The sequence below is a fragment of the Pseudonocardia yuanmonensis genome (genome assembly GCF_039542425.1).
Taxonomy (GTDB): Bacteria; Actinomycetota; Actinomycetes; order Mycobacteriales; family Pseudonocardiaceae; genus Pseudonocardia; species Pseudonocardia yuanmonensis.
Window position 1 is genome coordinate 221,268 of sequence record NZ_BAABIC010000003.1, and the last position, 114,857, is coordinate 336,124.

103 protein-coding genes and 2 pseudogenes (2 of these 105 cut by a window edge) are annotated in these 114,857 nt (G+C 74.5%); 38 read left to right on the forward strand and 67 right to left on the reverse strand.

Annotated elements, in window-relative coordinates; all coding sequences use genetic code 11:
* The 3 genes in view from sufD to ABD990_RS05695 are tightly spaced (each overlapping or abutting the next) and all read right to left on the reverse strand, a layout consistent with a single transcriptional unit that may run on beyond the window.
* On the reverse strand, positions 1–984 hold the 5' portion of the coding sequence (gene sufD / locus ABD990_RS05685; RefSeq protein WP_345378816.1) for a Fe-S cluster assembly protein SufD. It extends 228 nt beyond the left edge of the window; only the first 984 of its 1,212 coding nucleotides appear in the window; its start codon is at positions 982–984; the stop codon falls past the left edge of the window.
* Complete coding sequence (gene sufB / locus ABD990_RS05690; protein WP_345378818.1) at positions 981–2,417, reverse strand: Fe-S cluster assembly protein SufB; 1,437 nt, start codon at positions 2,415–2,417, stop codon at positions 981–983. The genes sufD and sufB overlap by 4 nt, the downstream gene beginning before the upstream one ends.
* Positions 2,414–3,238 (reverse strand): helix-turn-helix transcriptional regulator, encoded by an 825-nt coding sequence (locus ABD990_RS05695; protein ID WP_425569455.1) that lies wholly within the window; start codon positions 3,236–3,238, stop codon positions 2,414–2,416. The genes sufB and ABD990_RS05695 overlap by 4 nt, the downstream gene beginning before the upstream one ends.
* 173 nt (positions 3,239–3,411) lie before the next feature.
* Here ABD990_RS05695 and mptB point away from each other — a divergent pair, with 173 nt between their 5' ends.
* The 4 genes from mptB (at position 3,412) to ABD990_RS05715 (ending at position 7,744) form a co-directional block, all read left to right on the forward strand.
* Positions 3,412–4,980, forward strand: a complete 1,569-nt coding sequence (gene mptB / locus ABD990_RS05700) for a polyprenol phosphomannose-dependent alpha 1,6 mannosyltransferase MptB (RefSeq protein ID WP_345378820.1) — start codon at positions 3,412–3,414, stop codon at positions 4,978–4,980.
* 98 nt (positions 4,981–5,078) lie between these two features.
* A complete protein-coding gene (locus tag ABD990_RS05705; RefSeq protein WP_345379048.1) occupies positions 5,079–5,987 on the forward strand; it encodes an ABC transporter ATP-binding protein in 909 nt (302 codons plus the stop codon).
* A complete protein-coding gene (locus ABD990_RS05710; protein ID WP_425569457.1) occupies positions 5,984–6,763 on the forward strand; it encodes an ABC transporter permease in 780 nt (259 codons plus the stop codon). The genes ABD990_RS05705 and ABD990_RS05710 overlap by 4 nt, the downstream gene beginning before the upstream one ends.
* 24 nt (positions 6,764–6,787) lie before the next feature.
* The gene (locus ABD990_RS05715) at positions 6,788–7,744 is read left to right on the forward strand and encodes a COX15/CtaA family protein (protein ID WP_345378821.1); all 957 of its coding nucleotides are present in this window, start codon (positions 6,788–6,790) and stop codon (positions 7,742–7,744) included.
* Positions 7,745–8,241: 497 nt separating this feature from the next.
* Here the strand turns inward: ABD990_RS05715 and ABD990_RS05720 are convergent, their stop codons facing one another.
* Complete coding sequence (locus tag ABD990_RS05720; RefSeq protein ID WP_345378823.1) at positions 8,242–9,450, reverse strand: MFS transporter; 1,209 nt, start codon at positions 9,448–9,450, stop codon at positions 8,242–8,244.
* A 101-nt stretch (positions 9,451–9,551) separates the two neighbouring features.
* Between ABD990_RS05720 and ABD990_RS05725 the strand changes: the two genes are divergently transcribed.
* Positions 9,552–11,597 (forward strand): S9 family peptidase, encoded by a 2,046-nt coding sequence (locus ABD990_RS05725; RefSeq protein WP_345378824.1) that lies wholly within the window; start codon positions 9,552–9,554, stop codon positions 11,595–11,597.
* A 63-nt stretch (positions 11,598–11,660) separates the two neighbouring features.
* On the opposite strand, the gene ABD990_RS05730 is transcribed toward ABD990_RS05725, so the two are convergent.
* Complete coding sequence (locus ABD990_RS05730) at positions 11,661–12,641, reverse strand: heme o synthase (protein ID WP_425569458.1); 981 nt, start codon at positions 12,639–12,641, stop codon at positions 11,661–11,663.
* A gap of 328 nt (positions 12,642–12,969) precedes the next feature.
* Here ABD990_RS05730 and tkt point away from each other — a divergent pair, with 328 nt between their 5' ends.
* The 7 genes from tkt (at position 12,970) to ABD990_RS05765 (ending at position 21,850) form a co-directional block, all read left to right on the forward strand.
* On the forward strand, positions 12,970–15,063 hold the full coding sequence (gene tkt, locus ABD990_RS05735; protein WP_345378826.1) for a transketolase: 2,094 nt from the start codon (positions 12,970–12,972) through the stop codon (positions 15,061–15,063).
* A gap of 29 nt (positions 15,064–15,092) precedes the next feature.
* Positions 15,093–16,205 (forward strand): transaldolase, encoded by a 1,113-nt coding sequence (tal, locus tag ABD990_RS05740; RefSeq protein WP_345378827.1) that lies wholly within the window; start codon positions 15,093–15,095, stop codon positions 16,203–16,205.
* A gap of 24 nt (positions 16,206–16,229) precedes the next feature.
* Positions 16,230–18,020 carry a hypothetical protein gene (locus ABD990_RS05745; protein WP_345378828.1) on the forward strand — a complete coding sequence of 597 codons (1,791 nt, stop codon included), beginning with the start codon at positions 16,230–16,232 and terminating at the stop codon, positions 18,018–18,020.
* An 87-nt stretch (positions 18,021–18,107) separates the two neighbouring features.
* Positions 18,108–19,670 carry a glucose-6-phosphate dehydrogenase gene (gene zwf / locus ABD990_RS05750; RefSeq protein WP_345378829.1) on the forward strand — a complete coding sequence of 521 codons (1,563 nt, stop codon included), beginning with the start codon at positions 18,108–18,110 and terminating at the stop codon, positions 19,668–19,670.
* A 23-nt stretch (positions 19,671–19,693) separates the two neighbouring features.
* On the forward strand, positions 19,694–20,638 hold the full coding sequence (opcA, locus tag ABD990_RS05755) for a glucose-6-phosphate dehydrogenase assembly protein OpcA (protein WP_345378830.1): 945 nt from the start codon (positions 19,694–19,696) through the stop codon (positions 20,636–20,638).
* Positions 20,635–21,414: a 6-phosphogluconolactonase gene (pgl, locus tag ABD990_RS05760; RefSeq protein ID WP_345378831.1), complete on the forward strand. Its 780-nt coding sequence runs from the start codon at positions 20,635–20,637 to the stop codon at positions 21,412–21,414. Before opcA ends, pgl begins: the two co-directional genes overlap by 4 nt.
* Positions 21,415–21,475: 61 nt before the next feature.
* Entirely contained in the window at positions 21,476–21,850 is a 375-nt protein-coding gene (locus ABD990_RS05765; RefSeq protein WP_345378832.1) for an NYN domain-containing protein, read from the forward strand.
* Between the two features lie 62 nt (positions 21,851–21,912).
* On the opposite strand, the gene ABD990_RS05770 is transcribed toward ABD990_RS05765, so the two are convergent.
* Positions 21,913–22,410, reverse strand: coding sequence for an Lrp/AsnC family transcriptional regulator (locus tag ABD990_RS05770; protein ID WP_345378833.1), 498 nt, complete (start codon positions 22,408–22,410; stop codon positions 21,913–21,915).
* Positions 22,411–22,523: 113 nt separating this feature from the next.
* Here ABD990_RS05770 and ABD990_RS05775 point away from each other — a divergent pair, with 113 nt between their 5' ends.
* The 3 genes from ABD990_RS05775 (at position 22,524) to ABD990_RS05785 (ending at position 24,785) form a co-directional block, all read left to right on the forward strand.
* Positions 22,524–23,012: a VOC family protein gene (locus ABD990_RS05775; protein ID WP_345378834.1), complete on the forward strand. Its 489-nt coding sequence runs from the start codon at positions 22,524–22,526 to the stop codon at positions 23,010–23,012.
* Between the two features lie 30 nt (positions 23,013–23,042).
* The gene (gene purT, locus ABD990_RS05780) at positions 23,043–24,254 is read left to right on the forward strand and encodes a formate-dependent phosphoribosylglycinamide formyltransferase (protein ID WP_345378836.1); all 1,212 of its coding nucleotides are present in this window, start codon (positions 23,043–23,045) and stop codon (positions 24,252–24,254) included.
* Between the two features lie 81 nt (positions 24,255–24,335).
* Positions 24,336–24,785, forward strand: a complete 450-nt coding sequence (locus ABD990_RS05785) for a rhodanese-like domain-containing protein (RefSeq protein WP_345378838.1) — start codon at positions 24,336–24,338, stop codon at positions 24,783–24,785.
* Between the two features lie 10 nt (positions 24,786–24,795).
* Here ABD990_RS05785 and ABD990_RS05790 read toward each other — a convergent pair whose 3' ends face one another.
* Positions 24,796–25,914, reverse strand: a complete 1,119-nt coding sequence (locus ABD990_RS05790) for a lysylphosphatidylglycerol synthase transmembrane domain-containing protein (RefSeq protein WP_345378839.1) — start codon at positions 25,912–25,914, stop codon at positions 24,796–24,798.
* Positions 25,915–26,019: 105 nt separating this feature from the next.
* Positions 26,020–27,288, reverse strand: a complete 1,269-nt coding sequence (locus ABD990_RS05795) for a TrpB-like pyridoxal phosphate-dependent enzyme (RefSeq protein WP_425569488.1) — start codon at positions 27,286–27,288, stop codon at positions 26,020–26,022.
* A gap of 237 nt (positions 27,289–27,525) precedes the next feature.
* On the opposite strand from ABD990_RS05795, the gene ABD990_RS05800 reads away from it, so the two are divergent.
* Positions 27,526–28,287 carry a hypothetical protein gene (locus ABD990_RS05800; protein WP_345378842.1) on the forward strand — a complete coding sequence of 254 codons (762 nt, stop codon included), beginning with the start codon at positions 27,526–27,528 and terminating at the stop codon, positions 28,285–28,287.
* Complete coding sequence (locus tag ABD990_RS05805; RefSeq protein ID WP_345378843.1) at positions 28,253–31,507, forward strand: bifunctional cytochrome P450/NADPH--P450 reductase; 3,255 nt, start codon at positions 28,253–28,255, stop codon at positions 31,505–31,507. The genes ABD990_RS05800 and ABD990_RS05805 overlap by 35 nt, the downstream gene beginning before the upstream one ends.
* Positions 31,508–31,603: 96 nt before the next feature.
* Here ABD990_RS05805 and ABD990_RS05810 read toward each other — a convergent pair whose 3' ends face one another.
* The 9 genes from ABD990_RS05810 to uvrC form a co-directional block, all read right to left on the reverse strand.
* The gene (locus ABD990_RS05810) at positions 31,604–31,945 is read right to left on the reverse strand and encodes an RNA polymerase-binding protein RbpA (RefSeq protein ID WP_233302257.1); all 342 of its coding nucleotides are present in this window, start codon (positions 31,943–31,945) and stop codon (positions 31,604–31,606) included.
* A 63-nt stretch (positions 31,946–32,008) separates the two neighbouring features.
* Positions 32,009–32,245 carry a preprotein translocase subunit SecG gene (gene secG / locus ABD990_RS05815; protein ID WP_037038713.1) on the reverse strand — a complete coding sequence of 79 codons (237 nt, stop codon included), beginning with the start codon at positions 32,243–32,245 and terminating at the stop codon, positions 32,009–32,011.
* A 286-nt stretch (positions 32,246–32,531) separates the two neighbouring features.
* The gene (gene tpiA, locus ABD990_RS05820) at positions 32,532–33,317 is read right to left on the reverse strand and encodes a triose-phosphate isomerase (RefSeq protein ID WP_345378844.1); all 786 of its coding nucleotides are present in this window, start codon (positions 33,315–33,317) and stop codon (positions 32,532–32,534) included.
* A complete protein-coding gene (locus tag ABD990_RS05825; RefSeq protein WP_345378845.1) occupies positions 33,318–34,499 on the reverse strand; it encodes a phosphoglycerate kinase in 1,182 nt (393 codons plus the stop codon). It lies immediately after the preceding gene.
* 8 nt (positions 34,500–34,507) lie between these two features.
* On the reverse strand, positions 34,508–35,521 hold the full coding sequence (gene gap / locus ABD990_RS05830; RefSeq protein ID WP_345378847.1) for a type I glyceraldehyde-3-phosphate dehydrogenase: 1,014 nt from the start codon (positions 35,519–35,521) through the stop codon (positions 34,508–34,510).
* Between the two features lie 107 nt (positions 35,522–35,628).
* Positions 35,629–36,612 (reverse strand): DNA-binding protein WhiA, encoded by a 984-nt coding sequence (gene whiA, locus ABD990_RS05835; protein WP_345378848.1) that lies wholly within the window; start codon positions 36,610–36,612, stop codon positions 35,629–35,631.
* Between the two features lie 55 nt (positions 36,613–36,667).
* A complete protein-coding gene (locus ABD990_RS05840; RefSeq protein ID WP_345379054.1) occupies positions 36,668–37,651 on the reverse strand; it encodes a gluconeogenesis factor YvcK family protein in 984 nt (327 codons plus the stop codon).
* 65 nt (positions 37,652–37,716) lie between these two features.
* Complete coding sequence (rapZ, locus tag ABD990_RS05845) at positions 37,717–38,574, reverse strand: RNase adapter RapZ (protein ID WP_345379055.1); 858 nt, start codon at positions 38,572–38,574, stop codon at positions 37,717–37,719.
* Between the two features lie 269 nt (positions 38,575–38,843).
* Positions 38,844–41,018, reverse strand: a complete 2,175-nt coding sequence (uvrC, locus tag ABD990_RS05850) for an excinuclease ABC subunit UvrC (protein ID WP_345378851.1) — start codon at positions 41,016–41,018, stop codon at positions 38,844–38,846.
* 161 nt (positions 41,019–41,179) lie between these two features.
* Between uvrC and ABD990_RS05855 the strand changes: the two genes are divergently transcribed.
* Positions 41,180–41,968 (forward strand): DUF2786 domain-containing protein, encoded by a 789-nt coding sequence (locus ABD990_RS05855; RefSeq protein WP_345378853.1) that lies wholly within the window; start codon positions 41,180–41,182, stop codon positions 41,966–41,968.
* Between the two features lie 34 nt (positions 41,969–42,002).
* Here ABD990_RS05855 and ABD990_RS05860 read toward each other — a convergent pair whose 3' ends face one another.
* The 13 genes and pseudogenes from ABD990_RS05860 to metK form a co-directional block, all read right to left on the reverse strand.
* The gene (locus ABD990_RS05860) at positions 42,003–42,737 is read right to left on the reverse strand and encodes an HAD family hydrolase (protein WP_345378854.1); all 735 of its coding nucleotides are present in this window, start codon (positions 42,735–42,737) and stop codon (positions 42,003–42,005) included.
* Positions 42,738–42,953: 216 nt separating this feature from the next.
* Positions 42,954–43,610, reverse strand: a complete 657-nt coding sequence (locus ABD990_RS05865) for a pyridoxamine 5'-phosphate oxidase family protein (protein WP_345378856.1) — start codon at positions 43,608–43,610, stop codon at positions 42,954–42,956.
* Between the two features lie 78 nt (positions 43,611–43,688).
* Positions 43,689–44,177, reverse strand: coding sequence for a PH domain-containing protein (locus ABD990_RS05870; protein ID WP_345379057.1), 489 nt, complete (start codon positions 44,175–44,177; stop codon positions 43,689–43,691).
* 5 nt (positions 44,178–44,182) lie between these two features.
* Positions 44,183–44,665, reverse strand: a complete 483-nt coding sequence (gene ribH, locus ABD990_RS05875; protein ID WP_345378857.1) for a 6,7-dimethyl-8-ribityllumazine synthase — start codon at positions 44,663–44,665, stop codon at positions 44,183–44,185.
* Positions 44,666–44,756: 91 nt separating this feature from the next.
* A complete protein-coding gene (locus ABD990_RS05880; protein WP_345379058.1) occupies positions 44,757–46,076 on the reverse strand; it encodes a bifunctional 3,4-dihydroxy-2-butanone-4-phosphate synthase/GTP cyclohydrolase II in 1,320 nt (439 codons plus the stop codon).
* Between the two features lie 5 nt (positions 46,077–46,081).
* The gene (locus tag ABD990_RS05885; protein ID WP_345378858.1) at positions 46,082–46,753 is read right to left on the reverse strand and encodes a riboflavin synthase; all 672 of its coding nucleotides are present in this window, start codon (positions 46,751–46,753) and stop codon (positions 46,082–46,084) included.
* A 38-nt stretch (positions 46,754–46,791) separates the two neighbouring features.
* Positions 46,792–47,781, reverse strand: coding sequence for a bifunctional diaminohydroxyphosphoribosylaminopyrimidine deaminase/5-amino-6-(5-phosphoribosylamino)uracil reductase RibD (ribD, locus tag ABD990_RS05890; protein WP_345379059.1), 990 nt, complete (start codon positions 47,779–47,781; stop codon positions 46,792–46,794).
* A 38-nt stretch (positions 47,782–47,819) separates the two neighbouring features.
* Positions 47,820–48,509, reverse strand: coding sequence for a ribulose-phosphate 3-epimerase (gene rpe, locus ABD990_RS05895; protein WP_345379061.1), 690 nt, complete (start codon positions 48,507–48,509; stop codon positions 47,820–47,822).
* A 503-nt stretch (positions 48,510–49,012) separates the two neighbouring features.
* Positions 49,013–50,455, reverse strand: a pseudogene (locus ABD990_RS05900) (RsmB/NOP family class I SAM-dependent RNA methyltransferase); the annotation flags it as partial.
* 695 nt (positions 50,456–51,150) lie between these two features.
* Complete coding sequence (gene fmt / locus ABD990_RS05905) at positions 51,151–52,083, reverse strand: methionyl-tRNA formyltransferase (RefSeq protein WP_345378860.1); 933 nt, start codon at positions 52,081–52,083, stop codon at positions 51,151–51,153.
* Positions 52,080–52,628: a peptide deformylase gene (gene def / locus ABD990_RS05910; RefSeq protein WP_345378862.1), complete on the reverse strand. Its 549-nt coding sequence runs from the start codon at positions 52,626–52,628 to the stop codon at positions 52,080–52,082. The genes fmt and def overlap by 4 nt, the downstream gene beginning before the upstream one ends.
* A gap of 70 nt (positions 52,629–52,698) precedes the next feature.
* Positions 52,699–54,771: a primosomal protein N' gene (locus ABD990_RS05915; protein ID WP_345378863.1), complete on the reverse strand. Its 2,073-nt coding sequence runs from the start codon at positions 54,769–54,771 to the stop codon at positions 52,699–52,701.
* A 94-nt stretch (positions 54,772–54,865) separates the two neighbouring features.
* Complete coding sequence (metK, locus tag ABD990_RS05920) at positions 54,866–56,068, reverse strand: methionine adenosyltransferase (RefSeq protein ID WP_345378864.1); 1,203 nt, start codon at positions 56,066–56,068, stop codon at positions 54,866–54,868.
* Positions 56,069–56,481: 413 nt separating this feature from the next.
* Here metK and ABD990_RS05925 point away from each other — a divergent pair, with 413 nt between their 5' ends.
* Positions 56,482–56,895 (forward strand): SH3 domain-containing protein, encoded by a 414-nt coding sequence (locus ABD990_RS05925; protein WP_425569489.1) that lies wholly within the window; start codon positions 56,482–56,484, stop codon positions 56,893–56,895.
* A 226-nt stretch (positions 56,896–57,121) separates the two neighbouring features.
* Here ABD990_RS05925 and coaBC read toward each other — a convergent pair whose 3' ends face one another.
* The 11 genes and pseudogenes from coaBC to pyrR all read right to left on the reverse strand — a co-directional run.
* Positions 57,122–58,336 (reverse strand): bifunctional phosphopantothenoylcysteine decarboxylase/phosphopantothenate--cysteine ligase CoaBC, encoded by a 1,215-nt coding sequence (gene coaBC, locus ABD990_RS05930; protein WP_345378867.1) that lies wholly within the window; start codon positions 58,334–58,336, stop codon positions 57,122–57,124.
* 47 nt (positions 58,337–58,383) lie between these two features.
* Positions 58,384–58,656 (reverse strand): DNA-directed RNA polymerase subunit omega, encoded by a 273-nt coding sequence (gene rpoZ, locus ABD990_RS05935; RefSeq protein WP_051736485.1) that lies wholly within the window; start codon positions 58,654–58,656, stop codon positions 58,384–58,386.
* A gap of 2 nt (positions 58,657–58,658) precedes the next feature.
* Positions 58,659–59,240, reverse strand: coding sequence for a guanylate kinase (gene gmk, locus ABD990_RS05940; protein WP_345379063.1), 582 nt, complete (start codon positions 59,238–59,240; stop codon positions 58,659–58,661).
* A 47-nt stretch (positions 59,241–59,287) separates the two neighbouring features.
* Entirely contained in the window at positions 59,288–59,602 is a 315-nt protein-coding gene (gene mihF / locus ABD990_RS05945) for an integration host factor, actinobacterial type (RefSeq protein ID WP_345378868.1), read from the reverse strand.
* A 289-nt stretch (positions 59,603–59,891) separates the two neighbouring features.
* Positions 59,892–60,281 carry a response regulator transcription factor gene (locus ABD990_RS05950; protein ID WP_345378870.1) on the reverse strand — a complete coding sequence of 130 codons (390 nt, stop codon included), beginning with the start codon at positions 60,279–60,281 and terminating at the stop codon, positions 59,892–59,894.
* Between the two features lie 190 nt (positions 60,282–60,471).
* Positions 60,472–61,317 carry an orotidine-5'-phosphate decarboxylase gene (gene pyrF, locus ABD990_RS05955; protein ID WP_345378872.1) on the reverse strand — a complete coding sequence of 282 codons (846 nt, stop codon included), beginning with the start codon at positions 61,315–61,317 and terminating at the stop codon, positions 60,472–60,474.
* A complete protein-coding gene (gene carB, locus ABD990_RS05960) occupies positions 61,314–64,616 on the reverse strand; it encodes a carbamoyl-phosphate synthase large subunit (protein ID WP_345378873.1) in 3,303 nt (1,100 codons plus the stop codon). Before carB ends, pyrF begins: the two co-directional genes overlap by 4 nt.
* Positions 64,616–65,809, reverse strand: a complete 1,194-nt coding sequence (gene carA, locus ABD990_RS05965) for a glutamine-hydrolyzing carbamoyl-phosphate synthase small subunit (protein ID WP_345378874.1) — start codon at positions 65,807–65,809, stop codon at positions 64,616–64,618. Before carA ends, carB begins: the two co-directional genes overlap by 1 nt.
* On the reverse strand, positions 65,806–67,098 hold the full coding sequence (locus ABD990_RS05970) for a dihydroorotase (protein WP_345378875.1): 1,293 nt from the start codon (positions 67,096–67,098) through the stop codon (positions 65,806–65,808). Before ABD990_RS05970 ends, carA begins: the two co-directional genes overlap by 4 nt.
* Positions 67,095–68,039, reverse strand: coding sequence for an aspartate carbamoyltransferase catalytic subunit (locus tag ABD990_RS05975; RefSeq protein ID WP_345378876.1), 945 nt, complete (start codon positions 68,037–68,039; stop codon positions 67,095–67,097). Before ABD990_RS05975 ends, ABD990_RS05970 begins: the two co-directional genes overlap by 4 nt.
* Positions 68,040–68,209: 170 nt before the next feature.
* Positions 68,210–68,797: pseudogene (gene pyrR, locus ABD990_RS05980) on the reverse strand (bifunctional pyr operon transcriptional regulator/uracil phosphoribosyltransferase PyrR); the annotation flags it as partial.
* A gap of 636 nt (positions 68,798–69,433) precedes the next feature.
* On the opposite strand from pyrR, the gene bldD reads away from it, so the two are divergent.
* A complete protein-coding gene (gene bldD, locus ABD990_RS05985) occupies positions 69,434–69,925 on the forward strand; it encodes a transcriptional regulator BldD (protein ID WP_037038677.1) in 492 nt (163 codons plus the stop codon).
* A 315-nt stretch (positions 69,926–70,240) separates the two neighbouring features.
* Here bldD and ABD990_RS05990 read toward each other — a convergent pair whose 3' ends face one another.
* The 10 genes from ABD990_RS05990 to ABD990_RS06035 form a co-directional block, all read right to left on the reverse strand.
* Positions 70,241–71,026 carry an acyl-CoA thioesterase gene (locus tag ABD990_RS05990; RefSeq protein ID WP_345378877.1) on the reverse strand — a complete coding sequence of 262 codons (786 nt, stop codon included), beginning with the start codon at positions 71,024–71,026 and terminating at the stop codon, positions 70,241–70,243.
* Positions 71,023–71,949: an alpha/beta fold hydrolase gene (locus tag ABD990_RS05995; RefSeq protein ID WP_345378879.1), complete on the reverse strand. Its 927-nt coding sequence runs from the start codon at positions 71,947–71,949 to the stop codon at positions 71,023–71,025. Before ABD990_RS05995 ends, ABD990_RS05990 begins: the two co-directional genes overlap by 4 nt.
* Before the next feature lie 51 nt (positions 71,950–72,000).
* On the reverse strand, positions 72,001–72,681 hold the full coding sequence (locus ABD990_RS06000) for a CbiQ family ECF transporter T component (RefSeq protein WP_345378880.1): 681 nt from the start codon (positions 72,679–72,681) through the stop codon (positions 72,001–72,003).
* Positions 72,678–73,355, reverse strand: coding sequence for an energy-coupling factor ABC transporter ATP-binding protein (locus ABD990_RS06005; protein ID WP_345378882.1), 678 nt, complete (start codon positions 73,353–73,355; stop codon positions 72,678–72,680). The genes ABD990_RS06000 and ABD990_RS06005 overlap by 4 nt, the downstream gene beginning before the upstream one ends.
* Complete coding sequence (locus tag ABD990_RS06010; RefSeq protein ID WP_345378883.1) at positions 73,352–74,524, reverse strand: thiolase family protein; 1,173 nt, start codon at positions 74,522–74,524, stop codon at positions 73,352–73,354. Before ABD990_RS06010 ends, ABD990_RS06005 begins: the two co-directional genes overlap by 4 nt.
* The gene (locus tag ABD990_RS06015) at positions 74,521–75,975 is read right to left on the reverse strand and encodes an AMP-binding protein (RefSeq protein WP_345378884.1); all 1,455 of its coding nucleotides are present in this window, start codon (positions 75,973–75,975) and stop codon (positions 74,521–74,523) included. Before ABD990_RS06015 ends, ABD990_RS06010 begins: the two co-directional genes overlap by 4 nt.
* Entirely contained in the window at positions 75,972–76,547 is a 576-nt protein-coding gene (locus tag ABD990_RS06020; protein WP_345378885.1) for a biotin transporter BioY, read from the reverse strand. Before ABD990_RS06020 ends, ABD990_RS06015 begins: the two co-directional genes overlap by 4 nt.
* A 566-nt stretch (positions 76,548–77,113) precedes the next feature.
* Positions 77,114–77,599 carry an SRPBCC family protein gene (locus tag ABD990_RS06025; RefSeq protein ID WP_345378886.1) on the reverse strand — a complete coding sequence of 162 codons (486 nt, stop codon included), beginning with the start codon at positions 77,597–77,599 and terminating at the stop codon, positions 77,114–77,116.
* Positions 77,596–77,973, reverse strand: a complete 378-nt coding sequence (locus tag ABD990_RS06030; protein ID WP_345378887.1) for an ArsR/SmtB family transcription factor — start codon at positions 77,971–77,973, stop codon at positions 77,596–77,598. Before ABD990_RS06030 ends, ABD990_RS06025 begins: the two co-directional genes overlap by 4 nt.
* 43 nt (positions 77,974–78,016) lie before the next feature.
* Positions 78,017–79,228 (reverse strand): PucR family transcriptional regulator, encoded by a 1,212-nt coding sequence (locus ABD990_RS06035; RefSeq protein ID WP_345378889.1) that lies wholly within the window; start codon positions 79,226–79,228, stop codon positions 78,017–78,019.
* Positions 79,229–79,302: 74 nt separating this feature from the next.
* Here ABD990_RS06035 and ABD990_RS06040 point away from each other — a divergent pair, with 74 nt between their 5' ends.
* Genes ABD990_RS06040 through ABD990_RS06060 form a run of 5 tightly spaced genes read left to right on the forward strand, consistent with a single transcriptional unit; the run spans position 79,303 to position 86,137 of the window.
* The gene (locus ABD990_RS06040) at positions 79,303–79,884 is read left to right on the forward strand and encodes an urease subunit gamma (RefSeq protein WP_345378891.1); all 582 of its coding nucleotides are present in this window, start codon (positions 79,303–79,305) and stop codon (positions 79,882–79,884) included.
* On the forward strand, positions 79,881–81,554 hold the full coding sequence (locus ABD990_RS06045; protein WP_345378892.1) for an urease subunit alpha: 1,674 nt from the start codon (positions 79,881–79,883) through the stop codon (positions 81,552–81,554). Before ABD990_RS06040 ends, ABD990_RS06045 begins: the two co-directional genes overlap by 4 nt.
* A 2-nt stretch (positions 81,555–81,556) precedes the next feature.
* Complete coding sequence (locus ABD990_RS06050) at positions 81,557–83,176, forward strand: amidohydrolase (protein WP_345378893.1); 1,620 nt, start codon at positions 81,557–81,559, stop codon at positions 83,174–83,176.
* Complete coding sequence (locus tag ABD990_RS06055) at positions 83,173–84,504, forward strand: MFS transporter (protein ID WP_345378894.1); 1,332 nt, start codon at positions 83,173–83,175, stop codon at positions 84,502–84,504. The genes ABD990_RS06050 and ABD990_RS06055 overlap by 4 nt, the downstream gene beginning before the upstream one ends.
* The gene (locus ABD990_RS06060; RefSeq protein WP_345378895.1) at positions 84,497–86,137 is read left to right on the forward strand and encodes a thiamine pyrophosphate-dependent enzyme; all 1,641 of its coding nucleotides are present in this window, start codon (positions 84,497–84,499) and stop codon (positions 86,135–86,137) included. The genes ABD990_RS06055 and ABD990_RS06060 overlap by 8 nt, the downstream gene beginning before the upstream one ends.
* 36 nt (positions 86,138–86,173) lie before the next feature.
* Here ABD990_RS06060 and ABD990_RS06065 read toward each other — a convergent pair whose 3' ends face one another.
* The 3 genes from ABD990_RS06065 to ABD990_RS06075 form a co-directional block, all read right to left on the reverse strand.
* Complete coding sequence (locus tag ABD990_RS06065; protein ID WP_345378897.1) at positions 86,174–86,944, reverse strand: DUF5995 family protein; 771 nt, start codon at positions 86,942–86,944, stop codon at positions 86,174–86,176.
* A gap of 177 nt (positions 86,945–87,121) precedes the next feature.
* Positions 87,122–87,379: a DUF6295 family protein gene (locus ABD990_RS06070; RefSeq protein WP_345378898.1), complete on the reverse strand. Its 258-nt coding sequence runs from the start codon at positions 87,377–87,379 to the stop codon at positions 87,122–87,124.
* 3 nt (positions 87,380–87,382) lie between these two features.
* Positions 87,383–88,129 (reverse strand): dienelactone hydrolase family protein, encoded by a 747-nt coding sequence (locus ABD990_RS06075; protein WP_345378900.1) that lies wholly within the window; start codon positions 88,127–88,129, stop codon positions 87,383–87,385.
* A gap of 110 nt (positions 88,130–88,239) precedes the next feature.
* Here ABD990_RS06075 and ABD990_RS06080 point away from each other — a divergent pair, with 110 nt between their 5' ends.
* The 3 genes from ABD990_RS06080 (at position 88,240) to ABD990_RS06090 (ending at position 92,065) form a co-directional block, all read left to right on the forward strand.
* The gene (locus tag ABD990_RS06080; RefSeq protein WP_425569468.1) at positions 88,240–89,490 is read left to right on the forward strand and encodes an aminotransferase family protein; all 1,251 of its coding nucleotides are present in this window, start codon (positions 88,240–88,242) and stop codon (positions 89,488–89,490) included.
* Positions 89,491–89,554: 64 nt separating this feature from the next.
* Positions 89,555–91,033 carry an aldehyde dehydrogenase gene (locus tag ABD990_RS06085; protein ID WP_345378901.1) on the forward strand — a complete coding sequence of 493 codons (1,479 nt, stop codon included), beginning with the start codon at positions 89,555–89,557 and terminating at the stop codon, positions 91,031–91,033.
* 9 nt (positions 91,034–91,042) lie between these two features.
* Entirely contained in the window at positions 91,043–92,065 is a 1,023-nt protein-coding gene (locus tag ABD990_RS06090) for an acetylxylan esterase (protein ID WP_345378902.1), read from the forward strand.
* Here the strand turns inward: ABD990_RS06090 and ABD990_RS06095 are convergent.
* Together ABD990_RS06095 and ABD990_RS06100 are read right to left on the reverse strand one after the other, a co-directional pair.
* Complete coding sequence (locus tag ABD990_RS06095) at positions 92,026–93,567, reverse strand: hypothetical protein (protein WP_345378903.1); 1,542 nt, start codon at positions 93,565–93,567, stop codon at positions 92,026–92,028. The genes ABD990_RS06090 and ABD990_RS06095 overlap by 40 nt on opposite strands.
* Positions 93,560–94,132 carry a cyclic nucleotide-binding domain-containing protein gene (locus tag ABD990_RS06100; RefSeq protein ID WP_345378904.1) on the reverse strand — a complete coding sequence of 191 codons (573 nt, stop codon included), beginning with the start codon at positions 94,130–94,132 and terminating at the stop codon, positions 93,560–93,562. The genes ABD990_RS06095 and ABD990_RS06100 overlap by 8 nt, the downstream gene beginning before the upstream one ends.
* Positions 94,133–94,283: 151 nt before the next feature.
* Here ABD990_RS06100 and ABD990_RS06105 point away from each other — a divergent pair, with 151 nt between their 5' ends.
* Both ABD990_RS06105 and dinB read left to right on the forward strand, forming a co-directional pair.
* Positions 94,284–94,700, forward strand: coding sequence for a pyridoxamine 5'-phosphate oxidase family protein (locus ABD990_RS06105; RefSeq protein WP_345378905.1), 417 nt, complete (start codon positions 94,284–94,286; stop codon positions 94,698–94,700).
* Positions 94,701–94,773: 73 nt separating this feature from the next.
* A complete protein-coding gene (gene dinB / locus ABD990_RS06110) occupies positions 94,774–95,988 on the forward strand; it encodes a DNA polymerase IV (protein ID WP_345379066.1) in 1,215 nt (404 codons plus the stop codon).
* A 144-nt stretch (positions 95,989–96,132) separates the two neighbouring features.
* Here the strand turns inward: dinB and ABD990_RS06115 are convergent, their stop codons facing one another.
* Together ABD990_RS06115 and ABD990_RS06120 are read right to left on the reverse strand one after the other, a co-directional pair.
* Positions 96,133–96,705 carry an Rv1733c family protein gene (locus ABD990_RS06115; protein ID WP_345378907.1) on the reverse strand — a complete coding sequence of 191 codons (573 nt, stop codon included), beginning with the start codon at positions 96,703–96,705 and terminating at the stop codon, positions 96,133–96,135.
* 55 nt (positions 96,706–96,760) lie between these two features.
* Positions 96,761–97,573, reverse strand: a complete 813-nt coding sequence (locus ABD990_RS06120; protein WP_345378909.1) for a siderophore-interacting protein — start codon at positions 97,571–97,573, stop codon at positions 96,761–96,763.
* 194 nt (positions 97,574–97,767) lie between these two features.
* Between ABD990_RS06120 and ABD990_RS06125 the strand changes: the two genes are divergently transcribed.
* On the forward strand, positions 97,768–99,054 hold the full coding sequence (locus ABD990_RS06125) for an acyl-CoA dehydrogenase family protein (RefSeq protein ID WP_345378911.1): 1,287 nt from the start codon (positions 97,768–97,770) through the stop codon (positions 99,052–99,054).
* A gap of 341 nt (positions 99,055–99,395) precedes the next feature.
* On the opposite strand, the gene ABD990_RS06130 is transcribed toward ABD990_RS06125, so the two are convergent.
* From ABD990_RS06130 to ABD990_RS06140, 3 genes are read right to left on the reverse strand one after another with little or no spacing between them, the layout of a single operon-like run.
* On the reverse strand, positions 99,396–100,238 hold the full coding sequence (locus ABD990_RS06130) for an MBL fold metallo-hydrolase (RefSeq protein WP_345378913.1): 843 nt from the start codon (positions 100,236–100,238) through the stop codon (positions 99,396–99,398).
* Positions 100,239–100,278: 40 nt separating this feature from the next.
* Positions 100,279–101,067, reverse strand: a complete 789-nt coding sequence (locus ABD990_RS06135; RefSeq protein WP_345378914.1) for a carbon-nitrogen hydrolase family protein — start codon at positions 101,065–101,067, stop codon at positions 100,279–100,281.
* 4 nt (positions 101,068–101,071) lie between these two features.
* The gene (locus ABD990_RS06140) at positions 101,072–101,719 is read right to left on the reverse strand and encodes a TetR/AcrR family transcriptional regulator (protein WP_345378916.1); all 648 of its coding nucleotides are present in this window, start codon (positions 101,717–101,719) and stop codon (positions 101,072–101,074) included.
* A gap of 76 nt (positions 101,720–101,795) precedes the next feature.
* On the opposite strand from ABD990_RS06140, the gene ABD990_RS06145 reads away from it, so the two are divergent.
* A complete protein-coding gene (locus ABD990_RS06145; RefSeq protein ID WP_345378918.1) occupies positions 101,796–103,601 on the forward strand; it encodes an acyl-CoA dehydrogenase in 1,806 nt (601 codons plus the stop codon).
* On the opposite strand, the gene gabP is transcribed toward ABD990_RS06145, so the two are convergent.
* The gene (gabP, locus tag ABD990_RS06150) at positions 103,538–104,965 is read right to left on the reverse strand and encodes a GABA permease (protein ID WP_345378919.1); all 1,428 of its coding nucleotides are present in this window, start codon (positions 104,963–104,965) and stop codon (positions 103,538–103,540) included. The two genes, ABD990_RS06145 and gabP, sit on opposite strands and share 64 nt — an antisense overlap.
* A 101-nt stretch (positions 104,966–105,066) precedes the next feature.
* Between gabP and ABD990_RS06155 the strand changes: the two genes are divergently transcribed.
* Positions 105,067–105,609, forward strand: a complete 543-nt coding sequence (locus ABD990_RS06155) for a dihydrofolate reductase family protein (protein ID WP_345378921.1) — start codon at positions 105,067–105,069, stop codon at positions 105,607–105,609.
* A 100-nt stretch (positions 105,610–105,709) separates the two neighbouring features.
* Positions 105,710–105,895 carry a hypothetical protein gene (locus ABD990_RS06160; protein WP_345378923.1) on the forward strand — a complete coding sequence of 62 codons (186 nt, stop codon included), beginning with the start codon at positions 105,710–105,712 and terminating at the stop codon, positions 105,893–105,895.
* Between the two features lie 4 nt (positions 105,896–105,899).
* Here the strand turns inward: ABD990_RS06160 and ABD990_RS06165 are convergent, their stop codons facing one another.
* Together ABD990_RS06165 and ABD990_RS06170 are read right to left on the reverse strand one after the other, a co-directional pair.
* Positions 105,900–106,664, reverse strand: a complete 765-nt coding sequence (locus ABD990_RS06165; RefSeq protein WP_345378924.1) for an acetoin reductase — start codon at positions 106,662–106,664, stop codon at positions 105,900–105,902.
* The gene (locus ABD990_RS06170; protein WP_345378925.1) at positions 106,661–107,728 is read right to left on the reverse strand and encodes a 2,3-butanediol dehydrogenase; all 1,068 of its coding nucleotides are present in this window, start codon (positions 107,726–107,728) and stop codon (positions 106,661–106,663) included. The genes ABD990_RS06165 and ABD990_RS06170 overlap by 4 nt, the downstream gene beginning before the upstream one ends.
* A 65-nt stretch (positions 107,729–107,793) precedes the next feature.
* On the opposite strand from ABD990_RS06170, the gene ABD990_RS06175 reads away from it, so the two are divergent.
* Positions 107,794–108,873: a class I SAM-dependent methyltransferase gene (locus ABD990_RS06175; RefSeq protein ID WP_345378927.1), complete on the forward strand. Its 1,080-nt coding sequence runs from the start codon at positions 107,794–107,796 to the stop codon at positions 108,871–108,873.
* A gap of 72 nt (positions 108,874–108,945) precedes the next feature.
* Here the strand turns inward: ABD990_RS06175 and ABD990_RS06180 are convergent, their stop codons facing one another.
* Positions 108,946–110,469: a catalase gene (locus tag ABD990_RS06180; protein WP_345378928.1), complete on the reverse strand. Its 1,524-nt coding sequence runs from the start codon at positions 110,467–110,469 to the stop codon at positions 108,946–108,948.
* Positions 110,470–110,715: 246 nt separating this feature from the next.
* Between ABD990_RS06180 and ABD990_RS06185 the strand changes: the two genes are divergently transcribed.
* Entirely contained in the window at positions 110,716–110,865 is a 150-nt protein-coding gene (locus ABD990_RS06185) for a hypothetical protein (protein WP_345378929.1), read from the forward strand.
* Positions 110,866–110,998: 133 nt separating this feature from the next.
* On the forward strand, positions 110,999–112,672 hold the full coding sequence (locus ABD990_RS06190) for a sigma-54-dependent Fis family transcriptional regulator (RefSeq protein WP_345378931.1): 1,674 nt from the start codon (positions 110,999–111,001) through the stop codon (positions 112,670–112,672).
* Here ABD990_RS06190 and ABD990_RS06195 read toward each other — a convergent pair.
* Both ABD990_RS06195 and ABD990_RS06200 read right to left on the reverse strand, forming a co-directional pair.
* The gene (locus tag ABD990_RS06195) at positions 112,669–113,709 is read right to left on the reverse strand and encodes an LLM class flavin-dependent oxidoreductase (RefSeq protein ID WP_345379067.1); all 1,041 of its coding nucleotides are present in this window, start codon (positions 113,707–113,709) and stop codon (positions 112,669–112,671) included. The two genes, ABD990_RS06190 and ABD990_RS06195, sit on opposite strands and share 4 nt — an antisense overlap.
* Positions 113,709–114,215, reverse strand: a complete 507-nt coding sequence (locus ABD990_RS06200) for an SRPBCC family protein (protein WP_345378932.1) — start codon at positions 114,213–114,215, stop codon at positions 113,709–113,711. The genes ABD990_RS06195 and ABD990_RS06200 overlap by 1 nt, the downstream gene beginning before the upstream one ends.
* Before the next feature lie 263 nt (positions 114,216–114,478).
* On the opposite strand from ABD990_RS06200, the gene ABD990_RS06205 reads away from it, so the two are divergent.
* Positions 114,479–114,857: the 5' end (the start) of a beta-ketoacyl-ACP synthase III gene (locus ABD990_RS06205; protein ID WP_345378933.1), read on the forward strand. The gene runs 602 nt beyond the window's last position; the window shows 379 of its 981 coding nt (coding positions 1–379); its start codon is at positions 114,479–114,481; its stop codon lies beyond the right edge, outside the window.

The window sequence follows — 114,857 nt, forward strand, 5'->3', positions numbered from 1 at the left end:
CTCGATCTCGAGGTTCGGCACCGAGTCCGCGCGGGCGTGCTCGGTGAGCACCAGGTTGCGGTTGAACTCGAAGGTCTCGGTGTTCTCGGCGGCCGCCTGGATCAGCACGTCGCCGATCCACACGGTGTGCGCGTCGGTGGTGCCGGCGCGGCCCTGCAGGGCGTTCTTGTAGAGCACGTTCGACTTGCAGTGCGGCACCGCGTGGTCGACCAGCAGGCGCTGCTCGAGGTGCTGCCCGGCGTCGGCGTAGCCCAGCCCGACCAGGTCGACGTCGCCGCCCGGGGCGCGGTAGGTCACCGTGGGGCTGACGCGGACGAGGTCCCCGCCGAGCGAGACCGAGACGACCTTGAGGGTCGCGTCCCGGCCGATCGACAGGTGCTGCGCCGACACGTGCACCGCGTCGTCCGCCCACTCGTCGGTGACCACCAGGGTCAGCCGCGAGGAGTCGGCGAGCACGACCTCCAGGTTGTCCGCCAGCACGCCGGACCCGCGGTGCTCGAGCACCACGGTGGCCTCGGCGAACGGGGTGGTGCGCAGCTGCAGGTGTCCCGCGGCCGTCGACCCGGCGCCGGGGCCGTCGACGGTGATCGTGAGGGGCTCGGGGGTGCCGTCGAACGTGACGACGGTGGCCTCGGCGAAGGCCGACCAGGCCTGCGCGGCGACGCGGTCGGCGGGGACGCCGCCCTCGCCGATCCGCGCGTCGTCCCGCCCGACGGTCTCCACGGTCACGCCCTCGGCGGTGGGCACCGTGACCGGGGCCCGGCCGTCGAGCGGCGCGCTGCCGTCGTGCAGGCCCTTGAGCCGCTTGAGCGGGGTGAACCGCCAGTTCTCCTCCCGGCCGCCGGGGACCTCGAAGGCCTCGACGTCGTAGGAGGTGAAGCGCTCTCCGGCGGACAGGACGGGCTTCTCGCCCTGTCCCTCCTTCGCGCCGGCCAGCTCGGGGGCGAGCCCCGCGACCTCCGGGGCGTTGCTCGGAACCGTCATCCGACGGAACCCTCCATCTGCAGCTCGATCAGGCGGTTCAGCTCGAGGGCGTACTCCATGGGGAGCTCGCGCGCGATGGGCTCGACGAACCCGCGCACGACCATCGCCATGGCCTCGTCCTCGGTGAGACCGCGGCTCATCAGGTAGAAGAGCTGGTCGTCCGACACCTTCGAGACGGTGGCCTCGTGGCCCATCTGCACGTCGTCCGTGCGGATGTCGACGTACGGGTAGGTGTCGCTGCGGCTGATCGTGTCGACCAGCAGCGCGTCGCACTTGACCGTGCTCTTCGAGTTCTTGGCCCGCGGGTTGACCCGGATCAGGCCGCGGTACGACGTCCGGCCGCCGCCGCGCGCCACCGACTTCGAGATGATCGTCGACGACGTGTTCGGCGCGAGGTGCGTCATCTTCGCGCCCGCGTCCTGGTGCTGGCCCTCGCCGGCGAACGCGATGGACAGGACCTCGCCCTTGGCGTACTCGCCCATCAGCATCACGGCCGGGTACTTCATGGTCACCTTGGAGCCGAGGTTGCCGTCGACCCACTCCATGGTGGCGCCCTCTTCGGCCTTGGCCCGCTTGGTGACCAGGTTGTACACGTTGTTCGACCAGTTCTGGATGGTCGTGTACCGGACCCGGGCGTTCTTCTTGACGACGATCTCGACGACCGCGGAGTGCAGCGAGTCCGACTTGTAGATCGGCGCGGTGCAGCCCTCGACGTAGTGCACGTACGAGCCCTCGTCCGCGATGATCAGCGTCCGCTCGAACTGGCCCATGTTCTCGGTGTTGATCCGGAAGTAGGCCTGCAGCGGGATCTCGACGTGCACGCCCGGCGGCACGTAGATGAACGAGCCGCCCGACCACACGGCGGAGTTCAGCGCCGAGAACTTGTTGTCGCCGCTCGGGATCACCGAGCCGAAGTACTCCTTGAACAGCTCCGGGTGCTCACGCAGGCCGGTGTCGGTGTCCAGGAAGATGACGCCCTGCTCCTCCAGGTCCTCGCGGATCTGGTGGTAGACGACCTCGGACTCGTACTGCGCGGCGACACCGGCGACCAGGCGGGCCTTCTCGGCCTCCGGGATGCCCAGCTTGTCGTAGGTGTTCTTGATGTCCGGGGGCAGGTCCTCCCACGAGGTGGCCTGCTTCTCCGTGGACCGCACGAAGTACTTGATGTTGTCGAAGTCGATGCCCGACAGGTCCGAGCCCCAGCGCGGCATCGGCTTGCGCTCGAACAGGTCCAGCGCCTTGAGCCGGAAGTCGAGCATCCACTGCGGCTCGTTCTTCAGGCGGGAGATGTCGGCCACCACGTCGGCGGACAAACCGCGACGGGCGGACGCGCCGGCGACGTCCGGGTCGGACCAGCCGAAGTCGTACCGGCCGAGCGTCGCGAGCGTCTCCTCCTGCGTGAGCCCTGGCTTCACCTCAGGAGTGGTCGTCATGAAGACTGCCTCCCTCTCGGGGACGTGGTGGTCGCTTCCTGCCCCGCCGGTCCCGGGCGCTGCCCGATCCGGAGGCGTTCGGGAGCCTCCGGGAACACGGTGGGGACGTGGGTGGTGCACGCGGAGTCGCCGCGCGCGATGGTGGCCAAGCGTTGCACGTGCGTGCCCAGGACCTCCGCGAAGGCCGCGGTCTCGGCCTCGCAGAGCTCCGGGAACTCGGCCGCGACGTGGGCCACCGGGCAGTGGTGCTGGCACAGCTGCACGCCGTGCCCCGCCTCGCGGGCCGCCGCGGCGTACCCCCGGGACGTGAGCACCCTCGCGAGTGCCTCGGCCCGCTCCTCGGGCGTGCCGGCCGAGTGGATCTCGTCCTCGGTGCCGCCGAGGAGCTCGTGCACCCGGGACCGGGCGAACTCGCCGACGGCCTGCTCCCCCGCGTGCGCCGCGAGGAACCGCAGGGCCGAGGTGGCCAGGTCGTCGTAGCCGTGCCCGAAGCGGACCCGGCCCGCGTCGGTGAGCAGGAACTGCTTGGCCGGGCGGCCCCGCGAGCGCCGGGTGCGCCGCGGCGCCTCCCGGGTCTCCGCCTCGCCGTCGGCGATCAGGGCGTCCAGGTGCCGGCGCACTGCGGCGGCCGAGAGCTCCAGGTCGGACGCGACCTCCGCGGCCGTGATCGGCCCCTGCTCCAGCAGGAGCCGGGCGACGGCGAGCCGTGTCCGGCCCTCGGCGTGGGCGGGGACGTGCGCGGGGTGCCCGGCCGGTGCGGGCACGGCGACGGCGGACGCCTGCGGCGCCCGGGTCTCGGTGCTCGGTCCGGCTGTTTTCACAACACCAGTGTTGCGTATATGCCCGGGCGCGGCAAAGGCGGCCCCCCGCGCGGGTGAGCGGACTCACCACGCTCACCGGTCGGCGGCCGCTCGTCGGCCCGTGCCGGGCCGCCCGCAGTGCCGGCCCTCGGCTCCGGGCGGGGGTCGCGGCGCCGGTCGTTAGGCTCCCCGGCATGGCCGCCCCCGCCCTGGACCCCACCGGGTCGCCGCCGGCGGACCGGCCCGTCGCGGCCGATCCGGCCGGACCGGCGCGCCGGCTCGGGCTCACGGGAGCGCTGCTCATGGCCGTCGGCGCCCTGGGTGCCGGGGCCCTGCCCGTCCCCAACCCGCTCAACGGCCTGCGGCTGATCGGCCTTCCCTCCCGCAACGCGACCCTCGCCCTCGCCCTGACCTACGCGGGCATGGGCATGCTGGTGCTCGCCTGGCTGTGGATCGGGCGGATGCTCTCCGCGCGCGGCGCGGTGCCGCCCGCGCCGGACCGGCGCTCGATCGGCCGCGCCGGGATTCTCTGGGCGCTGCCGCTGGCGCTCGCGCCCCCGCTGTTCTCCAAGGACGTCTACAGCTACCTCGCGCAGTCGGCGATCGTGGCCCGCGGGCTCGACCCGTACGTCCTCGGGCCCGCGCAGGCCCTCGGCGTCGACGACCCCCTGACCCGCACGATCCCCACGATCTGGCGGGAGACGCCGGCGCCCTACGGGCCGCTGTTCCTCGTCGTCGGGCGGGGGATCACCGCGCTGACCGGCAACGACGTCGTGTTCGGCGTGCTGGCGCACCGCGCGCTCGCGCTGGGCGGCGTGGCCCTGATCCTCTGGGCGCTGCCCAAGCTGGCCCGCCGGTGCGGGATCGAGCCGGGCCTGGCGCTGTGGCTCGGCGCGGCCAATCCCCTGGTGCTGTTCCACCTGGTCAGCGGCATCCACAACGAGGCGCTCATGCTCGGGCTGCTGCTCGCCGGGCTGCACCTGGCGCTCGGTGATCCCGACGAGCCGGTCCCCTGGCCCCGCTGGGTCGCCGGCGCGGCACTCATCACGCTCGGCGCGTCGGTGAAGCTGCCCGCGCTGCTCGCGCTCGGCTTCCTCGGGATGGACCTGGCCAGGAGGTGGGGCGGGCGGATCCGGGACGTCGCGGCGGCGGCCGCGGCGCTCGCCGGGGTGGCCGTCGCGGTGTACGCCGTCATCGGCGTCGGCACCGGGCTGGGCTTCGGCTGGATCGCCACCCAGGGCACCGCCAACACCATCCGCAGCTGGATGTCGCTGTCCACCGACCTCGGCCAGCTCTCCGGCCAGATCGGCATCCTCGCCGGGCTCGGCGACCACACCGACACCACGCTCACCCTCACCCGCGGGCTCGGCGGCCTCGCCGCCGCAGTGGCCTGCGGCTGGCTGCTGTGGGTGTGCCTGAAGGGTCTGATCGACCCCGTGACGGGCGTGGGCGTCGGGCTGGGTGCCGTGGTGCTGCTGGGGCCGGTGGTGCACCCGTGGTACCTGCTGTGGGCGGCGATCCCGCTCGCCGCCACCCGCGGGATGCCGCGCTACCGGCGGTTCGCGCTGGCCGCGTCGGCGATCATCGCGCTGATGGTCCCGCCCACCGGCGCGGACTTCAACTTCCGCGCCTACCAGCTGCCCTTCGGGATCGTGGCCGGCGCCGTGATCCTGCTCGTCGGACTGCTCCTCGTCCGGTACACGTCGCGCCCCGACGCGGTGCGCGATCCGGGTGCCGCGCCCGCCGCGCGGACCCCTGCCTAGACTCGTCCGTTGTGCAGATCCCCCCGTCGGCCCGGTCGGGCGAGGCCGTCCCGGGCGCCGCGGCGCCCGCCGCGGAGACCGCTGCGGAGGACACGGCCGTGTCCGTCCGCGGCCTGGTCAAGCGGTTCGGCGCGACCACGGCCGTCGCGGGGCTGGACCTGACCCTGGGCCGCGGGACGGTCCTGGCGCTGCTCGGGCCCAACGGCGCGGGGAAGACCACCACGATCGAGGTCTGCACGGGCTTCCAGCGCGCCGACGAGGGCGAGGTCCGCGTGCTCGGGTTGGACCCGGCCGGCGCGCCCGACGCGCTGCGGGCGCGCATCGGGATCATGCCGCAGGGCGGCGGCGCGTACCCGGCCGTGAAGGCCGGCGAGATGCTGCGGCTCGTCGCCGCGTGCTCGGCCCACCCCCTCGACCCCGCGTGGCTGATCGAGGTGCTCGGGCTGTCCGGCGCCGCGCGGACCCCGTACAAACGGCTCTCCGGCGGGCAGCAGCAGCGGCTCGCGCTGGCGTGCGCCGTCGTCGGGCGGCCGGAGCTGGTGTTCCTCGACGAGCCGACGGCCGGGATGGACCCGCAGGCCCGCCGGGTGGTGTGGGACCTCGTCTCCGCGCTGCGCCGGGACGGGGTCGCGGTCCTGCTGACCACGCACCTCATGGAGGAGGCCGAGGCGCTGGCGGACGAGGTCGTGATCGTCGACCACGGCCGCGTCGTGGCCGCCGGCAGCCCGGCCGAGCTCACCGCGGGCGGGGACGAGCAGGAGCTGCGCTTCCGTGCCCGCACCGGGATGGACGTCGAGGCGCTCACCGCCGCGCTGCCCGCGGGCTACCGCGCGGCCGAGACGGTGGCCGGCCGCTACGTCGTCCGCGGGCGCATCGACCCGCACGTCCTGTCCGCGATCACCGGCTGGTGCGCGGGCCAGGGCGCCCTCGCCGACGACGTCCAGGTGGCCCGGCGCAGCCTCGAGGACGTCTTCCTGGACCTGACCGGACGGGAGCTGCGGTCGTGAGGGAGCTGTTCGCACCCGGGACCTTCACCCCGGCGCCCGGACGGGGCCGGCTGGGCCGGATGCTGCTGACCCAGGCGGGCACCGAGACCCGCCTGGCGCTGCGCAACGGCGAGCAGGTGCTGCTCACCCTGCTGATTCCCGTCGTGCTGCTCGTCGGGCTGTCCGTGCTGCGGGTCGTGCCGCTGCCGGAGCCGCGGGTGGCCTCGGTGGTGCCGGCCGTGCTGGCGCTGGCGGTGATGTCGACGGCGTTCACCAGCCAGGCCATCGCGCTGGGCTTCGACCGCCGGTACGGGGTGATCCGGCGGCTCGCCGCCACCGCGCTGCCCCGCTGGCTGCTGGTGGCCGGCCGGCTCGCGGCCGTCCTCGCCGTCGTCGTGGTGCAGCTGGTGATCCTCGGGGTGGTCGCGGCGCTGCTCGGCTGGCGGCCCCACGTCGCCGGCCTGGGCTGGGCGCTGCTCATGGTGCTGCTCGGCTGTGCCGCCTTCGGTGCGCTGGGGATCCTGCTCGGCGGGACGCTGCGCGCCGAGATCGTGCTGGCGGTGGCCAACCTCGTGTGGTTCGTGCTGCTGCTCGGCGGCGGCATCGTGATCCCGCTGGACCAGCTGCCCGGGGGGATCGCCGCGGTGGCCGCCGCGCTGCCGTCCGGGGCGCTGGCCGAGGGCCTGCGCGCGCCGCTCGTGGACGGCACCGCCCCCGGGATCGGCGCGGTCCTGGTGCTGCTCGCGTGGGCCGCCGTGGCCGGCGGGGTGGCGGTGAAGGCCGTCCGCCTGCGCTGAGCCGCATCTTCTACCATCCGTAGTGTGAACTTGCTGCGGCGCGTGCCGGCGACGTCCCCGCTGTGGATGCGGCGGCTGGCGATCCTGTCGCTCATCGGGCAGGCGGGGATCATGGTCACGGGCGCGGTGGTGCGGGTGACCGGCTCCGGCCTGGGCTGCCCCACGTGGCCGAACTGCTTCCCCGGCTCGCTCGTGCCCGAGCCGCACCCCGAGATCGCGCCGCTGACCCAGTGGGTCGAGTTCGGCAACCGGCTGCTGTCGGTGTTCCTCGTGATCGTGGCCGGGCTGACCTTCCTCGCGGCGCTCACCGTCCGGCCGCGCCGCCGCCGGCTCACCTGGCTGGCGCTCGCGATGCCGCTCGGCGTCGTGGCGCAGGCCGTGATCGGCGGGTTCACCGTGCTCGCGGGCCTGGCGTGGTGGAGCGTGATGCCGCACTTCCTCGCCTCGACGATCCTGGTCTGGCTCGCGGTCGAACTCGTCGACGAGGCAACCGCCGGCGGGCCCGTCACCCGGACCGTGCCGCGCCCGGTGCGGATGCTCACCGTGGTGAGCAGCGTGGTGCTGGGGGCGCTGCTGGTCGCCGGCACGCTGGTCACCGCCGCCGGCCCGCACGCGGGCGACGCGGCCACCCCGCGCCTCGGGATCGGCGTGCCCGCGCTGGCGCAGCTGCACGCGGACCTGCTGTTCGCCTACCTCGGCCTGCTCGTCGGCCTCGGCTTTGCGCTCTGGACGGCCGGTGCCCCCGCCCGGCTGAAGCGCCGCTACGGCGTCCTCGTGGCCGTCGTACTGGCTCAGGGCGCGCTGGGCGGGATCCAGTACGCCCTCGGCGTGCCCGAGGTCCTCGTCGCCCTGCACGTGCTCGGCGCGGCGCTCACCACCGCCGCCGCTGCGGGGGTCTGGGCGGCCACCAGCCACCGCGCCCCCGCACCCCCGGCCGTCGAGTCCCCGGCCTCCGAGCCCACCCTCGCCGCCAGCCGCTGAGCGCCGATCGCCTCCCGCCGGGTGGGGGGTCCGCGGTCGCCAGGAGCGCTGAGTGGGTGTGCGCCGCGCACACCCGCCGGTTCCCGGCACAACCGCTCGGACCCGGTCGCACACCGGCGACGTCCGCCGCACACCCGGCCGATGGCCTGTACGGCGTCCGAACGGGTGTGGGAGCTGCGTGAAGAACGACAGCAGTGGACGGAAGCCGCGCGCCCGCGGGCCCGCCGCTGGCCGGCCCACTGTCCCCGTACCGCACGGCAGGACCCGGCGCGCCGCTGTCGCGTCGCTGGCGCGGGGTCCGATCGCTCGTCACCGGCGCCCTGGCCGTCGAGGTCCGCGGGCCTGCGGCTGGCGGATCCGCCCGGCCCGCACATCCCGAGAGGCCCCGCACACCCGGTCGACGGCGTGTGCCACTGACCGATCCGGTGTGCGGCGCCGCCGGAGCGGGTGTGCCGCATCACCGGCGGGTGTGCCGTGACCACCGCGGGCCGGGACGCTCAGGCCGCGCGCCTGCTCGCCCGCAGCGTCAGCACCACCGCGATGAGCGCCAGGAGCGCCACGAGCCCCGAGAACACCACGCCCGCCGGCACCAGGCCGAAGGCCTGCGCGGCCGCGCCCACGCCGATCACCGGCAGCGAGATGGCGACGTAGAGGACCAGGAAGAAGGTCGCGACCACGGCCCCGCGGACCTCCTGCGGCGCGCGCGAGCCGACCGCGCCCAGCCCTGCCCGGAAGCTCATGCCCTGGCCGAGCCCGGCGATCGCGGCGCCGATGCAGAACAGGGCGAGCGAGGCCGTCGCGATGCCCGTGCCGATCAGCGCGGCACCGACGGCCAGCCCGCCGCAGCCGCCCGGGAGCGCCAGCCGCTCGGGCACGGAGGCCGACAGCACCTGGCCGAGCGCCGATGCCCCGAGCATCAGGAACACCACGAGCCCCACGACCACGTGGCTGGTCCGGCCCAGCACCTGGACCAGCACGGACGGCGACACGGCCGTGAACAGACCGAGCACGGCGAAGCCCGCGAACCCGCCGATCGCGGCGCGCACGAACACCCCGCGCACCTCCTCCGGCACCCCGCCGACCCGCAGCGGCTCGATCCGGAAGGGCCCCCGCCGTTCCACCGGTTCGGGCACGAACCACAGGGCGACCGTCGCGGCGACCACGAGCGCCGCGTGCACGAGGTAGGACAGGTCCAGCGGCAGCGGCGCGTACTGCGCGAGGACCCCGGCCAGCACCGGCCCGAGGCCCAGCCCCAGCATGTTGACCGCGGCGGCGACCAGCCCGGCCCGGGCCTTCCGGTCCTCGCCGGCCAGGTCGATGATCGTCGCAGTGGCGGTGCCCGTGAAGATGCCCGCCGAGACGCCGGACAGGAACCGCCCCACGAACAGCGCGGGCTCCGCGGGGATCACGAACACCAGCGAGCTGACCAGCGCGAACGCCAGGCCGGCCAGCAGCACCGGGCGTCGCCCGATGCGGTCGGAGAGGTTCCCGAGGACCACGAGGGCGGCGCCGACGCCCACGGCGTAGGTCGCGAAGATCACGGTCACCATCAGGCCGCCGAACCCGTACCGCTGCTCGTACAGCGGGTAGAGCGGCGTCGGGAGCGTGGTCCCGATCATCGTGACGACGAACGTCACGGCGACCACCGCCGTGCCGACGGCCCGGCTCATCACCGTCCGACCGGCCGTCGCCTGCGCTGACGTCACTCCACAGCCCCTTTCGTCGTGCCCCGGCCATTGTCCGCCGCACCCCGCGCACCGCCGCAGCCCGTCCCCTCCGGACGGGCGGGACGGTGTAGGCATGGGACGTGTCCGAGCCTGTTTCCCCCGCCGAGCCCGCCACCCCGCCGGGCACCCCGTTCGCCGACCTGCAGTCCTTCGTCGCGCTCCCCCGCCTCGCCGGCCTCGCGCTCTCCCCCGACGGGTCGCGGCTGGTCACCACGGTCGCGCACCTGGACCGCGACCGGACGGCGTGGCGGCCCGCCCTATGGGAGGTCGACCCCGCGGGCGAGGCCCCGGCGCACCGGCTGACCCGCAGCGGGAAGGGCGAGTCCGCGCCCGCCTTCACTCCGGAGGGTGACCTCCTCTTCGTCTCCGCCCGCCCCGATCCGGAGGCGGCGCCCGACGCGCCCGACGCCGCGGCGCTGTGGTCGCTGCCCGCGGGCGGCGGCGAGGCGCACGTCGTGCGGACCCGACCGGGTGGGATCGCAAGCCCGCTCGTCGCCCGGGAGGCGGGCACCCTGCTGGTCACCTCGGCCACCCTGCCGGGGGCCGTGAGCGGCGAGGACGACGCCGCCCGCCGCAAGGCGCGCAGCGAGAAGAAGATCTCGGCGATCCTGCACGACGGCTACCCGGTCCGGTTCTGGGACCACGACCTGGGCCCGGACGAGGCCCGGCTGCTGGCCGCCCGCCCCGGCGAGCCGTGGACGGACCTCACGCCCGCACCCGGCGGCGCGCTCGTCGACACCTCGGCCGACATCGCCCCGGACGGCCGCACGGCCGTGACCGGGTGGAACGTGTCCGACGGCCACGGCGCCTCCCGCGCCACCGTGGTCGCGTTCGACACCACCACCGGGGAGCGGCGCACCCTGCTGGACGACCCCGGCCACGACTTCGGCACCCCGCGCGTCAGCCCCGACGGGCGGACCGTCGCCGCGATCCGCACCCGCCGCTCCACCCCCGAACGGGCCCCACGGCAGACGCTCGTGCTCGTGCCGCTCGCCGGCGACGGGACCGACGGAGGAGCCCGCGGGCCGGCCGACGACTGGGACCGGTGGCCGACCGCCCTCACCTGGACGCCGGACTCGTCCGCGCTGATCGTCACGGCCGACGAGCAGGGCTGCGGCCCGCTGTTCCGGGTCGAGGTGCAGACCGGTGCCGTCACCCGGCTGACCGGCGACCACGGCGCCTACACCGACCCCGTCGTCTCGCCCGACGGCGCGTACGTCTTCGCGCTGCGCTCCGCCGTCGACAGCCCGCCCGCCCCGGTCCGGCTCGACGCGCACACGGCCGACCAGCAGCCCACGCTCCTGCCCGGCCCCGCCGAACAGCCGGCCCTGCCGGGCACCCTCACCGAGGTCACGGCCACGGCGGAGGACGGCTCACCGCTGCGCGCCTGGCTGGTGCTGCCGGAGACGGACGACCCGGCGCCCCTGCTGCTCTGGGTGCACGGCGGCCCCCTGAACAGCTGGAACGCCTGGCAGTGGCGGTGGAACCCGTGGCTCATGGCCGCCCGCGGCTATGCCGTGCTGCTGCCGGACCCCGCGCTGTCCACCGGCTACGGCCAGGACTTCGTGCAGCGCGGCTGGGGTGCCTGGGGCGGCCCGCCCTACACGGACCTCATGGTCCTCACGAACGTCACGGAGACGCTCCCCGAGGTCGACGCCTCCCGTACCGCGGCGATGGGCGGCTCCTTCGGCGGCTACATGGCCAACTGGATCGCCGGGCACACCGACCGGTTCCGGGCGATCGTCACGCACGCCAGCCTGTGGGCCCTCGACCAGTTCGGCCCGACCACGGACTTCGCCGACTACTGGCTCATCGAGATGACGCCGGAGATGGCGGCGGAGAACAGCCCGCACCACCACGTCGACGCGATCACCACGCCGATGCTGGTGATCCACGGCGACAAGGACTACCGCGTCCCGATCGGCGAGGGCCTGCGGCTGTGGTGGGACCTGCAGTCCCGCGTGGCCGACCCCGGGAAGAACCCGCACCGGTTCCTGTACTTCCCGGACGAGAACCACTGGGTGCTCACGCCCCAGCACGCCGTGCTCTGGTACGAGACGGTCCACGCCTTCCTCGCCCACCACGTGCTCGGTGAGCCGTGGCGGACCCCCGAACTCCTGCGGTGAGGAGCGCGTGCGCGGTCGGTGGTGCCGGAGCACCACCGACCGCGCACGGGGCGGCGGAGCCGCTCAGAGGACGGTGGGCAGGCCGATCGCGGCGTCGACGGCGATCGTCAGGAAGAGGCCGCAGAGGTAGAGGTTGGAGAGGTGGAACAGCCGCATCGGCGCCACCTCCCGGCCCGCCTTCACGCCGGCGTGCAGCCGGTGCGCGGTGACCACGAAGTACACGCCGCCCAGCAGCGCGAACGCGACGTAGATCCACGAGGTGACCGGCAGGAGCAGGAAGGTCCAGAGCGCCATCACCCACGAGTAGGCGACGATCCGCACCGAGACCTGCCGCGGCGTGGCCACGACCGGGAGCATCGGCACCTCGGCGGCGGCGTAGTCGTCCTTGTACTTCATGGCCAGCGCCCAGAAGTGGGGCGGCGTCCAGAAGAAGATCACGCCGAACATCACCAGCGCGGGCCACCCGACCGTGCCGGTGACGGCCGACCAGCCGATGACCACCGGCATGCACCCGGCGGCGCCGCCCCACACGATGTTCTGCGAGGTCCGCCGCTTGAGCACCAGCGTGTAGACGAGCACGTAGAACGCGATCGCGGCCACCGAGAGCAGCGCGGAGAGCAGGTTCGTGGTGGCCCAGAGCCAGACCGCCGACAGCGCGCCCAGCACCAGGCCGAACACCAGCGCATTGCGCCGGGGCACCTCGCCGCGGGCGGTGGGCCGCCGCGCCGTGCGCTTCATCTTGGCGTCGATGTCGGCGTCGACCACGCAGTTCAGCGCGTGCGCGCTGGCCGCGGCCATCGCCCCGCCGACCAGCGTGGCCAGGATCAGCCACACGGACGGGATCGCGCGCTCGGCCAGGACCATCGCCGGGACCGTGACGACGAGCAACTGCTCGATGATGCGCGTCTTGGTGAGCCCGAGGTAGGCGCGCACCGTGTCCCGGAACCGCGCGAGCCGTCCGCCGACGGGTACCGGCACCGGCCCCGGGGGTCCCGTCCGGTCGGGCCTCTCGGCCGCTCCCCGGTGTGAGACGGGTGCGCTCACCAGTTGCTACCTCGCTCGCCGACGGACTGTGGTGGGTGCCGCGTCCACCGGCCCGTATCGAACGCACAGCCCACGGACCGACTTCTACAACGCGTCGATGCTAACCGGTGGAATGCGCGCCGGGGTCCCGGGGTAGTCCGGTCGGTGTCCGATCGACGCAGGATCGGGCGGCGTCCGTCGACCGGCCGCTAGAGTCCGGGGTCGAGCCGGACGCGCCGGCCGGTCCACGCCGTCGACGTCGTGGCGGACGCGGGGCAGGGACAGAAGACTGGACAACGCCCCCACGGGTAGGCCGGCGCCCCCACCCACGAGGACAGGAGCTTCAGGCGTGTCTGCAACGGAGTCCGAGATCGAGGCACTGACCACGGCGCACGTCCCGGACGACTGGTCCGACCTGGACAAGCGCGCCGTCGACACGATCCGCGTGCTGGCCGCCGACGCCGTGCAGAAGTGCGGCAGCGGCCACCCGGGTACGGCCATGAGCCTGGCCCCGCTCGCGTACGTCCTCTACCAGCGCGTCATGCGGCACGACCCCACCGACCCGGGCTGGGTCGGGCGTGACCGTTTCGTCCTCTCCGCGGGCCACTCCAGCCTGACCCTGTACATCCAGCTCTTCCTCGCCGGCTACGGCATGGAGATGGAGGACCTGGCGGCGCTGCGGACCTGGGGCTCCAAGACCCCGGGCCACCCGGAGCTGGAGGCCACCCCCAACGGCGTCGAGATGACGACGGGGCCGCTCGGCCAGGGCCTGTCCTCCGCGGTCGGCATGGCCATCGCCTCGCGCCGCGAGCGCGGTCTGTTCGACCCGGACGCCCCGGAGGGCTCCTCGCCGTTCGACCACTTCGTCTACGTCATCGCCTCGGACGGGGACATCGAGGAGGGCATCACCAGCGAGGCCTCCTCGATCGCGGGGCGCCAGGAGCTGGGCAACCTCATCGTCTTCTACGACGACAACAAGATCTCCATCGAGGACGACACCACCATCGCGCTGTCCGAGGACACCGCGAAGCGCTACGAGGCCTACGGCTGGCACGTCCAGGTCGTCGAGGGCGGCGAGAACGTCAGCGGGATCCTCGAGGCGATCGAGAACGCGAAGGCCGAGACCGGCCGCCCGTCGTTCATCCTGATCCGGACGGTCATCGGCTTCCCGGCGCCCACCAAGATGAACACCGGCAAGGCGCACGGCGCCGCGCTGGGCGCCGACGAGGTCGCCGAGGTCAAGCGGATCCTCGGCTTCGACCCGGAGAAGAGCTTCCAGATCGAGCCCGAGGTGCTCGAGCACACCCGCTCGGTCGGCGAGCGGCAGGGCGGCGCCATCGACCACTGGCGCAACGCGTTCGACGACTGGGCGATGCGCGAGCCCGAGCGCAAGCAGCTGTTCGACCGGTTGCTGGCCAACGCCCTGCCCGAGGGCTGGGCCGACGCGCTGCCCACTTGGGAGCCGGACCCCAAGGGCATCGCCACCCGCAAGGCGTCGGGTGAGGTGCTGAAGGCGCTGGCGCCGGTGCTGCCGGAGCTGTGGGGTGGCTCGGCGGACCTGGCCGAGAGCAACAACACCACGATGGAGGGCGCCGACTCGTTCGGCCCCAAGAGCGCCGCCACGAAGATGTGGAACGCGAACCCGTACGGCCGCACGCTGCACTTCGGCGTCCGCGAGCACGCGATGGGCGCGATCCTCAACGGCATCGCCCTGCACGGCCCCACCCGCCCCTACGGCGGCACGTTCCTGCAGTTCAGCGACTACATGCGCGGCGCGGTCCGGCTGGGTGCGCTGATGAAGAGCGCCGCGATCTTCGTGTGGACGCACGACTCGATCGGCCTGGGCGAGGACGGCCCCACGCACCAGCCGATCGAGCACCTCGCCGCGCTGCGCGCCATCCCGAACCTGTCGATGGTCCGCCCCGCCGACGCGAACGAGACCGCCGCCGCCTGGAAGGCCACGATGGAGTGGCAGGACGGGCCCGTCGGCCTGGCCCTGACCCGGCAGAACGTGCCGGTGCTGGAGGGCACCTCGGCCGAGGGCGTGGCGAAGGGCGGCTACGTGCTCGCCGACGCGTCCGACGGGGACCCGCAGGTGGTGATCATCGGCACGGGATCGGAGGTGCAGCTCGCGGTCGCCGCCCGGAAGACCCTGGAGGCCGAGGGCGTTCCCACCCGTGTGGTGTCCATGCCCTGCGTGGAGTGGTTCGACGCGCAGGACGCCGCGTACCGCGACTCCGTGCTGCCGCCGTCGGTGAAGGCGCGGGTCGCGGTCGAGGCCGGCATCGCGATGCCGTGGTACCGGTTCGTCGGCGACGCCGGGCGGATCGTGAGCATCGAGCACTTCGGGGCCAGCGCCGACGCGGCCACCCTGTTCGAGAAGTTCGGCTTCACGCCCGAGGCCGTCGTCGACGCGGCGCGGGCGAGCCTCGGCAAGTCCTGAACCCGCCACCTGAAGAAGGAGTACCGGCAATGAGCACCCACGAACGGCTCGCCGCGCTGTCCGAGGCGGGGGTCTCGATCTGGCTCGACGACCTGTCCCGGGAGCGGATCACCTCCGGCAACCTCGCCGAGCTGATCAGCGACTGGAACGTCGTCGGCGTCACCACCAACCCGACCATCTTCGCGGCCGCGCTCAAGGACGGCCCGTCCTACAACAGCCAGGTCAACGAGCTGGCGGGCCGCGGCGCGGACGTCGCCGCCGCGATCCGCGAGATCACCGTGGCGGACGTCCAGCAGGCCTGCGACGTCTTCAGCGGCACCTGGGAGGCCACGAACGGGATCGACGGGCGCGTGTCGCTCGAGGTCGACCCGACGCTGGCCCGCGACACCGAGGCCACCGTGGCCCAGGCGCTCGACCTGTGGAAGGCCGTCGACCGGCCGAACCTGCTGGTCAAGATCCCGGCCACCGAGCCCGGCCTGCCGGCGATCACCCGCGCGCTGTCCGAGGGCGTGAGCGTCAACGTCACGCTGATCTTCTCGGTAGAGCGGTACAAGGCCGTGATGGAGGCCTTCCTGTCCGGCCTGGAGCAGGCCGAGAAGAACGGCCAGGAGCTCTCCCGGATCGCGTCGGTCGCCTCGTTCTTCGTGTCCCGGGTGGACACCGAGATCGACAAGCGGCTGGACGACATCGGCACCGACGAGGCGAAGGCCCTCAAGGGCAAGGCGGGTGTCGCGAACTCGCGGCTGGCCTTCGCCGCCTACGAGGAGGTCTTCGGCTCCGACCGCTGGGCCGCGCTCGAGGCGAAGGGCGCCCGGCGGCAGCGTCCGCTGTGGGCCTCCACCGGCGTGAAGAACCCCGAGTACCCGGACACCCTGTACGTGACCGAGCTCGTGGTCCCGAACGTCGTCAACACCATGCCGGAGAAGACCCTGCAGGCCTTCGCCGACCACGGCGAGGTCGAGGGCGACAAGGTCTCCGGCACCGCCGCGGAGGCGCAGCAGGTGTTCGACGACCTCGAGCGGGTGGGTATCGACATCACGGACGTCTTCCTCACCCTGGAGAACGAGGGCGTCGACAAGTTCGAGAAGTCCTGGTCCGAGCTGCAGGAGTCGGTGCAGGAGCAGCTGGACGCCGCGAAGTAGTCCGATCCCAGGAGGCTCACCCCCGTGACCTCGCGACCCGCCGTCGGGCTCCCCGTCGTGGAGCTCGGCGGCGGTTCCCGTCCCGCCCCCGGTCCGCTGGCCCGCCAGGCCCGGCGGATCGCCGCCGAGCTGGCCACGGACGTCGTCGCGTCCCGGATCACCGACGCGGACCCGTCCGCGTGGGGTCCGGCCGCGGGCGACGGCCTCGGCTGGGCCGCGCTGCCCCGCACCTCCCGCCCGCTCGTCGGCCAGGTCGATGCGCTGCGGGAGACCTTCCGGGTCGAGGGCGCCGCCCGCGTGCTGCTCGTCGGCGACGCACGCTGGACCCTCGGCGCGCAGGTCCTCGCCGGTGAGTCCGGCCTGCTGCGGGTGCTGGACTCCCCCGATCCCGGGGCCGTCTCGCACGCGCTGGCCGGCGACCTGAGCGGCACGGTGCTGGTCGTCGCCGACCCCGCGGGGGACACCGCGTGGATCGCCGCGGTGCACGAGCTCCTCGCCGCGGCCGTCGCCGAGGAGGTCGGCCCGCGCCGCGCCGCCGAGCGCACGGTGGTGCTCACCGAGGCCGGCTCGCCGCTCGACGAGAGCGCCCGCGCCGCCGGCTCGGTGGTGATCACGACCGAGCGGGACGTCCCCGGCGCCTGGTCCGTCCTCGGGGCGCCCGGGCTGGTCCCCGCCGGGCTGGCCGGGGCGCCGGTCGCGGAGGTGCTCGACGACGCCCGGGCCGTGGCCGAGCTGCTCACCGCCGACGAGGCGCAGAACCCCGCGCTGGAGCTGGCCGGGGTGCTCGTCACCGTCGGCGCGGGGGCCGTGCTCCTCGACCCCGCCGCGGGGCCGCCGGCGCTCGCGGAGTGGGTGGCCGCGCTGCTCGCCGCCGCCGGGGGCACGCCCGTGCTCGTCGACGACACCGATCCCGACGGCCTGCCCACCGGCCCCGTGCTCGCGCCCGCGACCGCGCGCCACCCCGACGCCGCGCCGGACGACCTGTCCGAGCTCCTCGACGGCGGGCGGGACGTGGAGCCGACCGTCGACGCGCTGCTCGCCCGGGTCACCGGAGCCGGACCCGACGAGGGCCCGGACCAGGACACCGAGGAACCGGACGAGGGCGACGGGGCCGGGGACCTGGACGGCGAGGTGGTCCGCACCGGCGGGCCGCTGGGCGCCGAACTGCTGCTGTGGGAGTACGCGGCGGCCGCGGCCGCACGCCTGCTCGACGGCGAGGCGTTCGGCCCCGAGGCCCCCGCCACCGGTACGGCCGCTGCGAGCGGCTCGATCGGTTCGGGCACGACGGCCGGGCCGGAGCCGCTCCCGCTGCAGGGCTCGGACGGACTCGTCGACGTCCACACGACGGCGTCGCTCGCGCCGGCCGGGGACCCGGCGGCCGCGGTGCAGGCCGCGCTGCAGGCCCTGGTCGACGCCGTCCCGCCCGGCGGGCACCTGGCGGTGTCGGTGTGGCTCGATCCCGCCGACGACGCCTCCGTCGCCGTGCTGCGCGGCGAGCTGGCCCGCCGCGCGGGCGTGCCCGTGACCTTCGGGTGGGGCCCGCGGGACCGCGGGGTGCTGGCCCCGTTCCGCAGGGACGCCCCCCGACCGGGTGCCCTCTGCCTGGTCACGGGCGACCCGCCGGACGATCTCGTTCCCGATCCGGGGCCGGCCCTGACTAGTCTGGCGCTGACCGAGGCAGGCGGCGTCGCGGCCGACGTCGCGGCGCGGGGGGTCCCCGTGCTGCGGCTGCACCTCACGGACCGGGTGGCCGGGCTGGTCTCGCTCGCCCGCGCGGTCCAGGGGCTGGTCCGTCGCGGGACCCGGGCCGACTGAACCGGGGCGGCCGCACCGGGCCGACCGATCGAGCCGCACGACCGACCCGAGACCGAGCCGAGACCGAGCCGAGAGACGGAGCGTGTCATGACCAGCGGGACCAGAGGCATCCCGGCGAGCACCGCGCACTGGGTGAACCCGCTGCGGGACCCCCGCGACAAGCGGCTGCCGCGCATCGCGGGGCCCTGCGGCCTGGTGATCTTCGGGGTGACCGGCGACCTGTCGCGCAAGAAGCTCATGCCGGCGATCTACGATCTGGCGAACCGGGGGCTGCTGCCGCCGGGCTTCGCGCTCACGGGATTCGCCCGCCGGGACTGGGACGAGCAGGACTTCGGCCAGGTCGTCCACGAGGCCGTCAAGCAGCACGCCCGCACCCCGTTCCGGCAGGAGGTGTGGGACCGGCTCGCCGAGGGGTTCCGGTTCGTCCAGGGCTCCTTCGGCGACGACGACGCCTTCGATCGGCTCGAGCACACCGTCCGGGACCTGGACCGGGTCCGCGGCACCGGCGGCAACCACGCCTTCTACCTGTCGATCCCGCCGTCGGCCTTCCCCGTGGTGTGCAAGCAGCTCGCCCGCTCGGGGCTGTCCGCGCAGAACGACGACCAGTGGCGTCGCGTCGTCATCGAGAAGCCCTTCGGCCACGACCTCCAGTCGGCCAAGGAGCTCAACGCGATCGTCAACGACGTCTTCCCCGAGGACTCGGTCTTCCGGATCGACCACTACCTCGGCAAGGAGACGGTGCAGAACGTCCTGGCGCTGCGCTTCGCCAACCAGCTGTTCGAGCCGATCTGGAACAGCAACTACGTCGACCACGTGCAGATCACCATGGCCGAGGACATCGGCCTGGGCGGGCGCGCCGGCTACTACGACGGCATCGGCGCGGCCCGGGACGTCATCCAGAACCACCTGCTGCAGCTGCTGGCGTTCACCGCGATGGAGGAGCCGACCTCCTTCTCCTCCGACGAGCTGCGCGGCGAGAAGATCAAGGTGCTGCGGGCGACCAAGCTGGTGCAGCCGCTGTCGGAGACGACCGCCCGCGGCCAGTACACGGGCGGCTGGCAGGGCGGCGAGCTGGTCCGCGGGCTCAAGGAGGAGGAGGGCTACGACCCGAACTCCACCACCGAGACCTTCGCCGCGATCACCTGCGAGATCGAGACCCGCCGCTGGGCCGGCGTGCCGTTCTACCTGCGCACCGGCAAGCGCCTGGGCCGTCGGGTCACGGAGATCGCGGTGATCTTCAAGCGCGCGCCGCATCTGCCCTTCGACTCCACGATGACCGAGGAGCTGGGGCAGAACGCGCTGGTCATCCGGGTGCAGCCGGACGAGGGCGTCACCATGCGGTTCGGGTCGAAGGTGCCGGGCAGCCAGATGGAGGTCCGGGACGTCACCATGGACTTCGGCTACGGCACCGCGTTCACCGAGGCCTCCCCCGAGGCGTACGAGCGGCTGATCCTCGACGTGCTGCTCGGCGAGCCCTCGCTGTTCCCGGTCAACGAGGAGGTCGAGCGGTCCTGGGAGATCCTCGACCCGGTGATCGACTACTGGCACTCGCTGCCGGAGGGCCCGCCGCCGTACCACGCCGGCAGCTGGGGCCCCGAGCAGGCCAACGCGATGCTCGCCCGCACCGGCCGCAGCTGGCGCCGGCCCTGAGGACTCGGACGAGGAGCCCACACATGATCGTCGACCTCCCGTCGAGCACCACCTCGGCGGTGAACAAGAAGCTCGTCGAGCTGCGCGAGCGCGGCGGCGTGCTCGCCCTCGGCCGGGTGCTGACCCTCGTCGTCGTCACGGACGACGGCGCCGCGATCGAGAACGCCATCGAGGCCGCCAACACCGCCAGCCGCGAGCACCCCTGCCGGGTGATCGTGCTGGCCCGCGGCCAGCGCAGGGCCGCGGCCCGGCTGGACGCCCAGATCCGGGTCGGCGGCGACGCCGGCGCCAGCGAGGTCATCGTGCTGCGCGGCTACGGTGCGCTGGCCGGCGGCGAGGCGGGGGCCGGCATGGTCATGCCGCTGCTGCTGCCGGACGCCCCGGTCGTCGCCTGGTGGCCCGAGGAGGCGCCGACCGTGCCGGCCGAGGACCCGATCGGCCAGCTCGCCCAGCGCCGCATCACGGACGCGCTGTCGTCGAAGAACCCGGTGAAGGCGTTCGAGCAGCGCCGGGCGCACCACGTCGCCGGCGACACCGACCTCACCTGGACCCGGCTCACCCAGTGGCGCGCGCTGCTGGCCGCGGCGCTGGACTTCCCGCCGCACGACGAGGTCACCGGCGCGCTGGTCGCGGGCGAGCAGGTCTCGCCGTCGACCGACCTGCTCGCCGGCTGGCTGGTCACCCGGCTGGGGGTGAAGGTCAAACGCTCCCCCGCCTCGCGCGGCCAGGGTATGTCGCTGGTCCGGCTCACCCGGGCGTCCGGCCCGGTCGAGCTGGTCCGCCCGGACGGCAAGACGGCCACGCTGTCGCAGCCCGGTCAGCCGGACCGGATGATCGCGCTGGCCCGCCGCGGCGTGCCGGACTGCCTCGCCGAGGAGCTGCGCCGGCTCGACCCGGACGACACCTACGGCGAGGCCCTCGCCGGCGTGGACAACGTCTCCCGGGGCCGGACGGCGGTGAAGGTGTGAGCGGCGGCGCTCCCGAGATCGCGATCCACTCGGACGCGGACGTGCTGGCCGCGGCCACGGCCGCCCGGCTCGTCACCCGGCTCGTCGACCTGCAGGCCACGGGCGGTATCCCGCGCCTGGTGCTGACCGGCGGCGGGGTGGGCGTCAAACTGCTCGCGCACATCCGGGACTCGCCCGCGCGAGCCGCGGTGGACTGGTCCCGCGTGGAGTTCTACTGGGGCGACGAGCGGTTCCTGGCCGCCGGCGACCCCGAGCGCAACGAGACCCAGGCCCGCGAGGCCCTGCTCGACCACGTCGGCGTCGACCCGTCGCTCGTCTACCCGATGGGGGCGGACGTCGGCACCGGGCCGTCCGGCGCCGACGAGGCCGCCGCGGAGTACGCGGACCTGCTCGCGCGGAAGGCGCGGCCCGAGGATCACGGGGACGTGCCGGCGTTCGAGATCATGCTGCTCGGGATGGGCGGCGAGGGGCACACCGCGTCCGTCTTCCCGGAGTCGCCGGCGGTCTACGAGACCGAGCGCACCGTGGTGCCGGTCTACAACTGCCCGAAGCCCCCGCCGACCCGGGTCTCGCTCACCCTGCCGGCCATCCGTACCTCGCAGGAGGTCTGGATCGTGACGGCCGGGGAGGAGAAGGCCGCGGCGGTCAGCATGGCGCTCGGCGGGGCGGGCGAGGTCGCGATCCCGGTCGCCGGCGCCCGCGGCCGGATCCGCACCCGCTGGCTGGTCGACCGCGCGGCCGCGTCCAAGCTGCCCAAGGACCTCCGCAACCCGTGAGCGGCAACTGCCCCTGGAGGGGCAGTTCGCACTCACGACCCCGGTCGACCTGGGAGGACGCGTGCGGCACCTGATCGTCGACGGCGCCAACGTGGTCGGCTCCCGGCCGGACGGCTGGTGGCGGGACCGGGCGGGCGCGGCGGGCCGGCTCGCCGCGCAGCTCGCCGAGGCCCAGCGGGCCGGGTCGCTGGCCGCGCTCGGCGACCAGGTCCTGCTCGTGCTCGAGGGCGCGGCGAGGAGGGCGGAGGTTCCCGAGGACCTCGACGTGCTGCTCGCGCCCCGGGACGGCGACTCGGCGATGGTCGAGCTCGCCCACGACCTGGGCGCGCGGGACGAGGACGTCTGCGTGGTGACGGCGGACCGCGAGCTCACCCGGCTCCTTCACGCCGTCGGCGCGCACACCGTGAAACCCGGCGTCCTCCTCGCCCTGCTGTGAGCGAGCGGCAGACTCGCTCGGCCCTGGTGAGGAATGCTGTTCGTGCAGCAGCCGTGGATCGCTCAGCGACGGCGGGGTGAGCGGGCGGCCGCGGCGGCCCGGGCGTGCACCGCGCCTGCGACCACCGACCGGCGCGGCAGCGGGCTCGAGTAGACGACGCTGGTGGTCACCCCGCCGAGCCCGGCCACCCGCCCGGTGACCTCCTCCAGGTGCCGCATGGTCCGGGTGCGGACGGTGAGCACGAAGCAGTCCTCCCCCGTCACGTGGTGCGCCTCGATGATCTCCGGGGTGGTGGCGAGCAGGTCGCGGAAGGGCGTGTAGTTGCCGCTCGGGTAGCGCAGCCGCACCAGCGCCATGATCGGCAGCCCGAGCTTCTCGGGGTCGACCTCGCACCCGTAGCCGGTGATCACCCCGCTCTCCTCGAGCCGGCGGACCCGCTCGGTGACCGCGCTGGGCGAGAGCCCGACGAGCCGACCCAGATCGGCGTAGCTCGCCCGCCCGTCGCGCTGCAGGGCTTCCAGCAGGCGCCAGTCCGTATCGTCCAGGGAATCCGCGGTCATTCGGGCACTGTAGCCGTCGAATGCACAGGTCCCGACGCGGCACCGGTGAGTCCGTCCGGCTCCTGACGTCCCTCCTCGTACGAGAACGCCCGACCCGATCACGAGGAGCCCCGATGAAGCAGATCGCCACCTGCCTGTGGTTCGACGGCCAGGCGCAGCAGGCCGCCGAGTTCTACACCTCCGTGTTCCCGAACTCGGAGATCACCGAGATCCAGTACTACCCGGAGGGCGCGCCCGGCCCCGCCGGCGAGGTCATGATCGTGTACTTCACCCTCGACGGCCGCGACTTCGCCGGGCTCAACGGCGGCCCGCAGTTCCCGCACACCGAGGCGATCTCGTTCGTGGTGCCGTGCGAGAGCACCGAGGAGATCGACCGGTACTGGGATGCGCTGATCGACGGCGGTCAGCCCCAGCCGTGCGGGTGGCTGAAGGACAAGTTCGGCGTCTCGTGGCAGGTCGTGTCGCTCGAGGCCGAGGAGTGGATGAAGGACCCCGACACCGCGAAGGCCAACCGGACGATGCAGGCCATGCTCTCCCAGTTCGGCAAGCCGGACGTCGAGGCGATGCGCAAGGCCTACCTCGGCGAGACGGCGGACGCGTGACCGGCCGGGGTGCCGATCTACGCTGACCCCATGCGCAGCGCCACCCGGATCGGCACCCCGCTCGCCCCCTCCGCCACCCGCGTCATGCTGCTCGGCGCGGGCGAGCTCGGGAAGGAGGTCGTGATCGCCTTCCAGCGGCTCGGCGTCGAGGTCGTGGCCGTCGACCGCTACCCGGACGCGCCCGGCCACCAGGTCGCGCACCGCGCCCACGCCATCGACATGACCGACCCGGTCGCGCTCACGGCGCTGATCGAGCAGGAGCAGCCGCACTACGTCATCCCCGAGATCGAGGCGATCGCGACCACCGCCCTGCTGGCCGTCGAGGACGCCGGCACCGCCACGGTCGTCCCGACCGCCCGGGCCACCCGGCTGACCATGGACCGCGAGGGCATCCGCCGGCTCGCCGCCGAGGGACTCGGCCTGCCCACCTCGCCGTACGCCTTCGCCGACTCGCTCGACGAGGTCCGTGCCGCGATCGAGGGCGGGATCGGCTTCCCGTGCGTGCTCAAGCCGGTGATGTCGTCCTCGGGCAAGGGGCAGTCCCTGCTGCGCTCCGAGGCGGACCTCGAGCGGGCGTGGCACTACGCCATGGCCGGCGGCCGGGTCGCCGGCACCCGCGTGATCGTCGAGGGGTTCGTCGACTTCGACTACGAGATCACCCAGCTGACCGTGCGGGCGACCGGGCCCGACGGCACGATCGGCACCCACTTCTGCGCGCCCATCGGTCACGTCCAGCGCGAGGGCGACTACGTCGAGTCCTGGCAGCCGCAGGCCATGTCCGAGGCGGCACTGGCGGGCGCCCGCGAGGTCGCCGGCCGCATCACCGAGGCCCTCGGCGGACGCGGGATCTTCGGCGTCGAGCTGTTCGTGCGCGGCGACGAGGTGCTGTTCTCCGAGGTCTCGCCGCGCCCGCACGACACGGGCCTGGTCACGCTGGCGAGCCAGCGGCTCTCGGAGTTCGAACTGCACGCCCGCGCCGTGCTGGGCCTGCCGGTCGACGTCGCCCTGCGCTCGCCCGGCGCGTCCGCGGTGGTCTACGGCGGGGTCGACGCGAAGGCGGTCGCGTTCGAGGGGGTCGACGCCGCGCTGGCCGTCCCCGGGACGGATGTGCGGCTGTTCGGCAAGCCGGAGAGCTTCGTGAAGCGCCGGATGGGCGTGGTGGTCGCCGCGGCCGACGACGTCGAGACGGCCCGGTCGCGCGCGGCGGAGGCCGCCGGACTCATCCGAGTCGTCGCGGACTGACCGTGGATTCCACGGAAGCACAGCCGCTCTGGCGTGGATCCTGCCTTTCCCGGCGCCACGGCGAGGCCTAGCGTCCCGAGCATGACGACCATCCTTCCGCCCTCGCCCGTGCTCGCCGTCCCACCCGCCCCACCGGCCGAGGCGGCGGCCTTCTTCGCGGCGCGGTTGACCTTCTTCACCGACGTCGCCGACGTGCACGCCGCGCTCACCGCGTCGGAGCCCGGGTTCGTGCTCGTCGACACCCGCAGCCGCGCCGCCTGGGACCAGGGCCACGTGCCCGGCGCGGTGCACCGCCCGCACGTCGAGCTCCCGGGGGACCTGGACCCGGCCGTCCCCGTCGTCACCTACTGCTGGGGCCCCGGCTGCGACGCCGCCACGCGCGGCGCGCTCGCCCTGGCTCGCGCGGGGTTCCGGGTCAAGGAGATGCTCGGCGGGATCGAGTACTGGATCCGAGAGGGCTTCCCGGTGCAGACCGCCGCGGGGACCCGCCGCGCCGAGCCGGACCCGCTGACCGCGCCCTGCGGCTGCTGACCCGGGTCCCTCAGGTCCCGGGCACCGTGCTCGGCGGGAGCCCGGGCTCCCCGGCCGCACCGGTGCGGTGCCGGTGCCAGTGCGGCGGGGTGAGGTGGATCTGCGTGGCGTAGACGACCCACCCGACCACCGACAGCCCCAGCCAGGTGATCAGCCGGTAGACCAGCACGGTCGCGGCGGCGGGCGCGGCCGGGGCGCCCGAGGCGAGCAGCACACCCAGCAGCCCGGTCTCCGCCAGGCCGGCGCCGCCGGGCAGGACCTGCAGCGCGATGCTGAGCTGGACGACGAGGAAGCCGAGCGCGAGGGTCTCCCACCGGGCGTCGAGCCCCAGGGCGACGGAGCAGGCGTGCAGGGCCAGGAAGTCCGCGGCCCAGCTGGCGAGGGCGGTCCCGGCGAGCAGCAACCACTGCAGGGGCGTCGGGTGCAGGATGTCGATGCGCTCGGCCAACCGGTTCGCCGTGGCCTCCGGGTCCGACGCCCAGCCGCCGCGGCAGTCGTGGCACACGCCCGGCACCCGGCGCCACAGGTGCACGAGACCGAGCAGGAGCCGGTGCAGCACCGAGGCGTGCGTCAGCACCGACCAGAACCCCATCGTCCCGACCGTGATCGCCGCGCCGACCAGCACGGCCAGCCACATCGGCATCCAGCCGGCCCCCGCCACGACGAAGACCGCCCCGACCAGCAGGACGATCGTGGACAGCGCCCCCGGCAGGAACACCGACCACGAGGCCAGCGCCGCGTCGACCCCGCGGCTGCGCAGCCGCGCGATGGAGTACGCGAGCGCCCCCGCCCCGCCGACGACCGGCACGGTGTTGGCGATGGCGTTCTCGGCGAAGGTGATCGCCTGCACCGTGCGGCCGGCCACCGGGGTGCCGCCGATGACGAGCATGGATCGGTGCAGCTCGCCGTAGAGCACGAGCGCCGCGACCGCCAGCGCCACCGCGAGAGCCACCCAGCCCGGCCGCAGGTGGGACAGCGGTTCGTCCGCCTCGCGGACCGCGTGGACCATCTCCGGCAGCTGCCACGCGATGTAGCCCAGCGCGGCCGCGACGAGGATCCAGTGCAGGATCGACTTCAGGTGCCGCAGCGGCCAGGAGACGACGGCGCGCACGCGTACCGCTGCCGCCATCGCCCCTCCCGGTGTCCGCTCCCGCACCCAGGCTAGCCCCGGGCGGAACCGGCAACCGCGATCCCCGTCACCGGTCCGCGGGCCACGGGCGGCGCCGGCCCCCGGTCAGCCCTGCTCGTCCGGCAGCCGTCCGTGCAGGTAGTCGTCGTAGGCGGACAGGTCGAGGAAGCCGTGGCCGCAGTAGTTGAAGAGGATGACCTTCTCCTCGCCGGTCTCCTTCGCCGCCAGCGCCTCGTCGACCACCGCGCGGATCCCGTGCCCGGCCTCGGGCGCCGGGATCTTCCCCTCGGCCCTGGCGAACTGCACCGCGGCCTCGAAGACCTTGCCCTGCGGGTAGGCCACCGCCTCCATCCGCCCGGCCTTGACCAGCGCCGACACCAGCGGGGAGTCGCCGTGGTAGCGCAGCCCGCCGGCGTGGATCGCCGGCGGGACGAAGTCGTGCCCGAGCGTGTACATCGGCATGAGCGGGGTGAGCCCGGCGACGTCGCCGTAGTCGTACTCGAACGTGCCCTGGGTCAGGGTCGGGCAGGACAGGGGCTCGACCGCGACCAGCCGCACCCCGGCGTCCGGCACGAACGGGAAGGTGATCCCGCCGAGGTTGGAGCCGCCCCCGCACGGCGCGATGACGACGTCCGGCAGCCGCTCCCCCGCCAGCTCCAGCTGTTCCTTGGCCTCCAGCCCGATCACGGTCTGGTGCAGCAGCACGTGGTTGAGCACGGAGCCCAGCGCGTAGTGGGTGTCCTCGCGACCGATGCAGTCCCGGACGGCGTCGGAGATGGCGGCGCCGAGCGAGCCGGGGTGGCCCGGCTCGTCGACCGGCGACGGGACCACCGACCCGCCCCAGGTCTCCATGGCCACCCGCCGGTACGGCTTCTGCTCGAACGAGGCCCGCACCATGTAGACCTGCAGCTCCAGGTCGAACTGGGCGCAGGCGAAGGACAGCGCGGTGCCCCACTGCCCGGCCCCGGTCTCGGTGGTGAGCCGACGGATGCCCTCGCGGGCGTTGTAGAAGGCCTGCGGCACCGCGGTGTTCGGCTTGTGGCTGCCGGCCGGCGACACCGACTCGTCCTTGAAGTAGATCCGGGCCGGGGTGCCGAGCGCCTTCTCCAGCCGCTCCGCGCGCACGAGCGGGGTCGGCCGCCACAGCCGCAGGATGTCCAGGACCTCGCCCGGGACGTCGATCCACGGCGCCGTGGACACCTCCTGCCCGATCAGCTCCATCGGGAAGAGCGGCGCCAGGTCGTCCGGGCCGACGGGCTCGCGCGTGCCCGGGTGCAGCGGCGGGTCCACCGGCTCCGGCAGGTGCGGCGCCACGTTGAACCACGCGCTCGGGATGCGGTCGGGCGGCAGCGTCCAGCGACTCATGGCGCGCAGGCTAGCGATCACGGGACCGGCGAGGAAGGGCCCATCGGCCGCCCCGGGAGGCACCTGCGTACGCCCGTCCCGGCGGTCCCGATCGCCCGGGTTGCCCCGTCGGACTCGGGCCCAACGGTCCTTGCCACCGTGCACGGACGGGCCAAGCATCGCCCGTCAGCAGGGCCGCGCGGTCGCGACGGCCGGCCGGCGGCGTGCCGGACCGGGGTCTCGGCCGGCGCCGCCGCGGGAGATCCCATGCCTGCACCGGTCCGTCCGGAGCCGACCGTCGCTCCTGCCGTCCGTCCCGACCGCGCCGAGGTCGTCGCGCTCGCCCGCGCGGCCGGCGGATCGGGGGTGGTGTTCGCCGTGCTGTTCGTCGTCGCGCTGGTCCTGGTGTCGCAGGGTCCCGGCCTCGACGCCCCCGACGCGGCCTACACCGCCTTCTTCACCTCGGGCCGGGCCTCGCTGCTGGTCTCCGTCGGCCTGTACGTCGTGCCGTTCGCCGGGATCGCGTTCCTGTGGCACCTGGTCGCGACCCGCACGTACCTGCAGGTCATGACGCCGCGCTCGTGGGCCCGCATCCCGCACTGGCTGCACCTGGCGTCGGGCGTCGTGTTCGTCTGCCTGCTCTTCGCCGGCACCGCCACCGGGGGCGGCGCCGCGCTGCTCACCCGCTTCTCGTCCGCCGCGCCCCCGCCGCCGGACGTCGTCCGCACCCTGATGACGGTCGGCTTCACCATGGTCTTCGTCTACGGCGTCCGGGCCGCGGGCATGTTCATGATCACCACGACGACCGGGCTGGGTCGCGCGCTCCCCCGGCCGCTCGCCGTCGTCTCCTACCTGGCCGCAACGTTCCTGCTGGTCAGCACCACGTTCCATCCCTCGGTCCTGCTCGTGTTCCCCGGCTGGGTGCTCGTGCTGAGCGTCCTGTTGCTGGTGCGCCGACCCGGACGGGAGGACGGCCCCAACAAGGAGGACACGCATGACGAGCGCAGACACGAACGCGAGCCCGGGTGACGGCCGGATCATCGGGATCGACGACCTGCCGGGTCCGCACCCGCTGCCCCTGCTCGGCAATCTCCTCGACATCGACAGCGCCGCGCCCCTCGACGGCTTCTCACGGATGGCGACGGAGTACGGCCCGATCTACCGGGTCAGCCTGCCGATCGGGACGCGGCTGATCCTCTCGGGCGCCGAGCTCGCGCAGGAGGTGTTCGACGACGCCCGGTTCGACAAGGCGCTGGGCGGCGGCCTGGCCCAGCTCAGCGAGGGGGCGATCGGGAACGGGTTGTTCACCTCCGAGACCGACGACCCGCTCTGGCACCGGGCGCACGAGATCCTCATGGCGCCCTTCTCCATGCGCGCGATGCGCGACTACGTGCCGCGCATGGTGGACATCGCCGAGCAGCTCATGGAGAAGTGGGCCCGGCTCAACCCCGGCGAGGAGGTCGACGTCCCGGCGGACATGACCCGGCTGACGCTCGACACGATCGCGCTCTGCGGGTTCGGCTACCGGTTCAACTCCTTCTACCGCGACACCCCGCACCCCTTCGTCCAGGCCATGACCCGGGTGCTGACGGAGGCCCAGGGCCGACAACGCCAGCTGCCCATCCAGACCCGGCTGCGCGTCCGCGCGCAGCGGCAGCTCGAGGAGGACACGGCCTTCATGAGCGACCTGGTCGACGGGCTGGTGCGCGAGCGCCGGGCCCAGGGCGAGGCCGCCGACGACACGGACCTGCTCGGTCGCATGCTGGTCGGCCGCACCCGGGACGGCGAGTCGCTGCCCGACGAGAACATCCGGGCGCAGTGCATCACGTTCCTCATCGCCGGCCACGAGACCACCTCCGGCCTGCTCTCCTTCGCGATCTACGAGCTGCTGAAGAACCCCGAGGCGGCGCAGCGGGCCCGCGACGAGGCCGACGAGGTCCTCGGCGACGACGCCGCGCCGACCTTCGAGCAGATCGGCCGGCTCCGGTACGTCCGGCAGGTGCTCGACGAGACGCTGCGGCTGTGGCCGACCGCGCCCGGCTTCACCCGCCGGCCCCGCGAGGACACCGTGATCGGCGGCCGGTACGCGATCCCGGCCGGGACGCCGATCACCGTGCTGGCGGGGGCCCTGCACCGGGACACCTCGGTGTGGGACGACCCGGAGCGGTTCGACCCCGACCGGATGGCCGCGGAGAAGCTCGCCGCGCTGCCGCCACACGTCTACAAGCCCTTCGGCACCGGCCAGCGGGCCTGCATCGGGCGGCAGTTCGCGCTGCAGGAGGCCACGCTCGTGCTCGGCATGCTGCTGCAGCGCTTCGAGCTCGAGGACCACCTCGACTACCAGCTGCACACGAAGACCACGCTGACCGTGAAGCCGGAGGACTTCCACATCCGGGTGCGCCCGCGCCCCGGCCGCACCCTGCGGGCCGCCCCGGAGACTGACGGGGCGGGCACCACGGTGGCCCGCGAGGCCGTGCCCGCCGGCGCCCCGGAACCGCTGGTGACGCGGCACGGCACCCCCCTCGCGGTGCTGTTCGGCTCCAACCTCGGCACAGCGGAGGCGCTGGCCACCACGCTGGCCGGCGAGGGCACCGCACGCGGCTTCGACGTCACCCTCGCCCCGCTCGACGACGGGGTGGGCGCGCTGCCGGAGAAGGGCGCCGCGATCGTCGTCAGCTCGTCGTACAACGGCACCCCGCCGGACAACGCCGCGACCTTCTGCGCCTGGCTCGACGGACCCGAGGCGACGGTGCCGGGCACGGCGTTCGCGGTGTTCGGGTGCGGCGACAGCGAGTGGGCCGGGACCTACCAGGCGGTGCCGACCCGGCTGGACGAGGGGCTGGCCGCGGCGGGCGGGCGGCGCGTCCACCCGCGTGGCGGCGGCGACGCCAGCGGGGACTTCGACGCGGCCTACCGCGAGTGGCACGCGGGCCTCTGGCCGGACCTCGCCCGGTCCCTCGACCTGCCGGAGGAGGTGGGCGCCGAGCTGCGGCAGGGGCCGCGGCTGACGGTCACGCTCACGAACCGCCAGGCCACCAACCCCGTCGTGCTCTCGTACCACGCCCGCCCCGCCCGGATCACGGCCAACCGGGAGCTGATCCTCGGCGAGGACGGCAAGCCGCCGGAGCGGTCGACGCGGCACGTGGAGATCGCCCTGCCCGAGGGCGTCGGCTACGGCGCGGGCGACCACCTCGGCGTCCTGCCGCGGAACGGGATCGACCCGATCCGCCGGGTGATCACGCACTTCGGGCTCGACGGCGCGCAGTACGTCACGATCATCCCGACGGGCACGGCGCCGACCCACCTGCCGATCGACGAGCCCGCCCCGTTGCTGGGCGTGCTCGCGACCTGCGTGGAGCTGCAGGACGTGGCGACCCGCGGGGACGTCGAGACCCTCGCCCGCTACGCCACGGACCCGGCCGAGCGGGCCGACCTCGAGGAGCTCGCCGGCGACGGCTACCGGGCCGGCGTGGCCGAGCCGTACCTCTCGGCGCTCGACCTGCTCGAGGCGTTCCCCTCGTGCGCGCTGCCCTTCGCCGAGTTCCTCGAGCTGCTGCCGCCGCTGCGCCCGCGGTACTACTCGATCTCCTCGTCGCCGCGGGCGGGCGCCGGGGACTGCAGCATCACCGTCGGTGTCGTCCGCGGGCCCGCCCGCTCCGGCTCCGGTGTGTACCGCGGCACCTGCTCCGGGCACCTGTCCGAGCTGCCCGAGCAGGGCACGGCGTTCGTCTTCGTGCGCAAGCCGACGATCGCCTTCCGCCCGCCGGTCGACCCGACCACTCCGATGATCATGATCGGGGCCGGGACCGGGCTCGCGCCCTTCCGCGGGTTCCTCCAGGACCGCGCCGCCGACCAGGCAGAGGGCCGGACCGTGGGCCGGTCCCTGCTGTTCTTCGGCTGCCGCACCCCGCAGTCCGACGAGCTCTACGCCGAGGAGCTGCGCGGGCTCGAGGAACAGGGCCTCGTGCACGTCGTCCCCGCGTACTCACGGTGCCCCGGCGAGCCGCGGCGGTACGTGCAGGACGCGGTGCTCGAGCACGCCGACGAGGTGTGGGAGCTGCTCCAGCAGGGGGCCGCCGTGTTCGTCTGCGGCAACGCCTCGACCATCGCCCCCGGTGTTCGGGCGGCGCTGCGCGAGGTGTTCCGGGACCGGACGGGCGCCTCGGAGGCCGACGCCGACGCATGGCTCACCGGGCTGCGCGCCGCCGACCGGTTCCTCGAGGACATCTGGGGCAGCGGGACCGGCTGAGGCCGCTGCCACCCCGGCCGGGCGGTTCCGGGAACGCCGACGGCCCCGCGGGATCCGCGGGGCCGTCGGTGGGTGCACGTCTGGCGGCGGCGTCGGTCAGAGCTCGCGGGAGGCGCGCAGCCGCGCCAGGGCCTCCTCGAGGATGGCGGCGCCGTCCTCGTCCGAGCGGCGCTCCTTCACGTACGCGAGGTGCGTCTTGTACGGCTCGTTGCGCGGCGCGGCGGGCGGCGAGGCCTGCTCGCGACCGGCCGGGAGGCCGCAGCGCGGGCAGTCCCAGAACTCCGGGATCTCCGCCTCCGCCGCGAACGACGGCCGCGTCTCGTGGCCGTTGGCGCAGAAGTACGGGATCCGGGCGCGCGGCGCGGTCTCACCGCGCTCGGACTCCCCCATCGGGCCGGCCCCGACCCGGGTACCGCGGATCGCGTTGCCGCCGGACATCGCCATGGTGCTCTCCTCCGCTCGACGCCGCTGTGGTGCAGGCGTTGACTGCAGGGCGTTGGGTCAGGCCCCGACCTTGACCAGCAGGCCGGTCCCGATGATGGCGACCAGCCAGATCGCCGCGGTGAACAGCGTCAGCCGGTCCAGGTTCTTCTCGACGACGCTCGACCCCGAGAGGCTCGACTGGACGCCGCCGCCGAAGAGGCTCGACAGCCCGCCGCCGCGCCCGCGGTGCAGCAGGATCAGCAGCACCAGCACGACGCTGGACACGATCAGCACGATCTGGAGTGCCAGGATCATCCCGTTCTCATCCGCCCTCTCGAAGCCCGGCAGGGGTGTCCACTGTACCCAGCCCCGCCCGCCCGCTCGCCCCGGGCCGTGCTCCCTGGGTCGCGGAATCCGGGCGCACCGTTACCGGACCGTTCGGCGCACCCCGCCGCCCGTCCAACGGACGTCGCACAGCCGGGGTTCCCACGCCCGGACGACCCCACGCCGGAACACCCCGAGAACGGACGAACGAACGGACGAACGGCGCTCTCGCTCACCAGGTATGAGCGAGAGCGCCGTTCGGGTACGGACCGGGCGCCTAGGGCAGCGGGCCGCCCGCGGCGATCGCGCAGAGCTGGGCGAACTCGTCCGCGTCGAGCGAAGCCCCGCCGACGAGCGCTCCGTCGACGTCCGCCTCGGCCACGATCTCGCCGACGTTCTTCGCCTTGACCGAGCCGCCGTAGAGGATCCGCAGCGCGCCGGCGACCTGGTCGCCGTACTTCTCGCGGACCGCCTCGCGCAACGCGTGGCAGACCTCCTGCGCGTCCGCCGGGCTCGCCACCTTGCCGGTGCCGATCGCCCAGATCGGCTCGTAGGCCACGACGACCTGGCCGATCTGCTCGGGGGTGACCTTCTCCAGCGCGGCGACCAGCTGCGCGGTGGTGTGCGCGACCTGCGCGCCGGACTCGCGGACGTCGAGCCCCTCGCCGACACAGAGGATCGGCTGCAGGCCGTGCTTCAGCGCGGCGCGCACCTTGGCGTTGACGACACCGTCGTCCTCGCCGTGGATCTCGCGCCGCTCCGAGTGCCCGACGACGACGTAGGTGCAGCCGAGCTTGGCGAGCATCGGCCCGGACACGTCCCCGGTGTAGGCCCCGGAGTCGTGCGGCGAGAGGTCCTGCGCGCCGTGGACCAGCTTCAGCTTGTCCCCGTCGATCAGGGTCTGCACGCTGCGGATGTCCGTGAACGGCGGGAGCACCGCGACGTCGACGTGGTCGTAGTACTTCTCCGGCAGCGCGAAGGCGACCTTCTGCACCAGCCCGATGGCCTCGAGGTGGTTGAGGTTCATCTTCCAGTTGCCGGCGATCAACACCTTGCGTGCCATCTACCGCTCCAGGACCGCGACGCCGGGCAGGGACTTGCCCTCGAGGAACTCCAGGGACGCGCCGCCACCGGTGGAGATGTGCGAGAAGCCGTCCTCGGGCAGGCCGAGCGCGCGCACCGCGGCCGCGGAGTCCCCGCCGCCGACGACGCTGAAGGCGCCCGAGTCCGCGGTGGCGTCGACGATCGCCTGCGCCACCCCGCGGGTGCCCTCGGCGAACGGCGCCATCTCGAACACGCCCATCGGCCCGTTCCAGAACACCGTCTTCGCCCCGGTCAGCACGGACGCGAACTCCCGCACCGACTCCGGGCCGATGTCCAGGCCCATCCAGCCGTCCTCGATCGCGTCGATCGGGACGGTCTTGGTCGACGCGTCCGCGGCGAACCTGTCCGCGACCACGACGTCCGTCGGAAGGACGATCTTGCCGGACTCCAGCAGCTTCCGCGACGTGTCGATCTGGTCCTGCTCGAGCAGGGACGAGCCGACGCCGTACCCCTGTGCGGCGAGGAAGGTGAAGCACATCCCGCCGCCGACCAGCAGCGAGTCGACCTTCGGCAGCAGCGCCTCGATCACGGCGAGCTTGTCCGAGACCTTCGACCCGCCCAGCACGACCGCGTACGGCCGCTCGGGATCGCCGGTGAGCTTCTGCAGCACCTCGACCTCGGACAGGACCAGGCCGCCGGCGTAGGCCGGGAGGTCCTGCGCGACGTCGTACACCGAGGCCTGCTTGCGGTGCACCACGCCGAAGCCGTCCGACACGAACGCCGCGTCGGCCCCGACGAGGTCGACCAGCTCGCGGGCGAACTCCGCCCGCTGGTCGTCGTCCTTGCTGGTCTCGCGCGGGTCGAACCGGATGTTCTCCAGCAGCGCGACCTGCCCGTCGGCGAGCTCCGGGCGCCGGCCGTGCGGCACCAGCGGGACCTCCTTGCCGAGCAGCTCGCCGAGCCGCTTCGCCACCGGGGCCAGCGAGTACTTCGGGTCGGCCCCGCCCTTCGGCCGGCCGAGGTGCGCGGTGACGAGGACCCGGGCCCCGGCGTCGGCCAGGGTCGAGAGCGTCGGTACCGAGGCGCGGATGCGGCCGTCGTCGGTGATGGTCTCGCCGTCCAGCGGGACGTTCAGGTCCGAGCGCACCAGCACGGCACGCCCGCTCACGCCCTCGGCGACGAGGTCCTCGAGAGTCTTCACAGCCCGTCTCAGAGCTTCGATGCGACCAGGGCGGTGATGTCGGCCAGCCGGTTCGAGTAGCCCCACTCGTTGTCGTACCAGCCGACGACCTTGACCTGGTTGCCGATGACCTTGGTCAGGCCGGCGTCGAAGATCGTGGAGTGCGGGTCGGTCACGATGTCCGACGACACGATCGGGTCCTCGGTGTACTTGAGGATGCCCTCGAGCGGGCCCTCGGCGGCCGCCTTGAACGCCGCGTTGATCTCCTCGGCGGAGGCCTCCTTGCGGACCTCGACCGTGAGGTCGGTGGCCGACCCGGTGGGGATCGGCACCCGCAGCGCGTAGCCGTCGAGCTTGCCCTTGAGGTGCGGCAGGACCAGCGAGATCGCCTTCGCGGCGCCGGTCGAGGTCGGCACGATGTTCAGCGCGGCGGCCCGGGCGCGGCGCAGGTCCTTGTGCGGGCCGTCCTGCAGGTTCTGGTCCTGCGTGTACGCGTGGATCGTGGTCATCAGACCCTTCTCGATCCCCAGCAGGTCGTCGAGCACCTTCGCCAGCGGCGCCAGGCAGTTCGTGGTGCAGGACGCGTTGGAGACGATGTTCTGGCTGCCGTCGTACTGGTCGTCGTTGACGCCCTTGACGATCGTGATGTCCTCGCCGGTGGCCGGCGCGGAGATGACGACCTTCTTGGCGCCCGCGTCGAGGTGCTTGGACGCGGCCTCGCGCTTGGTGAAGAGGCCGGTCGACTCCACGACGACGTCGACGCCGAGGTCCTTCCACGGCAGCTCGGCGGGGTCGCGGACCGCGAGGCCCTTGAAGCCCTTGCCGTCGACGACGATCTCGTCGTCCGTCGAGGAGACCTCGTGCGGCAGCCTGCCGAGGATCGAGTCGTACTTCAGCAGGTGCGCGAGAGTCGCGTTGTCGGTGATGTCGTTGACCGCCACGATCTCGATGTCGCTCGTGCCGGCGGCGCGCTGGGCGTCCACCGCCCGCCAGAAGTTGCGGCCGATGCGGCCGAAGCCGTTCACGCCTACCCGGACCGTCACACGAACCTCCACTGGTGTCGTCTAGGGGATCGGGGCAACCCTAGCGGCATCCGCCGTCCTCCACAGGGCTGCGCCGGGCGTGACCTGCACGGCATTTCCGCAGGTGGTCACGCGTCTTCGAGCATCTCCGGGGTGACCGCCGACTCCGTGTCCGGGATCCCCAGGTCGGCGGCGCGCTTGTCGGCCATGTGCAGCAGCCTGCGGATCCGGCCCGCCACCGCGTCCTTCGTCATGGGCGGGTCGGCGAGCTGGCCGAGCTCCTCCAGCGACGCCTGGGTGTGCTCGGCGCGCAGCCGCCCGGCGGCCAGCAGGTGGTCGGGGACGTCGTCGCCGAGGATCTCCAGCGCGCGCCGCACCCGCGCGGCGGCGGCGACGGCGGCACGGGCCGAGCGGCGCAGGTTCGCGTCGTCGAAGTTGGCGAGCCGGTTGGCGGTGGCCCGGACCTCGCGGCGCATCCGCCGCTCCTCCCACGCCAGCACGCTCTCGTGGGCGCCCATCCGGGTCAGCAGGGCGCCGATGGCGTCCCCGTCCCGGACGACGACGCGGTCCGCCCCGCGCACCTCGCGCGCCTTCGCCGTGACCCCGAGCCGGCGCGCCGAGCCGACCAGCGCCAGCGCGGCCTCCGGGCCGGGGCAGGTCACCTCCAGCGCCGAGCTGCGGCCGGGCTCGGTCAACGAGCCGTGGGCGAGAAAGGCTCCGCGCCAGGCCGCCTCGGCGTCGTCCAGGTCGCCGGAGACGACGGCCGGCGGCAGCCCGCGCACCGGTCGGCCCCGCTGGTCGAGCAGCCCGGTCTGGCGGGCCAGGCCCTCCCCGTCCCGCACCACCCGGATCACGTACCTGTTCCCGCGGCGCAGCCCCCCGGCGGTGATGACGTGCGCCTCGCACTGGTGGCCGTAGAGGTCGTGGATCTCCTTGCGCAGCCGGCGCGCCACCGAGCCCGTGTCGACCTCGGCCTCGATCACCACGCGGCCGCCCACGATGTGCAGGCCGCCGGCGAACCGGAGCAGCGACGCGACCTCCGCACGCCGGCAGGACGGCTTCGTCACGGTGAGCCTGCTGAGCTCGTCCTTCACCGCCGCGGTCATCGCCATGCCGTGCGCCTCCCCCTCCGGTCCGTCCGCACACCCCACGCGTGCGCCTGCCCCCTCATGCCCGCCTCCCGGCGGGCATCGGTGCGGACGCCGCCAGGACCTCCCGCAGCGCCGCCGCCAACGCCGCCGGCTCGTGCCGCGGCACGAGCGGGTCCTCCGCCGCGACCGGTGCGAGATGCACCCGGCCGCCGGGTCCCATCATCGCCCGTGCCGCCCGGCGCAGCCGATGGGGTACCGCCACGGCCGCCGCGTCGGCCAGCACGGCGTCGACGCGCAGCTCCGGCGCGTGCGCCGCCAGCACCGCCAGGTGCTGCTCAGGGGAGAAGTCCGCGGTCTCCCCCGGCTCGGGCGCCAGGTTCAGCACCACCACCCGGCGGGCCGCGGTCTCGTGCAGGGCCTCGCGCAGGGCCGGGACCAGCAGGTGGGGCAGGACGCTGGTGAACCACGAGCCCGGCCCGAGCAGCACGAGATCGGCCGCGCGGACGGCGTCGACCGCCTGTTCGCAGGCCGGCGGCCGGTCCGGGTGCAGCCACACCCGCTCGACCCGCCCGGGCGTCGAGGCCACCGCGACCTGGCCCCGGATCCGGTGCGTGCGCCCCGGGTCCGTCTCGTCCAGCCCGCTGACCTCGGCCTCCATGTCCAGCGGCACCCGGCTCATCGGCAGCACCCGGCCGCGGACGCCGAGCAGCCGGCACACCTCGTCGAGCGCCTCGACGGGATCGCCGAGGGTCTCCATCAGCCCGGCGAGCAGCAGGTTCCCGACGGCGTGCCCGGCCAGCGCGCCGGTGCCGCCGAAGCGGTGCTGGACGAGCTCGGCCCAGCGCCGGCCGCCGTCGTCCTCCGCGGCGAGCGCGACGAGCGCCATCCGCAGGTCCCCCGGGGGCAGCAGGCCGCCCAGCTCGCGGCGGATCCGGCCGGACGAGCCGCCGTCGTCCGCCACGGTGACCACGGCGGTGACGTCGGTGACCTCCGGCATGCGGCGCAGCGCGGCCAGGGTGGCGGACAGCCCGTGGCCGCCGCCGAGCGCGACGGCGCGCAGCCCGGTCGCCGCCGCCGCGCCGTTCCCGCGGGGCCCCGGGACCCGTGCGGCCGTGCCGGGGCCGGTCACTCGCGGCCCAGGTCGCGGTGCGTCACGCTCACCGCGACCCCCTCCGCGCCGGCCAGCCGCCGGGCCAGCTCCTCGCTGATCGCCACGCTCCGGTGCTTGCCGCCGGTGCAGCCGACGGACACGGCGAGGTACCGCTTGCCCTCGCGCCGGTACCCGGCGCCCATCAGCTTCAGCAGCTCGACGTACCGGCCGAGGAAGTCCTCGGCGCCCTCCTGGGAGAGCACGTAGTCGCGCACATCCGCGTCCCGCCCGGTGTGCTCGCGCAGCTCCGGGATCCAGTGCGGGTTCGGCAGGAACCGCATGTCCACGACCAGGTCGGAGTCCATGGGCAGGCCGTACTTGTAGCCGAAGGACAGGAAGTTCACCCGTGTCGGCTCCGGGGCGCCGGTCTCGAAGCCCTGCTCGATCCGGGCGCGCAGCTGGTGCACCGACAGCGTGGACGTGTCGACGAGCAGGTCGGCGTTCTCCCGCAGCGGCCGCAGCAGCTCACGTTCGGCCGTGATGCCGTCGACCAGCCGGCCCGCGCCCTGCAGCGGGTGGCTGCGCCGGTTCTGCTCGAACCGGCGGACCAGCACCGCGTCGGCGGCCTCGAGGAACAGCAGCCGCGGCTTGTAGCCGCGGGCGTCGAGATCGCGGATCACCGCGCTGAGGTCGCGGGTGAAGGCCCGGCTGCGGACGTCCATGACCACCGCGATCCGGGTGACCTCCCCGCTCGACCGCGCGCCCAGGTCGACCATCGTCTCGATCAGCTCGGGCGGCAGGTTGTCCACCACGAACCAGCCGAGGTCCTCCAGCACCTTCGCCGCGGTGCTCCGGCCGGCCCCGGACAGGCCGCTGACCAGCGCGACCTCGATGCCGGACGAGGCGCTCGCCGGGGCGGCCCCCGTGCCGGCGGGATCGACCGCCGGGGCCGACGGGGCCCGCCGCGCGGCCGCGGCGGCCGGGGAGTCACCCCCGGGGTTCCGTGAGGTCGCCGTGCCGACCGCGGTCGCCCCGGTCGCCCGGTTCGTCGCCCCGGTCGCCCCGGTCATCGCCCCGGTCGCCCCGGTCGTCGTCCCGTTCGTGCCGGTCTTCGTCCCGGCCGTCCCGGTCGTCGTCCCGGTCGTGGTCTCGCCGTCCTCGTTCACCGGCCGGGCGCCCCCTCCGCGCTCGTTCCCGCTGCGTGCTGTGCGGGTGTGTGGTGTTCGGCTGTCAGCTGCTCGGCCGCCTCGTGCCCGGCGGTGTGCTGCTCGTCCTGCCGGCCCGCCGGGTTACCGCCGTCCGCGGGAGTCCCCGCGTCCGGGTGGAGGGCCGCCACCACGGCCTCCGCCGTGCGCCGGCCGAACCCCGGCAGCCCGGCGATCTCGTCGACCTCCGCGGCCCGGATCTTGCGCATCGAGCCGAAGTGCCGCAGCAGCGCCTGCCGCCGGGCCGGGCCGAGGCCCGGGATCCCGTCGAGCTCGGACGCCACCATGCTCTTGGAACGACGTTGGCGGTGGTAGGTGATGGCGAAGCGGTGCGCCTCGTCCCGCGCGCGCTGCAGCAGGTACAGCGCCTCGCTGGTCCGGGACAGGATCACCGGGTCCGGGTCGCCGGGGAGCCAGACCTCCTCCAGGCGCTTGGCCAGCCCGCACACCGCCACGTCGTGGATCCCCAGGTCGGCCAGCACGTCGGCCGCCGCCTCGACCTGCGGCTGCCCGCCGTCGACCACCAGCAGGTTCGGGGCGTAGGCGAACTTCTTCGGCCGCCCGGTCTCCGGGTCGATGCCGGTGCGGACCTTGGGCATGGAGTCGCCGTCGTCGGGTTCGGGCTCGCCGACCTCCGCACCGAGCACCAGATCGGTCCCGAGCGCCCCGTCCCCGTCCGCCGCGTCGTCGTCCGCCCCGTCGCGGTTCTCGGCGAGGTAGCGGCGGAACCGCCGCCGGACCACCTCGGCGATCGACGCGACGTCGCCGCCCTGGGCGCCGTCCCGCACCTCGAAGCGGCGGTAGTCGGACTTCTTCGCCAGCCCGTCCTCGAACACCACCAGCGAGGCCACGACGTTCGTGCCCTGCACGTGGCTGACGTCGATGCACTCGATGCGCAGCGGGGCCTGGTCCAGGCCCAGGGCCTCCTGCAGCTCCTGCAGGGCGGCCGACCGGGCCGTGAGGTCCCCGGCGCGGCGCAGCTTGTGCTGGGCCAGCGACTCCTTGGCGTTGCGCTCGACGGTCTCGGCCAGCGCGCGCTTGTCCCCGCGCTGCGGCACCCGCAGGCTCACCCGGGACCCCCGCAGCCCGGTGAGCCACTGCTGCAGGGTCCCCGCGTCCGCCGGCAGCTCGGGGACCAGGATCTCCTTCGGGACCGGCTGCGAGGCGTCGTCCGCCGCGTCCGCCAGCGCGGCCTGCTCGCCGTAGAACTGGGTGACGAACCGTTCGACCAGCGCCGCGGTGTCCGGCGTCTCGTCCGTCTTGTCGATCACCCAGCCGCGCTGGCCGCGGACCCGGCCGCCGCGGACGTGGAAGACCTGGACGGCGGCCTCCAGCTCGTCCTGCGCGAACGCGACGACGTCCGCGTCCGTGCCGTCGCCGAGCACCACGGCCTGGCGCTCCATGGCCCGCTTGAGGGCGCCGACGTCGTCCCGCAGGCGGGCGGCCCGCTCGAACTCGAGGTCCTCCGACGCCTGCTGCATCCGCCGCTCGAGCTCGCGGATCATGCGGTCGGTGCGCCCGGAGAGGAACTCGGCGAACTCCTCGACGATCTCGCGGTGCTCCTCGGCGCTGACCCGGCCGACGCACGGGGCCGAGCACTTGTCGATGTAGCCGAGCAGGCAGGGCCGGCCGATCTGGCCGTGCCGGCGGAACACGCCCGCGCTGCAGGTCCGCGCCGGGAACACGCGCAGCAGCAGGTCGAGGGTCTCCCGGATCGCCCACGCGTGGGCGTACGGGCCGAAGTAGCGGACGCCCCGGCGCCGCGGGCCGCGGTAGACGTGCAGCCGCGGGTACTCCTCGTTCAGCGTGACCGCGAGGACCGGGTAGGTCTTGTCGTCCCGGTAGCGGACGTTGAACCGCGGGTCGAACTCCTTGATCCAGTTGTACTCGAGCTGGAGCGCCTCGACCTCGGTGCGGACCACCGTCCACTGCACGCGGCCGGCCGTGGTCACCATCTGGCGGGTGCGCGGGTGCAGGCCGGCGACGTCGGCGAAGTAGCTGTTCAACCGCTGGCGCAGGCTCTTCGCCTTGCCGACGTAGATCACCCGGCCCTGCGGGTCGGAGAAGCGGTACACGCCCGGGGCCTCGGGGATCGTCCCCGGGGCCGGGCGGTAGGTGGCGGGGTCCGGCATGGCCTCCCCAGGGTAGAGCCGCCCCCCGACACGCCGTGCCGCCCGGGCGGTGTCGGGGTCCGGGGCCCGGGGGTGTATCCCACCGGGACCGGCCGGAACTGTCGGTGCGGTCGGGTAGACCGTACCCCGAACCGAACGGCCGTTCGAAGGAAGGCTCCCCGATGACCACCGGCACCCCCCTCTCCCCCGACACCGCCGCCCGCGCCGACCGGCTCGACCGGGTGCGGAAGCTGCTGGCCAAGGCCGAGCGGGCGGGCACGCCCGAGGAGGCCGAGACCTACAACGCCAAGGCCGTCGAGCTGATGGCCCGGCACGGGATCGACGAGGCGCTCCTCGCGGCGGACGACCCGCGTCGGGACGAGATCGGCATGGTCCGGATCGGGATGGAGGACCCGTACTCGGCGGGCAAGGCGCGGCTGCTCGGCTGGACCGCGGCGGCGCTGCGCTGCCGGTGGGTGATGCACGGGGCGAGCGGGGGGAAGGTCGCCGCGGTGACGGTGTTCGGGTTCGCCTCGGACCGCGAGCGGGTGGAGCTGCTGTACACCTCGCTGCTGCTGCAGGCCACGGGCCGGCTGGTCCGGCTGAGACCTCCCTGGCCGGACGAGTCCGTCGCGGCGTACCGGCGGTCCTGGCTGCAGGGCTTCGCCGCCCAGGTCCACCAGCGGCTGCTCGAGGCCGAGGAGCGGGCCGCGGCCGAGGCGTGCGCGCAGGCCGGGGGCGACCGGGAGCGCGCGGTGGGCACGGCGCTCGTGCTGGTCGACCGCGGCGCGCAGGTCGACCGCGCCTACGCCGAGGCGTTCCCGCACCTGGGGCGGGCGCGGCGGCCGTCGCTCTCCGGTAGCGGGTTCGCCGAGGGCGCCGAGGCGGGCCGGCGGGCGGACCTGGGCGGGCGGCGCCTCCGCGACGGCCGGGGCGCGGCTCCCCGGCGGCTGGCGGCGGGACCGGGCTGACCGGACCGGCTGACTGGCGGGGCGCGGCGGATCCTCAGCTGGGCAGGTCGAGCAGCGCCTCGACCGTCGTGAGCAGGGTCGTGCCGGTGACGTGCGGCAGGTCGATCGAGGCGGGCACGCCGTCGCCGGCCCGCAGCACCAGCGCGCCGACCAGGCCGGCCCGCATCGCGCCGTGCACGAGGTACCCGTGCGCGGACACGAACGCGGTGGTCTCGGGGTCGATCCGGGCGGCGGCGCAGGCCAGCCGGTAGGCCTCGGGGTCGGGCGGCAGCACGCCCAGGTCGTCGCTGGCCACGGTGCCCCGCAGGTATGTCCGTAGGCCCGTGGCGTCGAGGGCACCCGAGGTGTGGTCGCCGCTGCCCTGCGCCACCGCCCAGGCGGGGATGCGGGAGCGGGCGAGCACGGTGAGGGCGGGCTCGGCGTCCGGGAAGGCGGGCAGCGTGGTGAAGCCCTCGGCGATGTGCGCGAGCGCGTCGTCCGGGAGCTTGTGCCCGGTCGCGGTGCGCAGCGCGTCGGTCAGCACCCGGGCGAAGGCGACCGGGGTGCCGGCCAGCGCGAAGCCCATCGCGTCCCGCAGCGCGTGCGCGAGGAACAGCTCGTACTCGTGCTCGGGCCGCCCCACGTCGACGAACCGGCGCCGGAGCCCGTCCGTCCGCAGGACGGTGTCGTACACGTCCACCAGCACGGCCCGTGGGCGCCGCGGCCGCCGCGGGCCGACCGCCCCGGTGCCTCGCGGTCCTGCGGGCCGCCCGTCGTGACCCGTCGTCATGCGTCCACCTCACCGTGCCGGGGCGTCGCGGCGGGGAGACCCGGCCGTCCGTACACGTTCGATCACGCTCCGCAACGCGGGGGTCATCCTCACCTGTACGCCAGTGTGCACGGCTCTCCGGCCCCGGGCCCGCGCCGAGCGGTCGCCGTCCCGCGACGAGCAGCGCCGGGCTCGCCCGCGGCCGGCGCCGGACCACCCGCTCCCGGCGCGGGTGGATCAGTACCGGTGGTGCTCGGCGTCGTGGGCGAGGGCGGCGTCGATCTCCTCGGCGGCCACGTCGAGGTTCTTCATCGCCTTCGCCATCTGGCCGACGCTCGGCACCGAGGCCGGGTCCGGCCAGGATCCCGGCTCCCACAGCCCCGCGCGCAGGAAGGCCTTCGCACAGTGCAGGAACAGCTCCTCCACCGTCACCACGACGGCCAGCACCGGGCGCACACCCTGCACGGTGAGCCGGTCGAAGAAGGGGGCGTCCCGCACCAGCCGGGCCGTGCCGTTCACGCGCAGGGTGTCCGACCGGCCCGGGATCACGAACAGCAGACCGACGTGGGGGTTGCCGAGGATGTTGCGGAAGGCGTCGAGCCGGCGGTTGCCGCGCCGGTCGGCGATCACCAGGGTGTGCTCGTCGAGTACCAGGACGCTCCCGGCCGGATCGCCCCGGGGCGTGACGTCGCAGGTGCCGTCGGGCCCCGAGGTCGAGAGGAGCAGGAAGGGCGAGGCCTCGATGAAGGTGCGGGCGGACTCGTCGATCCGCCCGATGTCCTTCTCCCAGAGCGAGGGGTGCGGGTCGGGGACCACCTCCCGCAGCTCGTCGAGGGTCGTGACGACCTGCAGGTCCGCGGCGGACGGCTCCGACGGGGCGGCGGCGATCTCCATGTCGGGTAAGGTAACCCTCACTTCCCGCGGAGCGGCAGCCCCGTCCCGCCCGGGAGCGGCCGGCCCCGCGTCGGGTGCTCAGTCCTGCGCGCCCCGGCGCGCCGCGGCGTGCAGGGCCCGGACCGTCCGGATGGCGTCGACAGCGTGCTGCCGGTCGACGGCCTGGATCGCCAGGACCGGCAGGTACTCGTAGTCCGGCAGGTCCAGCCGGGCCCAGGAGGCGCCGTCGGGGAAGGAGACCCGCTCCACCTCGGACCAGGGCAGATAGCGCGGCAGGGCGACGTTGCGGACCTCGATGCCGTGCTCGTCCGCCCGCACCCGCGGCCGGGCGAACAGCGCGAGGCCGGCGGCGATGAACAGCCCGAGCAGCACCATGGCCACCTGGTCGGCGAACCGGAAGAACACGCCCGTGGCCGTGTTCCGCAGGACGACCGCGATCACGACGAAGATCACCACGATCGCCGCCGCCGACACCCAGCCCAGCCAGAACGCGAGCCGGGGGCGGATGGTCACCGCGCCGGGCCCGCGGCCCGGGCGCGCCGGCCGCTCGCGCACGTCCGAGGACATCCCGCTCACGCCAGCTCCCGCAGCTCGGCGAGCACGACCGCGGTCCGCAGCGCCGCCACGGTGGCCTCGGCCCCCTTGTCCTCGCTGCTGCCGGGCCCGCCGCTGCGGTCCACCGCCTGCTCGACGGTGTTCGTGGTGAGTACGCCGTTGCCGACCGGGGTCGACTCGTCGAGCGAGACCCTTGTCAGGCCGGCCGTCACGGAGTCGCACACGTACTCGAAGTGCGGAGTACCGCCCCGCACCACCACGCCCAGCGCCACGACGGCGTCGTGCGTGCGGGCGAGCTCCTGCGCCACGACCGGCAGCTCGATCGTCCCGGGCACCCGGACCACCGTCGGCACCGCCCCGGCCTTCTCCGCCGTGGCCAGCGCCCGCTCGAGGAGCGAGTCGACGATCTCGGCATGCCAGGTGGCCGCCACGACACCGATCCGCAGCCCTGCCGCGCCCGTCAGGTCACCCGCGTCCGCGGGCCTGCCCTCACCGCTCATCGCCCGTCTCCGGCACCCTTGGTGTTCACGCCCCCAGTCTCCCAGGCCCGGCGGCGCGTCGGGGCCCGGGACCCGGGCGGATGCGCGGCGGTCAGCCGCCCAGGCCGTCCGTGAGGCCGTCGGACAGGTTGCCCGGTCCGTCCGATTCGCCCAGGTTCGGCAGGTCGTGGCCCATCCGGTCCCGCTTGGTGCGCAGGTAGCGCAGGTTCTCCGGGTTGGGCCGGATCGGCATCGCGATCCGCTCGGTGATCCGCAGGCCGTAGCCCTCGAGGCCGGCCCGCTTCTCCGGGTTGTTCGTGAGCAGCCGCATGGACTTCACGCCGAGGTCGGAGAGGATCTGCGCGCCGATCCCGTAGTCGCGGGCGTCGGCGGGCAGGCCCATCGCGAGGTTGGCGTCGACGGTGTCCGCCCCGGCCTCCTGCAGCTGGTAGGCCTGCAGCTTGTGCAGCAGGCCGATGCCCCGGCCCTCGTGCCCGCGCATGTAGAGCACGACCCCCCGGCCCTCCTGGGCCACGGCCTCGAGGGCGGCGTCGAGCTGGGGGCCGCAGTCGCAGCGCAGCGAGCCCATGACGTCCCCGGTCAGGCACTCGGAGTGCACCCGGACCAGCACGTCCTCGCCGTCGCCCTCCGGGGTGCCGACGTCGCCCTTGACCATGGCGATGTGCTCGATCCCGTCGAGCAGCGAGTCGTAGCCGAAGGCCACGAACTCGCCGTGCGCGGTCGGGATGCGGGCCTGGGCGACGCGCTGGATGTGCTTCTCGAAACGGCGCCGGTAGGCGATCAGGTCGGCGATGGTGACCAGGGTGAGCTCGTGGTCGGAGGCGAAGACCTGCAGCTCGTCGCCCCGGGCCATCTCGCCCTCGTCCTTCTGCGACACGATCTCGCAGAGCGCGCCGGCGGGCGAGAGCCCGGCCATACGGGTGAGGTCGACGGCCGCCTCGGTGTGCCCGGGCCGGCGCAGCACGCCGCCCTCGCGGGCGCGCAGCGGCAGCACGTGCCCGGGCCGGACCAGGTCGGTCGGCTGGGTCGTCGGATCGGCCAGCAGCCGGATCGTGTGCGCGCGGTCGGCCGCCGAGATGCCGGTGGTGACTCCCTCCTTGGCGTCGACGGTCACCGTGAAGGCCGTGCGGTAGGCGTCGGCGTTCGTGTGGTGCATCGGCGGGAGGTCGAGCCGGTCGCACTCGGTGTCGGTGAGCGCCACGCACACGTAGCCGGAGGTGTAGCGGACCACGAAGGAGACGAGCTCGGGCGTGGCCTTCTCCGCCGCGAAGATCAGGTCGCCCTCGTTCTCGCGGTCCTCGTCGTCGACCACGACGACGGGCTTGCCCTCGGCGAGGTCGCGCAGGGCACGCTCGATCCGCTCGAAGCCGCCCGCGAGGCCGGCTGCGGCGGCGGCCCCCTGGTGAGCGATCTCGGTCACTTGGCACCGTCCTGTCCGTGCTGGTCCTGGGGCTGCTCGGGCTCGCGCCCCGCGCCGGCCGGGCCGCCCACGTACCCGGCGGTGAGCCGCTCCACGTACTTGGCCACGACGTCGACCTCGAGGTTGACCGGGTCACCGGGGCCGCGCAGGCCGAGCGTGGTGTCGGCGAGCGTGGTGGGGATGAGCGCGACCGAGAAGGTGTCGCCGTCCGTGGCGGCCACCGTCAGGGACACGCCGTCGACCGTGATCGACCCCTTCTCGACCACGTACCGGGCCAGGTCCGGCGGGAGGCTGAACCGCACCTCGTCGCTGCGCTCGCCCGGGGTGCGCTCGAGCAGTGTGCCCACGCCGTCGACGTGGCCCTGCACGATGTGCCCGCCGAGCCGGGCGCCGGCCTGCAGCGCTCGCTCGAGGTTCACCTTCACGCCGGGGGCCGCCCCGCCGAGCGAGGTCCGCTTCAGCGTCTCGGGCACCAGCTCGAGGCGGAACTCGTCGCCCTGCGCCCCGCCGGGGTCGGCGACGGTGAGACAACAGCCGTTCACCGCGATCGAGTCGCCGTGCGCGGCGTCGTCGGACACGCGCGGTCCCCGCACGGTCAGCACGACCACCTCACCGGACTGCCGGACGTCGACGATCTCGCCGACCTCCTCCACGATCCCCGTGAACATGGGCTCCGCCCCTCCCGCCTTCCGCTCCACGCCGTGCGTCAGCCCGTGGCCGGCCGCGCGTCCACCAGCACGTCCCCGCCCACGGTGCGCACCCCGTCCACGTGCAACCGCCGGATCGCGGCGATCGTTCCCACACCCGCGTCGGCCAGCGCCGCCGGCCCCGCACCGAGCAGCGCGGGCGCCAGGTAGGCCAGCACCCGGTCCACCCGGTTGGCGGCGAGGAAGGCCCCCGCGAGCCGCGGGCCGCCCTCCAGCAGCACGTCGACGGCGCCACGGTCGGTGAGCGCCTTCAACACGTCGTCCGGCGAGTGTGTCCGCAGGTGTAGCACGTCCGGAGCGTCCAGCCGCGATCCCGGGCGAATGTCACTGTGGCCCACCACAACACGGAGGGGCTGGCGCTCCCGGTCCGTGCCGTCCGGGTATCGCGCCGTGAGGGCCGGGTCGTCCGCCCGCGCGGTCCCCGTGCCGACCACGACGGCGTCGACGTGGGACCGGAACTCGTGCACCTCCGCGCGCGCCTCGGGCCCCGTGATCCAGCGGCTGGTCCCGTCCGCGGCGGCACTGCGCCCGTCGAGCGTGGCGGCGAACTTCCAGGTGACGTGCGGGCGGCCGGCGCGGACGGCGTGCAGCCAGGCGCGCAGCGGCCCGCCCGCGACCTCGTCGGCGAGCGTGCCGACCGTCACCTCGACCCCGGCCCGGCGGAGGACCTCCGCGCCGCCCGCAGCCAGCGGGTTCGGGTCGGCCACGGCGATGTGCACGGCCGCGACCCCGGCCCCGAGCAGCGCCTCCGTGCAGGGCGGCGTGCGCCCGTGGTGCGCGCACGGTTCGAGGGTGACGACGGCGGTGCCGCCGCGGGCCCGCTCCCCCGCCTCCCGCAGCGCGACGACCTCGGCGTGCGGGCCGCCAGCCGGGGCGGTGGCGCCGACGCCCGCGACCTCACCGGCGGCGTCGAGCACCACCGCGCCGACGGGCGGGTTGGGGCTGGTCGCCCCGTGCACGGCCGTCGACGCCTCCAGGGCGCGCCGCATCGCCCGCTCGACCGGCGGGGCCGGGCGGGCCGGGACGGTCACCCCGACCACCGCGGGTGCGCGGACACCGCCTGCTCGCGCAGCGCGGCCACGGCCTTGCCGGGGTCGTCGGCGCCGTAGACGGCCGAGCCCGCGACGAAGCAGTCCACACCCGCCTCGGCCGCGGCCTCGATGGTGGAGGCGGAGATGCCGCCGTCGATCTCCACGAGGACGTTCAGGTGCCCGGTGTCGACGAGCCGGCGCGCCTCGCGCACCTTGTCCAGCACCTCGGGCATGAACGCCTGGCCGCCGAAGCCGGGCTCGACGCTCATCACCAGCAGCGTGTCGTAGTGCTTGAGGAGCTCGACGTACGGGTCGAGCGGGGTGCCCGGCTTGATCGACAGTCCGGCCTTGGCCCCGGCCGCGCGCAGGTCCTTGGCCAGCATCACCGGGTCGGCGGCGGCCTCGACGTGCACGGTGACGTTGTAGGCCCCGGCCTCGGCGTACCCCGGCGCCCAGCGGTCCGGGTCCTCGATCATGAGGTGACAGTCGAGCGGGATGTCGGTCGCCTGGAGCAGCGACTCGACGACCGGCAGGCCGAGCGTGAGGTTCGGGACGAAGTGCGCGTCCATCACGTCGACGTGCAGCCAGTCGGCACCGCGTCCCTCGCCGGCGGCCCGGTCGGAGACCGCCGCGGCCTCGTCGGCGAGGTGGGCGAAGTCGGCGGACAGGATGCTCGGGGCGATCAGGGGACGCACGACCGCAGGGTACTGCCCGGCCCCACCGAGGCAGCCCCCGCGCACCCTCCGGACTCCGTCGAGACGCAGCTCACAAGGCTCGTCGAGCGGGGCGGGCAGGAAGACACCCCGCTGTGCGCGCCACACCCGCTGGGGCGCCACCGCGCACCCGCACGCCGCTCCCACACCCCGTCGACGGCCTGTACGGCGCTTCGGCGGGTGTGCGAGCTCGGATCGGGAGCCTGGACTTCGATGCCGCTCGGACGCGCCGGAGCGGGCCACGGCGCGGGGTGCCGGTGGCACACCCGTTCCGGCGTTCCACACCTCGTCGACCGGGTGTGCGACCGACCCCGCGGGTGTGGGACACGGCGGCGGCGGGTGTGCGAGGACCGGCCGGATGTGCCGAGCGTCAGAGCTCGCGCGCGGGCCCGGCCCTGCACGGCCGAGCCGGGGGCCGTGCTGCGCGGGCGCGAGCCGGGCGCCGGGCCGGGGCTGTGCGGCGCGGACGTCGGCGCTCAGGCGGTTCGGCGGAGCAGGGTCAGGAACATGGCGTCCGTGCCGTGCCGGTGCGGCCAGAGCTGCACGTGCGGGCCCGGGCCGAGCTCCGGGACACCCGGGAGGTACTCCCGCGCGTCGAGCCGCTCGACGGTCACGCCGAGGTCCTTGCGGCGGACGATCCCGCCCACCACGCCGACCGTCTCGGACAGGTGCGGCGAGCACGTCACGTACCCCACGACACCGCCCACCCGGACGTGCCGCAGCGCGGCGAGGAGCAGCTCCCGCTGGAGCTTGGCCAGCCCGGAGACGTCCTCGGGCCGGCGCCGCCAGCGCGCCTCGGGGCGGCGGCGCAGTGCACCGAGCCCGGTGCAGGGCGCGTCGACGAGCACCCGGTCGAACACCCCGTCCGGCAGCGGAGCCTCCCGGCCGTCGGCGTGGTGGACCGTGACCGGCAGGCCCTCGGTCGACTTGCGCACCAGGTCGGCGCGATGGTCGGCCTGCTCGACGGCGTCGAGCGTGCCCCCGTCGAGCCCGACGAGCGCGCCGAGCAGCACCGCCTTGCCGCCCGGGCCGGCACACAGGTCCAGCCAGCGGCCGGTGTCCTCGCCCACGAGCTCCACCCGCGCGAGGGCCAGGGCGACGAGCTGGCTGCCCTCGTCCTGCACGGTCGCCACGCCCTCGCGGATCGCGTCGAGCTCGCCGACCTCGCCGCTGCCGGGCTCGAGGTGCACCCCGTACGGGGAGTACGGCGCCTCGGTCCCGCCGGTGACCAGCGCCAGCTCCTCGGCGGTGATCTCGCCCGGCTTCGCCAGGAGGTGGACGGCCGGGCGGGCGTCGTCCGCGGCGAGCGCCGCGGGCAGCTCCTCGTGGGAGCCGAGCGCGTCGGCGAACGCCTGGCCGATCCACTTCGGGTGGGCGTGCACGAAGGAGGCGTGCCCGACCGGGTCCTCCTTCTCGTCCGGCGCGAGCTCGGCGAGCCAGGCGTCGGCGCCCTTCGCCGCGGCGGTCTCGGCGACCTTGCGCAGGATCGCGTTCACGAAGCCGGACGACCGGGAGCCGGCCAGGCCGCGGACGATGTCGACCGAGGTCGCGACGGCCGCGTGCTCCGGCACGCGCATCCGCAGCAACTGGTAGGTACCGAGCCGCATGGCGTCGACCAGCGGGCCCTCGATGCGGTGCAGGGGCCGGTCGGCGCAGGCCTCGATCACCGCGTCGAGCTGGCCGGCGGCACGCAGGGTCCCGTAGCCGAGCTCGGTGGCCAGACCTGCGTCCCGGTCCTTCAGCCGGTACCGGCGCAGGATCGACGGCAGGACGAGGTTGGCGTACGCGTCGCGCTCGCGCACCGCGGTGAGCAGCTCGAACGCCGCCTGCCGGGCCGGGTCGCCGGCGGGCGGGCCCGGCGGGTTCGCCCGACGACGGGGCGGGCCGGAGTTCCGGGGCCCCGCGCCGCGGTCGCGCCGCGGGCCGCCCTGACGGCGGTCACCGCCGCGCTCACCCCGGCCGCCCCGATCACGGTCGCCCCACTGGCCCCGGTCGCGGTCGCCGCGGCCCCGGTCGCCCGGGCCGCGGTCACGATCGCCCCAGCTCCGGCCACGGTCGCCGCGTTCCCGTTCGCCCTGCCCGCGGTCGCGGTCGCTCGACCCGCGCTCACGATCGCCCCAGCTCCGGGCATGGTCCTCCCGGCCCCGGTCGCCCTGCCCGCGGTCACCGCTGCTCGGGCCACGCTCACGGTCGCCCCAGCTCCGGCCCCGGTCGTCCCGTCCCCGGTCGTCCCGCCGCCGATCGTCACGTCCCCGGTCGTCCCGAGCGCGGTCGTCGCGCTCGCGGTCCCACTCGCGCCGGCCACCGCCACGCTGATCGCCGCGCCACCCCCCGCCGCCCTGGTCACCGGACCGGCCACCGCCGCGCTCGGAACGCCGACCACCGTCGCCCCGGCCACCCCGCGGCCCGCCGTCACGCGGCCCGCCCCGGGATCCGCCCTGGGGCCCCCCGCGCGGTCCACCACCGGAGCCGCCCCGGTCGCCGGCTCGGTCGCCACCCCGGTCGTCACCGCGCCGGTCGAAACCCCGCCGGTCGAAACCCCGCCGGTCGCCGCGCTCGCCCCGCCCCTCGGGACCGGACCGGTCGCCGCGGCGGCGCTCGTCGTCCTGCTCGCTCACGACAACGACTCCCCCGCCTCGATCCGGACGCCGCGGGCCCAGTCCGCCGCCGGCATCGCCTTCTTCCCCACCGGGCGGACCTCGCCCAGCTGCACCGGCACGGTGGCCGTGCCCACCAGCACCCGCTTCTTCTCCGCCCGCAGCTCGCCGGGCTTGAGGTCGGTCTCGCCGGTGCGCACCGGGGTGACCGGCCCGAGGCCCAGGCGTTGACCGCGGAACTCCGTCCAGGCGCCGGGGTCCGGCGTGGTCGACCGGATGAGCCGGTCCAACGGGACGGCCGGCGCGGACCAGTCCACCCGGGCGTCCGCCACGGTGACCTTGGGCGCGTGCGACACGCCGTCCGCCGGCTGCGGCACCGCGCGCAGCGTGCCGTCCTCGATACCGTCCATGGTCGCGACGAGCAGGGCGGCGCCGGAGCGCGCGAGCCGGCCGAGCAGGTCGCCCGAGGTGTCCCGCTCGCCGACCGCCTCGGTGACCACGCCGTAGGTCGGGCCGGTGTCGAGCCCCTCCTCGAGCAGGAAGGTCGTGGCGCCGGTGATCTCGTCCCCGTGCCGGATCGCCGCCTGCACCGGCGCGGCGCCACGCCACGCCGGGAGCAGCGAGAAGTGCAGGTTGACCCAGCCGTGGGCCGGGACGTCGAGCGCCACCCGCGGCACCAGCGCCCCGTACGCGACGACGGGCGCGCAGTCCGGCGCCAACTCGCGCAGCGCGTCGAGGAACTCCGGGTCCTTGGGCCTGGCCGGGGTGAGCACGGGCAGGCCGGCCTCGTCGGCGAGCGCCCCGACGGGCGAGCGGACGAGCCGGCGGCCGCGCCCGGCCGGGGCGTCCGGCCGGGTCAGCACCCCGACGACCTCGTGCCGCGGCGACTCGAGCAGCGCCCGCAGCGCCGGCACGGCCGGCTCCGGGGTGCCCGCGAAGAGCAGCCTCAACGGGCTTTCCCGAACATCGGGTGCGGGCTGACCTTGACGACCGGCTCGGGCCGGCCGAACCAGTCCGCGGCGCGGATCTCGGCCATCGCCCGCTTGCGGGTCTCCGGGTCGAGCCGGTCGACGAACAGGACGCCGTCGAGGTGGTCGGTCTCGTGCTGGATGGCCCGCGCCAGCTTCGCGGTGCCCTCGACCGTGATCGGCTCGCCGTGCATGTTCCAACCGGTCGCGACCACGTTCAGCGCCCGGCGGCAGTCCCAGCCGAGCCCGGGGATGGACAGGCAGCCCTCCGGGCCGAACTGTTCCTCGCCGTCGACCGCGTTCCAGGTCGGGTTGACCATGTGCCCGGCCACGCCGTCGACCTCGAAGCTGAACACGCGCAGCCCGACGCCGATCTGGGGCGCGGCGAGGCCGGCGCCGCCCTCGTCGTGCATGGTGTCGGTGAGGTCGGCGACGAGCTTGCGCAGCTCCGCGTCGAAGGTGGTGACGGGCGCGGCGGGGGTGCGCAGCACCGGATCGCCGAACAGGCGGACGGGCTGAACGGACACGGAACTCCAAACGATCGGGATCTGCCCCGATTGTGCCACCCGGGCCGGGAGCGGCCGGTCGCCGGAGCGGTCAGCCGATCTCGGCCGGATCGAGCCGCACCCGGACGGCGTCGGGTGCCTTGCGCGTGCTGCGCGAGGCCTGCGCGGCGTGCAGGTGCCGGGCCAGCGCCCGCCCGTCCGTGCGCGGGACCCGCAGCAGCGCCCGCTCCCGCACCTCGCCCGCGCTCTCCCCGGGCTCGGGCGGCGTGTCGATCTCCACCGGCCCGAGCACCTCGACCTCCGGGCCCCCGTCCTGCGCCGCGGCGAGGACCGCGTCGACGACGTCGGCCACCGCGCCGGGCGTGCCCTCCACCGCCGCCATCCGCACGGCCGGCGGGAACCCGACCTCCGCCCGGGACGCGAGCTCCTCGGCCGCGAACCCGGCCGGGTCCCAGCGCACGAGCGCCTGCACGACCGGGATCGCCGACTCGGCGACGACGATCACGCGGCCGCCGTCGGCGTGCGGCCGGACCAGCGCCGCCGCGGCGAGCCAGCGGCGCAGCGCCTCCTCCGCGACCCGCAGGTCGGCGCGGGAGAGCATGGCCCAGCCGTCGAGCAGCAGCGCGGCCCCGTACCCGCCCGGCACGGTGGGCTCGGCCCCCGGTGTCGCGACGACGATCTCGGGCCTGGTGGGCACCGAGGCCAGGACGGGCGCGCCGCCGCCCGAGGTCTTCACGGGCACCCCCGGGAAGGCCCGGCCCAGCTCCTCCGCGGTTCGTCGCGACCCGACCACGCCGGCGCGCAGGCGGCGCGACCCGCAGCCGCCGCAGCGGAACGCGGGCTCGGCGCGCCCGCACCAGCGGCAGGTCGGCAGTCCCGGGTCGGCGTCCGTGCCGCCGCGCGGGAGGCCCAGCGGGCCGGCGCAGTGCCGGCAGCGCGCGGGCTCGCGGCAGTGCGCGCAGGACAACCACGGCAGGTACCCGGCGCGCGGGACCTGCACGAGCAGCGGACGGCCCGCGGCGAGGGCCTGCCGGGCCGCCTCGAACGCGACGGCCGGGACCCGGGCCGCGCGGGCGTCCGGGTCCCGGGCGAGCTGGGTGTCGGTCTCGCCGATCGCGGTGACCCGCGGGGCGGCGGCCCGCACGGTGGCCCGGTCGCCCACGATCGCCGACGCCCACCGGGACTCGACCAGCAGCTGCGCCTCCGCGGTGCGGGCGAACCCGCCGACCAGCAGCGCGGCGCCCGCGGCGTGCGCGCGGGCCACCAGCACGTCCCGGACCTGCGGATACGGGGCGCGCGGCTCGGCGTGGCTGTCGTCGCCGTCGTCCCACACGGCGAGCAGGCCCAGCTTCTCGACGGGCGCGAAGGCCGCCGACCGGGTCCCGACGACGGCGCGCACCGCCCCGCGGCGCACGGCCAGCCAGCGCCGGTACCGCTCGGCCGGCCCGAGCTCGGCGGTCAGCGCGACCACGGCGTCGGCGCCCAGCTGCTCGCCCAGCGCGGCGCAGGCGGCGTCGACGTCCCGCTGGTCGGGCACCACGAGCAGCGCCCCGCGCCCGGCGGCGAGCGTCGCCGCGGCCGCCTCGGCGAACCGCGCGGGCCACGACTCCCCCGGCAACGCCTGCCACACGGCGTGCGCGGCCCGCCCGCCCGCCAGCGCGTCGAGGTACGCCGCCCCGTGCTGGTAGCGCGCCCAGGCGGCGGGGTCGGGTGCCTCGACGGGCGGCAGCTCCCGCTCGCGCGGGGTCTCCGCCTCGATCCGGGCGTGCCGCGGCGGTACCGCCATGCGCACGACGTCGGCGAACACGCCCGCGTACCGGTCCGCGACCGCCCGGCAGAGCGTCGCGACCTCCGCGGTGAGTACGGGCTCGGGCGAGACGACCTTGTCGATCCACGCCAGCCGCCCGGTGTGCCCGGACTCCTCGACCCGCTCGAGCAGGTACCCGTCGACCAGCCGGCCCGCGAACCGGACCCGCACCCGCACGCCGGGGCGGGCCTGCTCGTCCAGGTGGGTGGGCACCCGGTAGTCGAACGGCCGGTCCAGGTGCGGCAGCGGGACGTCGACGGCCACCCGGGCGACCGGCTGCACCGGCGCCGCGGTCCACTCCCCGCGCGTCCGCGCCGCCGGCGCCCTCCGGACGGCCTTTCGCACGGGCCCGCTCACACTCACCCCTCACGCACTCCCGGAGCGCACGAACGGCACTCTCGCTCACCAGATGTGAGCGAACGCGCCGCTCGCCCGATCGAGCAGCCGGGTCTCAGGCCCCCGCGAGCGACTTCAGCGCCTCCGCGCGCGAGGTGTCCTCCCACGGCAGCGCGATGTCCCGGCGGCCGAAGTGGCCGTAGGCCGCGGTCGGCGCGTAGATCGGGCGCAGCAGGTCCAGGTCGCGCACGATCGCGGCGGGCCGCAGGTCGAACACCTCGGTGATCGCGCTCTCGATCTTCGCCGGGTCGACGCGGGCGGTGCCGAAGGTCTCCACGAACAGGCCGACCGGGGCCGCCTTGCCGATCGCGTAGGCGACCTGCACCTCGATCCGCTCGGCCAGCCCGGCCGCGACGACGTTCTTGGCCACCCAGCGCATCGCGTACGCCGCGGAGCGGTCCACCTTCGACGGGTCCTTGCCGGAGAAGGCGCCGCCGCCGTGCCGGGCGAACCCGCCGTAGGTGTCGACGATGATCTTGCGGCCGGTGAGCCCGGCGTCGCCCATCGGACCGCCGATCACGAACCGGCCGGTCGGGTTGACCAGCAGCCGGACGTTCGAGGTGTCCAGGCCGAGGTCCCCGATCTCCGGCTGGACGATCTTCTCCAGCACGTCCGGCGCGAGCATCCCGTCGAGGTCGACGTCCGCCGCGTGCTGCGTGGAGAGGACCACCGTGTCGACGCGGACGGGCTTGTCGCCGTCGTACTCGATGGTGACCTGGGTCTTGCCGTCCGGGCGCAGGTACGGCAGCACGCCGCTCTTGCGGACCTCGGTGAGCCGCCGGGAGAGCCGGTGCGCGAGCGCGATCGGCAGCGGCATCAGCTCGTCCGTGTCGGTGTTCGCGTAGCCGAACATGAGGCCCTGGTCGCCGGCGCCCTGGCGGGCGATCTCGTCGTCGATCGACTCGACCCGGCTCTCGTACGCGGTGTCGACGCCCTGGGCGATGTCCGGCGACTGCGCACCGATGGCCACGTTGACGCCGCAGGAGTTGCCGTCGAAGCCCTTCGACGACGAGTCGTAGCCGATCTCGAGGATCTTGTCCCGGACCAGGCCGGGGATGTCGGCGTAGGCGCTGGTGGTGACCTCGCCCGCCACGTGCACCTGACCGGTGGTCACGAGGGTCTCCACCGCGACCCTGCTCTTCGGGTCCTGGGCGAGGAGCGCGTCGAGGATCGTGTCGCTGATCGCGTCGCACATCTTGTCCGGGTGACCCTCGGTCACCGACTCGCTGGTGAAGAGCCGACGGCCCACGTTCGCCACGCGCCACTCCTGCCGAGGTCGTCGCTCCCCTGGCGGCGTTGCCGGCTCCGCCGCTGACGCGGGCGGGGCGGGGTGCTGATCGCTGGTTGCTGTCGACCGCAGGGTAGTCGACCGGGGCCCTCCGCAGGCGACCACGCTCGCGCCGTGACCGACCGTGACGGATCGTGTCGGCAGCGCACCTCCCGCCACCCCTTCGGGTGGACCCCGGCCGGGGTCCCGAATCGGTAACGGGCGGCGTCGTTGGGACCGGTGACACCGCAGCCGCACCCGGCCGACGCCCCCGCGTCGCCCGCTCCGGGTCGCGGTCGACCCACTCTCGGAGGTTCCTCCCCATGAAGGTGACTGCACTGCAGCGACCCGGCCGCGCCGCCGCGGCGGTCGGCGGCGTGCTCGCCGTCGGCGCTGCCGGGCTGATGGCCGTGCTCGCCGGCACCGCGTCCGCCGCGACCACCGGTACCTGCACCGACAACGTCAACGTCCGCGAGGAGCCGGCGGAGGACGCAGCCATCGTCGCCGTCTGCGACCGCGGCACCGAGGTCCAGGTCGGCGAGACCCGCAACGGGTTCGTCAAGCTGGAGAACCTCGACGGCTGGGCGGTCGAGGACTACGTGAAGACGGACGGCACCGCCGCCGACGCCGACACCCCGGAGGACGCCGGCCTCACGCGCGGCGAGGACGGCGGGAACGGCGCCCCGGAGACCACCGACGCCCCGTCGGCCTCGGGCACCGACTCGCCGGAGAACGCCCCGGCCGACGGCGAGGACGGCGGCGAGGAGGCCCCGGCGGAGCAGGCGCCCCGGGGCGTGGGCGGCCTGTTCGGCGGCTGATCCCGCCGCGCACGGACGAGGGGCGGTCCCGCGGGACCGCCCCTCGTGCGTTCTCGGGTCGTATCGGGCCGTGGCGACCGCTCGGTCGGGCCGCCGGTCCGACCAGCCCGCTCGGTCGGGCCGCCCGGTCGGATCGGCCCGTTCGGTCGGGCGCCGGTCGAATCAGGCCCCTCGGTCTGGCTCGGGCTGGCCCGCTCGGTCGGGCCGGCCGTCAGCGGGCCGCCCGTCAGGCCAGCCGTGCGGCGACCGCGTCCCACAGGCGCGAGGCCAGCAGCGCCTTGGAGCCGTTCGGGACCACCGTCTCGCCGCCGTCCGCGCCGAGCAGCCAGCCCTGGTTCTCGGTGTTCTCGAAGGCCCCGCCCTCGCCGACCCAGTTGACCAGCAGCAGGTCGCAGCCCTTCTTCGCGAGCTTGCGGCGGCCGTACTCCAGCACGTCCGCGGTGTCGTCCCCGGTCTCGGCGGCGAACCCGACCACCACCTGGCCCGGATCCCGGGCCGCGACCAGCTCGGCGAGGATGTCCGGGTTGAGCGCCAGGTGCAGCGCCTCGGGCTCCGACCCGTCCTTCTTGATCTTGTGCTCGGCGAGCGCGGCGGGCCGGAAGTCGGCGACCGCGGCGGCCATCACCACCGCGTCCGCGCCCTTGGCGGCCGCGTGCATCGCCTCGCGCATCTCCAGTGCGGACCCGACCTTCACGACCTCGACGGCCGCGGGGTCGGCCAGCTCGGCCGTGTGCCCGGCGACGAGCGTGACGTGCGCGCCGCGCTGGGCTGCGACCTTCGCCAGCGCGTACCCCTGCCGGCCGGACGACCGGTTGCCGAGGTAGCGGACGGGGTCGAGCGGCTCGCGGGTGCCCCCGGCGGAGACGACCACGCGCCGGCCCTCGAGGTCCCGGGGCAGCGCGTCCGCCCGCTCGAGCAGCAGCCGGGCGACCTCGGCGATCTCGGCGGGATCGGGCAGCCGGCCGGGACCGGTGTCCTTGCCGGTGAGCCGCCCGGACGCGGGCTCCATGACGATGGAGCCCCGCTCGCGCAGGGTCGCGACGTTGGCCCGGGTGGCCGGGTGCTCCCACATCTCGGTGTGCATCGCCGGGACGAAGAGGACCGGGCATCGGGCGACGAGCAGCGAGCCGGTGAGGAGGTCGTCCGCCCTGCCCTGCACCGCCCGGGCCAGCAGGTCCGCGGTGGCGGGGGCGACGACGACCAGATCGGCCTCCTGGCCCAGCCGCACGTGCTGGACCGACGGCACGTCCGAGAACACGCCGGTGTGCACCGGCTGCCCGGACAGCGCCTCGAAGGTGGCGGCGCCGACGAAGTGCAGTGCCGACCCCGTGGGCACCACGCGGACGGAGTGCCCGGTCTCGGTGAGCCGGCGGAGCACCTCGGCGCTCTTGTAGGCGGCGATGCCGCCCGCCACGCCGAGCAGGACCTTCGGTGTCGTCATGCCGTCGTCACGCCACGGTCAGGCCGTGCCCACGCAGCCGGCCGGGCTCACTCGCCCTCGGTGTGCTCGAGCAGGCCGCTCTGGATCTCGCGCATGGCGATCGACAGCGGCTTCTCGCGGGGGCCGGGCTCGACCAGCGGCCCGACGTACTCCAGCAGGCCCTCGCCGAGCTGGGAGTAGTAGTCGTTGATCTGCCGGGCGCGCTTGGCCGCGTAGATCACCAACGCGTACTTCGAGCTGACCTTGTCGAGCAGGTCGTCGATGGGAGGGTTGGTGATGCCCTCGGGGGTGGAACCGGCGACCGCGCCGGTCAGCGGCATGCTCACTCAGAAACTCCAGAGACGGACGAGTGCGGGACTTCCGCGGGTGCGACCAGCAACTCTACCAACCGGTCGACGACGGCCTGCACCTCGTCGTTGACCACGACGACGTCGAACTCGTCACGCGCCGCCATCTCCTCGATCGCGGTGCGCAGCCGGCGCTCCCGGACCTCCGGGGTCTCGGTGCCCCGGTCGGTGAGCCGCCGGGCCAGCTCCTCGAAGGAGGGCGGCTCGACGAACACCGTGACCGACTCCGGCATGACGCGCTTGACCGAGCGGGCGCCCTGCAGGTCGACCTCGACGAGCACCGGGTGCCCGGCGGCGAGCTCGCGCTCCACCGGCTCCCGGGGGGTCCCCGAGCGCTGCAGTCCGCCGTGCACCTCGGCCCACTCCAGCAGTTCGCCCGCGGCGATCAGCCGGTCGAACTCGGCCCGGTCGACGAAGTGGTAGTGGATCCCCTCGACCTCGCCCTCCCGCGGCGCCCGCGTGGTCGCGGAGACGCTGAAGTGGAGGTCGGGGAGCTCCGAGCGGAGCCGGTCGACGATGCTGCTCTTCCCGACCCCCGAGGGGCCCGCGAGCACCATCAGCCGGCCCCGGCGGGGCGGCGGTCCTGCCGGCACGCCGCCCCCGCTCAGGAAGGGAACTCGTTCAGCAGCGCCTTGCGCTGCCGCTCGCCCAGGCCGCGCAGGCGGCGGCTCGGGGCGATCTCGAGGCGCTCCATGATCTGCGCCGCGCGGACCTTGCCGACGCTGGGCAGGGCCTCGAGCAGGGCCGACACCTTCATCTTGCCGAGCACCTCGTCGGTGTCCGACTGCTTCAGCACCTCGGCGAGGGTGATCCCGCCGCGCTTGAGCCGGTCCTTCAGCTCTGCCCGGGCCCGGCGGGCGGCCGCGGCCTTCTCCAACGCGGCGGCACGCTGTTCCTCGGTCAGCTGGGGAAGGGCCACGGTCTCCTCCGTCTTTCGTCGTGCGCGATGGCGGTCGCCGGTGGGGGCGATCGCCGTCCCCGGTGGGTTGTGCCGGGGTCGGGAGCGAACGTACCCACGCACCCGTTCGGGATGCCAACGGGGGTGCCACCTGTGGGTTTGATGCCACAGGCCCGGTCGTCCACACCCGTCCGGGTGATACCACGAGCGGCCGCGCGGAGGCTACGCCGACGCGCCCGTTCACCGCTCGGGACCGGCGCGTCGCCGGTGGCGTCCGTCACGGACGGGCCGCCCGCGGGCGCTCCGGGGCTCAGCCCGCCTGCTCCACCGACCGCAGGGCGCGCAGCCGGGCCGGCGTGAGGTCCTCCTTGTTGATGTACGCCACGGCCCCGCACTGCGCGGCGTCGCCGGGCAGGTCGTCGAGGGCGTAGGTCGACAGGAGCACCACGACCGCGTCCGGATCGCTCGCGAGGATGCGCCGGGTGGCCTCGATCCCGCTGATCCCGGGCAGGTTGATGTCCATGAGGACGACCGCGGGATGCACCCGTTCGGCCTCGACGAGGGCCTGCTCGCCCGTCTCCGCCTCGGCCGCGACGCGCCAGCCGCCGACCATCCCGACGACGGTGCGCGCCACCGTCCGGAACGGGCGCTGGTCGTCCACGATCAGGACGTCCACCACCTCGTCCGACGAACCGGCCACTGTCGACACCTCCGCGTCCCCCGACACGCACGGCACCCGTCCCGACCGCGCGGTTCCGCCCAGCCTGCCGGGCCGCACCGACGGGCGCCATGGTGCCACCACCCCCTCCGAACGGGTGAATCCCGGGCCCGGAGGTATCAGACGCCCGCCGCAGGTGATCGGCGGCCGCCGGTGGCGGGGGACACCGCCCTCAGCGCAGGGCGGTGAGCGCGGCGGCCAGCTCGTCCCGCTGGGCCTCGGCGGCGGCCCGCAGCGCCGCCACGCCCGGCCCGGCCCTGAGGATCGAGCGCGAGGCGGCGGGCAGGACCAGCCCGGACAGGCCCGCGAAGCGCTCCGCGACGTCCCGCGGGGTCGCGCCCTGCGCCCCGAGCCCCGGGGCCAGCACGGCGCCGTTCAGCGCGCCGAGCTCGAGCCCGTGGTCGTGCGTGGCGCCCACGACCACCCCGACGTCGCCGAGCGGCGACGCCCCGGTGTTGCGCCCGGCCGCGCCGTCGACCATCGCCTGGGCGACGGTGCGCCCGTCCGCCGCGGCCGGCTCGCGGGCGAGCTGCACCGAGCCGCCCTCGGGGTTGGAGGTCCGGGCCAGCACGAACACCCCGCGCCCGGCCTCCTCGGCGGCGCGGAAGGCCGGCTCGAGGGAGCCGAACCCGAGATACGGCGAGACCGTGATCGCGTCCGCGGCGACGGCCGCGCCGACGCCGAGGTAGGCGTCGGCGTAGCCGTCCATGGTCGAGCCGATGTCGCCGCGCTTGACGTCGAGCAGCGACAGCGTCCCGCGGCCGGCGAGATCGGCGAGGGTGCGCTCCAGGACCGCGATCCCCCGCGAGCCGTGCCGCTCGAAGAACGCCGCCTGCGGCTTCACGACGGCGACGTGCCCGGCCAGGGCCTCGACCGCGGCGGCGCAGAACCGGGACAGCCCGTCCGCGTCGTCCGTGAGGCCCCACTCGGCGATCAGCCCGGGGTGCGGGTCGATGCCCGCGCAGAGCGGCCCGAAGCGGTCCACCGCCGCCGCGAGCCTCGCCCCGAACCCGGTCACGGGCGCGCCTTCTTCAGCGCGGCGTGCGCGTCCTGCAGCGACCGGACACCGATCGAGCCGCGCAGCTTCGCCTCGATGCCCTGCACCGCCGCCGAGGCGCCCTGCACCGTGGTGATGCACGGGACGCCGCGGGAGACCGCCGCCGCCCGGATCTCGTAGCCGTCGACGCGCGGCCCCGAGTTCCCGTACGGGGTGTTGACGATCAGCGCGACCTCGCCGGCCAGGATCTGGTCGACGATCGTCTCGCCCTCGTCCTTCTGCGAGTGCTTGCGCGCGACGGTCACCGAGATGCCGTGCCGGCGCAGCACCTCGGCGGTGCCCTCCGTGGCGAGCACCTCGAAGCCGAGGTCGGCGAGCCGGCGCACCGGGAAGACCATGGCGCGCTTGTCCCGGTCCGCCATCGACACGAAGACCTTGCCCGCCTCCGGCAGTGAGCCGTACGCGGCGGCCTGGGACTTGGCGAACGCGGGCCCGAAGGACGCGTCGATGCCCATGACCTCGCCGGTCGACTTCATCTCCGGGCCGAGCAGCGGGTCGACGCCCTGCCCGCTCGGGGTGCGGAAGCGGTTGAACGGCAGCACCGCCTCCTTGACCGCGACCGGCGCGTCCGCGGGCAGCTCGCCGCCGTCGCCCTGCTGCGGGAGCATCCCCTCCGCGCGCAGGTCGGCGATCGAGGCGCCCAGCATGATCCGCGCCGCGGCCTTGGCCAGCGACACCGCGGTCGCCTTGGACACGAACGGCACCGTGCGCGACGCCCGGGGGTTGGCCTCCAGCACGTAGAGCGTCTCGCCGTGCAGGGCGTACTGGACGTTGAGGAGGCCCTTCACCCCGACTCCGTGCGCGATGGCCTCGGTCGAGGTCCGCACCGCCTCGAGCACGCTGCGGCCGAGCGTGATCGGCGGAAGGGTGCAGGAGGAGTCGCCGGAGTGCACGCCGGCCTCCTCGATGTGCTCCATCACGCCGCCGATGAAGACCTCCTCGCCGTCGCACAGGGCGTCGACGTCGATCTCCACCGCGTCGTCGAGGAACCGGTCGACGAGCACGGGCCGGTCCGGCGAGATCGTCGTGGCGCGGGCGATGTAGCCGGCCAGCGAGGACTCGTCGTACACGATCTCCATGCCGCGACCGCCGAGCACGTACGACGGCCGCACGAGGACCGGGTAGCCGATCCGGTCCGCGATCTCGCGGGCCTGCTCGAAGCTCGTCGCGGTGCCGAACGCCGGAGCCGGCAGGCCCGCCTTGCGCAGCACCTCGCCGAACGCCCCGCGGTCCTCCGCCAGGTCGATGGCCGCCGCGCTGGTGCCCACCACGGGCACGCCGGCGGCGGTGAGCCGCTGGGCCAGGCCGAGCGGCGTCTGCCCGCCGAGCTGCACGATCACGCCCGCGACGTGCCCGGACTCCTGCTCGGCGTGCACCACCTCCAGGACGTCCTCGAAGGTGAGCGGCTCGAAGTACAGGCGGTCCGCGGTGTCGTAGTCCGTGGACACCGTCTCCGGGTTGCAGTTGACCATGACGGTCTCGAACCCGGCCTCGCGCAGCGCCTGCACCGCGTGCACGCACGAGTAGTCGAACTCGATGCCCTGGCCGATGCGGTTCGGGCCGGAGCCGAGGATGAGGACCTTCGGCTTCTCGGTCTGCGGCGTGATCTCCGACTCCGCCGCGGGGTCGGTCTCGTAGGCGCTGTAGTGGTACGGCGTCCGGGCCGCGAACTCCGCCGCACACGTGTCGACGGTCTTGTACACGGGCCGGATGCCGAGTCGGTGGCGCAGCGTCCGCACGCCGTCCTCGCCGGCGAACTCGGGGCGGATCGCCGCGAGCTGCCGGTCGGAGAGGCCGGCCCGCTTGGCCCGGCGCAGCAGCGTCCCGTCGAGCACGGGCGCGGCCTCGATCTCCGCGCGCAGCTCCACGAGCAGCTGGACCTGGTCCACGAACCACGGGTCGATGCCGGAGATCTCCGCGACCTCGTCGACCGTCCGGCCGGCCCGCTGCGCGCGCTCGACGGCGTAGATGCGCCCGTCGGTGGGGTTGCGGATCTCGTCGTCCGTCGGCGGGGAGGCCGGGTCCGGCGTGGTCCAGAAGCCGACCGCGGAGCGCTCCATGGAGCGCAGCGCCTTGCCGAACGCCTCCGGGAAGGAGCGGCCGAGCGCCATGGCCTCGCCGACGCTCTTCATCGTCGTGGTGAGCTCGGGGTCGGCGCCCGGGAACTTCTCGAACGCGAACCGCGGGATCTTGACGACGACGTAGTCCAGCGTCGGCTCGAACGCGGCCGGGGTCTCGCCGGTGATGTCGTTGCGGATCTCGTCGAGGGTGTAGCCCACGGCGAGCTTCGCGGCGATCTTCGCGATCGGGAAGCCGGTGGCCTTCGACGCCAGCGCCGAGGACCTGGAGACGCGCGGGTTCATCTCGATGACGACGAGCCGGCCCGTGTCCGGGTGGACCGCGAACTGGATGTTGCAGCCGCCGGTGTCGACGCCGACCTCGCGCAGCACGGCGATGCCCACGTCCCGCATGTGCTGGTACTCGCGGTCGGTGAGGGTCATGGCCGGCGCGATGGTGATCGAGTCGCCGGTGTGCACACCCATCGGGTCGAGGTTCTCGATCGAGCAGACGACGACCACGTTGTCGTGGTGGTCCCGCATGAGCTCGAGCTCGAACTCCTTCCAGCCGAGCACGGACTCCTCGATCAGCACCTCGGTGACCGGCGACGCGGCCAGCCCCGCGCCGGCGAGCCGCTCGAGCTCCTCGTCGGTGTGCGCCATGCCGGAGCCGAGCCCGCCCATGGTGAACGACGGCCGGATCACGACCGGGAGCCCGAGCTCGCCGACGGCTGCCCGGACCTCCTCCATCGAGTGGCAGACCGCCGAGCGCGGCACGTCGCCGCCGACGGCCTGCACGATCTCCTTGAACTTGAGCCGGTCCTCGCCGCGCTGGATCGCGTCGACGTCCGCGCCGATGAGCTCGACGCCGTAGCGCTCCAGCACCCCGTTCTCGTGCAGGGCGATCGCGGTGTTCAGCGCGGTCTGCCCGCCCAGGGTCGCCAGGAGGGCGTCCGGCCGCTCGGCGGCGATGACCTTCTCGACGAACTCCGGGGTGACCGGCTCGACGTAGGTGGCGTCGGCGAACTCCGGGTCCGTCATGATCGTCGCCGGGTTGGAGTTGACCAGCGAGACCCGCAGGCCCTCGGCGCGCAGCACGCGGCAGGCCTGGGTGCCCGAGTAGTCGAACTCGGCGGCCTGTCCGATCACGATCGGGCCGGAGCCGATCACCATCACGTGCCGGATGTCCTCGCGGCGCGGCATCAGACCGCTCCCCCGTTCTGGTCGAGCAGGCGGTGTCGGCCGCCGGTCTCCTCGGTGCCGGCCTCCCCGTGGGTGACGGGGTTGTCGGTCATGAGCTGGCAGAAGCGGTCGAACAGGTCCGCGGCGTCGTGCGGGCCCGCGGCCGCCTCCGGGTGGTACTGCACGCTGAAGGCCGGGAAGTCCAGGCCGGTGAGGCCCTCGACGCAGCCGTCGTTGGGGCAGGTGTGGCTGACGACGCCGGTGCCGAACGGGGTGTCGAAGCGCTCCCCCGCGCTGCCCTCGACCGCGAAGCCGTGGTTCTGCGAGGTGATCGCGACCCGTCCGGTCGCGTGCTCGACGACCGGGATGTTGATCCCGCGGTGGCCGTAGCGCAGCTTGTAGGTGCCGCGGCCGAGCGCTCGGCCCAGGATCTGGTTGCCGAAGCAGATCCCGAACAGCGGGATCCGCCGCTCCAGGACCTGCCGGGTGAGCTCGACCGGGACGTCCGCCGTGGCCGGGTCGCCCGGGCCGTTGGAGATGAACACCCCGTCCGGCCGGATCGCGAGCAGCTGCTCCAGCGAGGTGTCGGCGGGCAGCACGTGCACCTCGATGCCGCGCTGGGCCATCATCCGCGGGGTGTTGAACTTGATCCCCACGTCCAGCGCGGCGACGGTGAACTTCTTCTCGCCCACCGCCTCCCGCACGTACGGGCTCTTCGTGGTGACCGCGCCGTAGAGGTCCGCGCCCTCCATGCCCGGGCTCTGCCGCACGCGCTCGACGAGCATCTCGTCCGAGCCCAGGGAGGTGCCGGAGAAGACGCCGGCGCGCATGGCGCCGCGCTCGCGCAGGTGCCGCACCACGGCGCGGGTGTCGATGCCCGCGATGCCGACGATCCCCTGCCGGCGCAGCGCGTCGTCCAGCGAGCCGGCGGCCCGCCAGTTCGACGGCCGGCGGGCGGGGTCACGGACGGCGTACGCGGCGACCTGGATGCCGGTGGACTCGTCGTCCTCGTCGTTCCAGCCGGTGTTGCCGATCTGCGGCGCGGTCTGCACCACGATCTGCCGGTGGTAGGAGGGATCGGTGAGGGTCTCCTGGTAGCCGGTCATCCCGGTGGTGAACACGGCCTCGCCGAGGGCCTCCCCCACGGCGCCGAACTCCTCGCCGCGGAAGATCCGCCCGTCCTCGAGGACGAGCACCGCCTGCCCCGTCGTCATGCCATTACCTTCCCGTCGCGGGCCGTGACCCGGCCACGCAGAACCGTGGCGACCGCCGCTCCGGGCAGCCGCATTCCCTCGTACGGCGTGTTCGCCGCCTTGCTCGCCAGTGCCGCGCCCCGCACCGTCCACTGCGCGTCCGGGTCGACCAGCGCGAACGTCGCCGGTTCCCCGACGGCGATCGGCCGGCCCTGGTCCGCCAGGTTGCCGATCTCGGCGGGCCGTTCCGACATCACCCGCGCGACGCCGTGCCAGTCCAGCAGGCCCGGCTCGACCATGGTGTGGATCACCACCGACAGCGCCGTCTGCAGGCCCAGCATGCCCGGCTTCGCGGCCGCCCATTCCGTGTCCTTGTACTGGGACGCGTGCGGGGCGTGGTCGGTCGCGACGACGTCGATCACGCCCTCGGCCAGCGCCTCGCGCATCGCCTGGGTGTCCGCCCCGGTGCGCAGCGGCGGGTTGACCTTGTTGACAGGGTCGTAGCCGGTCAGCCGCCCGTCCGTGAGCAGCAGGTGGTGCGGGGTGACCTCGGCGCTCACCCGCACGCCCTGCGCCTTCGCCGCCCGCAGCACCGCGATCGAGTGCAGCGAGGAGACGTGGCAGACGTGCAGCGCGGCACCCGCCTCGCGGGCCAGCGCGCAGTCCCGCGCGACGATCGTCTCCTCGGCGGTGGCGGGCCAGCCGGCCAGGCCCAGCCGGGACGCGATCGGGCCCTCGTGCGCCTGGGCGCCGCCGGTCAGCCGGTGGTCCTCGGCGTGCTGGGCGATCACGACGTCCAGCGCGCTCGCGTACTCCAGCGCCCGGCGCATGATCAGCGGGTCGTGCACGCAGCGGCCGTCGTCGGAGAACATCCGCACCTGCGCCGCCGACGCCGCCATGGTCCCGAGCTCGGCGAGCTTCTCGCCCTTCAACCCGGTGGTCACGGCACCGACGGGGTGCACGTCGACGAGGCCGACCTCCTCGCCGCGGCGCCGCACGTGCTCCACGACGACGGCGGTGTCGGCCACCGGGTCCGTGTTCGGCATGGCGAAGACCGCGGTGAACCCGCCGAGCGCGGCGGCGTGCGAGCCCGTCTCGATCGTCTCGGACTCCTCGCCTCCCGGCTCGCGCAGGTGCACGTGCAGGTCGACCAGCCCGGGGAGCAGGACGTTCCCGCCGGCGTCGAGCACCTCGGTGCCCTCGGGTGCGCTGAGTCCGGTGCCGATCTCGGCGACGACGCCGTCGCGGACCAGCAGGTCCACGGCGTCCTCGCCGTAGGGCTTCGCGTCGGTGATGAGCAGGTCTGTCATTCGGGCGCTCCGGCCAGCAGGTGGTAGAGGACGGCCATCCGCACGTGCACGCCGTTGCGCACCTGGGCGAGGACCGCCGCGTTGGGGGCGTCGGCCACGGCGGGCGCGATCTCCATGCCGCGCACCATCGGGCCGGGGTGCAGCACGGGCGCGCCCTCCGGCAGCAGCCCGAGCCGGTTCTCGTTGAGCCCGTAGGCGATCGAGTACTCGCGGGCGGAGGGGAAGAAGCCGCCGTGCATGCGCTCGGCCTGCACGCGCAGCATCATCACCGCGTCGAGCGCGGGCAGCTCGGCGTCGAGGTGGTGGCTGACCCGGCACGGCCACTCGGCCACGCCCGTGGGCAGCAGCGTGGGCGGGGCGATCAGCACGACTTCCGCACCCAGCGTCGACAGCAGCAGCACGTTGGACCGGGCGACCCGGCTGTGCAGGACGTCCCCGACGATCCCGATCCGCCGCCCGGCGACCGAGCCGAGCCGCTCCCGCAGGGTGGCCGCGTCGAGCAGGGCCTGGGTGGGGTGCTCGTGGGTGCCGTCGCCGGCGTTGACGATCGAGGTGTGCGTGCCGGTGTTCGCGGCGTCCTTGTCGGCCCAGCCGGCGATGCGGTGCGCCGCGCCCGAGGCCGGGTGTCGCACGATCACGCAGTCCGCGCCCATCGCCGAGATGGTCAGCGAGGTGTCCCGCAGCGACTCGCCCTTCGACACCGACGAGCCCTTGGCGCTGACGTTGATCGTGTCGGCGCTCATCCACTTGCCGGCGATCTCGAAGGACACCCGGGTGCGGGTGGAGTCCTCGTAGAACAGGGTGACGACGGTGCGGCCGCGCAGCGTGGGCAGCTTGCGGACCTCGCGGCCCAGCAGCGTGTCCTTGAGCCTGCTCGCGGTGTCCAGCAGGCCGGTCGCGGTGGCCGCGTCCAGGTCCGCGATCGAGAGCAGGTGCCTCACGCGCCGCCCCCGTCGACGGTGGGCTCCCGGGGCTCCGCCTCCGCACCGATGGTCGGCTCCGCGGGCTTCGCCTCCGCACCGATGGTCGGCTCCGCGGGCTTCGCCTCCGCACCGATGGTCGGCTCCGCGGGCTTCGCCTCCGCACCGATGGTCGGCTCCGCGGGCTTCGCCTCCGCACCCCGCTCGATCAGCACGCCGTCCCGGTCGTCCGACTCGGTGAGCAGGACGAGGATCTTCTCCGCGCGCGAGGTCGGCACGTTCTTGCCGACGTAGTCCGCGCGGATCGGCAGCTCGCGGTGGCCGCGGTCGACCAGCACCGCCAGCTGCACGGCGCGCGGGCGGCCCTCGTCCCGCAGCGCGTCGAGCGCGGCGCGGGTGGTGCGGCCGGACATGAGGACGTCGTCGACGAGCACGACGAGCTTGCCGTCGATCCCGCCCTCCGGCATCGCGGTGTCGACGAGCGCGCGGGCGGGGCCGCGGCGCAGGTCGTCCCGGTACAGGGTGACGTCGAGCGAGCCGACGGCCGGGGCGGCGCCGGTGAACTCGGTGACGGCGGCGGCGAGGCGGCGGGCCAGCACGGTGCCGCGGGTGGGGATGCCCAGGAGGACGAGGTCGCCGGTGTTGCCGGGCCCGAACGCCGTCTTCTCGATGATCTGGTGCGCGATACGCGCGATGGTGCGGGTGACGTCGGCGCTGCTCAGCAGCTCACGGGCAGGACCCTGCCCCGGTCCGACGTCCCCGCGGCGATCGTTCGCCACGAGGCGCTCTCCTTTCCCGCCTCACGGGACGGGGTTAAAGGAACTGTCGGGGCCCGAGGTTAGCAAGCGGGCCGCGCGCGGGCCGCGCGGGCGCGGGCGCCGTTCGTCACGTTCCGGGCCGGTCGCGACCCGGTCGCGCGGCGGTCGCGGCGGGGTCCGCGCGAGGTCACGGCCGCATCACGATCGGGCAACGCGGCGGTCCGCCTCCGCCGGCGCCCTGACGCGTCCGGTGCCCGACGACGGTCACGGGGCGTACCGTCACGCAGGGCCACACCCACATGGACACCATGCGTACCAACGCTCGCGGGGTGTCGTGGCCGGGCGGGCGACCCGCCCGATTGATACCGCCGTCGGGGGACGAACCGTCCTTCGATCGGGTGGGAAAGCCTCACCTGGCACCCGTCCGGGGCCACCCGGCTTGACCTGCGACGCGACACGGGCGCATGATTACTCTGCGTATTGATCGACAGTGGCGAGGGTGGCCGCGGCAGCGGGGACACCGACCTCGTCCCACGACGAGACCAGCGAGCACCACCGGAGCGCACGGACGCTCAGCACCACCCGCTCACCACTCAGCGGTACGAGGTCCGCTTTCGGCCCACCGGCCGGGAAGACCAGGAATGAGGAGATCGCCACATGGGCGACTACGCCAAGGCGCTCGGGAGCAAGCTCCGGGCCATCCGGCAGCAACAGGGGCTGTCGCTGCACGGCGTCGAACAGAAGTCCGGGGGCCGCTGGAAGGCGGTCGTCGTCGGGTCGTACGAGCGCGGCGACCGCGCGGTGACCGTCCAGAAGCTCGCCGAGCTCGCCGACTTCTACGGCGTCCCGGTGGCCGAGCTGCTGCCCGAGGGGCGCGTGCCCTCCGGCTCGGAGCCGGCCACGAAGATCGTCATCAACCTCGAGCGGCTCCAGCAGCTGCCCGCGGACAAGGTGGGCCCGCTGGCCCGCTACGCCGCCGCGATCCAGTCCCAGCGCGGCGACTACAACGGCAAGGTCCTGTCCATCCGGGCCGAGGACCTGCGCTCGTTGGCGATCATCTACGACATGACCCCGGGCGAGCTGACCGACCAGCTCATCGACTGGGGCGTGCTGCCGCCGGAGGCACGGCCCTCGCACCGGGTCGAGTAGGAGCCGCACGGCGGGTGGGCATCCGCCCCGCACGGGACCGCGCACCGGGGAAGGGCGCGCGGCACCGGGACGACAGTCCGGCGGAGGCGGTGATCGACGGCGGCGGTCCCGGGTTCCCGGGCCGCCGCCGTCGTGCTCCTGCCTCCTGGGGGCATCTGGTGGATCATCCGCCGCGGTCTCGGCGCCCGGACGACCCCTGGCTGCGTTGTCGCCGGGCCCGAATACACCCGGTATGAGGACCCCGCTCCGCCTTGCCAGGAGCCGCCCGGATCACCGAGCCCATCGACGGTGATCCACCAGACGCCCCCTAGCGGCTCAGGGACGCGGCTCGCGGAACAGGCACTCCTGGGTGAGGCTCGCGACGTGCCTGCCCGTGCGGTCGTGCAGCGTGCCGGTGTACCAGTTGCGGCCGCCCGCAGCGCTGCGCGGCACCAGGTCGATCAGCATCCACTCGTCCGCCCGCACCGGGCGGTGGAACCAGAGCGCGTGGTCGAGGCTCGGGCCGGGCACCCCGCCCGCCACCGGCGGGAACGCGCCGAACATGTCCGAGATGTAGGTCAGCGCCGAGGCGTGCACGAGCGGCTCGTCGGCCAGCGGCTCGGTGCAGCGGGTCCAGTAGCGGACCGGGTAGCTGCGGGCGCCGGGGTGCGTGGTGACGGTGCGGCCCTCGAAGCCGAAGACCCGCGGCACCGGCGCGCCGGGCAGCGTGTCGGGATCGGGCGCCTCGGGCACCGGGTCGACGGAGATGTCCGGGCCGCCCTGGTCCACCGCGAACGAGGCCGCCATGTTGAAGATCACCTCGCCGTCCTGGATCGCGACGACCCGGCGGGCGGTGAAGGAGCGGCCGTCGCGGTCCCGGTGCACCTGGAAGACGGTGGGCCGGGAGGAGTGGCCGCCGCGCAGGTAGTAGCCGTGCAGGGAGTGCGGCGCGCGGTCCTCCGGCACGGTCCGCCCGGCCGCCAGCAGCGCCTGCGCGGCCACCTGCCCGCCGAACAGCGCGTGCTCCTCCTCGAACACCGTGCAGGCGCGGAACAGGTCACGGTCGATGCGCTCGAGGTCGAGCAGCTCCAGCAGCGTCGGCGCGGGCCCGACGGTCGTCATGCGAGAACCTCCCCGGGGGTCGCGGCACGGGAGTGCCGCCAGTCGGCCAGCAGCGTACGCAGCCCGGTGACCAGCGCGATCGGCGAGTCGATCATCACGTGGTGCGCGGCCGCGGGGATCTCGACGACGGGCACGCCGCGGCCCAGCCGGTCGCTCACCATCTCGCCCATGTCCTTCGGCATCAGCCCGTGCTCGGCACGGAACAGCGCGACGCGGCAGCCGGGGATGTCCAGGTCGTCCGGGGTCAGCGGGTCGCGGGCGAACACCCGCGGGTCGAACTTCCACGACCACCCGCCCTCGACCGCCCGCAGCGAGTGCTCGGCGATGTGCGCCAGCACGTACGGCTCGCCCTCCTGCGGCGGAACGGTGCGGAAGTGCCGGATCGCGCGCTCCCGCTCGGCGTAGACGCGCAGCGGGCCGAAGGCGCGCCGCTGCCGGGCGGCCCGGTCCTCCGGCGGCATCTCGCGCACCGGCGTGTCGATCGCGACGGCACCGCCGAGCCGGTCGCCGAACTCCTGCGCGGCGACCAGCGCGACCATGCCGCCCATGCTGTGCCCGAGGATCACCGGCAGCGGGGCGAGCCCCGCCGCCCCGGCGACCGTCAGGGCCTCCGTGGCCCACTGCCGGAGGGTGTAGCGCTCGCGCCGGCCGGAGTCGCCGTGCCCGGAGAGGTCCAGCGCGACCACCCGGCGGTCCTCGGGGCCGACGAGCAGCGGGCCGAGATGGTCCCACCACCGCGCGTGCGCCGCGCCGCCGTGGATCAGCAGCACGCCCTCGCCGGGCGGGCCCCACGCCCGGAAGGCGACGGCGGCGCCGTCGACCTCGACCGCACCCGTCTCGGGCTCCTCGGCGAGGGCGGCCCGGAACCAGGCCGGGTCGTCGCCCCGAAGGTCGTGGACGGGTGGCACGGGCGGCTCGGGCACGGGCGGCTCCTGCGGTGGTGGGCGGCGGGGGCGGTTCGGGTCTCCGGGACGTTACGGCACCCGGCGTCCGTTCCGGCCCCGTCCGCCGGTGGTGTCGGGGTGATCGGGACCGGTGGCCTCGTCGTCGGTCTCGTCGCCGATCCCGCGGGCCGCGAGGGCCTCCCCGAGCTCGTCGGCGTGCCGCAGCGTGCGGACGACGAAGGGCACGGCGAAGGCCGTCGGCGAGCGCTCCGCGCCGCGGGCCCGGGCGGCCTCGCGGACCGAGCCGGCGATCGCGGACAACGTCGTGACGGCCTGCACGGTCAGCCCGACGAGCAGGCCGAGGCGGTCCGCCCGCACGCCGATCCGGCGCAGCGGACCGAGCGCGCGCTCGACGGTCGCGACGACGCCGTCGATCCGGGTGGTGAGGGTGAACAGGCCCGCCGCGGCGAGGGAGGCGGCGAGGCGCAGCACGGTCACCAGGGCGGGCTGCCAACCCAGCAGCCAGACCTGCAGCGCCCCGACCAGCACGGCGAGCAGGAGCAGGGTGCGCAGCAGCGGCAGGACGCGGTGCACCGGGATGCGCGCGACCGCGTGACCGACGGCGAGGAGCACGCACGCCCCGCCCAGCCAGGCCGCGGACCCGACGAGCACCACCGCGGTGACCAGGACCAGCAGCGCGAGGAGCTTCGCCCCGGCCGGCGCGCGGTGCAGCACGCTGTCCCCGGGCGAGTACAGCCCGAGCGGGGTCACGTCTCGCACAGCTTCCGGTAGTACCGCAGCGCGGGCTCCGGCTCGTCGTCCGCCACGACCCGGCCCTCGTCGAGCACCACGACCCGGTCGAAGCCGGTCAGCAGGTCGAGGTCGTGGGTCACCAGCAGCACCTGCTGCCGCAGCCCCGCGAGGATCTCGGCGAAACGGCGGGTGTTGCGCAGGTCGAGCAGGGTCGTCGGCTCGTCGCACACCAGGACGTCCGGGTCCAGGGCCAGCATCCCGCACAGCGCGAGGAGCTGCTTCTGGCCGCCGGAGAGCTGGTGGGCGGGATGGTCGGCGTAGCCCTCCAGGCCGTGCGCGGCGAGCACCTCCGCGGCCCGGTGTGCCCGCTCGGAACGGGACGATCCGCTGCGCCGCAACGAGAACGCGACGTCCTCCCCCGCCGTCGGCATCACGATCTGGCTGTCCGGGTTGGTGAACACGAACCCGACCCGGCGGCGCACGGCGGAACCCTTCGCGACGGGGTCGAGGCCGTCGACCAGCACCCGGCCCTCGGTCGGGTGGACGAGGCCGTTGACCATGCGCGCCAGCGTGGACTTGCCCGAGCCGTTGGCCCCGACGAAACCGATCCGCCGCTCCGGGAGCGCGAGGTCGACCTCCTGCAGCACCACCCGCTCCTCGTAGCGGTGCCCGACGCCCTCGAAGACGATCACCGTGCTCCCCCCGGCGGTACCGGCTCCCCGTCCGGCCCGACGGCCTGCCAGAGTGCCGCGACGCCGAGGCCACCGCCCGCCGAGAGCGCCGTCAGCCCCAGCCCGCCGCGGCCCTGCCGCACGAGCTGCGCGAACAGCCGCACCACCAGCACCGCGCCCGACGCACCCCAGGGATGGCCGAGCGCGATCGCGCCGCCGTCCGGGTTGACCGCCCCCTCGTCGAGGCCCGCCGCGTCGAGGCAGGCCAACGCCTGCCCGGCGAACGCCTCGGTGAACTCGGTGACCTGCGGCGTCCCGTGCTTCAGCAGCTCGCGCAGCGCCGGCACGACGCCGAGCCCGAGCCGCCGCGGGTCGCAGCCGGAGGTCGCGCTCGCCACCAGCCGCAGCCCGGGCAGGCTCCACCCCCGCCGCACCCGCTCCGACACGATCAGCACCGCCGCCGCGCCGTCGCTCACACCGCAGGAGTTCGCCGCCGTCGCCGTGCCGTCCGGGGTGAACGCGGGCCGGAAGCGCGCCAGCCGGGCGGCGGTGAACCCGGCGCGGGGGCGCTGGTCGCGGCGGACCCCGGCCACCTCGACGAGCTCGTCGTCGAACCGGCCCGCGGCCTGGGCCGCCACCGCCCGCTCGTGGCTGCGCAGCGCGAACCGGTCCTGCCGTTCCCGGGAGATCCCGGCCTCCGCCGCGACCAGGTCCGCGGCCTCCCCCATCTCCGGGTCACCGAGCTCCGCGGGGGCGAACGGCGCCCGCGTGTAGGGCTGCGGCGGGTCGGTGCGCCACGAGCGGTGCGGTGCGGTCGAGGCGCTCTCGACGCCGCCGGCGAGGTAGGCCTCGCCCTCCCCCGCCCGGATCAGCGCGGCGGCCAGGGTGATCGCGGCGAGCCCGCTGGCGCACTGCCGGTCGACGGTCAGGCCGGGGACCTCCGCGCCGAGCCCGGCGCGCAGGGCGGCGACGCGGGCGGTGTTGCCGCCGGGGCCGAAGACGTTGCCGAGCAGGACGTCGTCGACACCCCTCTCGGCGCCGGTGGTCGGGCCCGCCTCGTCGAGCAGGGCCCGGAGCACGGGGGCGGCCAGCTCGTCGGCCGTGAGGTCGCGCAGCACACCACCCGCGGTGCCGATCGGGGTGCGGCGGGCGGCGACGATCACCGGGGCGGTCGTGTCCGGCGCGGTCACCGCAGGGACTCCGCGTCCAGGATGCCGGCGGCCAGCTCGTCGGCGATCACCGCCCGCGCGGGCTTGCCGGAGGCGGTGCGCGGCAGCGCCTTCGCCCGCAACCACACCCGCGGCCGCTTGCCGGGCTCGAGGGCCGCCCGGGCCGCCGCGCGCAGGTGGGCCAGTGCGGGCTCCCCCTCCACCACGGCGGTGACCAGCGCTCCGAGCCGGGCGTGCGGGGTCGCGGCGACCACGACGTCGTCGACGCCGGGGACCACGCGCAGTACGGACTCCACCTCCTCGGCCGCCACCAGCCGGCCCCCGCTGGAGACGACCGCGGAGCCGCGGCCGTGCACCGTGAGCACGCCGTCGCGGAGGTCGACCCGGTCCCCGACGGTGCTCCACTCCGCCGCGGGCTCGAGCCGGCCCGCGCGCAGGCGGCCGTCGGCGGCGAGGGGCGAGCGGACCCAGAGCATGCCGTCCCGGACCTCCAGGTCGACGCCCGGCACCGGCCGCAGCCCGCCGTCGCGCCGGATCGCGATCAGGGAGTGTTCGGCCGAGCCGTAGTACTCGACGAGCTCCGCGCCGGGGAAGGCGCGGGCGAACCGGGCCTGCAGGCCGTCGCCGAGGTGGGCGCCGCCGCAGACGACCGTCCGGAGCCTCGTCCCGGCGGGAGCCCGTTCCTGGGTGGCGACCAGGTCGGCGAGCATGGCGGGCACGACGTGGATCGTCGCGGCCTCGCGGGCGTCCGCCGCGCGCCCGAGCCGGAGCTCCGCCCCGCACCACAACGCGTGGAGGGCCCCGAAGAGGAAGAGCGACGAGCTGAGCGGGCCGGCGATCAGCACCGGGCCGGGCACGGGGCCGAGGGCGGCGAAGCTACGCAGCCACGAGTCGCGGGAGCGCTGCAGCACGGTCGGGCGGCCGCTGCTGCCGGAGGTGGTCGGGAGGTAGAAGGGGGTGCGGCCGTCGCCCGCGGGCGGGACGCGGTCCGCGACTCGCGGCTCGGTGGCGATGGTGCCGGTGCTGGTGGGGCCGGTGCCGGCGAAACCGGTGCCGGTGGGGTCGGGAAGGGTGACGACCAGGTCCGGGCGGGCGTCGTCGAGGACGGCGGCGCGTTCCCGGACGGTCCAGCGCGGTTCGACGACGAGGGCCGCGGCCCCGAGCAGGTCGGCGCCGAGGAACCAGGCCAGGACGTCGGGGCCCTGCGCAGCACCGTGAGCAGGGCCCTGTCCAGCAGCATGAGCAATGCCGTGAGCAGCACCGTGAGCAGGGCCGTGACCGGCAGCACGAGCAGCCCCGGGAGCGGTCCGAGGAGCACCGTCGGCGACCTCGAGCGCCACCCGGCTCCCTTCCCGCACGCCCCGCCGCGCGAGCTCCGCGGCGGCCCGATGGGCACGCCCGAGGAGCCCCGGCGGCAGCGCGGCCCCGCCGAGGACGGGCGGCGTGGCCGGCCGGTCGGCTGCCGCGGTCACCGCGTCCGCGTCCCCACCAGGCGTCCGGGCAGGGCGCGGTGCACCACCGACGCGATCAGCGCCGCGACCACGACCTTGGCGAGGTCCCCGGGCACGAAGACCAGCGAGCCGGTGAGGGCGGTGCTCCAGGAACCGGTGTACACGGCGAGCCAGGGCACGCCGATCAGGTAGTCCGCGACCAGCCCGGCGAGGGCGGCGACCAGCAGCAGCGGCAGCCCCGGTCGCCCGCGGCGCGCGCCGGCCTGCGCGATCAGGCCCGAGACCAGCGCCGAGAGGATCCAGCCGAGCAGGAACCCGCCGCTGGGGCCGACGAACGGCGCGAGCCCGCCACGGCCCCCGGACAGCAGCGGCAGCCCGATCGCCACCAGAGCCAGGAACAGCACGACCGCGAACACCGCACGCCGCGCCCCGACGAGCACACCGGCCAGGAACGGCCCCATGTTCTGCACGACGATCGGCACACCGGTGGCGCCGACGTACACCCCCGGGAAGAGGCCGAGCACCGCGATGAACGCGGCGAGGACCACGGTGGTGGCCAGATCGGTGGCGGGCGACGACGCTCGGGCGGGCACCCGACGAGGCTAGTCGAGCGTGCCGCCGTTTCCCGAGGTCCCGCCGCTGTCAGCCGCGCCACTCCCGGTCCGACGGCGCGCAACGACGGCACCTCGAGTCCCGCGGGCACCCCTCGCCCCCGCAGACCCACGGCGAACCGCCACACCGCCCGGCAACCGCGCCTGCCCCCGGCCGGTGATCGCCACCAGCGGTACCTGGCGGCCACCCCCGGCCGCGATGCACCGCGGACAGCGATGTCGGGCCGGCCAGCCCGGCTGCCGTGCAGCGCACCGACATGATCTGCAGCTGCGGTACGTGGCGGCCACCCACGGCCGGCAGGTACCGCGAAGAGCGATCATGGTCGGTGGCGCGGAACCCCCACCGCCCTCCGCCCGCTGATCACTGCGAGCGGTACAGGACGGCCACTCACGGCCGCCCTGCACCGCGGGCGACGATCATGGTCGCCGACGCCCCTCGGAGTTCGCGACCCCGCCCGACCCGGCCGGGCGACCCGGCTCGACCCGCGTCGCGCCGCCGGTCCGACCCGGCACCGCTGACCCGGCCCGGCGTCGTCGCCGGCGGACCGTCAGCCCGCCAGCACCGCGTCGATCTGGCCCATCGCGAGCCGCATGCCCTCCTCCATGCCCATCGCCGAGAGCTTCTCGAGGTCCTCGAGGGTGGCGAAGGTGCTGACGGTGGTCATGCGCGTGCCCGATCCCGTGGCCTCCAGCGTGACGACCCCGTGGGTGGTGGGCATGTCCGGGTTCGGCTCGCCGTCCTCGCCCGCGAAGCCGTCGTCGAACTCCAGCCGGTGCGGCTCCTCGATCGCGGTGATCCGCCACCACCCGCCGGCCTTCTCCCCCTCGGGGCCGGTCATGTAGTAGCGGGACCGGCCGCCGACCACGAACTGGTGCTCGACGAAGGTCGCCGGCCAGGTCGGCGGGCCCCACCAGCGCTCCAGCCGGCGCGGGTCCGCCCACACCTGCCACACCTGCTCGACGGGGGCGTCGAACTCGGCGACGAAGGTCAGGGTCAGGGTCTCCGGGTCCTTGCGGACGTCGATCACGGTCATGGTTCCGTCCTCTCCTCCGGGTTCTGCGGATCCCCGCCGGGGGCGTCCTCGGCGAGGATGTCCTCGATGACCCGCACGCGGTGCCGCCAGATCCGCTCGTAGTCCGCGAGCAGGCGGGCGGCGCGCTGCAGGGCCTCCGGGTTGCCGTGCACGAGCTGCTCCCGTCCACGTCGCTGCTTGGTGACGAGCGCGGCCCGCTCGAGCACCGCCACGTGCTTCTGCACCGCGGCGAAGCTCATGTCGTACCGGCGGGCCAACGTCGAGATGGACTGCGCCTCGCGCAGCACCTGCTCGACGATGTCGCGCCGGGTCGCATCGGCGAGGCCGCGGAAGATCCGGTCGACCTCGTCCGGGCTCAGCCCACGTACAACCACGTGGTTGTACGTTAGGGGACGAGCCCACCCGGGACAAGCCCTCTCAGCGCGCCGCCGCCAACGCGAGCAGGACCACGGCGGCGTCGGCGGGCCGGGTGAGGTCCCGCCCGGTCAGCACGGTGAACCGGCGCAACCGGTTCAGCACCGTGTTGCGGTGGCAGAAGGACCGCTCCGCGACCTCCTTCACCGACCCCGACCCCGCGAACGCCCGGACGGTCTCCAACAGCCGCTCCCGCTCCCCCGGCAGCGCCGCGGCCAGTCCGCTCAGCACCGAGTCGACGAGCTCGGCCGCGGTGTCCGCGAGCCGTCCCGCGGCGAGCGGCAGCCAGGCGTCGGCCGGCTCGACGGGCCCCGGCCCCGAGGTCACCGACGCGATCTCGGTCGCCAGCCGCGCGGACCGCGGAACGTTGGCCAGCCCGTGGGCGAGCGGCCCGACCCCGCACGGGACGCCGTCGAGCGCCGCCCGCACCGGCGCGCCCGTCGCGCCCTGCCAGGCCGCGATCAGGACGCTGTGCGCCCCGGTCGACTGCACGTGCACCACCCGGCCCCCGGCCGCCAGCGCCTCGGCCGCCCGCCGCAGGGCCGCACCGGACGCGGCGTGCGCGGCGGCGACCAGGAAGTCCCCGTCGACGTCGACGGCCAGCGCGAGCGCCACGCGTTCGACCTGGTCCGGATCGGGGTCCTCGCTGCCCAGCAGCTCGCCCACCAGCGCGGTCCGCTCGCCGTGCCGCTCGCGCGCCAGCAGGGCGGCCTCCTCCTGGTAACCGGACTGGATCTGCAGCGTGTAGTCCTCGACGACCGCCCACACCTGCTCGACCCGCGCGACCAGGACGTCCCGCTCCTCCGGTGTCGCGCGGTCGCGCAGCGCCGACCACAGCACGCGGAAGTCCAGCCGCACCGCCGACAGCAGCTCGTTGAGCGGGACGCCGCGGCGGGCGCGGTCGCGCCCGATCGTCTCGCCGACGTGCGCCAGCCGCTCCGGGACGTCCTGCCCCGCGATCCGGCGCAGCAGGTGGTCGAAGGTCAGGTCCGCGTCCGTGACCAGGCGGTCCGGGGGCACGAGCCCGCGCCCGTACGGGGCGATCCGGCGGACCCGCTCCACGAACTCGTCCACCAGCCCGCCGGAGTCGGCCCGCAGCCGGCCGACCAGGACGGCCCAGCGGGCGTCGTCGCTCGGGGACTGCGCGGGGCTCGCCGCCGAGCCTGCCGCCGGGTCCACCGCCGAGATCGACGCAGTGTCACGCGGGTTGTGCATGTGCACATCATCCCCGTCACATCGCGCTGCGCGAAGTGCTACCCATGCGGCCACGGAACGACCACGCTGTGCCCGTGCACCTGACCCCGCGAGAGACCGAGCGGCTGCTGCTGCACAGCGCGGCCTCGCTCGCGCGCCGCCGCCTGGAGCGCGGCGCCCGGCTCGGCGCGCCGGACGCGATCGCCCTGGTCTGCGACGAGATCTGCGAGATGGCCTGGGACGACCTGCCCTACGAGGAGGTCGTCGCGCGCGCCCGCACGGTCGTCGACCCGGCCCGGCTGGTCGACGGCGTCGCGGCGGCGGTGCCGTCCCTGCAGGTGGAGGCCCTGTTCCCGCACGGCACGGTCCTCGTGCACGTCGACCACCCCTTCGGCGCCCCGCCGACCGACGGGCCCGGGGCCGTCCGCGCCGAGGGCCCGCCGCGCGAGCTGGCGCCCGGTCGCGAGCGCGGCACCGCCCGCCTGCACAACCGCGGGCACCTGGCGATCTGGGTGTCCTCGCACGTCCAGCTCGACCGGCTCAACCCGGCGTTGCAGGTGGACCTGGCCGACGCGGGGAACTTCCGGCTGGATCTGCCGGCCGGGACGTCGCTGAAGGTGGAAGCGGGCGCAGAGCGGGAAGTCCCGGTGGTCCGGATGGGAAGGACGCAGGCATGACGACCGTCGAGCGCCGCGAGTACGCCCGCCTCTACGGACCGACGACCGGCGACCGCATCCGGCTCGCCGACACCGACCTCTGGATCGAGGTCGAGGCCGACGACACCGAGCCCGGCGAGGAGCTGCTGGGCGGCTGCGGCAAGACGGCCCGGCACGGTGCGCTGGTCAGCAGCTCGGCGGACCGGGCGAGCGCCCTGGACATGATCGTGCTCGGGGTGGTGCTGGTCGACCCGCTGCTGGGCGTGCGCAAGACCAACATCGGGATCAAGGACGGCCGGGTCGTCGGCGTCGGGCGCGCGGGGAACCCGCAGGTCCAGGCCGGGGTGGAGCTGGAGGTCGACGCCCACACCGCCATGATCACCGGTGAGGGCCTGATCGCGACCCCGGGCATCGTCGACTCGCACGTGCACCTGTCGAACGCCGATCTCGCCCCCGCCGCGCTGTCCGCCGGGGTGACGACGCTGGTCGGGATGGGGATGGGCGGCGTGTGGGACGTCGGCGCCAACCCGCGGCACAACCTGCACACCCTGATCGAGGGCTGGGCGGACGTGCCGATCAACGCCGCCTTCCTGGCTCGCGGCAGCTCCACCAGCGCCGCGCTGCTCGACGAGGCCGTGGCCTCGGGCGCCGGCGGGTTCAAGATCCACGAGGACTGGGGCGCCACTCCCCCGGTGATCGACACCTGCCTGGGCGTCGCCGAGGGCGCGGACCTGCCGGTCGCGCTGCACACCGACACCCTCAACGAGTCCGGCTACCTCGCCGACACCCTCGACGCCGTCGCCGGCCGCACCGTGCACGCCTACCACGTCGAGGGCGGCGGCGGACACCCCGACCTGCTGACGATCGTCTCGCAGGCCAACGTCCTGACCTCGTCGACGACGCCGACGCTGCCGCTCACGCCGTCGACCGTCGCCGAGCTGGGCCCGATGACCCTGACGGTGCACCGCGGGCACGCCGACGTTCCCAGCGACGCGAGCATCGCCGCCAGCCGCATCCGCGAGCACGCGATCTCCGCGGAGAACGCCCTGCACGACTCGGGCGCCATCGCGATCGTCAACTCCGACGCCCTCGGCATGGGCCGGATCGGGGAGACCGCGCGCCGCACCTGGCAGCTGGCCCACGTGCAGGCGACGCTGGCCGGCGAGACCGGCCCGGACGTCGTCAACAACGCCCGGGTCCTCCGCTACCTGGCCAAGCTCACGCACAACCCGGCGGTCGCGCACGGGCTGGCCGGGCACGTCGGCTCGGTGCGGCCGGGCCTGCTCGCCGATCTGGTGCTGTGGAACCCGGCGTGGTTCGGCGCGCAGCCCGACCTGGTGCTCAAGTCCGGGTTCGTCGCGTGGGGCGCGACGGGCTCGGGGTCCGGTTCGACCCGGCTCACCCAGCCGCGGCGCATGCGCCCCTTCTACGGCGGGCTCGGCACCGCACCCGCGCGCCTCGCGCACGTCTTCGTGTCCGAGCACGCCGACCGCGCGAGCCTGCCGGCCGGGCGGGTGTACTCGACCATCGCGGACAGCCGGGGCCTGACCTGCGGGGACATGCTCCACAACACGGCGACCCCGCGGGTCGAGGTCGAGCCCGAGCCGATCCCGGTCCGTGTCGACGGCCGCGAGGTGCCGCTGCACCGCTCGCCCACCCTGCCCCTGACCCGGCTCCACCACCTGGGATGAGCATGATCGACCTGCTTCTCACGAACGCCGTCGTCCACACCCTGGACGACGCCCACCCGCGCGCTCGGTCCGTCGCGATCCACCAGGGCCGGGTGTTCACCCTCGATCCCGAGGGCCTGCGGGCCCGCCGGGAGATCGACCTGCAGGGCGCCACCGTGGTGCCCGGCTTCGGCGACGCGCACAACCACATGGCGTGGTTCGGCCAGTCCCTGGTGGAGATCGCCCTGGCCGGCCTGCCCGACCTCGACGCGCTGTACGCGGCCGTCGCCGAGCGGGCGGCGACGCTCCCCGAGGACGCCTGGGTCGTCGGCTCCGGATACGACGACACCACCCTGGGCGGGCACCCCCACCGGCGTGCGCTCGACCGGGCCGCGGGAGGGCGCAAGGTCTGGCTCAAGCACCGCTCCGGGCACGTCTGCACGGTCAACTCGCCGGTGCTCGACCTGATCGGGGACCGTCCGGTGCCCGAGGGTGGTGTGGTCGTGACCGACGCGGACGGGCCGACCGGGACGCTGGAGGAGCAGGCCCAGAACCTGGTGGGCGAGCTCGTGGTGCCCCACCCGCTGGCCGACCTGTCGGCGGCGATCCGTCGGGCGGCCGCGGTCTACGCGTCCGAGGGCCTCACCCACGTCACCGAGTGCGGCGTGGGCGGCGGCTGGATCGGCCGGTCCGGGCTCGAGCTCGGCGCCTACCAGCAGGCCGGCCCACTGCCGGTCCGCGTGCAGGCCATGCCGGTCTCCGACGCCCTGCACCCGCTGCGCGGGCACGCGAGCGACCCGGACCGCTTCGGCCTCGACCTCGGCCTGCGCACCGGCTTCGGCGACGACATGCTGCGGCTCGGCCCGATGAAGATCTTCCTCGACGGCTCGCTCGTCGCCCGGACCGCGGCGATGCTGCACCCCTTCTGCGACCGGCACTCCCACGGTTACCTGCAGGACGACGCCGAGCAGCTGCGCCGGCGGGTCGTCGACGCGCACGTGTCCGGCTGGACGGTGGCCGCGCACGCCATCGGGGACCGGGCCGTCGACCTCGCCCTCGACACCTTCGCCGACGCGCAGAAGGAGCGCCCGCGCCCGGAGGTGCGGCACCGCATCGAGCACGCCGCCGTGACCACCGAGGCGCAGATCGCGCGGATGGCCGACCTCGGCGTCACACCCGTACCGCAGGCGCGGTTCCTGTACGAGATCGGCGACACGATGGCCGCGGCGGTCGGCCCCGAGCGGGCCGACGCGCTGTACCGGGTCGGCGGCTTCCACCGCGCCGGCCTGCGCGTCCCCGGCAGCTCGGACCGGCCGGTCGCGCTGGGGGCGCCGCTGCTCGGCATGCAGTCCATGGTCGAGCGGCACACCCGCGACGGGCTCGTGCTCGGCCCCGACGAGCGCGTCACGGCCGCCGCAGCGCTGCGGGCCTACACCCTCGACGCGGCGTGGATCGCCGGCGACGAGCGGGTCCGCGGCTCCCTCACCCCCGGCAAGCACGCCGACCTCGTCGTCCTCGGCGACGACGTGCTGTCCGTCCCCGCCGACCGGATCGGCGCGACCGAGGTGGTCGCGACGCTCCTCGGCGGTCGTCCCACGCACGGTTCCCCCACGCTCGGTCTCGACCCTGAGGAGATGTCATGAGCACACCGGCGCACACCGCGGTCGTCAGCGACCGGGAGGCGCGGAAGGTCGCCTTCGGCGCCTTCGTCGGCACCGCCCTCGAGTGGTACGACTTCTTCCTCTTCGGCACGGCGGCCTCACTGGTGTTCAACCGGCTGTTCTTCACCGGCTCGCCGGTGGCCGCCACCCTCGCCGCGTTCGCGACCTTCGCCGTCGGGTTCGCCGCGCGGCCGCTGGGCGCGATCCTCTTCGGTCACCTCGGCGACCGGATCGGGCGGCGGACCTGCCTGATCGTCACCGTCACGATGATCGGCATCGTCACCGGGCTGATCGGCGTGCTGCCGACCACCGTGTCGATCGGGGTCCTCGCGCCGATCGCGCTGACCGTGCTGCGCCTGCTGCAGGGCATCGCGGTCGGCGGCGAGTGGGGCGGCGCGGTCACCCTCGCCGTCGAGCACGCGCCCAAGGACAAGCGCGGCCGGTACGCGGCGATGCCGCAGATCGGCTCGCCCATCGGCACGCTGCTCTCCTCCGGCGCCTTCCTCGCCGTGTCGGCGCTGCCGCAGGAGAGCTTCGACTCCTGGGGCTGGCGGATCCCGTTCCTGGTCGCCTTCCCGCTGCTGGGCGTGGCGCTGTACCTGCGGCGCCGGGTCGAGGAGTCGCCGCTGTTCGAGCAGCTGCTGGCCGAGGACGAGCGGGCGAGCTCGCCGGTCAAGGACGTGCTGCTGCGCTCGTTCCCCCAGCTGATGGTGGGCGCCGGGTCCGCGTTCCTCGGTGTCGGCGGGTTCTACCTCGCCACCACGTTCGTGATCAGCTACGGCACCGCGACGTTGAAGCTGCCGCAGGCCCTGATGCTGGGCGCCACCCTCGTCGCGGCCGCCGTCGAGATCCTCGTGCTGATCACCGGCGGCCGGCTCGCGGAGCGCTACGGCGCCGCCCGAATCACCGTCGCAGGCGGCCTGATCTCCGCCGTCGCCGCGTTCCCGATGTTCTGGCTGATCGACACCAGGGGCACCGCGCTGGTGATCCTCGGCGTGACGCTCGGCGTCGCCTGCCTGTCGATCCCCTACGCCGTGTCCGGCGCCCTGCTCACCGAGCTCTTCCCGGCGCGGCTGCGGTACTCGGGCGTCGCCCTGTCCGCCAACGTCGCCGGGGTGGTCAGCGGGTTCGTGCCGCTGGTCGCGTCGGCCTTCCTCGCCGCGGCCGGCGGGGCCTCGTGGACCGCGGCGGTCCTGCTGATCGTGATCGCCCTGATCACGGCGGTGTCGGGCATGCTCGCCCCGAAGGTCGCGCTCGGGCGCGACGACGAGGTGCAGGAGGTCGGTGTCGATGGCCGGGTCCATGGCTGACGGTTCGGGAGGGACCGAGCGGACCGCGGGGGCGCTGCTCGTCGCGCAGCTGGAGGCGCTGGGGGTGCCCCGCGTGTACGGCGTGCCCGGCGAGAGCTACCTCGAGGTGCTCGACGCGCTGCACGACTCCCCGGTCGAGATGGTCGTGTGCCGGCAGGAGGGCGGGGCGGGGTTCATGGCGCTGGCCGAGGCCCGGCTCACGGGGCGGCCCGGGGTCGCCGCCGTGACCCGCGGCCCGGGCGCCGCCAACGCCGCCATCGCGGTGCACACGGCGTGGCAGGACGCGACACCGATGGTCCTGCTCGTCGGCCTGATCCCGGTCGCCGACCGGGACCGGGAGTCCTTCCAGGAGTTCTCGCTCGCAGGGTGGTTCGGCACCACGGCCAAGCGCGTGATCACGCTCGACCGCCCCGAACGCGCCGCCGAGCAGGTGGCCGAGGCCTTCGCGGTGGCGACGGCGGGGCGGCCGGGCCCGGTGGTGATCGGCCTGCCCGAGGACGTCCTGACGGCCAAGACCGCGGCACCCGTCGTCCCGGCGCGGGCGGTCTCCACGGGAGCGGTGTCCCCCGCCCAGGCCGGTGAGCTGGAGGTCCTGCTCGGGCGGGCCGAGCGGCCGCTCGTGATCGTGGGCGGGACCGGCTGGACGGCCGACTCGGCCGCCGCCGTGACCGCGTGGTGCGAGCGGCGGCGCTTCCCGGTCGTCGCGGACTGGCGCTGCCAGGACATGGTCGACCACGACAGCCCCGCGTACGCCGGCTGGTTCGGCTACGGCTCCGATCCCGGCCTGCTCGACGCCCTCGACCGCGCCGACCTGCTGCTCTTCCTCGGCGGGCAGTACGGCGACGTCCTGTCCGGCGGCTACACCCGCGGCAACCCCGACGCCCCGACCGTCGTCGTCTCCGCCGATCCCGACCTGCGGGCCCACCAGCGCCGCGTCGACCTGCACCTGCTCGCGACCCCGGACGCCTTCGCCATCGCACTCCCCGAGGGACCCGCGGCGGACCCGGCCTGGCGGGAGGGGCTGCGCGCGGCGCGCGAACGGTTCGCGACGCCCGGGGCCCCGGTGAGCAGCGGGTACGTCGACCTGGACCGGGCGACCGCGGCGCTGGCGGAGCGGATGACGCCGGACGCGATCGTCGCGCACGGCGCCGGGCAGCACGCGATCTGGGCGCAGCGTTTCCTCCCGCGGCACTCCTTCCCCTCCCTGCTCGCCCCGCGCAACGGGGCGATGGGCTACGGGCTGCCCGCCGCCGTCGCGGCCTCGCTCGTCCACCCCGGGCGGCAGGTCGTGTGCGTGGCCGGGGACGGCTGCTTCCTGATGAACGGCCAGGAGCTCGCCACCGCCGCGGCGTACGGTGCCACCCCGCTCGTGGTCATCGCCGACAACTCCGGCTACGGCACGATCCGCCAGCACCAGCAGCGCCACCACCCGGGCCGGCCGAGCGGCACCGCCCTGGTCAACCCGGACTTCGGCGCGCTGGCCCGCTCCTTCGGCCTGCACGGCGAGCGGCTCTCCCGCACGGACGACGTCCCGGCCGCGCTGGACCGCGCCCTCGCCGCCGTCGCGGGAGGCCGGGCCGCGGTGCTGCACCTCGACGTCGACCCGGAGATCCTCCAGCCGCGCGGGGTCTGAGCGGTGGCGGCGTGGAGGGTGGCGGCGTGCAGGGTGTCAGGGCAGGTCGGGCGCGGTCAGCACGCCCCAGCCCAGGATCCAGGCCGTGCGGTCCAGCCTGCGCTCCATCCGGTCGTAGGCCTTGCGGTACGCCGGGCCGCCGTCCTCGGCCTTCGGGTCGTGGTGCGCCCAGACCTCCTCGGCGGCCTCCCATGCGAGCGCGCGCGTGATCCGGACCAGGAGGTCCGAGGCGGCGTTCCCGAACCTGTCGACGGGGCTGCCGTCCGGCGCGACGTCGGCCAGGAAGGCGTCGAAGTCCTCCCGGAGCTGGTCCATCTCCTCGGCGAAGATCTCGTTGACCTGGTCGTAGTCCGAGCGCCGGTCGGCGTTCGGCGGGAAGGTCCGCCAGGTCTCGAGCAGCGCGAAGGCCAGGTCGTAGTTCACGTGGGCGTTCACGCCCGCGGCGGCGAAGTTGACGTGCCCGATGCCGGCCTTGCGCCGGCGCTCGAACAGCACGTCCCAGCTCTTCGGGGTGTCGCCACGGCCGCCCTCGTACGCCCTGATCGCGGCGATGTACCGCCTCGCGAACTCGAGGTCGAGCAGGGTCAGGAAATCCGGGTCCTTGAACTCCCGCTTCGGCTTGCGGCCCTCCACGGTGTCCAGCACGTTCTGCGTGATGATCGTGTAGAGCCGCGAGAAGCAGGAGATGCCGTCGACCTCCGGACGCATGATGTCCTCGGCCGACGCGTCGCGGACGGCGCTCAGCACCCTCACCACGTCCGCGATCGTCGTGACGTCGCTGCAGCAGTCCGCCAGGTTCCGTGTCACCGTCCGGGCTCCCCTCTGTGTCCGCCCCGACAGAGGAGAGCACGGACGGCGGTCCGGCGATACCGACCGACGGCCCGGGCCTTCGGCTCGATGCTGGGCGGCTCGATGCTGGGCGGCTCGGCGGTGGGCGGCTCCGTGGTGTGCGGCTCCGTGGTGTGCGGCTCAGTGGTCTGCGGCTCAGTGGTGTGCGGCGCGCTTCACGGTCGTCTGCAGCGCGGCCAGCAGCTCACGGGCGGTGTCGAGGCTGAGCTCCACCGCCACCCGCGCCCCCGGCCCCTGGTCCGGGTTGAGGAAGTCGATGTTGACCGTGTGCTCGTCCGGGGCGTGCACGGGGTGGTCGTAGTAGACGGTCGCGGTGCGCAGCGGGAACCAGCCCTCCGGCCCCTTCCCGCTGCTGCGGGCGACCTCGATCTTCTCCGTGGAGTAGGTGCACACGGCTCAGCCCGCCAGGTGGGTCGCGAAGAAGGCCTCGACGTGCCGCCAGCCGTCGGCCGCCGCCTCCGGCCGGTAGCTCGGCCGGTCGACGGAGAAGAAGGCGTGCCCGGCGCCGTCGTAGCGGTGGAACTCGTAGGTCTTGCCGTGCTCCTGCAGCAGCTTCTCCAGCTCGTCGACCTGCTCCGGTGTCGGGTAGGAGTCGTCGTTGCCGAACAGGCCCAGGATCGGCGCCTTCACCTCGCCGACGCGGTCGGTGAGCGGCTGCACCTGCAGCGGGAAGCCCTCCGGCGGGGTCCCGACGACGAACGCGCCGTAGCAGTCCACGGCCGCCTGGACGTCGACCTCGATGCTGCTCAGGAAGGCCTGCCGGCCGCCGGAGCAGTAGCCGATCACGCCGACCTTCCCGTTCGACGTCGGCAGGTCGCGCAGCCAGCGCGCCGCGGCTCTCGCGTCGCCGACGAACCGCTCGTCCGGCACGCCGCCCTGCGCGCGGGCCGTGGCGGCGGCGTCGTCCGGTGCCGCGCCGGGTGCCTCGCGGCTGTAGAGGTTGACGCAGATCGCGTCGTAGCCGAGCACCGCGAAGCGGCGCACGACCTCCTTCGACTCCCGGTCGTAGCCGGGCATGTGGTGGATGACGATGACCCCGCCGCGGGGTCCGGGGGCCATCGGCCGGGCCGTGTAGGCCTCGACCGGGTCGTCGCCGTGGCCGCGGATGCCCACGGTCTCGGCCAGCACGGCGTCGTACGCCACTTCGCGCCTCCTCGACGATCTCCTGTGTCCGCCCTGCTTACCCTCCCCGCGCGGGCCCCCGCGAGCCGGACCCGTGGACGAACCGCCCGAACCGATCAGAAGGAGACACCGTGACCGGCACCGAGACCCTCTGGCACCCGTTCGCCGCCATGCATGCGGTGCGGCGGTCGCAGGTGACGATCACCCGCGCCGAGGACGTCTGGTTGTGGGACACCGCCGGCACCCGGTACCTCGACGCCACCGCCAGCCTCTGGTACGCCAACGCCGGGCACGGCCGGCGGGAGATCGTCGACGCGGTGACCGAGCAGCTCGGGAAGCTCGACGCCTACCACCTGTTCACCGACTTCGCGAACGAGCCCGCCCTCGCCCTGGCCGACGCGCTCGCGGCCCGCGCGCCCGTCGAGGCCGGGAAGGTCTTCTTCACCAGCGGCGGCGGAGACTCGATCGACACCGCCGCCAAGATCGCCCGGGCGTACTTCGCGCTGACGGGGCAGCCGGAGCGCACGATCCTGCTGCACCGCGAGCACAGCTACCACGGCACCCACGGGCTGGGGACCGCGCTCGCCGGCATCCCGGGCAACCGGGTCGCGCCGCCCTTCGTGCCGGACGTCGTGCAGACCGCCTGGAACGACGCCGAGATGCTCGAGGAGACCATCCGCGAGCTGGGTGCCGAGCGGGTCGCCGCCTTCTTCTGCGAGCCCGTGATCGGCGCCGGCGGGGTCCTCCCGCCGCCGCCCGGCTACATCGAGGCCGCCGCCGAGGTGTGCGCCCGGCACGGCGTGCTCTTCGTCGCCGACGCCGTGATCTGCGGCTTCGGCCGGTTGGGGAACTGGTTCGGCATCGAGCGGTTCGGGGTGCGGCCGGATCTCGTCGTGTTCGCCAAGGGGGTGACGTCCGGGGTGCAGCCGCTGGGCGGCGTCGTCGCGTCCGGGCGGGTGGCGGCCCCGTTCTGGGACGAGCCGGGCCGGGTGTTCCGGCACGGCCAGACCTACTCCGGGCACCCCGCCGCCTGCGCCGCCGGGCTGGCCACGATCGGCGTCTACGAGCGCGACGGCCTGTTCGAGCGGGCCACCGCCCTGGAGGCCCCGCTGGCCGAGCGGCTCGCCGGACTGGCCGACCACCCGCTCGTCGACCACGCCCGCGGCGGTACCGGCTTCCTCGGCGCGCTCGAGCTCGAGCCCGGGCGGCTCGCGGCGACGCCCGGCCTGCCCGGCGCCGTGGCGAACGCGGTGCGCGAGCACGGCGTGCTGGTCCGCCCGATGATCTCCTCGCTCGGCTTCTCGCCGCCGCTCACCGCCACCGAGGAGCACCTGGACCTGCTGGCCGACGCCGTGCGGAAGGGACTCGATCAGGTCGCGTGACGCCCTGGAGTGTGGCATGCCACTCCCCTAGGGTCGGACCGGGAACGTCGAGGAGGGATGGCACATGAGCGCAGGGCTGGAACGGTTCCGCATGCTGATCGGCGGCAAGCCCGCCGACGCCGCGTCGGGGCGCACCTTCGAGTCGCAGAATCCCTACACGGGCGAGCCGTGGGCGGAGATCCCCGACGCCGGCACCGAGGACGTCGACGCCGCGGTCGCCGCGGCGCGCGCCGCGCTCGACGGCGAGTGGGGCCGAACCACCGGCTTCGCCCGGGCGGCGATGCTCCGCCGGCTCGGCGACCTCGTCGGGGAGAACGCGGAGCGGCTGGCCCGGCTCGAGGTCAACGACTCCGGCAAGCTCTACCGGGAGATGATCGGCCAGCTCAACGGGCTGGGGTCCTGGTACCACTACTACGCCGGGCTCGCCGACAAGATCGAGGGCCGGCAGATCCCCTCGCCCAACCCGAACTACCTGGTGTACACGCGGCGGGAACCGGTCGGGGTCGTCGCGGCGATCACGCCCTGGAACTCGCCGCTGCTGCTGATGACGTGGAAGCTCGCGCCCGCGCTCGCGGCGGGCTGCACCGTCGTCGTCAAGCCGTCCGAGCACGCGCCCGCCTCGACCCTCGGCTTCGCGGAGCTGATCGAGCAGGCCGGGTTCCCGCCGGGTGTGGTCAACGTGGTGACCGGGCTCAACCGGGAGGTCGGGGCGCACCTGGCCGGGCACCCGGGCGTCGACAAGGTGGCCTTCACCGGCTCGACGGCGACCGGGCGCGCCGTCGCGCACGCGGCGGCGGAGAACCTCAACAAGGTCACCCTCGAGCTGGGCGGCAAGTCGCCGCAGGTCGTGTTCCCCGACGCCGACCTGCAGGCGGCCGCGAACGGGCTGATCGCCGGGGTGTTCGCGGCGACGGGGCAGACCTGCATGGCCGGCTCGCGGCTGATCGTGCACGAGTCGGTGCACGACGAGCTGGTCCGGCTGGTGGCCGAGCGGGCGGCCACGATCAAGCTGGGCGACCCGAACGACCCGGAGACCGAGATGGGCCCGGTCGCCAACGCGCCGCAGTACGAGAAGGTGCTCGGCTACCTGCGGACGGCGCAGGAGGAGGGCGCGACGGTCGCCTACGGCGGGGCCGCCGAGGACGGGCTCGGCGGGTACTTCGTGAAGCCGACCGTGCTCACCGGCGTCGGCCCGGCGTCGACGGTGGTGCGCGAGGAGGTCTTCGGCCCGGTCCTGTCCGCCTACACCTTCACGGAGGAGGACGAGGCGGTGAAGCTGGCCAACGACACCCCCTACGGGCTGGCCGGCGCCGTCTGGACCAAGGACGTGCACCGGGCGCACCGGGTCGCCGCCGGGATCCGGGCGGGCTCGGTGTGGATCAACGCCTACCGCGTGGTGGCGCCCAGCGTGCCCTTCGGCGGGTTCGGCGCCTCCGGGCTGGGCCGGGAGAACGGCATCGCCGCGATCGACGAGTACCTGGAGAACAAGTCGGTCTGGGTGGAGCTCACCGGCGGCACCCGGGACCCCTTCACCCTCGGGTAGACGATCGGCGTGTGTCGCGCGGACGGCGGTGACGGGGGCGCACCCGCGCAGGCCGGGGCCCCGGGTCCCCCGGACCTCGACGCGTTCTGGGCCACGACGCTCGCGCAGCTGAGCCAGGTCCCCGTCGACCTCCGCCGGACCCCGCGCCACGCACCGAGCGCCCACACCGTCGCCCACGATCTGGAGTTCCGGTCCTGGGGCGGGCAGCCGATCCGCGGGTACGCGATCACCTGGGAGGATGCGGCGCCCCGGCCCCTGATCGTGCACGCCCACGGATACCGGTCGCAGGCCGTGCCCCGGCTCGGGTGGGTCCGGGCGGGCTGCCACGTCCTGGGCTTCGACGTGCGGGGATTCGGCCGCTCCCTCGCGGCGGTCCCGGCACCGGCACCGGCGGGTTGGCTCCTGACGGGCGCGCGCGGGCCCGAGACGTCCGTGCTGCGCGGCGCCGTGTGCGACTACGTACGGGCGACCGAGGTCGCCGCTGCCCTGAACGTCCCGACGCTGCGGGCGATCAGCCACGGCGTAAGCCTCGCGGGTGGGCTGGCGCTGATGGCCGAGGCGGTGGCGCCGCGCGCGGACCTGCTCGTACTGGGGGTGCCCACCTTCGGCTGGACGGAGGGCCGCCGCCTGCTCGTAGAGGCCGGGTCGGGGGCCGAGATCTCCTCGTTCCTCGACCAGCACCCGCAGTACCCCGAGGACGACCTGCAGGCGGTCCTGTCCTACTTCGACACCGCCCTGCTAGCGCCCCGTGTGCGGTGCCCGACCGTGATCGGCCTCGGCGTGGTCGACCGCGTGGTGCCGTGCGCCACCGTCATGGCGGTTGTCGAACCGATCCGGGCCCCGCGCGAGGTCATGACCTTCCCGGTGAGCCACGACGCCGGCCCCGCCATGCGCGCCTGGGACCGGTTCGACGAGCGCTGGCTCGGGCTGGCCGTCGGCGGGGTGCCGGACGGGTTCGGGCAGGACGGGTTCGGGCAGGACGGTTCCCCTGGTCAGCGCAGCGCCGCCGCCTCCCGCACCCAGGCCCGGTAGCGCGGGGTCAGGTCGTCGTCGACGAAGCGCGCGACCCGCTCAGGATCGGACGGGTCGGCGACGACGGCGGACATCCGGAACGGCTCGGCGACCACGGCGCCGAGCACCGCCCGGCTGAGCCGCTGGTCGAAGTTCGCGACCGCCACCGGGACGATCAGCGGTTCCGGGTCGAGCCGGGCGGCCAACCGGAACGCGCCGAGGCGCAGGCGGCCCGGCGACCCCGCGGTGGGACCCGGCCGGCCTTCGGGGCAGATGACCAGGTCGACACCGGCGCGCAGCGTCGCGGACGCCTCGGCCACGAAGCGCTCGTACCGCTCGGCCCGCTGCTGCGCGGTCGGCGGCCCCTCCTCCGAGGACGGGACCATGACATAGCCCAGGCGGGCGTAGTAGCGCGCGTGGCCCGCCTCGTGCCAGTGCGAGTCCCGCACCACGCGGACCGGCGCCCGCCCGTAGGTCCGGTAGAGGATCATCGACGAGACGAAGTGCGTGTCGAGGATCAGGCTGAACCCGTTCGGCAGCCGGTTGCCGGGGTGGCTGTCGAGGTGGTTGCACAGCACGACATTGCCCGGCGTCGGCGGCAGCCGGTCGAGGCCCGCGATGCGGTGGTCCGTGTGCGCGAACAGGTCGACGAGCGCCCGGCAGGACCGGGCCCGGACCTCCGCGGGCGGGAGGTCCGGCGGCGCCGAGGCGACCGCCTCGTACACCCGCTGCAGTCCCAGGTACACCCGCAGCTCCCGACGGACACCCGCGAGCACGTCGAGCGCCTCCCGCGCGATCTCGGCCTCGACCGCGTCGGGTCCGTCACGGATCACCTCCAGCGCCCGGAACGCGTCGGCCACGGTCGGGCGGGATCGAAGGTAGCCGGGGATGCGGTGGAGCGGCGAGGTCACCCGCAGCTCCTCGGCCCGCAGCGCCACGAGCGCGGCGACCGCGTCCGTCTCGTCGTCGTACCGCCCGGTGACGAGCCGGGTGTGCTGACGCCGCAGCTGCCCGCCCGCCAGCCACAGCAGCAGCTCGTGCAGGCGCGCCGCGAACGCCCCGTCGAGGCGGCAGGAGGCGTCGATCACCTCCCGGTCCACCCGCAGCAGCCGGGTGCGGGAGGTCGCGTGCGCGTCCCAGCGGTACCGGTCGGGCGGGACCAGGCCGTCCCAGCCCACGGGGTAGCCGGGCGTCGTGACCGCCCGCCGCACGATCCCGTCGACACCGACCTCGACGCCGCCTTCGAGCCCGCCGTCGACCCCGCCGTCCCTGGAGCCGTCGACCCGGCCGTCGGTGTCGGGTCCGGTGTCGGGTCCGGTGCCGGATGCCGGGCCGAGGACGATCTCGCCCTCGACGAGGAACCACAGCGCCGACCCGCGCTCGCCCTCGCCGTAGAGGCGCCCGCCGGCCGGCAGGGTCACCCATGTGGCGTGCTCGGCGAACAGGTGCCGGTCGCCGTCGTGCAGCTGGTCGAGCAGGGCGAGCCCGGCGAACCAGCGGCGCACGGCGACGACGTCACGCATCGCCGGAGACCTCGGACAGGGCGGACGGCCCGGACACCTCGGACGGCCGGGCCGCCCCGGACACTCCGGCCGGCTCGGCCGCCTCGGTCGGCGCGGACGCGGGGTGGGCCCACCGCGCCTGCAGATCCCGCGTGCGGTCCGCCAGCGCCCCCGCCACCAGCCCGCACACGGCCGCCGTCCAGCGCGGCGGTCCGTCGCGCACCACCGCGAGCGGCAGCATCACGATCCGCGAGTCCGCGTCGGCACGGATCGTGGCGGTCGCCCGTCTCGGCGCGACCAGGCCCGACCAGCCGAACACCCGCCCGGGCTCCTCGGTGGCCTCGACCACCAGGTCGCCCGTGCCCGCGAAGTCGATCAGGGTCGCGATCCGGCCCTGGACGAGCACGATCAGGCCGTCAACGACGGCCCGCTGCCGCAGCAGGACCGTGCCCTGTGCGACGTTGTGCACCGTGGACCGGCGGTCGAGCTCGCGGATCAGCGCGGCGGGCAGCGCGGACCCGCCCGGTAGCAGATCGCCGAGCGGCGGCGACGACGGTGGCGGCAGTGACGACGCCCCGGCACCCATGCCCCGATCATGGGGTCCACGGAGCGGGGCGGGGCAGGGACCTTCGACCCTGCGTGCGCCCCACGCCGGTCGGCAACACTTCCCACGGCGCGGCGGCGCGGCCCGCCCGGCGGTCTGCCGGCGCGGTGGACCACGAACCGTGGGGACGACGATGTCCGAGACCGAGATCGCGCTGGCGACGCTCAGCCCCGACGAGTGCCGGGCCCTGCTCGTCACCCATCGCCCGCGGCTGGGCCGGCTCGCCTTCGTCGCCGACGGCTGGCCGCTCGTGCTGCCGGTGAACTTCGCCGTCGACGGCGACGGCGTGTACGTCCGGTCCGCCGCGGGCAGCAAGGTCGCCGCCGCGGCCCGCTGCGAGCGGGTGACCTTCCAGATCGACCACGTCGACGAGGTGTGGGAGGAGGGGTGGAGCGTCCTGGCGTTCGGCCGGCTGCGCCTGGTCGAGGACCCGGTGGAGCTCGCCCGGGCCCGCCGGCTCCCGTTGCGGCCGTGGGCGAGCGGAGACAGGCCCTGGTTCCTGCGGCTGGAGGTCGAGTCGCTGTCGGGGAGGTGCATCGCCTACCCCTGACGGCCGCGAAGGACCGCCCCGGGAGCGGCACCGCCGCCTGCGGCGGGATCCTGTCGGTGCCCCATGCGAACATCTGTTCGTGTCCCGGATCCGGAGTCGTGCGGAGGCGAGCATCCTGCACGCCGACCTCGACTCCTTCTACGCGTCCGTCGAGCAGCGCGACGCGCCCCGGCTGCGGGGGCGCCCCGTGATCGTCGGCGGCGGGGTGGTGCTCGCCGCCAGCTACGAGGCGAAGGCGTTCGGGGTGCGCACCGCGATGGGCGGGCGGCAGGCGCGGGCCCTCTGCCCGCACGCGGTCGTGGTGCCGCCCCGGTTCTCGGCCTACTCCGAGGCCAGCAAGGCGGTCTTCGCGATCTTCCGGGACACCACGCCGGTGGTCGAGGGGCTGTCGATCGACGAGGCGTTCCTGGACGTCGGGGGCCTGTGGCGGATCGCGGGCGCGCCGGTGGCGATCGCGGAGCGACTGCGGGCCCGGGTGCTCGCGGAGGCCGGCCTGCCGATCACGGTCGGCGTGGCCTGCACGAAGTTCCTGGCCAAGGTCGCGAGCGGCGTCGCGAAGCCGGACGGGTTGCTGGAGGTCCCGCCCGGCGGTGAGCTGGACTTCCTGCACCCGCTGCCCGTCGAGCGGCTGTGGGGCGTCGGGAAGGTCACCGCGGCCAAGCTGCACGCGCTGGGGATCCGCACGGTCGGCGAGGTCGCGGCGCTGGGCGAGCCGGCCCTGGTGTCGCTACTCGGCCGGGCGTCGGGGCGGCACCTGCACGCGCTGGCCCACAACCACGACCCGCGCGTGGTCGAGACGGGCCGGCGCCGCCGCTCCATCGGGTCTCAGCGCGCGCTGGGCCGCCGGTACCGCTCCCCCGAGGAGATGGACGCGATCCTGGCCGGGATCGTCGACCGGCTCGGCAAGCGGCTGCGCGGCGCCGAACGCACCTGCCGCACGGTGGTGCTGCGGCTGCGGTTCGGCGACTACACCCGCGCCACCCGCTCGCACACCCTCGCCCGGGCCACGGACCACACGCCGACCCTGCTCGAGGCGGCGCGCCGGCTGCTGCGGGAATCGCTGAGCATGATCCTGGAGCGCGGGCTCACGCTGATCGGAATCTCGCTCACGAACCTCGACACGGACGACGCGATGCAGCTCGCCCTGCCGTTCGACCGCACGAGCGGGCCGGAGCTGGACCGCACACTGGACTCGCTGCGCACCCGGTTCGGCGCGGAGTCGGTCACGCGGGCGGCGCGGCTGGGCCGGGACCAGGGGCTGGAGGTGCCGATCCTGCCCGACGGATGAGAACGGCCCCGGGAAGGGATCTGCCGGTATCGGCGAGGGGGCTCCCCAGTCCCCGCCGATACCGGCACCCTGTCCAACGAGCGGGGGCGCCGGGAGTTGCCCGTCGGGTTCGTTGCGGGCGCGTGAACGGTGGTCGAACCGGGATCAGCCCGCGGGGGCGCGGCCGGACCACTCCGGCTCGACCTCGGCCCAGCGGCGGGTCCACTCGGCGTCGTTGCGGCGCGCGGTCCAGCGCCGCACGAGCCGCCACGCGGCCAGGAGCAGCAGCACCGCGGCGAGCGCCACCCAGCCCGCCGCGACCACCCCGACCAGCAGGCCGGCACGCGGCGACGTCGGCGCCGGCACGGGCGTGCCGCTGCGGTCTGTCCACACCGGCACGGCGGAGCCGGTCGTCGCGCTCATCGGGACGGTGACCACGCCGCTGCGGGGTGCGCCGTCCGGTGCGGTCCAGATCGCCCTGGCGCGGCGGGTGCCCGGACCCACACCGTCCGTCACCGCGGGGCCGGCCGACGAGTCGGTGACCGTCGCCAGCACGCGGCTGCGGTCCGCCGCCTCCTCGAACGCCCGCGCCGACACAGCTCCGTGCGCCGCGGCGCCGACCAGCCCGGCGAGCACCATCGCGACCACGCCGAGGGCGCAGAGCAGGACGGCCACGGCGTCCTCGATCCGGTCCGTCCGCCTGCGCGGCAGCCCGCGGCCGCGGCGTCGCCTCTCCACGGCCGGGTTCTCGTGCGGGCCCACCCCCGCCGTTACGCCCGGTTCCCGCCGGGTGTCAGAGGCCGAGCGTGGCCAGGCGCTCCTCGTAGCGGGCGCGGACGTCCTCGAGGTCGCCGCCCGCGTCGAGCTCCTCGGCATAGATCGCGGCGGTGTCGGCGCCGGTCTCGGCGACCCGCGCGAACCACTTCTCCTGCTCGGCCCGCCAGTACCCGACCACCCCGTAGCTGCCGGCCGGCAGCGCGAGCTCCTGGCGGAGGTACCGGCGGACCGCGCGCGTCGCCGAGGCCTCGCCCGCCACGTAGACGTAGCCGGGGCCCGGCGACAGCTGCGCACCCCGCACGAGCTCGTCCAGCCGGCTCGGCACGCGCCCCAGCCCGGCGGTGTGCATCCACCGCACCTGGGCGCCGGACAGCTCCTGGGCGTCCTCGCGATGCGGCACCTCCACGAGCACCGTCGTCGGCAGCCGGTCCGCCGACTCCTCGACGATCCGGCCGAGGGCGGGCAGCGCCGTGACGTCGCCCACGAGCAGCTGCCAGCGGGCCGCCTCGGGCCGGCGGAACCAGCTGTTCCGGTGCGTGATCGCCAGCCGGTCGCCGACCTGGGCCCGGGCGGCCCACTCGCCGCCGAGCCCGCCGGGGTGCAGCACGATGTCGACGGTCAGCCGGCCCGGCTCCCACCGCCGCACGGTGTACCAGCGCCCCACCTCCGCCCCGGGGAAGCGCAGCACCACGGCCTCGTCCGGGACCCCGAGGGTGTCCAGGTCGGTCAGCGCGGGTCCGCCGAGGCCCACCCGCACCAGGCTCGGCGACAGCCGCTCGACGCTCTCCGTCACCACGGGGACGGGGCCGTTCTCCAGCTCGGTGGCCATGTCGTGCGACCTCCAGGGACGACGTTCGGGCAACGGAGGTGAGGCTAACCAATACGGGCGGCGGCGTCGATCAACCCGCTCCTCACGACCGGGTTCGACCAGGGGGCTGCCGTAAGGCGCCTGCATCAACTAGCGTGCACCTCCAGAGGCCGACGTCGGCGTCGGGCGAAGCGAGTCGCGGAGGTACGGGCACGATGGCGTGGGACTTCTCCACCGAGCCGGAGTTCGAGAAGAAGCTGGACTGGATGCGGGCGTTCGTCCGGGAGGAGATCATCCCGCTCGAGACCCTGGACATCGACCGCGAGACGTACGCGAGGATCACCGCTCCGCTCAAGGAGAAGGTGAAGGAGCAGGGCCTGTGGGCGGCGCACCTGCCGCCCGAGCTCGGCGGCGGCGGGTTCGGGCAGGTGAAGCTGGGCCTGATGCACGAGATCCTGGGCCAGTGCAAGTTCGCCCCGGGCATCTTCGGCAACCAGGCGCCGGACTCGGGCAACGCCGAGCTGCTCGCCATCGGCGGGTCGCCGGAGCAGAAGGAGCAGTGGATGCACCCGCTGCTGCGCGGTGAGCTGCGGTCCTGCTTCTCGATGACCGAGCCGGGTGCCGGCGCCGACCCGACGCTCCTCACCACCCGGGCGGTGCTCGAGGGCGACGAGTACGTGATCAACGGCCACAAGTGGTTCTCGTCGAACGCCTCGGCCGCGGACTTCCTCATCGTCATGGCGGTCACGGACCCGGACGTCTCGCCCTACCAGGGCTCGTCGATGATCATCGTCCCGGTCGACACACCGGGCGTGAACATCCTGCGCGACATCCCGGTCATGGACCACTCCACGGTGCACCCGCGCCTCGAGGGCGGGCACGCGGAGATCATCTACGACAACGTGCGGGTGCCGAAGGAGAACCTCGTCGGCAACCCCGGGGACGGCTTCAAGCTGGCCCAGCAGCGCCTCGGCCCGGGCCGCATCCACCACGCGATGCGCTGGCTCGGCCAGTCGCAGCGCGCCTTCGACATGCTCTGCGAGCGCGCGGTGTCGCGGTACGCGCACGGTTCGGTGCTCGCCGACAAGCAGATGATCCAGGACTGGGTCGCGACCTCGGCCGCGGAGATGCAGGCCGCGCGGCTGCTCACCCTGCACGCGGCCTGGAAGATGGACCAGGTCGGCGCGTCGAACGCCCGGAACGAGATCGCGATGATCAAGTTCTGGGGCGCGAAGGTGCTCCACGACGTGATCGACCGCGCCATCCAGATCCACGGGTCGCTGGGCTTCTCCGGTGACCTGCCGCTGGAGCAGATGTACCGGGCCGCGCGCGCCGCCCGCATCTACGACGGCCCGGACGAGGTGCACAAGGCCACCGTCGCCAAGCGCATCCTGCGCGGCTACGAGGCGCACGACGTGCCGAGCGAGCACGTGCCGACGCGCACCGAGGCCGCCCGCAAGAAGTTCGCCGAGTACCTCGAGCTGGCCACGGCGAACAACTGAGCCGGCGCCGGCCGGGGTCCGACGGGGGGACCCCGGCCGGCCGTCCCTCCCCCGTCAGTCCGCCCGGGCCGCCCACGCCCCACTCCTCGACCTCGGCCCGCCGGCGCCGCTTGTCCTCCTCCGGCGCGAAGGTGGCGTCGACGGAGTTGCGCGCCAGCCGGGCGAGTCGCGGCCGGTCCAGGCCGAGGTCGCGTTCGACGGCCCGTGGGTCACCTGGGTCTGCGGGTCGAAGAACACCTCCGCCCGCCGGATCCCGGCCGCCCGCGCGTGGTCGAGGTACCCGGTGGCCGGCTCGTGGAAGTCCTCCTCGGCCGGAGCACGGCGAGATTCGCGTGGTCGGGTCAGTCCTCCGCCACGAACCGGTACACGTGCCCGTCCCGCACCACGTGCCCCGCGCTGCTGCCGGCGAAGTGGGTCCCGAGCACCAGCGCACCGGAGGCGGCCGCCGTCTCGAGCAGCTCCCGCCGCGTCGCACGGGCGAGGTCCGGGTCGCCGTCGCCGGTCGCCGTCCACTCGGGGTGGCGGCACTGGATCGGGTGGTGCAGGACGTCGCCGGTGATCACGCAGCGGTCGCCGATCCAGACGCTGAGGTGGCCCGGCGTGTGCCCGGGCGTCGCCCGCAGCTCGACGCCGTCCGCGAGCGCGCGGTCGCCTGCGACCGGATCGACGAGCCCGGCGTCGAGCACCGGCCGGACGGAGTCGGCGAACGCGGGCGCGTGCAGCGGGTCGTCGGAGCGTCCCCACGCGTCCAGGTCGGCCGCCCCGAGCAGGTAGCGGGCCCGGGGGAAGGTGGGGACCCACGCGCCGTCGACCAGGCGGGTGTTCCAGCCGGTGTGGTCGAGGTGCAGATGCGTGCAGACGACGGCGTCGACCGAGTCGGGTGCGAAGCCCTCGTCGGTCAGGTCCGCCAGGTACGGGCCGGTCCGCCGGTGGAAGTCCGGGATCAGCGGGCGCTCCTTGCCGTTCCCGCAGCAGGTGTCGACGACGATGCGCCGGCCGTCGACCTCCAGCAGGTAGGAGTGCAGGCTCATCCGGTACCGGCCGTGGGCGTCGACGAAGTCCAGCGCGAGGTCGGGCTCCGCGGCGACCGCGGCCGGTGTGGCCTCGGCGAAGAAGTCGACCGGGAACGGCATGACGTGCTCCACCACCCGGCTGATCCGCACACCGTCGACGGTCCACGTCATCCGTCGCAAGCTACCCGCGCGGCGGCCTCACCGGGAGCCCTCAGAACCGCCGGTTGGCCAGCACGGGGACGGCCTTGCGCGCCGCGTCGACCTCGTCCAGGTCGACGTCGGCCACGAGGAGCCCGGGCTCCTCCCCCAGCTGCCCGACGACGGCGCCGTACGGGTTCGCGACCAGGCTCGCGCCGATGCCCGTCGGCGCCTTGCCGCGCTCGCGTCCCACCGTCGCCGGGTCGGCCTGGTCGCAGGCCGCGACGAACGACGTCGAGTCCAAGGCACGCGCGCGCACGAGCAGGTCCCACTGCTCCCGCTTGCCCGGCCCCGCACCCCAGGACGCCGGGGCCAGGACCAGCCGCGCCCCGCGGTCGCCCAGCTCCTGGTAGAGCCCGGGGAAGCGCAGGTCATAGCAGGTGGTGAGGCCGATGGTGCGGCCGTCGACCTGGATCGTGCGCACGCCCGTGCCCGGGGCGACGGTGTCCGACTCGGCGAACCCGAACGCGTCGAACAGGTGGATCTTCTCGTAGGACGCCTCGACCTCCCCGCCGGTCGCCAGCAGCGTGTTGTGCACGCGCCCGTCCTCGGCCGGGGTGAACATGCCTGCGACCACGGTGATCCCGGCATCCTCGGCGATCGCCCGCACCCGGTCCGCCCACGGGCCGTCGAGCGGCTCGGCGACCGGGCCGAGCTTCACGCCGAAGCAGCACATCGTGGCCTCGGGGAACACCACGATCCGTGCGCCGGCCTCCGCGGCCGCGCGGGTTCCGTCCGCGACGAGCCCGAGGTTGTCCTCCGGCGACGGGGTCGACACGATCTGGGCCAGGGCGATCCGCATGGCCTCAGGCTGGCATCCCGAGCATCCGACCCGCCAACTCTGCGTACAGCAGCCCGAGCGCGTCGGGGGTCCACGGGCCGTCCGGGACGAACCACCGGGCGACGTCGATGCCGAGGGAGAGCACGGCGGCGCTCGCGCCGCGCACGTCGGGCACGGTGAAGGCACCCTCCTGGACACCGCGCGTGATCAGCCCGCGCACCACCCGCTCGGTGTCCCGGCGCAACCCCGCGACCACCGCGCCGTGCCCGGCGGTCAACGCGCCCTGCTCGTACTGCACGACCCGCGCGGTGGTGCGCTGCTCGGCGTGCCAGCGGGTGAAGGCGTAGACCAGCACCCGCATCGCGGTCGCGGGGTCGTCCTGCGCGGCGGCCGCGACCACGAGGTCGCGCGCGATGGCGTGCCCGCGCCGGCTGAGCGCGAAGAGCAGCTCCTCCTTCGACGCGAAGTGCACGTAGAGCGCGGCCGTGCTCAGTCCCGAGCCCTGCGCGATGTGCTTGAGCGACGTGCCGTGGAAGCCCCGCTCGGCGAAGGACTCGAGCGCGGCGCCGACGATCGCGCGCTGCGTCGCCGTCGCCCACTCCGCCCACAGGTCCAGCCCGGCGAGGATCCGCTCCCCCGCCGCGCTCGTGTCCGTGCCGGTGACCTGCGCCATGACCCGCTCCCCTTGACGTCGCCGCCGCTCGCGCCCACCCTACTTACTGATCGATCAGTAACCTCCGGGAGCGACGATGCCACGAGGCGACCGCGACCTCATCCTGTCCCGCCGGGACCTGCAGTTCCTGCTGCACGACTGGCTGCACGTCGAGGAGCTGACCAAGCGCGAGCGCTTCGCCGAGCACTCCCGGGAGACGGTCGACGCGGTGCTGGAGCTCGCCGCGGACCTCGCGGCCGAGAAGTTCGCGCCGCACAACAAGCGCAACGACGCGGAGGAACCTCGCTTCGACAGCACCGACGGGGTCGGGCGCGTCGTGCTCCACGACGAGGTCGCGCCCGCGCTGCGCGCGGCGGCGGAGGCCGGCCTCCTGTCCGCGACGATGGACGCCGAGGTGGGTGGCCTGCAGCTGCCGCACGTCGTGGGCACCGCGGTGCAGGCCTGGTTCCACGCCGCCAACATCGGCACCTGGGCCTACGCCATGCTCACCGTGGCCAACGCGAACCTCCTGCTCGCGCACGGCACGCCGGAGCAGATCGCGACCTGGGTGCCGCCGATGCTGGAGGGGCGCTACCACGGGACGATGTGCCTGTCCGAGCCGCAGGCCGGCTCGTCGCTCGCCGACATCACCACCAAGGCCGAACCCCAGCCGGACGGGTCCTACCGGCTGCGCGGCACCAAGATGTGGATCTCCGGCGGGGAGCACGAGCTGGGCGAGAACATCGTCCACCTGGTGCTGGCGAAGATCCCGGGCGGCGCGGCCGGGGTCAAGGGCATCTCGCTGTTCCTGGTGCCCAAGTTCCTGGAGAACGGGGAGCGCAACGACGTCGCGCTCGTCGGGCTGAACCACAAGATGGGCTACCGCGGCACCGTCAACACCCTGCTCAACCTCGGCGAGGGCGCGCACACCCCGGGTGGCGCCCCGGGCGCCGTCGGGTACCTCGTGGGCGCGGCCGGCGGCGGCCTGGCCGCGATGTTCCACATGATGAACGAGGCCCGCATCGGGGTCGGGGCGGGCGCGGCGGCGCTCGCCTACACCGGCTACCTCAAGTCCCTCGACTACGCGAGGACCCGCCCGCAGGGCCGGCCGGCGGGCGCGAAGGACCCGGCGGCCCCGATGGTCCCGATCGTCCGGCACGCCGACGTGCGCCGGATGCTGCTGGCGCAGAAGGCCTACGCCGAGGGCGCGCTCGCGCTCGTGCTCTACTGCGGCCTGCTCGTCGACGAGGAGCGCACCGCCCCGTCCGAGGCCGACCGCACGCGGGCGCACCTGCTGCTGGAGACGCTGACGCCGATCGCCAAGAGCTGGCCCTCGCAGTGGGGGCCGGAAGCCAACTCCCTGGCCATCCAGGTGCACGGCGGCTACGGCTACACCCGCGAGTACGACGTCGAGCAGCACTACCGGGACAACCGGCTCAACCCGATCCACGAGGGCACGCACGGCATCCAGGCCGCGGACCTGCTCGGCCGCAAGGTCGTCATGGCCGGGGGCGCCGGGTTCACCGCGCTGCAGGAGACCCTGTCCGCCACGATCTCGCGCGCCGCGGAGGCCGGCGAGGAGGCGGCGGAGTACGGCGCCGCGCTGCGGGCCGCACTCGAGCGGCTCGTCGAGGTCACCGCCGCGCTCCACGCCCACCCGGACGCCGAGGAACGGCTGGCCAACGCTTCGGTCTACCTCGAGGCGGCCGGGCACGTCGTCGTCGCGTGGATCTGGCTGGAGCAACTGCTGGCCGCGGCCGGGCGCGACGACGAGTTCGGCCACGGCAAGCGCGCCGCCGCCCGGTACTTCTTCCGGTTCGAGCTGCCGAAGGTCGGCCCTCAGCTCGACCTGTTGGCCTCGCTCGACCGGACCTCGCTCGACACCGATCCCTCCTGGCTCTGAGGAGCGGGGTCCGGTCCCGCGCGGCGGGTGAGCACGATCCCGACGACGACCACCACCGCGGCGATCAGCGCCGTCATCGCCAGATCGAACCGCGAGCCCTCGCGGAAGGCCATGTACACCAGCATGACCGGGATGACCACGATGACCGCCCAGGTCAGCACGGGATAGGCCCACATGCGCACGGGCAGCGCGACGTCCTCCCGCTCCAGCCTGCGCCGCATCCGCAGCTGCGACACCGCGATGACCAGGTACACGAGCAGCGCGATCGCGCCGGACGTGGCGAGCAGGGTGGAGAAGACCTCCTCCGGGAACACGTAGTTCGCGATCACGGTGAGGAAGCCGACGGCGGTGGAGGCGAGCACGGCGATGCGCGGCACGCCCCCCGCGGTGGTCCGCATGACCGCCCGCGGCGCCTGCCCGCGGCGGCCGAGCGAGTAGATCATCCGCGAGGCGGTGTAGAGCGCGGAGTTCAGGCAGCTCGCCACGGCGACCAGGACCACGACGTCGACGATCAGCTTCGCGCCGGGGACGCCGATGGCGTCGAGCGCGGTCTGGTACGAGCCGTTCTCCGGCAGCGCCGGGTCGTCCCACGGCACCAGGGCCACGACCAGCAGGATCGAGGCCAGGTAGAAGACCGAGATCCGCCAGATCACCGAGCGCGTCGCCCGGCCGATCTTCTCCGCCGGGTTCTCGGACTCCGCCGCCGCGATGGTGACGATCTCCGTACCCATGAAGCTGAACATCGTCACGAGCACGGCGGCGACGACGGCCCCGACGCCGTTGGGCAGGAAACCGCCGGTGTCCCACAACCGGCTGACGCCGCTGACCTGGCCGCCGGGCAGGATCCCGAGCACCGCGAGCACGCCGATCGCGATGAAGGCGACGATCGCCACGACCTTGAGCAGGGCGAACCAGAACTCGAACTCGCCGTAGTTGGCGACGTTGAACAGGTTCGTGACGGTCAGCAGGATCGTGATCACCAGCGCCCACGCCCACTGCGGCACGGCCGTGATCCACGAGTTGAGGATCGTCGCGGCCGCCGTCGCCTCGACCGGGATGACCAGCACCCAGAACCACCAGTAGAGCCAGCCGACGCTGAACCCGGCCCAGCGACCGATGGCACGGTCGGCGTAGGTGGAGAAGGAGCCCGAGTCCGGGGTCGCCGCCGCCATCTCGCCGAGCATCCGCATCACCAGGACGACGAGCAGCCCCGCGAACGCGTAGGCCAGGAGCACGCCGGGCCCCGCCGTCGCGATCGCGGTGCCGGACCCCACGAACAGGCCCGCCCCGATGACGCCCGCGATGCTGATCATCGTGACGTGCCGGTCCTTCAGTCCCGCGCTGAGCTGCGAGTCCCCCGCCATGTCGGCTCCCTCCGGCGCCCTCGTCCGCGGGCGTGTCGGGGAATCATCACGCCGCGCAACGGTCTGCGCAGCGCGGGGCCGGAGCTGGCAGGGTGCGCCGCATGGCCCGCGTCGTGTACTCCGCCGCCATGTCGCTCGACGGCTACATCGCCGGGCCCGGCGGGGACATGGCCTGGCTGGCGCCGCACTTCGGGCCGGATCCCGACGCGGACGAGCTGGCCGCCCGCACCGGCGCGCTGCTGACCGGGGCCCGGACCTGGCGCGGCGACGACCCCAACGCCGGCACGGACGCGGAGGGCGCCTTCGGCGGGACCTGGACCGGGCCGTCGATCGTCGTGACGCACCACCCGGACCCCTCGCCCCCGGCGGACGTGACCTTCGTCGGCTCGGTCGAGGAGGGGCTGGACCTCGCGCGCGCCGCGGCCGGGGACCGGGTCGTCAACATCCTGGGCGCCGACCTCGCCCGGCAGTGCCTCGCCCTCGGGGCGGTCGACGAGATCGCGGTGTCCGTGGTCCCGGTGCTGCTCGGGGACGGCGTGCGACTGTTCCACTCCCTCGGTGGGATGTCGATCCGGCTGGAGCGGACCCGGCTCACGGGCCTCCCCCACACCACGACGCTCTGGTACCGGGTGGTGGGGCGGTAGGCCGGCCCGGGCGCATCAGACAGCACCGGTCGCCAGTCCTGCTCGCACCGGAGCGCCGGCGGATCGGACTGGTCGACGTCCTGCTCACCGAGGCGGAAACGTGACCACCGAGGAGCCGCTCCTGCCCGAGCCTCCGCCGCAGGTTCCCCACGGTCCGGACCCGGACCTCGACCAGCCACCCTTCGTCCCCCCCGACGACGAGGCGTGCGGCCTGGTCGAGCCCGTCCGGCCCGAACCCGACCGGCGACCGCCGGCGATCGACCTCGACGAGGAGCCGCCGTTCTGACCGACTAGACCATCACGATCCCGCCGTCGATCATCACCGACTGGCCCGTCATGTAGTCGGAGTCCGGACCGGCGAGGTAGGAGACGAAACCGGCGACGTCCTCCGGTGTCTGGACCCGCTTGAGCGCGATCAGCTCGGTGTACTGCTTGAGCGTCTCGCCCCGCTCGTTGCCCAGGTAGGGGCCCATCTTCTCGTCGATGAGGTCCCACATGTCCGTGCCGACGATGCCCGGGCAGTACGCGTTGACGGTGATCTTGTACTGCGCCAGTTCCTTCGCCGACGCCTGGGTGAGGGCGCGGACCGCGAACTTCGTGGCGGAGTAGTGCCCGAGGAAGTCGAAACCCGAGTGCCCGGCGATCGACGCCGCGTTGATGATCTTCCCGCCGCCGTGCTCCTTCATGTGCTCCGCGGCGGCCTGGATCCCGTAGACCACGCCGAAGACGTTGACGCCGAACATCGTCTGCAGGTCGTCGGGCGTCAGCTCGAGCAGGGTCTTGACCTGCGCGATCCCGGCGTTGTTGACCATCACGTCGAGCCCGCCGAGCTGGTCGACGGTCGTGGCGACGCCGTCGAACACCGCGTCCCGCGAGGTGACGTCGAAGGGCAACGCGATCGAGGACCCGCCCGCCGACGCGATCTCCGCGGCGACGGACTCCGCGCCCTCCTTGTTGACGTCGTTGACGGCCACGGCGTGTCCGTCCTTCGCCAGCCGCAGCGCGATCGCCCGGCCGATGCCGCGCCCGGCCCCGGTCACCAGTGCGACGCTCACGCGAGGACCTCCTTGGGCGAGACGAGGATCTTCACGTTCTCCTCCTTGTTGTCGATCAGTTCCCGGAAGCCGCCGGACACGATGTCCTCCAGCCCGATCCGGCCGGTGATGAACTGGGCGGCGTCGACCTTCCCGTCGCGCAGCAGCGCGATGGTGTCGGGGTGGTCGCCGCAGTAGGCGAGCGAGCCGATGAGGTTGACCTCGCTCATGACCAGGTCGTTGACGGCGACCTGCGGGACGTGGCCCCAGATCGCGACGTTGACGACGGTCCCGCCGGGCCGGACCGACCCGATCGCCGCGGCGAGGACGGCGTCGATCCCGGCGCACTCGAAGGCGACGTCCGCGCCCCCGCCGGTGAGGTCGAGGATCGCCGCGGGGGCGTCGTCGGTGATCGGGTCGATGATCACGTCGGCCCCCGCGGGCGTGGCCTTGGCCTTGCGCGCCGCCGCGGGCTCCACGACGACGACCTGCGAGGCGCCCGCCGCCTTGAGCGCCGCGGTGGTGACCAGCCCGATCGGACCGGCGCCGTAGACCACGGCGGTGCCACCCTCGCGCAGCCCGGACAGCCGCACGGCGTGGTAGCCGACGGCGAGGGGCTCGACGAGCGCGCCGAGGTCCGTCGGCAGGTCGCCGAGAGGGTGCACCCACCGCTGGTCCACCACGCAGCGCTCGGCGAACCCGCCCTGGTCGCCGGCCAGCCCGACGAAGCCGAGGCTGCGGCAGATGTTGTAGCGGCCCGCCTTGCAGGCCACGCACTCCCCGCACACCCAGTACGGCTCGACGGCAACGCGGTCGCCCTCGCTCACCCCCGTCACCCCGGAGCCCACCGCGGAGACCACGCCGGCGAACTCGTGGCCGAGCACGACCGGCATCTCCACGCCGGTGAGCGGGTGGGGCTCGCCCTTGTTCGGGATGAAGATCGGCCCCTCGAGGAACTCGTGCAGGTCCGTGCCGCAGATGCCGCACCAGTCGACGGACACCTCGACCTGGCCCGGCCCGACCACCGGGTCGGGGACCTCGTCGATGCGGATGTCGCCGGGACCGTGGAACCGCGCTGCTCTCATGTGTCCACGGTCACGCCGGGACGAGGCCCTGGGCAACGGTTGCAGTGAGGTTGCAGGATCACCCCATGACCACGAGCGCGGACACCGACGTCCCCGACCGGCGCGCGGTGCGCGAGTTCGCCCGCCACCTCTTCGGCGTGTACACCGCCGGTGGGCTGACGATGATGATCGACCTCGGGCACCGCACCGGGCTGTTCGAGGCCGCGGCGCGGGGCCCGGCGACGTCGGCCGAGCTGGCGGAGCGAGCCGGCCTGCAGGAGCGGTACGTCCGCGAGTGGCTGGGCGCGATGGTCACCGGCGGGATCATGACCTACGACGACGGGCGGTACGCCCTACCCGCCGCGCACGCCGCCGCGCTGACCGGGCCGGGCTCGAAGAACATGGCCCCGATGGCGGCCATGGTGCCGCTGCTGGGCCGCAACCTCGACGCGATCGCCGAGGTGTTCCGCGACGGCGGCGGGCTGCCCTACTCGGCGTTCGCGCCGGACTTCACCGGCGTGATGGACCAGCTCAACCGTCGCCCGCTCGACGAGCTGCTCGTCGACGCCTGGCTCCCGCTCGTGCCCGGGCTGACCGAGCGGCTGACGGCGGGCGCGCGGGTGGCCGACGTCGGGTGCGGGACCGGGCACGCGATGGTCCTGCTGGCCAAGGCGTTCCCGGCCTCGACCTTCACCGGCTACGACATCGCCGAGGACGCCCTCGACCACGCCCGCGCCGAGGCCGCCGCCGAGGGCCTGACGAACGTGCGGTTCGAGCGGGCCGACGCCGCCGCGTTCCGCCCGACCGAGTCCGTGGACGTCGCGTTCGCCATCGACGCGGTGCACGACCAGGTCGATCCCGCCGCGGTGCTGCGCGGGATCCACGACGCGCTGGTCCCCGGCGGCCGGTTCGTCATGGTGGACATGGCCGCGGAGACCGACCTCGCCGACAACGTCGGCAACCCCTTCGCCCCCTGGATCTACACGATCAGCACCCTGCACTGCATGACGGTCTCGCTCGCCGAGGGCGGCGCCGGGCTGGGCGCGGCGTGGGGCAGGGAGCTGGCCGTGCGCATGCTGGGCGAGGCCGGGTTCGGCGAGGTCACGGTGACCCCGGCACCCGGACAGGCGCTGAACCTCGTCTACGCGACGGAGCGGCCGGGCTGAACCCGGCCGCTCCGTGCCGCTCCGTGCCGCCCCGGGACCCCCGCGAGGCGGCCGTCAGGCCAATCAGGCCCGTCAGGCCTTGGCCTGCATGCTCTGCCGGGCGGGGTTGCCCTGGTCGTCCGCCTTCGGGTCCTTCTCCGCGGACTTCTCCCGGACCCCGGCCTCGATCCGGTCGCCGATCTCCTTGTCGATGTTGTGCCAGTACTCGAACGCGCGCTCGAGGATCGGCTCGGACACGCCGTTGAGCAGGTGCCCCACGACGTTGTCGACCAGCCGCCCCCGGGCGGCGTCGTCCATCACCTCGCGGACGAGCGTGCCGGGCTGGCCCCAGTCGTCGTCCTCGGCGTGGTCGACGTAGGCGGTGCGCATGATGTCGCCGTCGGCGTACCAGGTCGGCACCCGGCCGTAGCGCTCCGTGTCGGCGGCGGGCCCGCCGTAGGAGTTCGGCGCGTACACCGGGTCGGAGACCTTCTTCACCCGCATCGCGCCGTCCTTGGAGTAGGAGTGCGTCTCCACGACGGGCGCGTTGACCGGGATCTGCTGGTAGTTCCCGCCCAGGCGGTGGCGGTGCGCGTCGGCGTAGGAGAACAGCCGCGCCAGCAGCATCCGGTCCGGCGAGGGGCCGATGCCGGGCACCAGGTTGTTGGGCTGGAAGGCGATCTGCTCGATCTCGGTGTGGTTGTCCGTGGGGTTGCGGTCCAGCGTCATCCGCCCGACCTCGGTCAGCGGGTAGTCGCCGTGCGGCCACACCTTCGTCAGGTCGAAGGGGTTGAAGCGGTAGGTCTTCGCGTCCTCGTACGGCATGATCTGCACGGACAGCGTCCAGGACGGGAAGTCGCCGTCCCGGATGTGCTCGAACAGGTCACGGGTGTGGTAGTCCGTGTCCGCCGCGGCCATCTGGTCGGCCTCGTGCTGGGTGAAGCACTCGATGCCCTGGTCGGTCTTGAAGTGGTACTTGACCCAGAACTCCTCGCCCGCCTCGTTGATCCACATGTACGTGTGGCTCGTGTAGCCGTTCATGTGCCGCCAGGTGCGCGGGATGCCGCGGTCGCCCATCAGCCAGGTGACCTGGTGCGCGGACTCGGGCGAGAGGGTCCAGAAGTCCCACTGCATGTCGTGGTCGCGCAGGTTGTTGTCCGCGCGCCGCTTCTGGGACCGGATGAAGTGCTGGAACTTCATCGGGTCCTTGACGAAGAAGACCGGCGTGTTGTTGCCGACCATGTCGTAGTTGCCCTCGGCCGTGTAGAACTTGATCGCGAACCCGCGCGGGTCGCGCCACGTGTCGGGGCTGCCCCGCTCCCCCGCGACGGTGGAGAAGCGGACGCCGAGCTCGGTCCGGGTGCCGGGCTGGAAGAGCGCCGCCTTGGTGTAGGCGCTGACGTCGTTGGTGACCTCGAAGTACCCGAAGGCGCCGCTGCCCTTCGCGTGCGGCTGGCGCTCCGGGATGCGCTCCCGGTTGAACTGCGCCATCTGCTCGATGAGGTAGCTGTCCTGCAGCAGGATCGGGCCGCCGGGGCCGACGGTCAGCGAGTGCTCGTCGCTCTCGACCGGGATGCCGGCGTCGGTCGTGGTGGGGTGCGGGCGCGCTGTCGTCACCGGTTCTGGGCCTCCTCGTCGCGGCCGGCACGGGCCGCGACCGTCGTCGGTGGTCGTGCTGGTGTTCGGTGCGTGGTGGGCCTGCGGTGGTCGGGCGGACCACCACCTGACGGGCTACCCGAGCCGGGCCCGTTCGACACGTCCCGCACCGCTGGGCGCCCGGTCGCGGTCCGCGTATCGCAGGCCTGCATACCGCGTTCGTTCCGGGGGTAGTGACCTTCTGGCCCGAGCACGGAGGTACGCGAGATGGTCGACGACGACCGGCTTCCCCAGAGCGACGACGCGACGGTCCCGAGCGCGTCGCCCACGGTGATGTCCATGGACGAGGACCAGCTGTGGGACGTGGTGCGGTCGCTGGCCGAACCCGCGCGCGGCGAGCTGCGCGCCCTGTCCTGAGCCGGCCCCCGCGCACGATCCCCACCCTTCGCCGAGGTGATCGGCCTGGTCGCGCCGTGTAGCGTCGGGCTCCGACGGCGGCGACGACGCCGCCGCGAGGCTGCGGAGCGGTGCTGCGGCGGGTGGTGCACGGGTGATCGACGAGGAACGGGAACGGCTGCTGGCCGGTGAGGTGGAGCGCATCCCGCGCCGGCCGGAGATCGTCGAGTCCTGGCGGCGGTCGCGGCTGTCCGGGGTCGACCCGGACCAGCTGGAGCTGCCGCAGGCGCAGCCCGAGGAGAACCGCTTCAGCCGCACCGCCACGCCGGTGCTGGAGGCCGCGGCGGACACCCTGGTCGGCGCGGACACCAGCCTGATGCTCACCGGCCCGACCGGCACGGTGCTGTGGCGCTGGACGGACACGGACGACCTGCGGAGGCGGCTGGACCGGCGCTCGGTCGTGGTCGGCACCGAGTGGGCCGAGGAGCACGTCGGCACCAACGGGATCGGCACGGCGCTGGAGACCGCCCGGCCGGTCGTCGTGACCGGGGCGGACCACTACTCCGGCGCGTTGCACGGTTTCAGCTGCGCGGCCGCGCCGGTGCGGCACCCGATGACCCGGCGCGTGCTCGGCGCGCTGAACATGACCTGCCGCGCCGAGGACACGAACCCGCTGGTCCGGCCCACGCTGCTCAAGCTGGTCCGGGAGATCGAGGCGGAGCTCTACGGCACGAGCAGCGCCCGGGAACGCGAGCTGTTCCGGCACTACCTCAGCGCCCGGAGGCGCAGCGCGGCCGCGGTCGTGGTGCTCGACGGCGACATCCTCATCGCCAACCGCGCCGGCGCCCGCCTGGAGCTCGACCACCGGACCTGGTGGGCGCGGGCCCAGGACGAGCTGGCCGGGGCGACCGAGGTGACGGTTCCCGCGGGTCCGGACGGGCCCGAGGTCCGGTGCCGCGCGGTCACCTCCGCGGGCCGGACGGTCGGGTTGATCGTGACGGTCCCCGAGGCCGGCGAGAGACCGGCCGCGCCCGCCCGCCCCGCCGTCCCGCCGTCCCGGGCCACCGGCGAGCGGCTCGCCGACGCCGTGCGCCGCCGTCTCGGGACCGAACCGCTGCTCGTGCACGGGGAGCCGGGCACGGGCAAGACCACGCTGCTCGCCGGGCTCGGCCTCGCGGTGCACGACGCCGCGCGGCTGCCCGCGGAGGGCCTGCCGGCCTGGCTCGCCGCGGTCCGGGAGGCGCTCGACTCCGGGGTGGCCCTGACCCATCTCGACACGCTCGACGGCGGCGGCTGCGCCGCCCTCGCCACCCTGCTGGACGACGTCCGCGACAGCCGGGCGCGCATCGCCGGCACCTGGTCCGGTGACCCGACCAGCGCGACCCCTGCCCAGCAGGCGTTGCTCGACCGGTTCGGCCTCGACGCCGTCGAGGTGCCGCCGCTGCGCAGCCGCCCGGACGAGATCCCCGCACTGCTCGACGGCCTGCTCGACGAGCTCACGGTGGACCGCCGGGCACCGCGGCCGCGGCTCACCCCCGACGCCACGGAGCTGCTGCGCCGGCACCCCTGGCCGGGCAACCTCCGCCAGCTCGCCGGGGCCGCGCGCTGGCTCGCCCGCCAGGACCGCGCCGTCGTCGACGCGGACGACCTGCCCGCCCGGCTGCGCGCCGCGACGCCGCGGACCCGGCTGACCCCGATGGAGGCCGCCGAGGCCGACGCCATCCGGGAGGCCTTGCGGGACAGCGGTGGGAACAAGGTCGCGGCGGCCGCGCAGCTGCAGATCGCCCGCTCCTCGCTCTACCGCAAGATCCGGGAGTACGGGCTCTAGATCTCCCGCACGAGGTCGAGGGCGCGGCCGAGAGTGGTCAGGCGCTCGTCGAGCGTCCCGCCGGCGGGGTAGAGGCGCACGGTGTCCACGCCCGCGTCGCGCCACACCCGCAGCCGCGCCCGGACCATCTCCTCGGTCCCGATGAGCGTGGTGCCCAGCACCATCTCGTCCGTGACCAGCGCGGCCGCCCCGGCCCGGTCCCCGGCCTGCCACCGCTCGCGGACCTCGGCGGCGACCTCCGCCCAGCCCTGCCGGCTGTAGGCGGCGTTGTAGAAGTTCGTGGTGGCCGAGCCCATCCCACCCAGGCTGAACGCGAGCCCCTGCCGCCGCTCGGCGACCATGCCGCGCAGCTCGTCCTCGTCGGTCGCGAACGCGACCTCGGCGCCCTGGCAGACGTCCAGGTCGGCGCGGGTGCGCCCGGCCGCGGCGAGCCCCTCGTCGAGGGGGCCGAAGTAGGCCGCGGACCCCTCGGGCACGAAGCTCGTGCCCAGCCAGCCGTCGGCCGTCTCACCGGTCAGCCGCAGCATGCGCGGGGACATCGTGGCGAGGTAGATCGGGATGTCCGGGTTCGGGGCGGTGGACAGCCGCATCGGCCGGCCCTCGCCGCCGGGCAGCGGGATCCGGACGGTCTGTCCGGCGAACGCGACCTTCTCCCCCGCGAACGCCTGCCGGATCACCGCGATCGCCTCACGGGTCCGGGTGAGCGGGCGGGCGAACGGGACGCCGTGCAGGCCCTCGATCACCTGGGGGCCGGACGGGCCGAGGCCGAGGACGAACCGGCCCTCGGACAGGTCGGCGAGGGTGAGCGCGGCCTGCGCGATCGCGACCGGCGTGCGGGTCCCGACCTGCACGATCCCGGAGCCGAGGGTGATGCGGTGGGTGCGGGCGGCGAGGTGCCCGAGGACGGACGGGGCGTCCGACCCCCAGGCCTCGGCGACGAACACCGCGTCCATGCCGAGCTTCTCCGCCTCGACGACGAGCTCGACGGTCCGCCGGACGTCGCCCGCCGACCCCTCGACCGTGGTGGCGGTGCGCATCACGCGCCCTCGACGCGCTTCTTGATCGCCTCCACGGTGCCGGTCATGTTCTTCTCGAACTCCCGCAGCCGGACGAAGACGATCTTCTGCTCCTTGTCCGGCATCCGCTCGATGGCCAGGCTCAGCCCGGACGGCGCCGGCCCCATCCGCACCCACTGCCGCAACCGGGTGCCGCCGCCGGCCGGTTCGAGGGTGAACCGCCAGGTCGCCGTGGGGTTGTCGGCGTCCTCGACGGCCCAGGCGAACACCCGCGGCTCCTCGCACTCGACGACGTGCGACACGGTGGACCACTCCCCCAGCGCCTCGTGCGCGTTGTGGCCGCGGAACCGCGCGCCCACCCGCGGGGCACCGCCCTCCAGCCACTCCACCCGTTGCACCTCGGGGCTCTGCCCGGGCATCGCCTCGACGTCGACGACCGCGGGCCACACCTGCTCCGGCGGCGCGTCCACCCACGTCTCGACCTCGACGGTCGGCTGATCGCCGTAGCGGGCTCCGGTCCACTCCATGGGTGGGGGCTCTCCTCGTCCTCGGGGTAGTCGGCCCGGAAAGTCTCGCACGAAGAGTTTCGTTCGAAAACCCACGTGTCCGGAGGCCCGCACGGCCGGTCGGTGCAGTGCCCCCGGCGCCGATCTCCCGCGCCCGCTCGGCCTACCGACCAGTAGAGCGCTGCTTCGAAGATCCGCTGGTCACAGCCCGGTTGTGGGCACGCCGGGCGAGGCAGGAGACTCGACCCGGTCCGCCGTCTCCGACCCCGAACCAGGTGCCCCGAATGCAGGACCGCGCTCCGCGCCTCACCGGACTCGGGCACGCGTTGCCCGCCCGCGTCGTCACGAACGACGACCTCGCCGCGACGCTGGACACCTCCGACGAGTGGATCCGCACCCGCAGCGGCATCGCCACCCGCCACCACGTCGACCCGGGCACCGCGACCTCCGACCTGGCCGCCGAGGCGGGCGCCCGCGCGCTCAAGGCCGACCTGCACACCGGCGGGAGCGGCGAGGTCGACCTGGTCGTGCTCGCGACCACCACCCCGGACCGCACCTGCCCGGCCACCGCCCCGCTCGTCGCGCACCGGCTGGGTCTGGGCACGGTCCCGGCCTTCGACGTCAACGCCGTGTGCTCCGGGTTCCTGTACGGCCTCTCGACCG

Bases quoted from the DNA above. Each gene is read 5' to 3' on its own strand.
- sufB (WP_345378818.1), bottom strand. From the start codon at position 2,417: ATGACGACCACTCCTGAGGTGAAGCCAGGGCTCACGCAGGAGGAGACG.
- mptB (WP_345378820.1), top strand. From the start codon at position 3,412: ATGGCCGCCCCCGCCCTGGACCCCACCGGGTCGCCGCCGGCGGACCGG.
- tal (WP_345378827.1), top strand. From the start codon at position 15,093: ATGAGCACCCACGAACGGCTCGCCGCGCTGTCCGAGGCGGGGGTCTCG.
- zwf (WP_345378829.1), top strand. From the start codon at position 18,108: ATGACCAGCGGGACCAGAGGCATCCCGGCGAGCACCGCGCACTGGGTG.
- opcA (WP_345378830.1), top strand. From the start codon at position 19,694: ATGATCGTCGACCTCCCGTCGAGCACCACCTCGGCGGTGAACAAGAAG.
- ABD990_RS05770 (WP_345378833.1), bottom strand. From the start codon at position 22,410: ATGACCGCGGATTCCCTGGACGATACGGACTGGCGCCTGCTGGAAGCC.
- ABD990_RS05775 (WP_345378834.1), top strand. From the start codon at position 22,524: ATGAAGCAGATCGCCACCTGCCTGTGGTTCGACGGCCAGGCGCAGCAG.
- purT (WP_345378836.1), top strand. From the start codon at position 23,043: ATGCGCAGCGCCACCCGGATCGGCACCCCGCTCGCCCCCTCCGCCACC.
- ABD990_RS05785 (WP_345378838.1), top strand. From the start codon at position 24,336: ATGACGACCATCCTTCCGCCCTCGCCCGTGCTCGCCGTCCCACCCGCC.
- ABD990_RS05790 (WP_345378839.1), bottom strand. From the start codon at position 25,914: ATGGCGGCAGCGGTACGCGTGCGCGCCGTCGTCTCCTGGCCGCTGCGG.
- ABD990_RS05800 (WP_345378842.1), top strand. From the start codon at position 27,526: ATGCCTGCACCGGTCCGTCCGGAGCCGACCGTCGCTCCTGCCGTCCGT.
- ABD990_RS05805 (WP_345378843.1), top strand. From the start codon at position 28,253: ATGACGAGCGCAGACACGAACGCGAGCCCGGGTGACGGCCGGATCATC.
- ABD990_RS05810 (WP_233302257.1), bottom strand. From the start codon at position 31,945: ATGTCCGGCGGCAACGCGATCCGCGGTACCCGGGTCGGGGCCGGCCCG.
- secG (WP_037038713.1), bottom strand. From the start codon at position 32,245: ATGATCCTGGCACTCCAGATCGTGCTGATCGTGTCCAGCGTCGTGCTG.
- tpiA (WP_345378844.1), bottom strand. From the start codon at position 33,317: ATGGCACGCAAGGTGTTGATCGCCGGCAACTGGAAGATGAACCTCAAC.
- whiA (WP_345378848.1), bottom strand. From the start codon at position 36,612: ATGGCGATGACCGCGGCGGTGAAGGACGAGCTCAGCAGGCTCACCGTG.
- uvrC (WP_345378851.1), bottom strand. From the start codon at position 41,018: ATGCCGGACCCCGCCACCTACCGCCCGGCCCCGGGGACGATCCCCGAG.
- ABD990_RS05855 (WP_345378853.1), top strand. From the start codon at position 41,180: ATGACCACCGGCACCCCCCTCTCCCCCGACACCGCCGCCCGCGCCGAC.
- ABD990_RS05860 (WP_345378854.1), bottom strand. From the start codon at position 42,737: ATGACGACGGGTCACGACGGGCGGCCCGCAGGACCGCGAGGCACCGGG.
- ABD990_RS05865 (WP_345378856.1), bottom strand. From the start codon at position 43,610: ATGGAGATCGCCGCCGCCCCGTCGGAGCCGTCCGCCGCGGACCTGCAG.
- ABD990_RS05870 (WP_345379057.1), bottom strand. From the start codon at position 44,177: ATGTCCTCGGACGTGCGCGAGCGGCCGGCGCGCCCGGGCCGCGGGCCC.
- ribH (WP_345378857.1), bottom strand. From the start codon at position 44,665: ATGAGCGGTGAGGGCAGGCCCGCGGACGCGGGTGACCTGACGGGCGCG.
- ABD990_RS05885 (WP_345378858.1), bottom strand. From the start codon at position 46,753: ATGTTCACGGGGATCGTGGAGGAGGTCGGCGAGATCGTCGACGTCCGG.
- ribD (WP_345379059.1), bottom strand. From the start codon at position 47,781: ATGCGGCGCGCCCTGGAGGCGTCGACGGCCGTGCACGGGGCGACCAGC.
- ABD990_RS05925 (WP_425569489.1), top strand. From the start codon at position 56,482: ATGGCCGTGCTCGCCGGCACCGCGTCCGCCGCGACCACCGGTACCTGC.
- coaBC (WP_345378867.1), bottom strand. From the start codon at position 58,336: ATGACGACACCGAAGGTCCTGCTCGGCGTGGCGGGCGGCATCGCCGCC.
- rpoZ (WP_051736485.1), bottom strand. From the start codon at position 58,656: ATGCCGCTGACCGGCGCGGTCGCCGGTTCCACCCCCGAGGGCATCACC.
- gmk (WP_345379063.1), bottom strand. From the start codon at position 59,240: ATGGTGCTCGCGGGCCCCTCGGGGGTCGGGAAGAGCAGCATCGTCGAC.
- carB (WP_345378873.1), bottom strand. From the start codon at position 64,616: ATGCCGCGCCGCGAGGACATCCGGCACGTGATGGTGATCGGCTCCGGC.
- carA (WP_345378874.1), bottom strand. From the start codon at position 65,809: ATGACGACGGGGCAGGCGGTGCTCGTCCTCGAGGACGGGCGGATCTTC.
- ABD990_RS05970 (WP_345378875.1), bottom strand. From the start codon at position 67,098: ATGACAGACCTGCTCATCACCGACGCGAAGCCCTACGGCGAGGACGCC.
- bldD (WP_037038677.1), top strand. From the start codon at position 69,434: ATGGGCGACTACGCCAAGGCGCTCGGGAGCAAGCTCCGGGCCATCCGG.
- ABD990_RS05990 (WP_345378877.1), bottom strand. From the start codon at position 71,026: ATGACGACCGTCGGGCCCGCGCCGACGCTGCTGGAGCTGCTCGACCTC.
- ABD990_RS06025 (WP_345378886.1), bottom strand. From the start codon at position 77,599: ATGACCGTGATCGACGTCCGCAAGGACCCGGAGACCCTGACCCTGACC.
- ABD990_RS06035 (WP_345378889.1), bottom strand. From the start codon at position 79,228: ATGCACAACCCGCGTGACACTGCGTCGATCTCGGCGGTGGACCCGGCG.
- ABD990_RS06045 (WP_345378892.1), top strand. From the start codon at position 79,881: ATGACGACCGTCGAGCGCCGCGAGTACGCCCGCCTCTACGGACCGACG.
- ABD990_RS06050 (WP_345378893.1), top strand. From the start codon at position 81,557: ATGATCGACCTGCTTCTCACGAACGCCGTCGTCCACACCCTGGACGAC.
- ABD990_RS06055 (WP_345378894.1), top strand. From the start codon at position 83,173: ATGAGCACACCGGCGCACACCGCGGTCGTCAGCGACCGGGAGGCGCGG.
- ABD990_RS06060 (WP_345378895.1), top strand. From the start codon at position 84,497: ATGGCTGACGGTTCGGGAGGGACCGAGCGGACCGCGGGGGCGCTGCTC.
- ABD990_RS06085 (WP_345378901.1), top strand. From the start codon at position 89,555: ATGAGCGCAGGGCTGGAACGGTTCCGCATGCTGATCGGCGGCAAGCCC.
- ABD990_RS06095 (WP_345378903.1), bottom strand. From the start codon at position 93,567: ATGCGTGACGTCGTCGCCGTGCGCCGCTGGTTCGCCGGGCTCGCCCTG.
- ABD990_RS06100 (WP_345378904.1), bottom strand. From the start codon at position 94,132: ATGGGTGCCGGGGCGTCGTCACTGCCGCCACCGTCGTCGCCGCCGCTC.
- ABD990_RS06105 (WP_345378905.1), top strand. From the start codon at position 94,284: ATGTCCGAGACCGAGATCGCGCTGGCGACGCTCAGCCCCGACGAGTGC.
- ABD990_RS06120 (WP_345378909.1), bottom strand. From the start codon at position 97,573: ATGGCCACCGAGCTGGAGAACGGCCCCGTCCCCGTGGTGACGGAGAGC.
- ABD990_RS06125 (WP_345378911.1), top strand. From the start codon at position 97,768: ATGGCGTGGGACTTCTCCACCGAGCCGGAGTTCGAGAAGAAGCTGGAC.
- ABD990_RS06130 (WP_345378913.1), bottom strand. From the start codon at position 100,238: ATGACGTGGACCGTCGACGGTGTGCGGATCAGCCGGGTGGTGGAGCAC.
- ABD990_RS06135 (WP_345378914.1), bottom strand. From the start codon at position 101,067: ATGCGGATCGCCCTGGCCCAGATCGTGTCGACCCCGTCGCCGGAGGAC.
- ABD990_RS06140 (WP_345378916.1), bottom strand. From the start codon at position 101,719: ATGGCGCAGGTCACCGGCACGGACACGAGCGCGGCGGGGGAGCGGATC.
- ABD990_RS06145 (WP_345378918.1), top strand. From the start codon at position 101,796: ATGCCACGAGGCGACCGCGACCTCATCCTGTCCCGCCGGGACCTGCAG.
- gabP (WP_345378919.1), bottom strand. From the start codon at position 104,965: ATGGCGGGGGACTCGCAGCTCAGCGCGGGACTGAAGGACCGGCACGTC.
- ABD990_RS06155 (WP_345378921.1), top strand. From the start codon at position 105,067: ATGGCCCGCGTCGTGTACTCCGCCGCCATGTCGCTCGACGGCTACATC.
- ABD990_RS06170 (WP_345378925.1), bottom strand. From the start codon at position 107,728: ATGAGAGCAGCGCGGTTCCACGGTCCCGGCGACATCCGCATCGACGAG.
- ABD990_RS06175 (WP_345378927.1), top strand. From the start codon at position 107,794: ATGACCACGAGCGCGGACACCGACGTCCCCGACCGGCGCGCGGTGCGC.
- ABD990_RS06185 (WP_345378929.1), top strand. From the start codon at position 110,716: ATGGTCGACGACGACCGGCTTCCCCAGAGCGACGACGCGACGGTCCCG.
- ABD990_RS06195 (WP_345379067.1), bottom strand. From the start codon at position 113,709: ATGCGCACCGCCACCACGGTCGAGGGGTCGGCGGGCGACGTCCGGCGG.
- ABD990_RS06200 (WP_345378932.1), bottom strand. From the start codon at position 114,215: ATGGAGTGGACCGGAGCCCGCTACGGCGATCAGCCGACCGTCGAGGTC.